This is a genomic window from Streptomyces sp. NPDC012508 (assembly GCF_042902595.1).
Classification (GTDB): domain Bacteria; phylum Actinomycetota; class Actinomycetes; order Streptomycetales; family Streptomycetaceae; genus Streptomyces.
The window spans coordinates 447,189-558,316 of sequence record NZ_JBIBEO010000002.1 but is presented as its reverse complement, the minus strand read 5'-3'; the positions used below and the strand labels follow the sequence as shown (position 1 = coordinate 558,316).

Below are 111,128 nucleotides of genomic sequence, written 5' to 3'. Positions count from 1 at the left end.
CCTGCGCAGTACCGACGCGGAGAGCCTGACGTCCGGGTGGCGCGCCCTGGTGGCCTGGTCCGCGAGGCCGACGGTGTAGCGGAGCTGGCGGGGCAGGGACGTGTTCTCGTCCCCGTCGTGGAAGTAGTACGACTCGGCGTACTGCATGAAGTCGACCGTGATGGTGGAGAGGGCGGAGGCGAGGCCGTCGAGGAGCGCCGCACCCCCGTCGGAGTCGAGCGCCTGGGTGGTGGCCCGGCTCCGGCGCACGTGCGACAGCCGCAGGGCCAGCGCCCTGCGGCGGGCGAGCGCCGGGTAGATTCCGAGGATCCAGGCGACGGTCGCCGACAGCAGGACGAAGCCCACGAGGGCCTCCATCGGGGCGAGTACACGCAGCCACCCGGAGGCCGGCGCGATGTCGCCCAGTCCGAGCGTGGCCAGGGTGACCAGCGAGATGTAGAGGGCGTCGAGAGGGCCCGCGTGTTCGGACGGGACGAGCCCCGTTGCGTACGACCATTCCTCCGGCATGTGGGGCCAGTAGATGAGCGCCCACCCCAGGGCCACGGTCAGCGCCCAGGCGGCGAAGACGGTCACCATGCCGAGCGGGCCCGCCAGACCGGCGGTGCGCCTCCCGGTGCCGAGGCGGGCGGACAGCCGCCACATGGACATCATCACCAGTCTGCTCAGGCCGCCGTGACGGGTCGGGTGCCAGAGCGTGTGGAACACGTCCCGGAGGATGAACAGCACCAGGACAGCGCCCGCCGGTGTCGCAAGCCACGTCATCCGGGCACCTTTCCCACGAGCGGTGATGGTGTCCCGCCCTCCGGCTTCGATCTCAGCCCACTGGCGGCGCCCGCTCGCCCCTTCGGGCGCGCAGCTTCCGCGGGGTGTCCTTGGTGCGGCGGCACGGCTCGCGCCCGCGCCTCGATCCGGCCTCGTACGACGATCGTCGGAGCCGACAGCCGGTTCTCGCCCGGCCGATGACGTCGCGGAGGCCGGGGCCGCGGAACACCTGCCTCGGGGCCGGAGCCGTCGCCTTCGCCGACGAGGACAGGCCGGTGCTGGTCACCGAGACATGCTTCGTCCCCGCGCCCTGGTCCCGTGACCCGCACCGTAAAGGCCGGACACGGCTATGTCCGGCTCTTGGCGGTGAGTTCGCACCGCACGTCCACGACGCCTTCGACAGCGCGGGCCAGGCGGGCCGCGAGCGGGATGAGTGCGCTGTCGCGAACCTCGCCGGAGAGGGTCACGACCCCGGCGTCGACACGGACATCGACCCGGTGCTGCGAGAGCGGGAACAGGTGCTCGACGACGTCACGGCGCACCTCGGCGGCGAGATCCTCGTCCGGTCGGAGGAAGACCTTGAGGAGATCGGACCGGCTCACGATTCCCTGGATGGTGCCGCTCGCGTCGACGACCGGCAGCCGCTTGACGCGCTGGGCGGCCATGAGGCGCGCGGCCTGGGGCAGGGACGCCTCGGGCGCGACGGTGACGGCGGGCGATGTCATGAGGTCCTCGGCCCGTCGGGAACCCGCCTTGGCCGTGGCGTCGAGCCGTCGCATCTGTTCGACGAGACCGAGGCGGTGGTCGTGGAACTCCTCCTTGAGGAGCAGATCGGCCTCGGAGACCACTCCGACGACGCGGCCCTCGCCCTCGACGACGGGTACGGCCGTCACCTTCCACCGCTCCATGGCGGCGACGATCTCCTTGAACTCCGCCCCGGGCTGGACGGCGACGACCTTCTTGGTCATCACGTCGGCGACGGTGAACGGCTGAGGTGTCATCGCTCATTCCTTACCTGAGGGATCGGCGCGCGAGCGCAGCCGCGACGGCCGCGGATACAGCCTCGCCCACGGAGAGGTCCTGTGCGCTGAGCTCCCTGACGGAGCGCCCGTCGAATTCGAGTGCGTGCACCTCGGTGGTCGCCGTGGCGCCGAAACGCCAGTGGTGCGGCGGGATCAGCCAGGAACAGCCGAGGAGGTCGCCGGGTACGAGTGTGTCGACGAGAGCGGTGCTGGGACCGGGAAGGCGCTTGTCCAGCTCGACCCGCCCGGATTCGATGATCCAGAACCGGTCGGCGAGCTGCCGCTCGCGGAAGATGCGCGTGTCTGCGGGGAACCGGACCGGGCGGGCCTGACGCAGGAGCCGGTCCCGCGCCTCCGGAGCGAGCTCGCTCAGCAGCATCCTCATGGTGCTCATGATGTGCCTCCAGCCCTTCCCTCACAGACTCCCGCGTGGCGGCCGGGTGCACGTAGGGCCGGGCGGGTCACACGCGGGGGACCGATGGGCCCGGGTTCAGCGGACCAGGACGGCCTCACCGGAGCGGGGCACGACGGCCGTCCAGCCGAGCTCGCGGTCGATGCGGTCACGCAGCGCCCCGGACGCGGCCGGTTCGCCATGCACGAGGTACGTGGTGTGCGGGGGAGGGGCGCCGCGCAGCCAGTCGATGATCTGTCCGGCGTCGGCATGGGCCGAGAAGTGGGGGACGTCGGCGACCTCGGCCCGCACCGGTACGTATTCGCCGAACATCTTGAGCGTCCGGGCACCGTCCACGAGGTCCCGCGCCCGGGTGCCGGCCGCGGCGAAGCCGACCACGACGACCGCGTTGCGCGGGTCGGGGAGCAGCCGGTGGAGGTGGTGCAGGACGCGGCCGCCGGTGGCCATGCCGGCCGAGGAGACGATGACGGAGGGTCCGCGGGCGCTGCTGATGTCGATGGACTCCTGGACCGTTCTGGCGGCGAGGAACGGCGCGGGGCTCAGCGCGGTCTCTCCCTCGGCGAGGATCTCCGGCCGCAGCTCGGTGGACCGCTCGCGCACCGCGTCCCGGTACACGTCGAGGGCCGCCAGGGCCATGGGGCTGTCCACGTACACGGGGACCGACCGGGGCAGCAGGCCGGTCTCGCGCAGCAGGGTCAGTTCGTGCAGGACGACCTCGGTGCGGTCGATCGCGAAGGCGGGGATGACGACGGTGCCGTTCCGGGCGAGGGTCCGGGCGATCACGGCGGCGAACCCCGATCGGGCGGACTCATGGTCGTGGCGACGGTCGCCGTACGTGGATTCCATGAGCAGCGCGTCTGCTCCCGAGAACGGCTCGGGCGGAAGCAGCAGCGGGTGCCCGGGCCGCCCCAGGTCTCCGGAGACGGCCAGGGTGTGGCCGTCCTCCAGCGTCAGGCGGGCCCACGCGGATCCCAGAATGTGCCCGCCGCGGTGGAGCGTCAGCCCGGTGCCGGCCATGATCTCCACGTCCTCGTCGACGGGGATCGGGTCGAAGAACGCCAGCGTCTTCTCCACGTCGGAGTCGTCGTAAAGCGGCTTGGCCGGGCGGTGCTTGGACCAACCGTGCTCGTCGGCGTGCCGGGCCGCCTCCATCTGGAGACGGGCGCTGTCGCGCAGCACGATCCCGGCGAGTCGAGCGGTGTGGGCGCTGGTGAGGATCGGCCCCCGGAAGCCCTGGCGGACCAGGCGGGGCAGATAGCCGCAGTGGTCCAGGTGGGCATGGGTGACGACCACGGCGTCGACGTCCGCGGCGTCGCGGGCGAAGCGTTCCCAGTTGCGGCGTCGCAGGTTCGCGAAACCCTGGAAGAGACCGCAGTCGAGGAGGATCCGGGCATGGTCGCTCTCGACCAGGAACTTGCTTCCGGTGACCGTCCCCACGCCGCCCAGGAAACTGAGCAGTGCCGGGCGCGGGGTGGCGGGAGAGAGGTTGGGGGCTGCCTCGGACATGGTCAGCCCTCCTTCGGAGTGTGGGCCGGTCTCCACCCTCGCATCCGGACCTGCCCGGTCCGGAGGGTCCGAGCGGGTCCGTTCAGGGGCCGATCGGCTCATGTGCTGCCGGAGGAGTCCGTGGAGCCTGGTGGACGAGGACCGCAGCGACGCGCGACAGGAAGTGGGTGGGCGCCATGAAGGCACTCGTCTTCCAAGAGCCGGGCCGGATCGCCTGGCAGGAGGTACCCGACCCCGTCGTCGAGGACCCCGCCGATGCGATCGTCCGGGTCGACGCCGTCACCATCTGCGGCACGGATCTGCACATCCTGAAGGGGGACGTGCCGGAGGTGACGCCCGGCCGGGTCCTCGGACACGAGGCGGTCGGCACCGTGGTCGAGACCGGCGGCGACGTCCGCACGGTGCGACCGGGCGACCGCGTCCTGGTCTCCTGCATCTCCGCCTGCGGCAGGTGCCGCTTCTGCCGGGAGAGCCGTTACGGACAGTGCCGTGGCGGAGGCGGCTGGATCCTGGGCCACACTGTCGACGGCACACAGGCCGAATACGTCCGGGTGCCCTTCGCCGACCTGTCCGTCCATCCGCTGCCGGACTCGATCGACAGCTTCGACGCCGTCCTGCTCGCCGACATCTTCCCCACCGCCTACGAGGTCGGGGTCCTCAACGGCGCCGTGCGCCCCGCCGACACCGTGGTCGTCGTCGGAGCGGGCCCCATAGGTCTCGCCGCCATCACCACCGCCCGGTTCTACAGTCCGGGCCGGATCGTCGCCGTCGACCTCGCCGAGTCGCGGCTGGCCGCCGCCCGTGCCCTCGGCGCGGACGCCATCGCGAACGCCGGGGAGGAGCCGGAGCAGCTGGTCGCGGATCTGACCGACGGCCTCGGCGCCGATGTCGTCATGGAGGCCGTCGGCGTTCCGGAGGCGTTCGAGATGTGCACCCGGATGGTCCGGCCCGGCGGCAGGGTCGCCAACATCGGAGTCCACGGCAAGCCGGCGGCCCTCCACCTCGAAGACCTGTGGATCAAGGACGTCACCATCACCACCGGACTCGTCGACACCTCGTCCACGCCCCTGCTGCTGCGCATGATGGCCGCCGGACGGCTGCCGTCGGCAGAACTGGTCACCCACCGGTTCGAGCTGGGGGAGATGGAGGAGGCGTACGAGGTCTTCGGCCGCGCGGCCGAGACCGGCGCCGTCAAGGTCGCGCTGGGCGGCCCGCAGCACACGGTCGTGAGCCTCCCGGCCCCGCCGGTCGCCTGATGAACGGCCGAGGCCCGGGTTCTCGGCCGCTGGACGGCGCCGTCTTCGACACCGACGGCGTACTGCTCGACTCCGCCGTCGTGCACGCGGCGGCGTGGAAGGTCGCGTTCGACGCATGCCTCGACCAACGGGCGCCCGACAGCGGGACACAGCCGTCCTTCGACCGGGACGCCGAGTACCGCCAGCTCGTCGACGGAAGGTCCCGGTACGACGGCGCGGCGGCCTTCCTCACCTCACGCGGTCTTCACCTCCCACCGGGAGAGCCCCACGACGCCCCCGGCTGTGACACGGTCTGGGCCGTCGCGGCACGCAAGGAGTCGGCGTTCGTCGATCTGCTTCGTACGGAAGGCGTCACGGCCTTCGCCGACGCCCGGCCGGCTCTCGCGGCCTTGCGCACGGCGGGCGTGCCATGCGCGGCGGTGTCCGCCTCCCGGCACGCCCGGGCGCTGATCCGCGCCGCCGGGCTCGCGGGCTTCCTCGCCGTGATCGTGGACGGCGAGGACGCCGCCCGGCTCGGCCTCGCAGGCAAGCCCGATCCCGCGCTCTTCCTGCGGGCGGCGGCGCTCCTCGGCACGCACCCGCAGCAGACCGCGGTCGCCGAGGACGCCCTCGCCGGAGTCGAGGCAGCCCGTCGCGGCGGTTTCGGTCTCGTCGTCGGGGTCGACCGCACGCCGCTGCGACGCACCGCCGCCCTCCTGCGGGAGCAGGGCGCCGACCTGGTGGTCCCCGATCTCACGACGCTGGTCCGGAGCGTGTGGGGTGAGCGCGGATGACCACCGACTGGACGTGGGGGTACGACGGTTACGACCTGGAGCGTGAACCGCTGGTCGAGGCGCTCTGTACGCTGGCCAACGGCCGGTTCGCCACCCGGGGATCCGCTCCCGAGTGCACCGCCGGGACCGCGCACTACCCGGGCACGTATCTGGCCGGTGGCTACGACCGGCTCACCTCGGTCGTCGCGGGCGAGCGGGTCGTGAACGAGGACCTCGTCAACCTTCCGAACTGGACGCTTCTGCGCTATCGCTGCCGGCCGGACGACGGCCCGGCCGGCGACTGGCTCACACCCGATGCCGCGGAGCTGCGCCACCACGACGTCCGTCTCGACCTGCGCGCGGGCGTGCTCACCCGGCGCCTGTTCTTCGAGGACGCCCGCGGGCGGGGCCTGCGCGTCAGCCACATCCGCGTCGTGCACATGGGCGATCCCGGACTCGCGGCCCAGTGCACCCTGTTCCGCGCCTACGGTTGGAGCGGTTCCGTCGAGGTACTGTCCGTCCTCGACGGCGCCGTCACCAACGCCGGAGTCGAGCGCTACCGACACCTGGACGGGCGTCACCTCACGGACCACCGGACCGGATTCGAGACAGACGGTGTCGCCTGGATCTCCTGCCGTACCGTCGACCCGGGCATCAGGATCGCCATGGCCGTGCGCACGGTCACCCGCCCCGCGCGGCCCGCGCGGGAGGAGACCACCAGCGCCGGCACCGTGCAGACGTACCACCTGCCGATCGTGCCCCACCGCTCGGCGATGGTCGTGAAGACTCTGGCGCTGCACACCTCGATGGACTGGCCCGCCGCCGACCCGCTCTCAGCGGCCACCGACGTCATCGCTCGTGCTCCTTCCTTCCCCCGGCTGCTCTCCGCCCACAAGGCGGCCTGGCAGCGCGTCTGGGAGCAGGGCGAGTTGCGCGTGCCCGGGGAGGTCGGCCGCATCCTGCGGCTGCACGTGTTCCACCTGCTGCAGACGCTCTCCCCGCACACGGCGGACCTCGACGTGGGTGTGCCCGCTCGCGGGCTGCACGGCGAGGCGTACCGGGGGCACGTCTTCTGGGACGAGCTCTTCGTCCTGCCCTACCTCGACCTCCACTTCCCCGAGGTGGCCCGCGCGTTGCTCATGTACCGGCACCGTCGACTGCCGGCCGCCCGCGAGGCCGCCCGCCTCGCCGGCCAGCAGGGGGCCATGTATCCCTGGCAGAGCGCGAGTTCCGGCAGGGAGGAGACACAGGCACTGCACCTCAACCCACGCTCAGGGCGCTGGCTGCCCGACCATTCCCACCTCCAGCGCCATGTGGGCTCGGCCGTCGCGTACAACGTCTGGCGGTACGCGCAGGCGACCGGCGACCGCGGATTCCTCCACTCCGCCGGGGCGGAGATCCTCCTTGAAGTCGCCCGCTACTGGTCCGGGGCCGCCACCTTCGACCCCGCGCTCGGCCGCTACCGCATCCGCGGCGTCATGGGACCGGACGAGTACCACGACGCCTATCCCGATGCCGCGAACCCGGGCATCGACGACAACGCCTACACCAACGCGACCGCCGCCTGGGTGCTTGCCCGTGGCCTCGACCTGCTCGGCGAGCTGCCCGCGGCCCGGCGGTCTGAACTCTCGGAGCAACTGTCGCTGGACGACGGCGAAATCGCCCGCTGGGACGCCGTCTCCAGGCGCCTGTACGTTCCGTTCCACCAGGGCGTGGTCAGCCAGTTCGAGGGGTACGGGGACCTGGGGGAACTGGACTGGGAGGCGTACCGGGCCCGTTACGGCGACATCCGCAGACTCGACCGGATCCTGGAGGCCGAGGGGGACACGGTCAACCGCTACCAGGCGTCGAAGCAGGCCGACACGCTCATGCTGGGCTACCTCTTCGGGCCCGAGGAGCTGTACGGCCTGTTCGCCAGGCTCGGCTACCGCCTCGACGAGCAGGTGTGGCGCGCGACCGTCTCGTACTACCTGCGGCGCACCAGCCACGGCTCGACGCTGAGTGGTCTCGTCCACGGCTGGGTGCTGGCCCGGCAGAAGGGTGCCGACGCCTGGCGGTACTGCGAGGAGACACTGCTCGCCGACGTGGCCGACGTCCAGGGCGGGACCACGGGGGAGGGCATCCATCTCGGGGCGATGGCTGGCACGATCGATCTCGTCGAACGTGGGCTCACCGGCCTGGAAACGGGACCGGAAGGGCTTCGAGTGGCTCCAGTGCCACTGGCGGAGATCCCGCGGTTCACCTTCACTCTGTGCGCCGGCCGTCATCGAGGGGTACGGCTGCGGAGGCTGCCTGGGCGCCTGGCCGTTCGGGTTCCTGCCTCGCCCGAGAGTCCGCTCGCTGTGGTGCTCCCTGGCGATCGGCGGGTCACCGTTCCCGCCGGACAGGAGGGCTGGTTCCGCCTGTGAGGGTTCAGTCGAAGGCGAGCACCTCGGAGACAGGGCGGCGTGGCGTGGCCTGCCCCTGGGGGCCGTAGCCCAGGCGGATCAGCATGTGCACGAAGCCGATCGTCGAGCTGGGATCGCGAGCGTCGGAACGGAGTTCGGGCCATTCCAGCGGCTGGGACATGAGCGAGGTGGCGAGTCCGTCGAGGGTGGCCTGCAGGAGGACCCGTTGCATGGCCTGGCCGGCCTTCAGCCAGTCCTCCTGGGTGTCCTCCACCGTGCCGAGGAGCGCGATCTGCGGTCTCTTCTCGAAGCGCGCCGAGGTACGGCCGGGCACCTGTCGGGGAGCGCCGAAGTCCCTGACAGGAGAGGTCACGTCGTACTGACGCGGGCCGAAGGCGTACGCCGGGATGCCCTCGGTGCCGGGGCTTTCCCCGGCGGCACCGGTGCGTGTCCAGGCGGCGATCTCCGCGCGCACGGCCTCGTCCGCCGCCTCGAACAGTTCGGAGGTGTGGAAGAGATCCATGACGGTGTCGGTGTGCCACGCTCCCGGTACGACGAGTCGGCAGCCCTCCAGGAGGGCCGCGGCACGGAGTCCGTCGATCACCTCGGAGGGGATCCGCTCCTCGGTGAAGGGGAAGCGGCTGGTGTGCCGCCGCGGCAGGGAGGCATGGAGCACACCCAGTTCGCTGTCGGCGTCGTCGGGACCGTCGAACCGTACGTCGGCTAGGTGCCAGGGATCGCCGGGAGAGGGCAGCAGTCGGACCACGGGATGCAGGGCCCGGTGCGCGGCGGCGACCCGCAGATTGAACAGGGCGGCGCCGCAGCCGAGGTGGAGGGCACGGTGATCCGGGTCCTCGTGCGGCATACCGCGCAGCGGATCGCCGTGCAGCTCGACGACGCCGGCGCCCGTCCCGCAGACGAACTTCCAAGGCTGTGCGTTGTGCATCGAGGGCGCCGTGACGGCGTCTTCGATCAGGGACACCACGAGCGGTCGGGTCAGAACGGTGGCAGACACGGTTCGTCCTGTCTGAGTGAGTTACCAAGAGATGTCGTGCGGAGTCCGGGTGGAGGAGGTGAGACGTGCGTCGTCTTCGTGGAAGGACAGCTGGTCCACGACTGCGACGACGCCGTCCACGCGCTCGGCGAGTCCGACGAGCATCAGGGCCTGACTCCGCCGCCGGACGCGGCCCCCCAGCGTCACCACGCCGTCGAGGACGTGCACGTCCACCACGTCCCCGGGCAGGTCCATGGCATCCGCGAGGACGTCCTCACGGATGCGGCGCCGTATCTCCGCGTCCGGGCGGAGGTAGACACAGAGCAGATCGCGGCGGGTCACGATGCCCACCAGCCGTTCCTCCTCGTCGACCACGGGAAGGCGCTCGACGCCGCGACGCACCATCAGCCGTGCCGCGTCCGCCACCGTCTCCTCGGCGTGCACCGTGACGGCCGGTGAGGTCATCAGGTCCCGCGCGGTCAGCTCGTGGCGGGCCAGGAGGTCGCTCTCGGAGACGACTCCGACGACATGGTCGTCCTGGTCCAGGACGGGGACCCCGCTGATTTCGTGCTCGGCGAGCATCTTCGCCACCTCCCTGAACGACGTCGCAGGGACGGCGGAGATCACGTCATCGGTCATCAGACCGCCGACCTTCATGTGCTTCATCGCCGCGCCTCCTGTTCGAGGGTTCGGACGTCGCTGTCCCGCACCACCACCCTCCGACGCGCGCTCGGGGTCGGCGAGGGCCGAATGGTCCACCCTCAGGACCGAACGGGCTCGTTACTGCGCGGGCCGTGGCCTGCCCGGCCGGGGGTGGGGACCTTTGGTCCCTTCATTGCCCCCAGCGGACCTGCGGCCACCCGGGGCCAGATGCCAGGGTGGAAGGAGGTCCCTCGGACCTTGCGAGGAGGAGCCATGAACGGAACCGCAGCCCGTCCCGGTCTGGGCAGGGTCGTCGTCGGCGTCGACGGATCACCGTCTGCACACACGGCGGTGACGTGGGCGGCAGCGGAGGCGGCCTTGCGGGGCACTACTCTCTGTCTCGTCCACGCGGCGGACACGGACCCACCTGTCCCGTTTCTATCCAAGGCGGAGATCGTCACAAGCCGACGAGCAGGGCAGGCACTACTCGACCGGACCGCTGAAGAGATCGCGGAACGCCACCCTGACCTGACGGTCGTCCCGGAGCTCACGGATGGCGGAGCCCCAGGCAGTCTGCGGCAAGCCGCCGCCCGGACCGGCACGATCGTCGTCGGGCACCGGGGTCTGGGCGGGTTCTCTTCACTGTTGCTCGGATCGGTCGGTCTTGAGGTCGCGGCCGGCGCCACCACACCCGTGGTCGTGGTGCGCGGGGCCGCAGAGCCCGTCGATGCCGGCGCGGTTCTTGCGGCGGTCCGGAACGAGGCCGACGTGGGCTGCGCCCGTGCGGCGGCCCGCGAAGCCCTGCTGCGAAAGGTGCCTCTGCGGCTCCTGCACATTTGGAGTGTGGGGCTGCCCGCCGCCTCACGGGCTGCGCTGCGTAACGGTGGCGACGGGAACGCCCGCGATCACGTACACGTGCTGTCCTCGGTCTCGGACCGGCTCCGGGAGGAGTTCCCGAATCTGACGGTGCAGGCCGATGGCCAGAAGAGCCACAGCGTGCCGGGAGCTCTCGTCGACGCGTCGCACCACGCCGACCTTCTGGTCGTCGGCGGTCGGCGATCGCCCGGCTACCTCGGACCGACGCTCGGCCGGATCACGCTGACCCTGCTGCAGCACGCGCACTGCCCTGTGGAGCTCATCCCCCGGCAAGGGCCTGGACATGGGAGCACGTCATGACGCGCACCACGGATCGCCGTGACATCGTCGTCGGTATCGACCCGGTCAAGAACTGGCACTTGGCCCTTGCCTGGGCTGCGGACGAGGCTCACCGGCGAGGACGGGGACTGCGCCTGGTGGTCGCGATACCCCCGCAGCACGACACCCAGCACGTCGACGACACCCCGCGTCACGAGGCACAGCGACAAGCCGGCACGGAAGCTCTGCGTGCCGCGCTTGCCTGGACTCAGGCCCGGCAGCCCGGCGTCAAGACCACCTCCTCCCTTTTCGACGGGTTCCCGGCAGGAGTCCTGGCCGGTCTGTCACACGAGGCCGACATGATCGTGCTGGGCTCCCGGCATCTCAGTCGTACCGAGGAGTTCCTGAGTGCCGGTTCCCTGGTCGTCCCGGTCACCGCGAAGGCGCAATGCCCGGTGGTGGTCGTGGGGGACGCGGAACACGTCACGCAGGAGACGCCGTACCTCGTGGTCGGCGTCGACGGCAGCGAATCCTCACGAGCCGCCTTGGCCTGGGCCGTCGAGGAAGCGGACCTCCGGCGCTGCGCCCTGCGTGCCATAGCCGTCTGGCAACCACCCGTCTTCTCCCTGCACAGCGGCGACACGCTGTTCCACGCCGAGCGCCGCCTGCTCTCGGAGACCACCGCGGGATGGTCGGAAAAGTACCCCGACGTCCGGCTGACCCACGAGGTGCCCATCGGCTCCCCCGTGGAGACGCTCGCGGACGCAGCCGAGCACGCCCTTGCCGTCGTCGTCGGCCGTCGGGGCCGGGGCGGATACACCGGGATGCGTGTCGGCTCCGTCGTCCACGGGCTGCTGCACCGAGCCCACTGCCCGGTGATCACCGTCCCTGCCGGGTGAGCGGGCCATGACGGCGTCGGCAGAGGACCGGGCACCCGCACGGGTGCGGGAGACCACGGGCCTCACCGAGGAGGAGGCCGCCCGGCGGTTCGCCGAGACGGGCCCCAACGAGGTGACCGCGAGAAGGCCCGTACGGCTCCACAAGCGGATCCTGGCCCAGCTGACCGACCCGCTGATCATGGTGCTCCTCGGGGCCGTCGTGCTGACCCTCGCGATCGGCGACCATCCTGACGCCATCGTCATCGGACTGGTCGTCCTCGTGAACACGACCGTCGGGGTGGCGCAGGAGATCCGGGCCGACAACGCCGTAGCCGCCCTCTCGGCCCTCACCGCGCCGCACGCGCGCGTGCGGCGCGACGGCGCCGTCTGCGATCTCCCGGCGGCCTCGATCGTCCCAGGTGACGTCCTCCTGGTTGGTGAGGGCGACATCGTCGCCGCCGACGCCGAGCTCGCCGAGGCGTCCGCCGTTCTGGTGGACGAGTCCATGCTCACAGGGGAGTCCGTGCCCGTCGACAAGGACCCCGATGCGAGGCTGAGCGCCGGCACGATCGTCGTCCGGGGCCGGGGCGTGGCCGTGGTCTCGGCGACCGGGGCGTCCAGCGCGCTCGGCCGCATCGCGGCTCTTCTCGACGAACGTCGCGAGCCGACCCCGCTGCAGCGCCGACTCGCGGCCCTCGGGCGCGTCCTCGCGGTCGTGACGCTCGCCCTGTGCGTCCTCGTTTTCGCCCTCGGCCTGGTGCGGGGGCTCCCGCTCGGCACGATGGCCGTCACTGCCATCAGCCTGGCCGTGGCAGCCGTCCCCGAATCCCTTCCCGCCGTCGTCACTCTCGCCCTGGCTCTCGGCGCCAGGCGCATGGCCGCCAGACACGCCCTGGTGCGGCGGCTTCCCGCGGTGGAGACGCTCGGCTCCGTGTCCGTCCTCGCCACCGACAAGACCGGCACGCTGACCGAGGGCCGCATGGTCGTCCAGTACGTCTGGACACCGCGAGTGAGCGCCGAGCTCTCGGGGGTGGGGTACGAACCCGTGGGGGAGGTCCTGGTTGCCGGGCGGCCGGCGGAGGCGGACGAGCTCGAGCCGCTGACGGAGCTGCTGACGGTGACTGCCCTGTGCAACGACGCCGCGCTGCGCCCGGCGGACGACGGGGCGTCCGACGGCCGCTGGACGGCGCTGGGCGACCCCATGGAGGCCGCCCTGCTCACTGCCGCGGCCAAGACGGGCTGCCCGGAGCCGACGGAACTGTCGGTGACCCGCGCCCGGATCGGAGAAGCGCCCTTCGACAGCCTCCGCAGACGCATGACCACGCTCCACAGAACTGGCGAAGACGGGGTGCTCGTCTGCATGAAGGGCGCACCCGAAGCCGTACTCGACTCCGCCGTCCTGATCGATCCCCCGGACGCGCTTGTGAAGGCGCACCAGGAGGCAGCGCGTCTGGCGGCCCGGGGGTACCGCGTGCTCGCGGTGGCATCGGGTATGCGGAACGACATCCCGAGCCCGGTCACCGTGGCGGAGTCGGGGCTCGCGCTTCTCGGCCTCGTCGCACTCAGCGACCCGCCCAAGCCACATGCCGCAGCGACCCTCGCCTCCTGCCGAGCGGCCGGCATCACTCCCGTCCTCATCACCGGGGATCATCCGGCGACAGCTCGGGCGGTGGCGTCCCACGTCGCTCTCCTCGGCGACGGCGGCGAGACGGAAGGCCGAGTCGTCACCGGCGCGGACGTGTCCGCGGGACGGGTCGCCGACCTCACCTCGGTGCGGGTCTTCGCCCGTACGGACCCCCAGCAGAAGCTGGACATCGTGGAGGCGTGGCGCGCCAGGGGAGCGGTGACCGCCATGACCGGCGACGGGGTCAACGACGGCCCCGCCCTCCACCGGGCGGACATCGGCGTCGCCATGGGGGCACGGGGCACGGAGGTCGCACGGCAGGCCGGCGATCTCGTCCTCACCGACGACGAGCTCTCGACGGTCGTGGCGGCCGTCGAGGAGGGGAGGCGTGTCTACGACAACATCCGCCGCTTCCTCGTCTACGGGATGGCCGGCGGTGCGGCGGAGATCCTCGTGATGCTCGTCGGCCCGCTCCTGGGGCTTCCCCTGCCTCTTCGTGCCGGGCAGATCCTGTGGATCAACCTCCTGACACACGGTCTCACCGGCGTCGCGATGGGTGCCGAACCCGCGTCCCCGGGAGCGATGCACCGCCCCCCGCGCCCACCTGACCAGCACATTCTCGGCGGTGGCGCCTGGCAGAGGCTGCTCCTTCTCGCGGCCGTCGTCACGGCAGCCTCCCTGGGCGCGGGACTCGCCGCCCAGGCACTGGACCTCGCCTGGCAGAGCGTCCTCTTCCTCGCCCTGCTCGCCGCGCAGCTCGGCGTCGTCCTGGGACTACGCACCCGACTCCTGACCAAGGAGAACCCGTTCCTCCCTCTGTCCGTCCTCGCCTCCGCCCTCCTGGCCGCGGCGGCGCTGTACGTGCCCTTCCTGGGCTCGGTCCTGGAGACCGAGCCGCTCGGTTGGGCGGGCGCCGGCATCGCGATCGCGTGTGCGCCGGCCGGATTCGTGGCGGCCCGCCTCGTACGGACCGCCTTCCACCCGGGGGACCCGACAGGAACGGGAAGCTCGTCCGGACTACGGTGAAGGTGCGCGCTTCGGGTGCGGCCCGTGCGCTCGACGCAGCCGGAGGTTTGGATGGGTCGTGAGGGCCCGGAATCCGCGGAGGGCAGGCTTCCGCGGCTGAGACTCGACGAGCTGCTCGACGAGGTCCAGGTGCGCATCGACGCGGTGCGTGGCACCAGGGACCGGCTCAACGGGCTGCTCGAAGCCGTCATGTCCGTGGGCCGCGAACTCGACCTGCCGCAGGTGCTGCGTGGCATCGTGGAGGCGGCGGTGGCCCTCGTGGACGCCGAGTACGGCGCCCTGGGTGTCATCGGTGACGACAACAGACTGTCCGAGTTCCTCCCCATCGGCATCGGCGACGACCTGCGCGAGCAGATCGGCGACCTGCCCTCCGGGCACGGCCTCCTCGGTGAACTGATCCGCAATCCCCAGCCGCTGCGCCTGCCGGAGCTGTCCGAGCACCCGGCCTCGTACGGATTCCCGCCCCACCACCCGCCGATGCACTCCTTCCTCGGCGTACCCATCCGGGTCCGCGACGAGGTGTTCGGCAACCTGTACCTCACCGAGAAGCGCGGAGCGGCGGACTTCGACGCCGAGGACGAGGCCGTGGTGACGACCCTGGCCGTCGCGGCCGGCATCGCGATCGAGAACGCCCGTCTGTATGAGGAGGGCAGGCTCAGGCAGCGCTGGCTGGCCGCGAACTCCGACCTGACCAGCGCCCTCCTGTCCGGCGCGGAGGAGTCCCAGGTCCTCGAGGGGATGCTGGAACAGGCCGTGGACATCGCGGGCGCCGACATGGGGGTCTTCTACCTGGTGGGAACGGGCGGTGAGCTGCGGGGCTCGCTGGCCTGCGGCGAGGGGGCCGAGGCGCACCGGGGCGTCGTCCTCCCGAGCAGCCAAGGAACGCTGGTCGAGGCCGCCCTGGCGCAGGAGGGCCTGGCCACGGTCGCCGATGTGGAGAATGAGCCGCGCATCACGGTTCAGCCGGAGCGGTGGAAGGGTTTCGGGCCGGCGGTGGCCGTCACGGTCGGAACCAAGGAGCGACTCAGCGGGGTGCTGATCCTCGCGCGGCGCCACGGGCGACCCCTCTTCACGCCCGCGGAGGTCATTGCTCTTCCCGGATTCGCGGGTCAGGCGGCCCTGGCGCTCGAACTGGCCGACCGCCGTCGTGACGCGGAGCAGGTGAGCCTTCTGGAGGACCGTGACCGGATCGCCCGGGACCTGCACGATCTGGCGATCCAGCGTCTCTTCGCCACCGGGATGACGCTGCAGAGCGCCCGTCGCTTCGTCGAGCACCCGGAGGCCGCGGACCGGCTGACCCGGGCGATCGACGACCTCGACGCCACCATCAAGATCATCCGATCGACCATCTTCGGCCTTCGCGAACATGACACCCCCGGAACCGCCCCGAAACTGAGAAACCGCGTGGTCAAGGCCGTGGACTCGGCCGCGTCGACGCTCGGATTCGCTCCGGCGCTGCGCATGGAGGGCCTGCTCGACACGGACGTGCCGCCGGGTGCGGCCGAGCAGGTGCTGGCCGTCCTCGGGGAAGCGCTCACCAACGTGGCGCGGCATGCCCGGGCGAGCAGGGCGGAAGTGTCCGTCGTCGTCGAAGACGGCGTGCTGGCGGTGACGGTGAGCGACGACGGCATCGGCATTTCGCAGGGGGGTAGCCGCAGTGGACTGCGGAACCTCTCCGAACGGGCCGAGCGGCTGGGCGGCGCCCTGTCGGTGTTCGCACGAGCGGCGCCGGGCAGCGGCACCGTGCTGGAGTGGCGGATCCCGCTTCCGGCCGAGCGGGAGTCGGCCGAGCGGCAGTGAGCGGGCTACGTCTGCTCGGCGTCATGTTCGTGCGCCTGCGCGGCGATGACGGCGGCCTGGACGCGGCGCTCCACGCCGAGCTTGCCGAGCAGCCGTGAGATGTGGTTCTTGACCGTCTTCTCCGACAGATAGAGCCGCTTGGCGATCTGCCGATTGGTGAGCCCCTCGCCGATGAGTTCGAGTACGGAACGCTCCCTCTCTGACAGCGCCGCGAGCCGCTCGTCCTCCGGCGGCTTCGCCGCCTCGGGGTCGCGCAGCGAGTGCATCAGCCGGGCGGTGGTGGCCGGGTCGAGCATCGACTGGCCCGTGGCCACGGTTCGTACGGCCGACACCAGGTCGGAGCCTTTGATCTGTTTGAGGACGTACCCCGCCGCTCCCGCCATGATCGCGTCGAGGAGTGCGTCCTCGTCGTCGAACGAGGTCAGCATCAGGCATGCCAGCTCCGGCATCCGCGAGCGCAGCTCCCGGCACACGGAGATCCCGTCACCGTCGGGCAGCCGGACATCGAGAACCGCCACGTCCGGCCGCAGAGCGGGGCCCCTGGCCAGGGCCTGGTCGGCGGTGGCCGCCTCGCCGACCACTTCCATGTCGGGCTCGTCGTCGATCAGGTCGCGAAGACCCCGGCGGACGACCTCGTGGTCATCCACGAGGAAGACGCGAGTGTGTGCGGTGGATGCCGGCAGATCGGACATGGCGACCCCTGCGGTCGGTCGGGCACGGACAGAACGTCCCTATGAGGATTGTCCGCCATGGAACGGCTCAAGGGGCGGGATCGAGATCCATCCGGACGTCGACGACCCCCTCCACCGCGCGCACCGCGCGGACGAGGAGCGGGACCAGCGCCCGGTCGGCGAGCGCGCCGCGGATCGTGGCCACCCCCTCCGTCACCGCGACCTCCAGCCCTGCCGGAACGGGCATCTCGCCGAGGACGGATCGGCGTATCTCCTGCTCGATGTCGGCGTCCGTACGGAGAAACACCTTCAGCAGGTCGCTCCGGCTGACGACGCCCTCCAGCATGCCGACGTCGTTCACGACGGGCAGCCGCTTCACCCTCCGCTTGGCCATGATCCGAGCCGCCTCGGCGAGCGTCGCGTCCGGGTGGACGGTCACGGCCGGGCTGGACATCAGCTCACCGGCCCGTAGGGCTCCGGCCTTGGACGCCGCGTCGAACTCGTCGGGGCGGGGTACATCGCTCCGGAACTCCTCCTTCGCCAGGAGATCGGCCTCCGACACGACCCCGATCACCCGTCCCTCCCCCTCCAGAACGGGAACGGCGCTCACCTTCCACTGGTCCATGAGCGCGACGATCTCCTTGTACGGCGCGTCACGCCCGATGGCGATGGCGGTGTGGGTCATGACGTCGCTGACGGTGTAGCGCGAGGCGGGCATCACGTTCTCCCTGAGGGGTGGGGATCTACAGGCCGCTCCCGTGCGGTGCGTAGAGATCCAGCAGCCGCACACGGGCGGAGAAGAGACGGTGGGCGAGCATCTGTCCGACGAAGTGGTCCAGGGCGAGGCCGAAGCTCGGATCGGAGTCCATGATCATGCGCACGGTCGCCGCGTCGAACTCGTCCGCTCGTACCCGCGTCATGGCCTCGGCCCCGAAGTGCCAGCGGTACGGCTCGAACAGCCACGACCAGCCGAGCAGTTCACCCGCACTGACACTGTCGACCACGGCCGGCCGCTTGCCGGGCACGCGGACGTCCAGGGTGACCGTCCCGGTACGGACGATCCAGAACCGATCGGCGTACCCGCCTTCCTCGAACAGCCGGGTCCCTTCAGGGAAGTCCACCGGGCCGGCGCACTGCAACAGCCGGTCACGCTGGTCGGCGGAGAGAGCTGCCGTGAGCCGCGGGTTGGGGGGAGTACTCATCGGGGGCCTCCTGATCGGTGTCCACTCCCAGTCTTGCCTCGGTGTGTGATGGGGGAGGAGGGCCGGATGGCCCCCTTGGGGCCCTGTTCGGCCCGTGCGAGGCGTGTCAACCCGCCTCGGGCGTCCCGCCGTGTGCGGCACGCATCGGATTCGTGTCGCGCCCTGGCTGACGGAGCGCGGCTTCGCCGACCGCACCCGAGTCCCGGTCGGAGCCGGCGAGTGCGTCGGCCAGGATGTGTACGGACCTGATCTCCGCTTCACCGGCCATCGCCGCCCGTGGGTCTTGGCACTCACGTCCAGCCGAGCCTTTGGCTCTGGCTGCGTGGCCGAGACCTGCACAGGAGTGAGGTCGCAGGCCCTCGCATGGCGGCCTCCGCTACGGGAGAGGGGCCTGTTCGACGTGCTCTCACGAAGATCGGTGGCGTTCCTATGGGGGCCAGTCAAGCCACCTGGAGAGCCGCGCCCCACGCCCTCGCGCGATCCCTTTCGCCCTCGCGTAGCGGTCCTTCGGTGTCCTCGATGATGAATCCTTCCGGTTCTGCGACGAGTTCATAGCCATGGCCGCGCAGCCGGCGCGCGATGCCGCCGGCGGCGGCGCCGGCCAGCCGCATATCCGCCCGGGTGTCGAAGGCCGCGGCAGCATGGGTACCGGTGTGGGCCTTCGGGAGACTGTGGTGGAACCAGTCGCGGACGCCAGGGCCTTCGGCGCCCTCCTCGGGGGTGAAGGGACGCTCCTTCTTCTCGGCCTCCTGCTCCTCGGCCTTCAGCCCCATCTTCCGGCTCATCCCGGTGGTCATGCCCCGCATATGGGTCGGCCCGCCGACGACCAGCAGATCGGTGGGACCGATGCGTTCGGGCAGCGCGTCGACGACTGCCACGCACTCGACCTCGGCGTCCGGGTGCGCCTCCTTCACGCCCTCTCCGATCGCGTCAGCGATCTCGCGTGTGTTGCCGAACAGGCTCTCGTACACGATCACCGCACGCATCACGCCTCGTCTCCTCTCGGACTCTGTTCTCCGGCCGCCTCCGCGGCCTTCCCGATCGTCCTGAGTGCCCCGCGTAGCACGACGCCGACGCCCGGGGACACGAACATCCAGTAGCGGCCGAACCGTGTGGTGGAATCGGGGTCGGTGCAGGCGGTGCGCGCCTCGTAGGTCAGGAGGGACCGCCGTGCACCGTAGGGGTGGATGACGAAGGCAGCCGCCATCTTCGCCCAGCCGGGCTCGTCGAAGCTCATGTACTTACCGGGTTCGACACGGCGCCACTCGAGGGTGGGCCTCCACACCTTGCCGACTGCCCCGAAGACGATCTCGCGGCCCGCGCGCTCACCCAGGGCAACCCAGGGCTGGGCCTCCGGGTCCCCTTGACCACCACGTGCGTCGGTGTCGAACAGATCGGACACCCGCATCGACGGCGGTGTGACCACGGGCCGACGGCGCAGCCGGTCCGGCACTCCACGCGCCCACATGAGCGCGTCGAACAGCGGCGAGTGGATGGACAGCATGTCCAGATCTCGGGCTGCGCCGAACACGAGGTCCGGCGCGGCGGCGATCACGGCGCACTCGAGGCGGGAGAACCGGAACTCGGGCAGAGCCGCGTCGAGCAGGAGGGGCTCGGCTGCCGCGGTGACGCTCGGCTGGGTATTCATGGAGACCTCCCGGATCCGACACCACCAGTCTGGTCCACAGGGCAGGCATCTCGCTGGGGTCGAACGGTCCCCAGTCGCATCGCCGACGTCTCCGCCCGCCCCACGGCGGCGGCCTCCCCTGCCATGCCCGGCCGTACGCGGTGCGGCGAGCGTCGCCGATTCGGACCAGGTGGGCGGCCTATGCTCGTCGTCGCTGGACAGCGGACCGAACACACCGCGGCTGGCCATCCCCGAGGGGATTCGAAGTCCGTCCACCAGGGCCCACTCGCTCGGGGCGGGAGCGGTAGCCAGCCGTCGGCGACCACAGCGGGGCGGGGTGGTGCGTCCCGCATGTCGCAGTGACAGTGATCACGCAGAGGCTCCGAGGGGCCTTGCGTAGGCTGGCATCGTGGTCGCGGTGGGGGAGTGGTTGGGCCGACACAACCCTCCCGATCCGACCTGACGATACGTCAGAAAAGTCGGCAAGTGGTCAGCATCTGTCCCGGTGGTGTCCTCCAGTTGCCGACCTCGGGTGCGAGGGCGAGGAGCCGGGACCCCTGCCACCGCGGGTCCCTCGTCTGCTGCGTGCGTCGCGCCTTGGCGGGAAGGGGATGGCCGAATGGGAAGAGGGGCGCCCCGATCGTGAACCAGGCGGCGAGGAACGTGGTGAGGCTGGCGAGATCAAGGCGCTTTCGACCCGCATAGGGCCACCCGTGACCTGGGCGCGGATGAGTCTTTCAGCGTCTTTTAGGATCGTGCTGCGTTACGTGGTCGATTCTCCTCGGGAATTGCCGTCGCGGCGGGCCGTGCCGAGGAAGGGCTTCAAGTCTTCGGAGCGTGGTTGGGGAGCGTCGGGCAGCCGGGGTGGTGAATTCAGCGGATCGGGGCGCTCCACAGTGGCTGCCGTCCAACTGATCCATGCTTCGGCTTCGGTTCTGGCCTGGCCCGGTGGCACTTGCGTGCGCGCGGCGCCCACGTCCCGGTCCAGTCGGGTGGTGTGGCGCTATGCCGCTTCCCGCGCTTCGGAGTGCCTGACGCGGAACGCCTCTGCTTGCTGGAAGCGGGCTCCTTCCATCGCGACGGATGCGTTTCTGCCGCGATGCTTCCGCTTCGGTCAGCCGTTCGCGTTCGCACGACCCTTCCGCTCCTGTGCGGCGGACGGTCACGGCGGCGCTGAGTCCACTCCTTTCTCCCGCGTCCGGCTGATACAGCTCAGGAGCTGCTGCCCGCAGGCTGTCTCCCCAGCAGTTCCGCGAGCCCGCGTCGGGTGGCGGCGATGACAACGCGGTCCTCTGGTCGTAGCACGTAGCCTGGGTGGAGGTCCCAGAGCAGTTGTGGCTGTTCGCCGTCGTGGTGGGTGGAGGCGAGGTCGGGGCGGCGCGCGGCGGGGGAGGCTGTGTCGATGGCGAGGACGCGCCAGGCGCCGGGACGGAAGGCTTCGGAGACGGTACGTCCTTCGAACTGGGGGTGTCCGGCGACGAGGAGGGCGGCGAAGACCAGGACCTTGCGCTCGACGGGGATGGCGCCGAGGATCTGGCGGCCCATCATGGCGCCGGCGAAGGCGGGGGCGGCGAGGTGGGTGACGCTGCGGCTGCGGGTGAGGGCGTCGGGGTGGGCGGTGCGCAGGGTGCGGTAGACGGCGGTGGCGAAGTCGTCGTCGTACAGGCGCATGGCCACGCGCAGATCGGCCTTGACGGTACGTGCGTAGAGCGCGGCCTCCAGGTTGGTGGTGTCGGAGCTGGTGAGGGCGAGCAGGGCGTGCGCCCGATGGATCTTCGCCGCCTCCAGGATGCCGTCATCGGTGACGTCGCCGAGGACGACGGGCACACCGAGGTTGCGGGCGAGAGGGATGCCGCGGGCATCGGGGTCCTCCTCGACGCAGACGACCGGGATGTCGAGTTCTCGCAGCCGGGCGAGGACGCGGGTGCCGACCTTTCCGAGGCCGAGCAGGACGACGTGGCCGGACAGGCCGCGGGGCGGGCGGCGTAGGGCGCCCGCACTGCGGAAGGTGCCGAGTGCCTCCAGTGCTCCGGCGACGAGGAGGGGGAGCAGGGCGAGGCCGACGAGCCCGGTCAGGAGCTGGAGGACCTTGTTCGTGGCCGGCGCGTCGATGGCGGGGTCGTTGATGGAGAACAGGTCGAGCAGCGTGATGTAGGCGGCGTGCACCGGGTCGGCGTCGGTGAGCGCTGTGGTGGTGAGGGTCAGGGCGAGGACGGAGGCGACGATGCCGGCGAGCGCCCAGCGCAGGCGGCTGGAGAAGAGGTCACGCAGCGGCGCCCCACGGCGGGCCAGGCGCCGTGCGGGCAGGGCGGGACCGGTGTATCGGACGGTCTCCAGGACGACGCTGCCGCGCCCGGTGGTGCCCGCCGCGGTCCGGTCGTCGGGCAGAAGGACGGGGCCTTGCGGGCCGCTGGCCTCCGAGCCTTCTGCGCCCGCCGGGTCGGCGGTCGTGGACGACAGCAGCGCCAGGGTGCACAGGCCGGGGTCCGGTACCTCGCCGCGTCCCGGCGGGGTGCGTTCGGCTGCGCGCAGGAGCACGCCGTCGGCCTGGACGACCTTGCTCGTGCCGGCTACGGCGGTGGCGGCGAGGGCGGGGGCCGCGGTGTCCGCGTCGGACAGGACGGTCGTGGAGGCGTCGAGGACGGCCCGGTCCATGCCGGGGGAGTGCACGAGCGCCGCCTGGTCGAGCATCTCCTCCAGGTGCTGGCCGAGCTTGCGGTTGTACATGCGGACCACCAGCCGCAGTCCGGGGCTGAGCCGACGGGCGACGAGCGCGGCCCGCAGGTTCGTCTCGTCGTCCTCGTACAGCAATGCGAGCGCGGTCGCCAGCTCGACGTCGGCCCGTAGCAGCGCCTCTTCCGTCGGCGCCTGCGCCGTCATCACGTGTACGGGCACGACCGTGCCCCCACTCGTCGTGTCCGCCGGCGCCGTGACCGGTTCGGCGGTCCGCGCCGCGGCCCGTTCGCCGGTGACGACCAGGACGACCCGCTGCCGGTAGACCTCCCGCAGCTCGTCCGCCAGTCGGTGGGCAAGGCCGTCGTCGCCACAGACCACCATGTGCCCGCCGACCCGTGCCTCGGCGTTCCCCTGCTGCGGCAGTGCCGCCATGTCTCCCCCTATGACGTGGTGAATGCACTGATTCGATCACTGCCCTCAGGTTCGGCGCCGGGAAATGCCCCGCGGCTGCCATCAGCGAGGCGCGCGGCCTCGCCGGCCAACGTGGATCAGGACCGCGCACGCTGTCAGGGCGGCGGGTGTCCAGAGCGCGAAGTAGACGCCTAGGTCTGTGCTCCGGCCGTGCAGGAGGACCGGCAGGAGGAAGGACCAGGCGCTTAGCAGGCCCACCGCCCAGGTGCTTCTGCCGAGTGCAGCCGGCTTCCGGCGCCACGCGGCAGCCTCCTGGTGTCGGAGCGACCACTGCGACAGGTGGACACCGAGTCCTCCGGCCAGCAGGAGGGCGGTGCCGGTTCCGGCGGCGAACTGCGAGTCGCCGGCCGGGTGGGAGTTGGTCCGCTGCGCGGCCCGCTCGTTGGAGAGGACGATGATCCTGCCTCGCCAGATCGTGCCCGCGACCCGATCGCCGGGGCGCACCTGATCCAAGAAGTCACCGACGCCGGAGAACTCCACCTCACCGGCTGCTTCGTCGGGCCCGGAGACCACGACCCATCCGCCTGGGCTCTTGCCGCGGTGCACCTGAACGGACTCGACGGTGTACCAACCCGCTCGCAGGCAGTCCGTCGTCGCCGCCCCGCGGCACTCGGTCGCCGCGCGGAACGCCCGCTCCTCTGCCACCGCATGGGGGAGCCACGCGAACAGGACGGTGCCTGCGACGAGGGCTGACACTCCGGCGAGCCCGATGAGTACGGCGCGTATGCGCAGCCGTCTTGTGTCGTACGGCTTGCCGTGTCGCGGAGCCCGCGTCACGGCCGTCCGGCCCAGTTCTCCAGCTTCGCGAAGACGAGGGTCAGGCCGCCACCGCCGGCCGCTATGAGGCCGTAGATCGCGAGCATCGTCTTCTGGCCCTGCTTGCTCAGCGCCTCGTACTGGCTTCCGGTGACCTCGATCCTCTGCCGCTGAGGGTCGGTGGTGTCGACGGCGTAGTAGCGGCCCCGGACGGCATCGGTCGCCTGGAGGCCCGAGTCGTCCGAGAACGCTCCGGAGAGCAGGACGGCCCCTGCCAGACCCAGGCCCACGAGCAGGACGTGCACCCGGCCCGGAAGGGACTTCAGAGCACGCCACTGGTTCGTCCTGTTGCTCGCGTATCCCCTGACGCGGATCTCGAGCGCGATGCTGCGGAAGATCGTCGCGGCGTGGAGCGGGAAAAGCAGCGCGAACCCGATACCGAGAAGAATCCCCTCGCCGGCGAACGGCGGAAGGTGGGGGACGGCGCTATAGGCGGCCGCGGACAACGCCATTATGGCCAGGGCCAGCTGCAGCCCCGCGTGCACTTTGAAGCTTCTTCTCACGCCGTGCCCCCCGTCGGACTGGTGTCTCAGTCGGTGATCTCGACCTGCGCGCTCGTCGCGGCCGGCACGGCCGCCGGCTCCGCCTTGCTGGTGATGCCCTGGAGGAGGGCGGCAAGGTCGACGCCGGTGGTGGAGGAGAGGAGTTCCATACCCTGGGCGACGTTGTCGGTGACGGTGCGGGAGAGCTTGCTCGCTCCGTCGGTGGAGATGATGGTCATCTTGTCGATGGCGGCAAGGGGTTCGGCGGCCTTGGCGACGACTTGGGGCAGGACCTCGACGAGCATCTGCAGGACGGCCGCATCGCCGTACCTGTCGAAGGCATCGGCCTTCTTCTGCATGGCCTCGGCCTCGGCGGAGCCCTTGGCGGAGATGGCGGCGGCCTGGGCCTCGCCCTCGATGCGTAGGGCGTCGGCCAGGGCGGCGCGGTGGGCCTTCTCGCCCTCACCGGTCAGGCGGGCGCGCTGGGCGTCGGCCTCGGCCTGCTTGACCAGGGCGATGCGGCGGGCCTCGGCCTCCTGTTCGGCCTGGTATCGGGCGGCGTCGGCGGGCTTGCGGACCTGGGTGTCGAGCTGACGGTCGGTCAGTGCCGCCTGCCGCTCGGCGACCTTCTCCTGCTCGGCGAGGATCTGCTGCTGGCGGTCGGCCTCGGCGAGGGGACCGGCGGCGTTGGCCTGGGCGGCGGCCTCGTCGGTCTGGGCCTTGATCTCGGCCTGCTTCAGGTAGAGGGTCCGCTGGGCGATCGCGATCTCCTCCTCCGCCTTGAGCCGGGCCTGCTCGGCTGCACGGCGGGCGACGGCCTCGGCGATGTCGGCCTCCTGCTTGGCGCGGGCGGCCTCCGGACGGCCGAGGTCCTCGAGGTAGGAGCCCTCGGTGGTGATGTCCTGGATCTGGAAGGCGTCCAGGACCAGGCCCTGGCCGGAGAGGCTGGCCTCGGCCTCCTCGGCGACCTGTCCGGCGAAGGCGGCGCGGTCGCGGATGATGTCCTCGACCGACATACGTCCCACGATGGAGCGGAGCGCGCCGGAGAGCACTTCCTGGGTGAAGCCGACGATACCGTCCTGCTGCATCAGGAACCGCTGTGCGGCGGCCCGGATCGAGTCCTCCGTCCCGCCGACCTTGACGATCGCGACGCCCTCCAGGTTGGCCTTCACGCCGCGCAGCGTGACCGCGCCGCGCACGGCGACCGGGATGTGCCGGCTGGACAGGTCGAGGGTGAACTTCTGCTGGACGAACGGCACGACGAAGACGCCGCCGCCGACCACGACCTTCTGGCCGCTGTTGTCGGTGAACACCCGCCCCGTGGCGGGATCGGTGGCCTGCTTCCCCCTGCGGCCCGTGATGATGAACGCCTCGCTCGGACCGGCGACCTTGTAGCGCGTGATGACCACAAGACCAAGCAGGACGACGAGTACGACGATGCCCACCACAGCGGTGAGAACAGGGCTCATGAGCACATCCCTTGAAAGTGGAGCCAAAGAAACAGAGCAAGTCGGGGGCAGCGGTCAGCGCTCGACGGGACGTACGACGACCGAGGTCGGCGAGAGCACCGCCTCGACCCAGACCTCGGCGCCACGCGGAACCGGACCGGACGCCTTCGCCGCGTACTTCACCGGCTGGCCGCTCAGGTAGAGCAGAACCTCGCCGTAGCCGTCCCCGGGAATGGCGGTGACGACCGTCCCCGAACCACCGGTCAGATCCTCGCCCCTCGGCGCGGGCGCGGCTCCGTCACGCATCAGCGCCCGACTGAACTTCCCCGTCAGCCAGGCCACGACGCCCCCCGCGACCACGCCCGCACCGGTGGCGACCCCCGCCCCCGTACCGGTGACCCCCATCGTGATCGCCCCCGCGAACCCGAGCGCCGACACGAAACCGGCGATCACCGGCAATGACAGAAACCCGTCCAGTCCCGAGCCGAGTCCGTCGAAGACCCCCTCCAACAGACCGTCGAGGACGAGGGCAAGGACGAGCAGCACGAGTCCCGCGGTGCCGAGGCCCAGAAACCACGTCATGTCACTGTCCCCTCGGCTCGCACGCAGATGCGGTGCCGCTTCTGCCGTCAAAGGATGTTCCCACCGAACCGCACGGGAGTTCACTGCCGGAGTCCGGCAATCTTTACGCGTTCTTGATGCCGTTAACGCGCGCCGAGCGCCTCAGAAACGACCATGGCGGCTCGCTCCACCGCCTCGTCCAGGACCAGGTGCCCAGAATCGCCGATCACAAGGAGATCGGCACCGAGCAGGCGTCGTGCGGCGCGACGCAGCGCAGAGGCCGGCAGAAAGGTGTCGTGTGCACCGACGATCACGAAGACCGGAGCAGTCCGGGCGGCCGTCAGCGCCGATCGCGGCAGAGGCCGGGGAGCGAGGCTGCTGCGGCACGTCGTGCCCACGAGCGCCATCCAGTCGGCCAATGCATGCGGTGGCCGAGTACCGGGGGCCGTCATGTGCTGTAGAAGTCGCTCGGCGCGGTGAACAGTGGGACGCAGCAACCACGGGAGCGTCGCCCCGAGTACGGCGGGGCTGACCCGCAGCCTGATCAGCCCCGCAGGGGAGACGACGACCCGGGCTGTGATCCGCTCCGAGGTGGAGGCGAGTGCGATCGCGCCGCCCAGCGAATGCCCCACGACCACCGCACCCTGGGGCGCCACCTGGTCCACGACCTGTGACAGCCAGCGCCCGTACCACGCTGCACGGTCGCGCCCGGGACGAACATCCGCACTCAGACCGGGCTGCCCCGGAACGTCCACCGCGATTGCCTGACCGACACCTGACAGTGACTCCAGCGTGTCCAGGGAGACAGCTGCGTTCATGTTCGTCCCCGGTACGAGGACGATGCTCGGAGTCCCTGGAGTCGGGGCAGCCCCCACCGTCGTCACATGAGTCGCTCCCGCAGAGGTGTCGACATGCGAGCGGGTGTGGGGCACCGGCCACGCGTCGAGGCGCTTCTCGCACCAGTCGCGCACCTGGTCGTGCGCGGCCGGGCCGCGGTAGATCGATCGCATCGCCACAGCGTAGAACCGAGCACCCGTGCCGCCATCGTGCCGGTCGCTCGTCCCCCACGGGCGCGGAGGTACTGTTGCGCCGGTCGATGACGCTCTCTTGACATCACATCAGCATCAACTCGCGGGAAGAGGACAGCGCCGGTGGTAGTGACCGCGCCCCAGCGCGCACGGGCGCTCTTCACGGCACATCCCGCCCGCACGGTGGTCCTCGGGTTCGCGGGTGTGGCGATGGTCGGCACGATGCTGCTGATGCTGCCGCTCGCGACCGAGGACGGTGGTGCCACCGACCTGCTGACCGCGCTGTTCACGTCGACTTCTGCCGTGTGCGTGACCGGCCTCGCGGTCGTCGATACCGGCACGTACTGGAGTGGTTTCGGCGAGGGCGTCATCCTCGCGCTGATCCAGGTCGGCGGCTTCGGCATCATGACGATGGCCTCGTTGCTCGCCCTCCTCGTCTCGGGCCGGCTGCGGCTGCGGATGCAGCTGACGGCGCAGGCGGAGACGAAGAGCCTCGGCATCGGAGACGTCCGCAAGGTCCTCCTCGGTGTGGCCGGCACGACCCTGGCCGTGGAGCTCGGTGTCGGCGCGTTCCTCGCGCTGCGGTTCCGCTTCGGGTACGGCTACGGCTTCGGCGAGTCCGCGTACCTGGGGTACTTCCACGCCGTGTCGGCCTTCAACAACGCCGGGTTCGGTCTGCATGCCGACAGCCTCACCCGCTACGCCCAGGACCCGTGGGTCACGTTGCCGATCGCGCTCGCCGTCATCCTGGGCGGCATCGGGTTCCCGGTCATGCTGGAGCTGCTGCGCCACCGCAACCGGGCGCGTACCACGGGCCGCAGGAACTGGACCCTGCACACCAAGCTCACGGTCATCACGTCAATGGTCCTGCTGGCAGTCGGGACGGTGCTCACGGGCCTCCTGGAGTGGACCAACCCCGCCACGCTCGGCGCGTACGACGTGTGGGGCAAGCTCCTGAACAGCTTCTTCTACTCGTCGATGAGCCGCACCGCCGGCTTCAACTCCCTCGACATCGGCGCACTGCATTCCTCCACGCTCTTGATGACGTGCGCCCTGATGTTCATCGGCGGCGGCAGCGCGGGAACGGCCGGCGGCATCAAGGTCACCACCTTCGCCGTCCTGGCGGCCGCGATCCTGGCCGAGGTACGCGGCGAGCCGAACTCGGTCGTCCTCGGCCGCCGCCTCGCCCCGCATGTGCTGCGCCAGGCGCTCACGGTGGCGCTCCTCGGCGTGGGCCTGGTCATGGCCGCCACCCTGGCCGTGCTGTCGGTGAGCGAGGAGCCGCTGGACGTCGTCGTCTTCGAGGTGGTCTCGGCCTTCGCGACCGTCGGCCTGTCCACCGGCATCACGGCCGACCTCCCGGCGATCGCGCAGCTCATCCTCGTCGGCCTGATGTTCATCGGCCGCATCGGCCCCATCACCCTCGTGTCGGCACTCGCCCTGCGTGAGCGCACACGACGCTACGAACTGCCCGAGGAGCGACCCGTCATTGGCTAACTACCTGCACAACCTGCGCAAGCGCCGGCGCTGGCGGCTGACCGAGCAGCACCAGGTGGCCACAGACCAACGTGTCGCCGTCATCGGTCTCGGCCGCTTCGGATTCTCCCTCGCCAACGAGCTGATGCATCGGGGCTGGGACGTCCTCGGCATCGACACCGACGCCCGGCTCGTCCAGAAGTACAGCGACCTGCTCACCCACGCCGTCGTCGCAGACTCCACCGACCCGGACGTCCTGGGCCAGCTCGGCGTCCACGAGTTCACCAGCGCCGTGGTCGGCATCGGCACCGACATCGAGGCCAGCATCCTGGTCAGCTCCAACCTCCTCGAAGTCGGCGTCCCCAACATCTGGGCCAAGGCGATCAGCCGCCAGCACGGCAAGATCCTCGAACGCCTCGGCGTCCACCACGTCGTCCTGCCCGAACACGAGATGGGCGAGCGGGTCGCGCACCTCGTCACCGGCCGGATGCTCGACTTCATCGAGTTCGACGACGACTACGCCCTCGTCAAGACCGTCGCACCGGGCGTGGCCACTGGACAGCCTCTGGGACGCTCCCGGGTCCGCAGCGAGTACGGCGTGACCGTCGTCGGCATCAAGCGGCCCGGGGAAGACTTCACCTATGCGACCGCCGAGACGGTTGTCGAGAAGGGCGACATCATCGTGGTCACGGGCAAGACCCAGGCCGTGGAGGCGTTCACAGATCTGCCCTGACCGCTAGGATCCACTGCTGGTGAGCCGGGAAGTCTGGTCGGCACAGTCGTCCGCCTGCCCGGAAGCAGCCACCATGCCTCTCACCCTCGTCGTGCTCGCCCTGTGGGCGCTCGCCTTCCTGACGTTCAACACCGTCATCGCCGTACGGGTCTGGCGCCTCACTGAGCTGCCACGGTGGCGCCGCGTACTGCCCGCGCTCCTGCTCTGCGCCGCGCTGGCCGCGAGCCTCAGCCGGGCGACCGGCACGACCGTCGTCGCCGAGACCTTTGCGTTCCCCCTGAACGCAGCCACCGCACTGGTAGGTACGTTCGAAATGCGTCGGCACCGTGTGCGCGCGAACGGCGCTGCACAGGGAGCGTCGGCGTGAGCCCGTGGGTGAGCTGGACACTCCTGGCCGCCGGGGCCGTACTGGTTCTCACGCCGAGCGTCGCCCTTCTCCGGGGCTGGAGACCCGGCAGGCTCAAGTGGTCCGAGGGACCCGTGCCCCTGCTCGGCGTGGCGGGCGTGGCCCTGTACGGAGCGGTGCGCACCGGCGAGGTAGCACGCCTGGCCGGTGCGTCGACCGGCGTGCGCTCGGTGTGTGCGTACACGGCTCTGGGGCTTGTCGCCATGAGCATCGGGTGGGTGATCCTCTACGACCACCTGGCACGTTCCTCGCGGTCGAAGCGTCGCTGAACGCGATCACCGGTGCGTGGTCACCACGGCAGAGTGCGCCGCCGGCCGGGTGACCTCCCCGTCGGGTGGCGCGGGCCTTGTGCTCAGGGCGGCTGTCAGGATCAGCGCCAGCACTGCGATGACGGCCAGGACGACCGCCGTCACGAGTCGGGGGTCGCGCCGTGAACGAGCCTTGACAGGGCGCTCCGGTTGCTCTGGAAACTGCTGGTTCAGCGTCTCCATCGTGGCGCTGAGGGCGGGGTCGTCGTGGGCGAGTCCGTGCTCCATCTCGGCAAGGATGCGCTCGTCGTCTGCGGGGTGACCCATGGTGACCGCCTCCACCGCTGCTGTGGAACTCCTACCGTCAGTGTGCCCGTCCGGCGCTGTCTCGGCGCCCCCAGCGGTCAGAGTTCCTGGTCGGGCCACCCGAGGAGGCGGGCTCCGACGACGGCGGTCTGGAGGGTGTAGCGCTGGGCGGGGTCGCCCGGGTCGGCGCCCGTCAGTCGGTGGATGCGGTCGAGCCGGTACGTGATCGCGCGGACACTCAGGGAGAGGCGTCGGGCGGCCTCGGCGGCCACGCAGCCGGTGTCGAAGTACGCAGTAAGGGTGTTGAGGAGCGGCTCGGCGCCGCCGCGGGCCTGCTGGAGTGGGCCGAGCACGCTGAGGACCAGGTCGGCCATCGCTTGCCGGTCGCGTGTGAGGACGGGGTAGACCAGGAGGTCCGCGGCGTGCAGGACGGGGTCGTTCAGGTCCATGCGGGCGGCGAGGTCGAGCGCGTTGAGGGCTTCCTCGTAGGAGTGGACGACTCCTCCCGCTCCGGAGTGGGGGCGGCCGATCGCGACCTGGCCGCCGTCGGTGGCGGCGTACGCCTGCTTGGCGAAGTGGGTGAGCACGTCGGGCTCGTCGGCGGGCGCGACGCAGATCAGCCGGCCGTCCTTGGTCGTGAGAAGGATGCGGCGGTTGCCGAAGCGGGCGACGAGCGAGGACTCGACGCTGCGGGAGACCGGAAATCCGTCGGAGTACGGCTCTGGTCCCTGGGCGACGGCCACGGCGTGGGCGTGGGAGAGGAGCAGCCCGAAGCGTTCGGCGCGCTCGGCCAGGCGGCCGAGATCGCTGCGTCCATACAGCAGGTCGTCGATGAACTCGCGGCGCGCCGCCTCTTCCTGACGTACCGCCAGGCGTTGTGCCCGCTCGTGCCCTTCAGCGAAAGCGTCGATTGCCTGCTCGACGGCTGCCAGAAGGTGGTCGTGAGCCCCCTGCGGCAGCTCGGAGTTGGTCGCCCTCGCGGCGGAGAGGTGGGCGCGGACGAGAGCGCGCAGACCCATGCCGGCCTCGGCGGCTCGCTCGCCGCGGGCGCGCAGCCCCTCCAGCTCCTCGCGCGTCAGCCTTCGTCCGGTGACGCAGACGCCCTTCAGGATCTCGGCGTACCCCTCCAGGTACTCCTCGGCCGACTCCCGTTCGGTCACGGTCCCTCCCCGACTACAGGTTGCGTCGTTGATGAGTTCCTGACGCGCGGAGACCAAGGGTGCCATGGCTCCGTCGAGGGGGCTGCTACCGGCATCAAGAAGGCGTTAAGACTGCCGGGCGACGGCAATGTGCGAGGCGCACCCGCGGTGCCACGATGGGCCTGCCGGGGGTGTGGGTGGAGAGCCGATGCCGGGGGCCGGAAGCTGTCACGCGTCAGGGGGTAGGCCATGGGGGAGTTGCTGAACGCCGCCGTCGGCTTCCCCACGCTGCTCTTGACCGCGGCGCTGGTCGTCGTCATCGGTTTCTGGCTGCTGGTGCTCTGCGGTGCGGCGGGCTACGACGCGTTCGACTCCGACGTGGACACCGACGCACTGAAGCTCGGCAGGCTGCCCGTCGCTGTGGCGGCCTCGGTCTTTGTCGCGGTCGGCTGGTTCCTGAGCCTGTTCGGCGCCGTATTGCTCGAAGCTGCCGCCCTGCAAGGCGCCCTGTCCCCACTGCTCTCCTTGCTCCTGCTCTTTCTCGCGCCCTTCGTCTCCTGGCGTGTGACGGGTCGCCTCGTACGACCGCTTGCCGCGCTCTTCCCTGACGAACCCGGGCCTTCCCGGGAAGACGTCGCCGGCCTGACCTGAGTTCGTCGGTCGTGCTCTTCCGGGCTGCCGCCCACCACACTTCACCTCACCCGAGGACTTCTCATGGATGCCATCACCGTGGGCATCGGCGTGCTCGTCGCCGTCGCCCTGCTCGCTGCCCTCGCCCTCCTGTTCGTGCTCAGCCGGCTGTTCCGCAAGGTGGAACAGGGCAAGGCACTGATCGTGTCCAAGATGCGGAAGGTCGACGTCACGTTCACCGGGCAGGTCGTTCTGCCCGTGCTGCACAAGGCCGAGGTCATGGACATCTCGGTGAAGACGATCGAGATCTCCCGGACCGGCCGGGACGGGCTGATCTGCCGGGACAACATCCGTGCCGACATCCGGATCTCGTTCTTCGTGCGGGTCAACAAGACCGTCGAGGACGTCATCAAGGTCGCGCAGGCCATCGGCACCCAGCGGGCCAGCGACAAGGAAACGCTGCAGGAGCTGTTCAACGCCAAGTTCTCCGAGGCGCTCAAGACCGTCGGCAAGCAGCTCGACTTCACCGATCTGTACACCAAGCGCGAGGAGCTGCGCTTTCGGATCATCGAGATCATCGGCATCGACCTCAACGGCTACAGCCTGGAGGACGCGGCCATCGACTACCTGGAGCAGACTCCGCTCTCCCATCTGGACCCCGGCAACATCCTGGACGCGCAGGGCATCCGGAAGATCACCGAGCTGACGGCTGTCGAGAACGTCCGTACCAACGAGTTCCGTCAGCACGAGCAGAAGGAGATCACCCGGCAGAACGTCGACGCCCGCGAGGCCATCCTGGAGTTGGAGCGGCGCCAGGCGGATGCCGAGATCAAGCAGAAGCGGGAGATCGACACCGTACGTGCCCGGGAGGAGGCCGAGACCGCGAGGGTCGTGGAGGAGGAGCGGCTGCGGGCGCAGAGCGCCTTCCTCAAGACCGAGGAGCAGCTCGGGATCCAGCGAGAGAACCAGGCCCGTGAGGTTGCGGTCGCGCAGAAGAACCGCGAGCGGGTCATCGCCGTCGAGAACGAGCGGATCGAGAAGGACCGGATGCTCGAGGTCATTGCCCGCGACCGGGAAACCGAACTCACCCGCATCTCTGCCGAGAAGGAGGTCGAGGTCGAGCGCCGTGACATCGCCGAGGTGATCCGTGAGCGGATCGCGGTCGACCGCACGGTCGCCGAGCAGGAGGAGTCCATCAAGCGGCTGCGGGCGGTCGAGGAGGCCGAGAGGGACCGGCAGGCGGTCGTCATCGCGGCCGAGGCCGAGGCGCAGGAGAGGCTCGTCAAGGACATCAAGGCCGCCGAGGCCGCCGAGCAGGCCGCCGTGCACCGGGCGGCCGAGGAACTCACCCTGGCGGAGGCCCGTAACAAGGCCGCCGACATGGATGCCCGCGCCAAGATCCGACTCGCCGAGGGCATCCAGGCCGAGGCGGCGGCGGAAGGCCTCGCGGCCGTGCAGGTACGGGAGAAGGAGGCAGGCGCCATCGAGAAGGCCGGCCGCGCCGAGGCGGAGGCCACCGAGGCCCGACTGCGTGCCGAAGCCGTCGGCACCCGTGAGAAGGCGCTCGCCGAGGCGACCGCGATCGGCGAGAAGCTCAAGGCAGAGGCAGCGGGTCTGACCGAGAAGGCGGCCGCCATGACCGCGCTCGACGAGGCGTCCCGTAACCACGAGGAGTACCGGCTGCGCCTGGAGGCCGAGAAGGACATCCGGCTCGCCGGGCTCGAAGTGCAGCGCCAGGTCGCAGAGGCGCAGGCCACCGTCCTCGCGACAGGTCTGGAGCACGCCGACATCAACATCGTCGGCGGGGAGTCCGTCTTCCTCGACCGGCTCGTGCAGTCGATCGCGCTCGGCAAGTCGGTCGACGGCTTCATGGATTCCTCGCAGACCGCGCAGGCCCTCGCGGGCTCGTGGCTCAACGGCACCTCGGACTTCACCGAGGACCTGACCAAGGTGCTCGGCTCCCTCTCCACGGCCGATGTGCAGAACCTCAGCGTGTCCGCGCTGCTGGCGAAGGTCATGAAGTCCGGTGTCCTGGACGGAGCGGCTCCGGCCGGACTCGAGGCGCTGAACGGCGCCGCCAAGAACTGACCGCCCCGGGGGAGCGGCCGGAGGTGGCTGAGCTGCCACGGGGGTGCGGCTCAGCCACCTGAATCACCTTGCACGCACAGGAGCTGGAGCAGATGGAGACCGGTATGGAGACCACGCTGGACGCCGGCACGTATGAGGTGCTGCGCGACCGGCTCGGCGCACAGGCCGCCGAACTGGCCCGCCGCGCGGAGATCTTGAACACGGCCCGCATCACGGCCTTCGGCTCCACCGATCTCAAGCTCACAGGTACCGAACGCATCCGGACCGACAACACCTGTGTGCCGCGCGACATCGTGGCCGTCGGCGGTCGGCTGCTCTCCGGCTACAACGCGTCCACGGTGCTCAGGTCGGAGACCGCCGTCGGTGACGTGTTCGCCCTCCACGACCGCGAGCTGAACCGGCTCCCCGACGACGCCGTGCCCGGCCTGCTCGACGACCCGGCCTTCATCCGCGAGTTCTCGGCCCTGCACCGGTACTACCAGGGCGCGCGGCTGCTCCAGCTTCGCCATGTGGACGGCAAGCTGCTCGCTGTGTTCCAGATCGGTGAACAGGCCGACGACATCCGCGTGCTGCGCTGGGCCCTCACCCCGTCCGGCGAAGCACAGTTCCTGGACGCCCGAGGCGAGCGCGACCATGTCTTCCCCGCCCCGCAGGACTTCGAGTGGACCGAGACGACCCGCGAAGACCACGTCCTCGGCCGGCACCCGCACGTCTCCATCGACGGGACGGTCTTCGTCTCCACCATCGGCGGGGCCCTCACCATCAAGACGGAGAACGACACCGAGACCGGGGACGGCATCTACGCCGAGCCCGTGGACGAGCCACTTCAGTCACTCGCGGACGCCGAGGTCTCCCACGCCACGATCGGCACGATGATCCTCCTGCGCATCCGCCCGTACAAGGAGGAGACCCGGCGCCACCTGGTCTTCAACACGGTCACGAAGACCGTGGTCCGGCTCGACGGCATCGGTCAGTCCTGCCGACGGCTGCCCGAGGACCAGGGGATCGTCTTCCCCGGCGGGTACTGCCTGGCCACCGGTGCGGTGAAGACCTTCGACGCGGACACCCGCGACCTGGAGTTCGAGCGCGCCGTGCGTTCGCCGAACGGCGAGGACGTGCTGTACGCGTTCCACGCCCGGGCCGAGGGCCGCAGCCTGCTCCTCCCGTACAACCTGATCCGCAAGGAGATCGACACGCCCCTGTCCTGCCACTGCTACGCCCTCTTCGACGACGGCGCGCTGGTGGTCCTGCGCGCCGAGGCGGATGCGCCCACGCGGGTGCACCCGCTGCAGACCTGGCAGAGCCCGTACGTCTCCGCCACCCACGTCGCGCCCTCCGCGCACGGCCCGCTGGCCCGGATCGGCAACGCCGACCTGGTGCGCGGCATCTCCGACTGTCTGTCCATAGCCCGCCAGGTCACCGAGACCACCCCGACCAGCGGCGGGTACGCGACCCTGCTGAGTGCCTGCACACGCGCCACCGACCAGCACCACTGGCTCGGCGACCCGGAGGCAGGGGAGCTGCTCACCCCACTGCGCGAAGTGCGGACCACCGCCGAGCAGGTGCTGGCCGAGTTCGAGACCGTACAGACCCTGACTCGGCAGGCCGCCGACGCGCTGGCAGCTACCGCCGAGGACATCGCCCGACTGGTGCGTCGGATCCGCGGCGAGGCACCGGCCGGCGCCCAGGAGTGGATCAGCCGCATCACCGAGCTCCGGCAGGCGCAGGGCCGCCTGCTGACCCTGAAGGAGATGCGGTACGCCGACACAGAGGGCATCGACGCGCTGGCCGGGGACGTCGAGGGCGTCATCGCCTCCACCGCCCAGCGCGCCGTCTCCTTCCTCGGCCGGGAGGACGCCTTCGCCGGTCACCACGCCGAGGTCGAGCGGCTCACCGCCGACGCCGAGGCGATCGCCACCGTTGCCGAGGCCGGCCCGGTCACCAACCGGCTGGAGTCACTGACGACTGGGCTCCAGACGCTCACAGAAGTCGTCGCCGGCCTTGACATCGGCGACGCGACGGTCCGCACCGCGATTCTGGAGCGGATCGCGGAGGTGCTGGGCGGGGCGAACCGGGCGGGGGCGGAGCTCTCCGCCCGTCGCCGGGGACTCCTCGATCAGGAGGGACAGGCCGAGTTCGCCGCCGAGTTCGCGCTCCTCGCCCAGTCGGTCACGGGCGCTCTGGCATCCGCCGGCACCCCCTCGGCCTGCGACGACCAGCTCGCACGCCTCCTGCTCCAGTTGGAGAACCTGGAGTCGCGCTTCGCCGAGCACGACGGCTTCCTCGGCAAGATCGCCGACAAGCGCACGGAGGTGTACGAGGCGTTCTCGGCGCGCAGGCAGACCCTTCAGGACGCCCGAGCCCGCCGGGCCCAGCAACTCGCGGACTCGGCGACACGGGTCCTGGAGGCCATCAACCGACGGGCCTCGTCCCTGGAAAGCCTCGACGCGGTCCACACGTACTTCGCCTCGGACTCCATGGTCGCCAAGGTCCGCCGCACATCGGAGGAGCTGCGCGCACTCGACGACCAGGCACGGGCCGAGGAGCTCGACGGCCGGCTCGCGGCCGCCCGGCAGGAGGCCGGGCGCGCCTTGCGGGACCGCGCCGAGCTGTACGCGGACGGCGGAGACACGATCCGCCTCGGCCGGCACGCGTTCGCCGTCAACCGGCAGACACCCGAACTGACCCTCGTACCGTACGAGGACACGCTCGCTTTCGCCCTCACCGGCACCGACTACCGCGCGCCGGTCACCGACCCGGAGTTCGCCGAGACCCGGCCGTACTGGGACCGATCACTGCCCTCCGAATCGTCCGAGGTCTACCGCGCCGAGCACCTGGCCGCGCGACTGCTCACCGAACACGGACCCGACGCCCTCTCCGGCGCTGATCTGCCCGCACTCGTCCGGCGGGCTGCCGAAGCCGCTTACGACGAAGGGTACGAGCGTGGCGTCCACGACCACGATGCGGCAGCGATCCTCACCGCACTACTTAGGCTGCACGAGAACGCCGGACTCCTCCGACACCCGGCCACAGCACGTGCCGCCGCGCAGATCTTCTGGTCACACGGCACCACGGATGAGTCCCGCGCCTCATGGACCCGCCGTGCCGCGTCGCTGGTCCGGGCCCGCGACACCTTCGGACTCGCCCCCGCGATCGACACCGCCCGGGCGGAACTCGCCGCCGAGGCGGGAGACGCCGCAGCCGCCGCGTACCTCTTCGAGGAACTGGCCGCCGCCCCGGCCGGTTTCGCGGTGTCCGAGTCAGCCCGCACATTCCTGGAGAAGTTCCGCCGGGCCGTCGGAAGCCCCACGTACGACGATGACCTGGCCGCTCTCCCGGATCCGTCCGCCCGACGCCAGCTGGTGGAAGGCTGGCTCACGTCCTACGCGGCGGCATGCGGCGAGGAGATCGACGACGGCGACCTCGCCGAGGCGGTCGCGATCGAGCTGTGCCCGGACCTGGAGCGCTACGACGCGAGTGGCACGACGGTCGCGAAGGTCACCGGCTTGCTCGGAACACACCCGCGAATCGCCGACCGGACACTGATCCTGCGGCTGGACGAGTTCCTGGCGCGTACGGCCCACTTCGCGGACCGCTTCGTGCCCGGCTTCCGGGCGTACCAGCAGCAGCGGACCGCCCTCGCCGCCGCCGAGCGCCGCCGGCTGCGGCTGGACGAGTACCGGCCCCAGGTCATGTCGTCGTTCGTACGCAACCGGCTCGTCGACGAGGTCTACCTGCCCCTGATCGGCGACAACCTGGCCAAGCAGCTCGGCGCAGCCGGTGACGCCAAGCGGACCGACAACAGCGGCCTGCTGCTGCTCCTCTCGCCGCCCGGGTACGGCAAGACGACGCTGATCGAGTACGTCGCCGACCGCCTCGGCCTGCTTCTCGTCAAGGTCGACGGGCCGACCCTCGGGCAGGACACGGCCTCGCTCGACCCCGCCGAGGCCCGGAGCACCGCCGCCCGCCGGGAGCTGGAGAAGATCGCCTTCGCCCTGGAGGCGGGCAACAACGTCCTGCTGTACCTGGACGACATCCAGCACACGTCACCCGAGTTCCTGCAGAAGTTCATTCCTCTCTGCGACGCGACCCGGACCCTGAACGGCCACGACCTGCGGGGCAAGCGCTTCGCCGTGTGCATGGCCGGCAACCCCTACACCGAGTCCGGCCGGCTCTTCCGCGTCCCTGACATGCTCGCCAACCGCGCCGATGTCTGGAACCTCGGCGACGTCCTCACAGGCAAGGAGGAACCCTTCGCCCTGAGCTTCGTCGAGAACGCCCTCACCTCGAATCCGATCCTCGTACCTCTCGCCGGCCGCGAGCGGACCGACCTGGAACTCCTCGTGCGCCTCGCCGACGGTGACCCGGCCGCCCGCCGAGACGGGCTCGTGCACCCCTACGCCCCCGCCGAACTCGACCGCGTCCTCGCCGTCCTGCGCCACCTGCTGACCGCCCGCGAGACCGTCCTCGCCGTCAACGCGGCCTACATCGCCTCCTCCGCCCAGTCCGACGACGCCCGCACCGAACCGCCCTTCCGACTCCAGGGCTCGTACCGGAACATGAACAAGATCGCGGCCCGTATCTCACCCGCCATGAACAACGCCGAACTCGCCGCCGTGATCGACGACCACTACACCGCCGAGGCCCAGACGCTCACCACCGAGGCCGAGGCCAGCCTCCTGAAGCTCGCCGCGCTGCGGGGCACCCTCACCACCTCGCAGGCCGCCCGCTGGTCGGAGGTCACCACCGCCTACCTGCGCACCCAGGTACTTGGCGGCGCCGGAGAGGACCCGCTGAGCCGGGCGGTCGCCGCCCTCGGCCTGCTCGCCGACCGCATCACGGCCGTCGAAACGGCGATCACCCGGGCGACGGACCCGCGCCATCTGCTCGCCCGTCCGGCAGGAAGGCACGTGGCAGGACCGGCAGAGGCTTCCCGCTAGGCAGCGTGAGGTGCCTGGTGCTCCATGCGTTCCTGCATATGTCCGAAGAACTCCTCCGGCCGCGTCACGCCGGCCGTCACTCGGGCGAACTCGTCCTGTGCCGAGCGGCTGCGGGACGCGGCGAGGAGCAGCTCCTGCATCTCGGGGGGCGGTGGTTCCAGCGTCGCGAACTCGGCCGTGAACTCGTACATGCTCATGACCTCGGAGTCCCTTGCCTCTTGGCAGGACCGCATGGCTTCGTCGAAAGGCCGGCGGCCGGCGAGTACGTCGTCGAGGGCCCGCGTGCACCGCTCCGCGTCCCGGAAGGCGTCCTGGATGCCCTGGGCGGTGATGGGGTCCTTCAGGTACCCGGCGTCTCCGACGAGGATCCAGCCGGGTCCGTAAGGTTTGCGGAAGTAGTTGGGGATGGCCATGCCGACGAACCGCTCGGCCTGAGTGGCCTTGGAGACCCGTTCGGCGAAGGCCGGAGCGCGGGCCAGTGTGGCGTGGTAGTTGCCTTCGATGTCGCCGCGGTTGGCCTCGAAGTCGCGCATGGGCCACGCGCAGATGACCATCGTCAGGTCGTCGTTGGTGGGCCATGCGGCGAAGGCGCGGTCTTCGCGGTCGAACGCCTCGAACTGCCCGAACATCGGCAGACCGGCCCAGTAGGTGTAGTAGTACGCGTTGATCTTCGCCTTCTCCGCATAGCCTGAGGCGGCCGTTGCCTTTGCGACGGTCGAGTGGAGTCCGTCCGCACCGACGACGATCCGTGCGTGGTCGGTGGCGGTCCTCCCGGCCTTGCCGTGCCCCTTGATTCCGGTGACCGTCCCGCCGTCGAACAGGATCTCCTCGACGGTGAACCCCTCTCGGACCTCGGCGCCCGACTCTGCGGCGGAGTCGACGAGGATCTTGTCCAGGACCGTGCGGCGTGGGGCGTAGGAGACGTCGAAGCCCTCCCCGGCAGGGGACCCGGCGATGACGAAGGGGCCAAGGTCGAACGCATAGATGTCGATTGCGGGGCAGCCCGTTCCGACCACTCGGTCCAGCAGTCCCCAGCGTTCGAGCGCGGCCAGGCCGGGCGGATGGATCAGATGGGTGGAGATGGTGTCGCTCGGGAACGTCGCCCGGTCGACCAGGAGGACCCGGTGACCGAGGCGGGCCAGAAGCATGGCCGTCGGGGCACCCGCACACCGAGCGCCGACGACGATCACGTCGTAATCCTCGGTTCCGGCACCGGACACGCCGGCTGTGCTGGTCATGGACCTCACCTGCCGATCGAGCACCGCCCGACGGAACAGTCTGCGGCCAGGCGGGGTGTCTGTCGCAGTTGCGGTGCGTCACTTCCACGCTAGACCAGGCTCACGCGCCGTTCCCGCCGAGCCGTGGACGACTGTCTGCGGGCCATCCCTCGTGAACAGGGGTGTTACGTACTCAAGCTCCTGACCTGCGGAGATAAGTGCACTGTGAACGGACGCCGTGTCCGAATAACGGTCACGTCACGCTTGCTGGGACTTTCGAAGATCACCATGCGTTATGTGACGTCCGTCACGCTGCGTGTGGCGGATGTCGTGGTAGGAATGCGCAACTTCGCAGGTGGAACCGCTCGTCGCCGCTCCTGCGCAGTGCCGGCACGCACCGGCAGCACGACCAAGGTGATCACGTTCCGAGTTCGTGGACGTCGGCCCTCGGGTCGCCGATCGGACAACGGCGTTCGCTCAAAGCCCGCACATCCACCGGCGCAGCCTCCCGCACGCCGGTCCTGCGTTACTGAGGTCCCCATCGTGTCACTCGATTCCTTCACCCAGTCCGTCGACGAGGCCGTCAGCGGCTTCTTCGAGCCCATAGCCAAATGGCTGGGCGAGGTCGTCTTCTACTCCGTTCCCGTCGGTGGTACGGAGCTTCCCCTCATCGTGGCCTGGCTCGTCGTCGCCGGTCTGGTCTTCACTGGCTGGTTCGGCCTCGTGCAGCTGCGCAAGTTCAAGCTCGCCGTGAACGTGGTGCGGGGCAAGTACGACGAGAAGGGGTCGGCCGGCGAGGTCAACCACTTCCAGGCGCTGACCGCCGCCGTCTCCGGCACGGTCGGACTCGGCAACATCGCCGGTGTGGCCGTCGCCGTCTCCATCGGTGGCCCCGGCGCCACGTTCTGGATGATCCTTTGCGGCCTGCTCGGCATGGCGACGAAGTTCGTCGAGGTCACCCTCGGTGTGAAGTACCGCGAGGTCCACGCCGACGGCACCGTCTCCGGCGGTCCGATGCACTACCTGCCCAAGGGCCTGGCCGAGCGCTTCGGTAAGAACGGCAAGACGCTCGGCAAGGTTCTCGCCGTGCTCGCCTCGTTCATGATCCTGTTCTTCGGCCTGTTCGGTGGCAACCTCTTCCAGGTCAACCAGTCCTATGCCCAGCTCGTCTCCGTCACCGGCGGCGAGAACGGCGCCCTGGGCTCCTCCGCCGGCGCGCTCTTCTTCGGCATCCTCATCGCCGCCCTCGTCGGCATCGTGCTCCTCGGCGGCATCCGCTCCATCGCCTCGGTGACCAGCAAGCTCGTTCCCGCCATGGCGGGCATCTACATCGCCGCCTGCCTCGTCGTCATCGCCGTCCACGTCACCGCCGTCCCCGCCGCGATCGCCACGATCATCGAGGGCGCCTTCAACCCTCAGGGCGTCGCCGGCGGTGTCCTCGGCGCGCTGATCATCGGCTTCAAGCGGGCCGCGTTCTCCAACGAGGCCGGTCTCGGCTCCGCCCCGATCGCCCACTCCGCGGTGAAGACCAAGCACCCCGCGAGCGAGGGTCTGGTCGCCCTGCTCGAGCCGTTCATCGACACGGTCGTCATCTGCACCATGACCGCGCTGACCATCGTCATCGCCAACCCCGCCAGCTATGTCGAGGTCCGTAAGGGTGGTGAGTCCATCGGCGGCGTGACCATCACCTCCGACGCCTTCGCCACCGTCCTTCCCTGGTTCCCGTACATCCTGACCATCGCGGTCATGCTGTTCGCGATCTCCACCGTGCTGACCTGGGGCTACTACTGCATGAAGGCGTGGACCCACCTCTTCGGCCGCTCCAAGGCCAGTGAGTTCACGTTCAAGGTCCTCTACACGCTCTTCGCGGTGGCCGGTTCGCTGCTGACCCTGCAGACCCTCATCGACATGGCCGACGCGGTGCTCTTCATGCTCGCCGTCATCAACATCATCGGCCTCTACCTCCTCGCCCCGGTCGTCAAGCGGGAGCTGAACTCCTTCCTCACCTTCGTGAAGAAGCGCGACGCCGGCCTCGACACGGACGAGGACGAAGACCAGGAGCCGGTGAAGACCACCGTCTGACCGCCCCCCCGGCGGGCCGGTTCCTGAGAGGGCCCGCTCCCACCTCGCGCCTTGGTGGGGACGGGCCCTCTCGCCCTGTTCAAGCGTTCCAACAGGTGAGAGACGCCTGGTGGGACCCCCGGCCACCCGATAGGGTGTTAAGAACGCATCAACATGATGCTGGTGTGCCGGGAAGTCTGGTCGGCGTCCGAGGGCCTGTGTGCCCGTTTGCCGACATGCCCCGGAGGTCCCTTCCCGTGACTCAGGCACGCCCCCGCAAAGTCATCTTCGGACTGCTGCCGTGGCCCGAACGCCAGGCCGTCACCGAAGCCCTGCGCACGGAGACCGTCGGCGGTCTGGTCCTCCTCGCGGCGGCCGTCGTCGCGCTGGTGTGGGCGAACAGTCCGTGGAGCGAGGCGTACGAGTCCGTACGGGACTTCCACTTCGGCATCCCCGCGCTGGGCCTGGACCTGTCTGTCGGGCACTGGACGGCTGACGGTCTCCTTGCGGTCTTCTTCCTGGTGGCGGGCATCGAGCTGAAGCGCGAGCTCGTCGTCGGCGAACTGCGTACCCCCGCCACGGCCGCCCTCCCCGTCGTCGCGGCCCTGTGTGGCATGGCGGTACCCGCGGCGCTCTATGCGCTCACTGCCGCCGCGGGCGGCGGAAGCCTCGACGGCTGGGCCGTGCCGATGGCCACCGACATCGCCTTCGCGCTCGCGGTCCTGGCGGTCATCAGCACCCATCTGCCGTCCGCGCTCAGGGCGTTCCTGCTCACGCTGGCCGTGGTCGATGACCTCGGTGCGATCCTGATCATCGCGATCTTCTTCACCTCGGACCTCAACTTCTTGGCCCTGGGTGGCGCGTTCGCCGGCCTCGCCCTCTTCTACGCCCTCCAACGCTTCCGGGTACGCGGCTGGTGGTGGTACGTGCCGCTCGGCGTCGCGACGTGGGCGCTGATGTACAACTCCGGTGTCCACGCCACCGTCGCCGGCGTGGCCATGGGCCTCATCCTGCGCACCACCCGCGACAAGGGAGAGACAGCCTCCCCGGGAGCGCGCGTCTCGCACCTCGTCCACCCCGTCTCGGCGGGCGTGGCCGTCCCCCTCTTCGCGCTGTTCGCCGCCGGCGTCACTGTGTCAGGGGGCGCGCTGACCCGCGTGTTCACGGATCCCGAGCCCCTCGGCGTCGTCATCGGCCTCGTCGCGGGCAAGATCCTCGGCATCTTCCTCGGCACGTACCTCGCCGCGCGCTTCACCAGAGCGCAGCTCAACCCCGACCTCGCCTGGGCCGATGTCTTCGGACTCGCGACCCTGGCCGGAATCGGCTTCACCGTCGCCCTCCTGATCGGCGAACTCGCCTTCCCCGACCCGGCTACAGGTGAGCACATCAAGGCCGCCGTCCTCGTCGGCTCGCTCATCGCCGCGGTCCTCGCCGCCGTTCTCCTGCGTCGTCGTAACCGCGTCTACAAGAGCCTTTACGAAGAGGAGGAGCGCGACGACGACGCCGATGGCATCCCCGACATCTACCAGACCGGCTCGCGCACCGGTGCGGCGGACGGGGGGTAGCGGCTGTGGGATCCGCAGTGCTCGGAGTGGCGATCATCATCGCCCTGCTGGTCATTCGTACGGCCGTCCACGAGCTGAGAGTTCCCGGGAGCGGGGCACGGCAGTGGGCGTTCCTCCGCGAGCCTTGGGCGCTCGCAGTGGGCGCGCTCACAGGGTCTGTTCTCGGCGTGATCGGCTGGGCGTCGATAGGCCCTGCGAGCATGCCGTGGGCGGTCCTCGCCGGACTGCTGGTCGCCGGCCTCGCTGCCCGGCCATGACACGAAGCGAGCGGCTCCGTGAAGGTATCCATCGGAGCGCTGCTGCTCGTGCTCGAAGGCGGGGCCCTGTTCCGGGGCTTCGGAGGGGCGCGGAGACATCGGGGGACGATCTCGACGGCGGCTGTCGAGGATCGCTGGGCCGCCCCCGGTGAGGACCGAACCAGTGGCACATTGCCGCCTTCCGGCAACCACACCCGCCTCCGGCTGCCCGTCAAGGACCTGTCAACATCGCGTAAGAAGCGTATAAGGTCGCTAGCGGTGTGCCGGGAAGCCTGGTCGGCGAGCAGGGGGAGAGCTCCCTCTGTTCTTACGTGTCGATCGGGGGACTTCTGCCATGGGGCTCGTCGTCGTCTTCGGGGCCGCGCTCCTCATCGCGGTCCTGCTCTCCGGGCTCGCCGCCCGTACCGTCCTGTCGACCTCGCTGCTCTTCCTCCTCGGCGGGGCGCTGGTCAGTGACGGATTCCTCGGGCTGATCCACATCACTCCCGACAGTGAGATCGTGTCGGTCACAGCCGACCTCGCGCTGTTCGCCGTCCTGTTCACCGACGGGATGCACGTCTCCTTCGCCAGGCTCCGGGCCAACTGGCGCAACCCCGCCCGCGCGCTCGGCCTCGGTATGCCGCTCGCGTTCGTGGGCATGGCGCTGATCACCCACTACCTGGTGGGCCTGGATTGGACGACGTCGTTCCTCGTCGGAGCGGTCCTCGCGCCGACCGACCCGGTCTTCGCCTCGGCGATCGTGGGGCGCAAGGAGGTTCCGGCCCGGCTGCGTGAACTGCTCAATGTGGAGAGCGGCATCAACGACGGACTCGCGCTGCCAGTCGTCCTGATCCTCATCGCCGCAGCCGGTCCGAGCTCGCCCCATGCCGAGGCGTCCCTCGGCATGATCGGCCTGGAGCTGGGCCTTGGTCTCGTCTTCGGTGTCCTGATGCCGCTGATCGTCAGCGGGCTCATAAGGTTCCGGCTGCTGGGGGCCGAGCCCAAGCTCCAGCCCCTGTTGCCGCTGGCCATCGGCGTCATCCTGTACGCCGCCGGCCACCTCACCCACGCCAACCCCTACCTCGCCGCCTTCTCCGCGGGCGCGGTCCTCGCAGCCGTCTCGCCAGAGTCCCAGAAGGCGTTCGAGCCGTTGGGCGAGTCCCTGGCGGAGCTCGCCAAGTTCGCCGCTCTCTTGGTGTTCGGCGCGCTGCTCACCCCGCAGCTCTTCGGGGACCTGTCTCTCGGCGGGTACATGGTGGTGATCCTCGCGATCGTGCTGATCCGCCCCGCGTCACTGCTCCTGTCGCTGCTGGGCACGAGGATCGACCGCCGGGAGAAGCTCGTCGCGGCCTGGTTCGGCCCGAAGGGATTCGCCTCGGTCGTCTACGGACTGCTGGTCCTCCAGGCCGGCATCCCGCAAGGACAGGAGGCGTACACCCTCATCGCCGTCTGCATCGCCTTCTCGATCATCGCCCACAGCAGTACGGACGTCCCGATCGCCCGCCTGTTCCACGTGGACGACCTCGTCGAGGCCGGCGGCGAGGGGGCAAAGACATGCGCAACGATCACCACCACGGAAGCGAGCGCTCATGCACGCACGTGACCTCGCTCGCCGTTGCGCTTCCGTGTCCGCCGACGAGTCCGTGCTCCGAGCTGCCGAGCTCCTGGCCGGCGACGAGACGCCCGCCCTCCTGGTGGTGACGCGGGAGGGCCATCCGATCGCTTTCCTGGAAGGGCATCACCTCCTGGCAGGGATGCTGCCCGATGCGGTGCGTGAAGACCCTCTGCGTGCCACTGTGCTCGCCGGCCGCCTCGACGGCGAAGTCCGCCAGAACATGACCGCGTTGACGGTCGCCGATGTCCTGCCCCGGCGGCGTCCCGCCCTCGTCAGCCCGCACGCCTCACCCCTGCAGATGGCCGCCCCGTCATGGCCCGGAGCGGCAGCCCAGTCGTCGCCGTCGTCGAGTACGACGGCGACGACCGCCCGAGTCTGCTGGGGACGGTCATAGCAGCCGCGCTGCTCGCCTGCTTCCCCTGACCATCTCGATGCCCGACTACGGAGGAACGTCCTGTGAATCACGATGACGAGCCCGTCTTCAAGAAGAGCTCATGGGGGACGAACCGCTACACCTACAACCCCCGCAACCCCATTGGCCTCGGCCTGATCATCGCCAGCTCGGTCTTCGCCATCCTCATGCTCGTGATGATGGAGAACCGTGCCGGGCCCTTCGCTCCGTCACCCACGCCGACCTGGAACCCGCCCACGTACACGTACGAACCGCCGACGTACGCCCCCTCCGCACAGCCGTGAGAAGCCTCAGCGGTCGGCAGCCTCCAGCCGGACGAACGGGACCTGCTCACACGATGCGCGAAGTCCGGGGTTAGGGACTCGATGTCGCCCTGGAGGACGGGCAGGCAGGGGTTCCGTCAGGGGCGGACGCTCCCCGTGGTGGGTCCGGGTGAGGCGTCGGTGCCGTGCGTCCCGGGGGTGCCTTGCTGAGCCTCAACCGGTCGGCTCTCGGTGACCTGGTAGGTGGCCTCCTGGGCGGAGCGCTCGCTCTTCATCGCCTTTGACTCGCTCTTGAGGATGCGGGCCGCCTTGCCCGCGTTACGGGCGAGCTCCGGCAGCTTCTTGGCGCCGAGAAGGACGATGACGACGATCAGGAGGATCGCTATCTCGCTGATTCCGAACACTGTGTTCCGCTCTCTGGTGGGGTGGCCATCTGGCTCGGTGTCTCAGACGCTGACGCCGAAGTCCGTCGCGATTCCGGTGAGTCCGGAGGCGTATCCCTGGCCCACGGCGCGGAACTTCCACTCGGTGCCGTGACGGTAGAGCTCGCCGAAGATCATCGCGGTTTCGGTGGCGGCGTCCTCGGAGAGGTCGTAGCGGGCGAGTTCCGCTCCGCCGGCCTGGTTCACGACGCGGATGAAGGCGTTGCGGACCTGGCCGAAGCTCTGACCGCGGTTCTCGGCGTCGTGGATGGAGACGGGGAAGACGATCTTCGTGATGTCGGCGGGCACGGCGGCCAGGTCGACCTTGATGGCCTCGTCGTCACCGTCGCCCTCGCCGGTGATGTTGTCGCCCGTGTGCTCGACCGAGCCGTCCGGGCTGGTGAGGTTGTTGTAGAAGACGAAGTGCCGGTCGGAGGCGACCTTGCCCGCGTCGTTGACGAGCAGGGCGCTCGCGTCGAGGTCGTAGTCCGTCCCGGTGGTCGTGCGGACGTCCCAGCCGAGGCCCACCAGGACCGCGGTCAACCCCGGCGCCTCCTTGCTCAGCGAGACGTTGCCGCCCTTGGCGAGGCTCACACCCATGTCGTCTTCCTTCCGGGCCGTAGCGTGCTGGAGCCATTAAATCTACAGTGATGTAGAAGGTTCGGGAAGTGCGGAGTGTCGCGGTGGTCCGCGCCCCCTGCTGTAGGACATCGTCACCAACGCCACAGAAACAGAAGCGGGCAGGACCGTGTCGTCTCAGTACGATGAACCGCCCCACAATGGCGGTACGAGTCGGCGGGAGAGTGGCGGCATGACGGAACACAAGCGGGAGGGGCGCGACACGCCTCCCCGGCGGCGGGGCCAGGGCGAACTCGAAGCGCAGGTTCTGACCGCCTTGCGTCAGGCCCACGGCGCCCGCACCGCGGGATGGGTGCAGGAGCGCCTCGGCGGTGACCTCGCCTATACGACCGTCATCACGATCCTGACGCGTCTGCACACCAAGGGTGCGGTGAGCAGGGAGAGGGTGGGGCGTTCGTTCGAGTGGACGGCTGTCGCGGACGAGTCCGGGCTCGCGGCGCTGCGGATGCGGAAGGTCTTGGACGCCGAGGCGGACCGGAAGGCGGTGTTGGCCAGCTTTGTGACCGCGCTCTCACCCCGCGACGAGCGCCTGCTGCGCGACCTGCTGGCTCAGGAGCCCGAGGAGGGGGAAGACTGACGCCATGGGGGTCTTCGTCTTCCTGCCGCTGGTCCTGCCCCTGACGGCATGGCCGGTCGCACGTCTTGCCGCACACCACCTGCACCCGCGGATGGCCACCTGGCTGCTGACCGGTGTCTCCGGCGTGCTCGCCGTATGCAGCACCCTGTGCCTGGCGCTGCTGATGGTCGTCGGCACCGCGCAACTGCCAGGCAACCCGCTGCCGGACGGCTGGTCCGACCCTGAGGTCCGTGCGGCCGTCCCCTATGACGAGGTCGCGGGCAAGGTCGCCATCCCGACCCTGATCGCCGTTCTCGCCTCCTGTGTCAGGGCGGCGTGGCGGCACCACCGCGTACGCCGCCGCGCCGGCCGGGCGCTGGCGGGCCTGCCCGCCACATCGGTCGTGGTACTGCCGGACCAGACGCCCTACGCATACGCCCTCCCCGGCCGGAGGAACCGCGTCGTGGTCACGACCTCGATGCTCGCTACGTTGACGGGGCCGGAGCGTCGCGCGCTGTTCGCCCACGAGCGTGCCCATCTGGATGCTCGCCACCACAGGTTCCTGCTGACCGTGCAACTCGCCGCGCGGGCCAACCCGTTCCTGCGGCCCCTGCGCACGGCGGTCACCTACACCAACGAGCGCTGGGCGGACGAGGAGGCCGCCACCCGGATCGGCAGCCGCCGCACCGTGGCCCGGGCGGTCGGCAAGGCCGCGCTGGTCTCCCGGGGCGCGCCGTCCGTGACGCTCGCGGGATTCGCCTCGGCCGGACCTGTGCCGCGCCGCGTCGCGGCTCTGATGGGCCCTGCTCCCACCGCACGCCTCTGGCCGTCCTTGTTCACCACTGCCGGCCTGGCCGCGTGGGGCGCGGCGGCCGGTACGACGGTCTCCGCCCTTTCCTCGGCGAACTCGGCCGTCACGCTTTTCCTGATCCTGAAGGCGGCTACCCCGCTCTAAGGCTGTCCCGTCAGTGATCTTGCTATCTGGTGTTCCTGGGCGCGGTTGTCGCACTTCACCGAGCTGAAGACCGACCCGTGCGCCCCGGGCTGGAGCTGCCCGCAGACCTTTGCACCGCCAGGCCGGCGCCCGGTCCACGCCATGATCCATCGTCGGCCGCGCCTCGATACGGGCGATGCCGCAGAATCGAAGAAAGGGGCCGGCGCGGCGCCGGCCATGGGGAATGGCCGACATGCTCGATGTCCCGCTCTGGCTGTGGGCAGCGTTCGCCATCACGGTGGTGGTGTCGCTGGTCGTGGACCTGCTGGCCCACCGCACGGCGCATGTCATCGGGTTCAAGGAGGCCGCCGCCTGGAGCGGGCTGTGGGTCGGCCTCGCTCTGATCTTCGGCGCCGTCGTCTTCGTCGTCCTCGGCACGACCGCGGGAACCGAGTACACCACCGCCTGGCTACTGGAGAAAAGCCTCTCGGTCGACAACCTATTCGTCTTCGCCGTGATCTTCGCCTACTTCAGAGTCCCCCGCGCCTACCAGCACCGGGTCCTGTTCTTCGGCGTCATCGGTGCCCTGGTCTTCCGTGGCGTCTTCCTCTCCCTCGGCGTCGCCGTGGTCAGCCGCTTCACCGCGGTCCTGTTCGCCTTCGCCGCCGTTCTCTTCTACAGCACCTACAAGCTCCTCAAGGAGGAAGAGGGCTCCTTCGACCCCGGCAGGAGCTTCGCCGTGCGGGCCCTCAGGAAAGTGATCCCCGTACGGGACGAGTACGCCGGGGCGAAGTTCTTCGTCAAGGAGGCCGGCAAGCGTGTCGCCACGCCGCTGCTCGCCGTGGTGGCCGCGATCGAGGCGGCCGACCTGATCTTCGCGGTCGACAGCGTCCCGGCCGTCCTGGCGGTCAGCGACGACGCCTTCATCGTCTACACGAGCAACGCCTTCGCGATTCTGGGCCTGCGTGCCCTGTACTTCATGCTCTCCGGCCTTCTGGACCGATTCCACTACCTCAACACCGGCCTCGCCATCATCCTGTCGTTCATCGGCGTCAAGCTCATCCTCCAGGCGTCCCACAAGTTGATCAGCCCCGCGATCCCTGAGATCCCCTCTCCGGTGAGTCTGGCCGTCATCGTCGCCGTCCTGGCTGCCTCCGTCTTCCTCAGCATCCGTCGGCCCGTCACGCCCGAGCCCGATCGACTTCACGACGCAAGCGGTGATCACCAGGCCGTCGGTCCCGGCCCGGACGACGACACCCCTCAGCCGGATGACCCCACCGGTGCTGGGCCCGACCAGCAGCCGGACCCACCGACGTTCTGAGAAAAAGACAGGCCCCACGATCAAGCCCGATCCACCGATAAGCGACTATTGTTAAAGAATGGGCAAAAAAGAGCACGAGACCGGGCCGCGAGGCTCGCTGCATTGCCCGGTCTGCAATCACCGTGTAGACGCGATCATCAAGGGACGGCACAAGTCGCTCGGGGTCTACGTGCCGGCGTGGGCCCCAGGCCCCTGCCGCAACCCCGACTGTCCCGAGCACGTGTCGGACCCCGAGCGCACCAAGGCCCAGGGTCAGCCGTAGAGGTCTACCCGCGGAGGCGGGGGGCCGGGTCGCGCTCGGCTACGTGGCCGCGGGTGGGGGTGCCGCCCTCCGGAATCCTGCACCGTCCACAGAAAACCGCGGTCAGTGGCGGGTGGAAGGGCGAGGGCCCGCGACGACGGGACGGGCCCCCACCCTGGACGGGCGACTACAGGTCGAACTCGTGCGGCGGGAGGTCGAGGGCGAAGCACGCCTCCCGTACGACCGCCTGCTCGTCCTTGTCGAAGTCGCCGTCGGCTCCACCGATGATGATGCCGATCTGGATGACGGCGCGGGCCTCGGCGGGCTTCTTCTTCGCCTTGGCCACCTCCTGCAGGACGCTGACCTTGCCGAAGTCGAAGTCGGCGGTGAGCTTGTTGCAGTTGTCGTCGAAGCGGCGTTGGAGGTCCTCCGCGGGGAAGTTCTGCAGCACCTCGTTGTTCATGATGAGCTGGGCGACCTTTTGCCGCTCAGAGGGGTCGATGCTGCCGTCGGCGGCGGCGACGAGCGCGCACATCGCCATGCTGGCGTCCCGGAAGGCGCCGCTCTTCAGGTCGTTCTTCTTCGCCATGAGCTGGGTCTGCATCGTCGATGCGGACTCCTTGATGCGGTCCCACAGGGCCATTTCAGAACTCCGTTACGTGTCGGAGGTGGTCCAGGCCGGATGAGGGACGGCCCGGACCACCCACATCTTCTACATTGATGTAGAAGCTATCAGGGTTGGGTATGGCCGGCATCGTTCCGGTCAATTCCCTCAGGCCCACGGCATGAGAGGGGTGACCTCCTTGGCGAGTCGTCCGTCGAGGTCCGCGCCGCGAACGACGACCTCCCCCGCCGAGTCGAGCAGTACGTACGCACCCGGCCCGGTGATTCCGAACCGTTCCCAGATGCGCCGATCCGGATCCGTCAGGTGGCGCACATGCCGCGTGCCCGTGGAGGCGATGAACTCGTCCATGAAGGCAGCCCCTCCCGCCCCGGCGATGCCGACGACGTTGATCTCTCCTTCGTACAGGTCTGCCGTCATCACGGTCTCGGGGCCCTGGGCGCGGCACTTGGCGCACGACGGCTCCCAGAACCACAGAACCGCGGGCTTGCCGGCGAGCTGTGAACCCTCGAACGGACGGCCGTCGAGGGCTGTGCCGGTGAATCGGAGGACGTCCGGGACGACGCCCGGGTTCGCACCGCCGGCGGCCCGTCGGGCGGACGGGCCGTCCGTCGGCGTCGCATGGTCCTGACCGCATGCTGATGCGGTCAGTACGGCGGCCGCGATGAGGGCGAGGAGGCGGGCTCGCATGGCGGGCTCCTGGGGGAGAGGTGGCGTCCCTGTGCCCCCCGAGCGCGAAATCTACAGTCCCGTAGAGGTGATGCCGGTGGACACGCTCGCAGACGCGTACCGGATGGCCCGGGTGGACGTACGGCGTGGAGCTTTCGGCGGTCGTGGGGAGGGCCCACGGCCGGAAGCGGCCGCGGGCCCAGGGTGCACCCGGGCGACCGCCCGGCAGGCTCAACTCAGCCTTCGGCGCCTTCCTCCTCGTCGCCCTCGAAGAAGTCGCCGATCTCGTCGACGGCTTCGGCCGCGACCATTCCGCCGACGACACCCACGGCGAGCCCGGCCGCACCTGCCGCGACCGCCGTGCCCATGCCTGGCCCGGAGCGGTGCCCGTGCCCGTCACCGTGGCTGTGGCCGTAGGCGTCGTGGGATCCATACGAGGAGTGCGATCCGTACGAGGCGCGGTGCTCGATGAGTTGCCTCATCCAGGATTCGACCTCGGCGTTCCAGTTCACCTGCTCGACGCCATGGTGGCTGACCGTGTGGCGGTTGACGGCGTCGTGGCCCTCGGAGAGGAAGCCGCCGCGCTTGTCGGCCTCCAGGACGACCTCCATTCCGGCCGGACCGGCGAGGAAGGTCACCTCGATCTCGTTCACCTGGTGCGCGTACTGCGGCGCTGGGGTGATCTCGATCTCCTGGTGGAACGGCAGCTGCTGGCCGGTTCCCCGGATGTGGCCGAGTTCGAGGTCGGCCGACTTGAAGCCGAAGCCGAGCTGGCCGAGGGCTTCGAGGATCGCCTCCTGGGTCGGCAGAGGCCGTACCGCGAGCAGGTCGAGATCGCCCTTGTCCTTCGCGCCCGCGACGCCGAGCTCGGTCCGCACGCCGAGGGCGATGCCGAGGCCCTGACCGTACAGTTCGGTGATCGGGGTCTCCCAGGGCAGGTTCACGCTGAACGGGACACTGCGCTGCTCGCCCTCGGCGAGGCGGAGGTTGCCGCCGACGGCGAAACGGTCGAACACGACCACCCCCTCGGACTCCCCGTCCTCGTGCTCGGCCTCGACGCGGGCCACCAGTTCGAGGGTGATGTGCTCGATCGTGAAGTCGGCGTTGCCGCCCTTCAGATGGACCTGACCGGTCAGGCTGCCGCCCGGCGTCACAGCGCCCGGGTCGAGGACAGTGTCCACGGCGGGGCCGCCGACACCGAGGGATCCGAGCAGCCGCTTGAACACCATCGTGGCGTTCACTCCTTCTTGCGTACGTGTGTTTCCGAGGTCGCCGCCGGCGTACCGGCGCGGTGGTGTCGCTACTTGCCGGACGTGTCCAGGCCGGCGAGGGCCTGGGCGTAACGGACGTACTTCAGATCGGCGAGGTCCGCGATCGTCTTGACCCCGAACGCCTCCCGAAGGAGTTCGCCGTCCCGGTCCGACACGCCCTTGAGGGCGGCGACGGGTGCCGCGAGGATCTCGGGCAGGCTCTTGTCCGCCCACGCCTTGTCCAGCACGTTGTCCAGGTCGATCGAAGCCATGACAGCCCTCCCAGGGGTAACGGATGAGCGCTTGGCCTGGATCCGTCCGCCGACGCGCGCGTGAGCCGGGCCCCGTGCTCTCTACATCACTGTAGAAGAATAGGGGTGGGGCGCCTCAACGGAGGGGCGCACAGAGGTGCTTCGGAGAGAAAGTCCGAAAGATGTGTGTGGAGAAGGGCTGCGACCGGCTCCACTGCGAGGAAGGTGGCGACGTGATGGACGGGCCCCAGAATGCTCACCCGACCGACAAGGACGACCCTGCCCGCCGACCCCGCGGCACGATGGCGGCGTTGGCGATGCCGCTCGGCCTCCTGGCCGGCATCCTCCTCGGCATGGCCCTGCTCGACGACGTCGGACTCGGTATCGCCCTGGGGCTGGGGGCGGGCGCGGTCGCCGCCGGTGCCGGATCCATGGGCTGGGGTCGCCCCGTACGGGACGCAGAGGGATAGCGGGGCACCTCCACGCAGTGGCACAGCGACACTGGGGGGAGCGGATCGGCGGGCGCCCGTCAGGCGCTCGACGTCCTGGAGGCGGAGCTGGCCGGCGTTCCGGCGCCCGGGCGCCCGCCGGCCCACGGCCTACCAGCGCCAGGGTGCCCGGCTCTCGATGCGTGTTTGCCTTTCCTTTACAGTGGTGTAGAAGCCTGAGTGCTTGCCTGTCCACCCGATTCCGCCCGAGGACGAGAAGGAATGAGCGACCCGCAATGGGTGAGCCTCCCAGTACCAGCCGTGCCACCGCCTGCCCGGACGAGTCGAGCCAAGGAGCGGGGGTGGCACGGTGACCGAAGTGCTTCTGCTGCTTCTGGCCCTGGCCCTCACGCTGGCGTGCGCGGTGTTCGTGGCGGCCGAGTTCTCCCTCACCACCGTCGAGCGCGGTGAGCTGCAGCGGGCCGTCGAGGCGAAGGAGCGAGGCGCCGAAGGTGCGCTGCGCGCCGTTCGACGGCTGACCGTTCAGCTCTCCGGCGCCCAGCTCGGTATTACTGTCACCTCGCTGGTGATCGGCATGCTCGCCGAGCCCTCCCTTGCGGCGCTGTTGCGTGGCCCCCTGGAAGCGCTCGGTCTGCGCGGTGCGGCTTCCTCGATCGCCACCGTCCTCGGGGTCGCGATCTCCACGGTCGTGTTGATGGTCGTCGGCGAGCTCGTCCCGAAGAACTGGGCGATCTCGCGCCCGCTGGCCGTGGCGAAGGTCGTGGCCGGACCCCAGCGGGGGTTCACCGCGGCATTCGGGCCGTTCATCCGGCACCTCAACAACACCGCGAACCGGTTCGTACGCCGCTTCGGCCTGGAGCCGGCCGAGGAACTGGCCACTGTCCGCACCCCCGCCGAGCTGGCGTCCCTGGCCCGGCACTCGGCCGCCGAGGGCGTCATCGAGGCGGACTCCGTCGAGCTGTTCGTCCGGACGCTCCACCTGAGCGAGCTGACGGCGGAAAACGTGATGACCCCGCGCGTCGACGTTCGCGCGCTGGAGGCCCAGGCCACGGCCGCGGACGCCGCGAACCTCACGTACGCCACCGGCCTGTCCCGCTTCCCGGTCTACCGGGTCTCGCTGGACGACGTGATCGGCACCGTCCACATTCGTGACGTCCTCGCCCTGGAACCGGCCGCCCGCGTGGCCACTCCGATCACCGAGCTGGTGACCGAGCCGTTGCTCGTGCCAGAGACGCTGGCCGCCGACCGGCTTCTGGAGCGGATGCGGGAGCACCGGACGATGGCGGTCGTGATCGATGAGTACGGCGGGATGGCCGGCGTGGCGACGGTGGAGGACATCGTCGAGGAGGTCGTCGGCGAGGTACGCGACGAGCACGACCCCGTCGAAATCCCCGACCTGCTGCCCGCGCCGCCGACCGAGGACGGCCGGGCCACCTGGGAGGCCGACGGAGGTGTACGGATCGACGAGCTCGCCCGGATAGGACTGCGGGCGCCGGACGGCCCGTACGAGACGGTTGCCGGCCTGATCGCAACCCGGCTTGGCCGCATCCCCGCCCAGGGCGACGCGATTTTGCTGGACGGCTGGCGGCTCGACGTTCTCGACATCGAGCACCACCGGGCGGACCGGATCCACATCACCGAGCCCGACCGCCTTGCGGATCACAAGCACGCCGGGGTGGCCCGATGACCGCTGTCCAGATCGCCATCGGCTTCCTGACGCTCCTGACAAACGCGTTCTTCGTCGGCGGCGAGTTCTCCTTGATCTCCGTACGGCGCAGCCAGATCGAGCCGCTGGCCCGTGAGGGCGACCGGCGTGCCCGCATGACCCTGTGGGGCCTGGAGCACATCTCGGCGGTGATGGCCACGGCCCAGCTGGGCATCACCGCCTCCTCGCTGGTGCTCGGCGCGGTCGCCGAACCGGCCATCGCTCACCTCCTGGAGCCCGTCTTCGAGGCGACGCACGTGCCTCACGGCCTGGTCCACCCGATCGCGTTCGTCATCGCGCTCACCCTGGCGACGTACGCGCACATGCTGATCGGCGAGATGGTCCCGAAGAACATCGCGCTTGCCGCCCCCGTACGGACCGCGCTGCTGCTCGGCCCGCCGTTGGTCGCCCTGACCCGGGCCCTGAAGCCGGTCGTCTTCGGGATCAACGCCTTCGCCAACGCCCTGCTGCGCCTCCTTCGAGTCGACCCGAAGGACGAGGTCGGCTCCGTCTACACCGACGGCGAACTCGCCCGGATGGTCCAGGACACCAGCGAGGCCGGGCTGCTCTCGCCCGCCGACGGCGAGCGGCTGCGCGACGCCCTGGAGCTGGGGACCCGGCCGGTCGGCGAGATCCTCGTCCCGGCGGCCCGGATGGTCACGGTGGATCACCGGATCACGCCTGCCGAGGTGGAGCGGGCGGCGGCACGCGCCGGCTACTCCCGCTTCCCGGTCACCGGGCCGACCGGTGCCGTCCTGGGCTACCTGCACATCAAGGACACCCTCGGCGTCGTCGACCGCGACCGGCCGTTCCCGCGCACCGCGTTCCATGCCGTGACCCGTGTTCGTATCGATACTCCGCTGGACGACACGCTCACCGCGCTGCGGGCGGCCGACAGCCATCTTGCCGCCGTCACGGGTGAGGCCGGCACCGTCCTCGGCTACGTGACGATGGAGGACGTCTTGGAGGAGCTGGTCGGCCCTGCCGCCGCGTGATCCCGCGCGGCCCGTCGCGTACGCCCCGATACTTCAGTCCGACCCCTTGTGTGAGGAGCACCTTCTTGTCCGCCAGATCGACGCACCCCTACGTGATGGGGTGCGGTAGCCGATGAACGCCGCTCTCGGCCTGCTGGCCGTCCTCGTGCTGACCGCCGGCACCGGCTATTTCGTCGCCCAGGAGTTCGCCTACGTCGCCGCCGACCGCATCGCGCTCGCCGGCGAGGCAGCGGCCGGCGACAAGCGGGCCGCTCGCGCGCTGAAGGTCCTCGAACGGCTCTCCTTCATGCTCTCCGGCGCCCAGCTCGGCATCACCGTCACCGGTCTGGTCGTCGGATTCCTGGCCGAGCCGTCGGTCTCGGCGCTCCTCAAGCCCGCGCTGGAGGGGACGGGGCTTTCCGAGGGCGCCGTCTCCGTGATCTCCGTCGTTCTCGCCTTCGTCGTGGCGACCGTGCTGCAGATGGTCCTCGGCGAACTGGCCCCGAAGAACCTGGCCCTTGCCGTGCCCGAGCGGCTGGCCAAGTCGCTGGCCTCCTCCACTCTCGTCTACTTGAAGGCGGTCGGACCGGTCGTCCGCGTCTTCGACGGCGCCGCCAACAAGCTGCTGCGCAAGGTCGGCATCGAGCCGGTCGAGGAACTGCACCACGGGGCCACGCTGGAGGAGCTCAGCCATCTGATCGGCGAGTCCCACGAGCAGGGCGAGCTGCCGCCCGCCACCGCCGAGCTCCTCGACCACGCCCTGGAGTTCTCCGAGCGGACCATGGACGAGGTCATGGTGCCCCGCGTGGACGCCGTGTTCGTACGCAAGGGCGCCACGCTCACCGAGGCCGTCGAGCTGATCGCGAAGTACGGCCATTCGAACTACCCCGTCGTGGGGGATCACCCGGACGACGTCGCCGGCGTTCTTGGCGTGAACGAGCTGATGCGCCTGCCGGCCGCGGGCTTCGAGACGACGACTGCGGGGGAGGCGGCGCGACGGCCGCTTCTGCTCCCTGACACGCTCCCGCTGCCGCAGGCGGTGGCGCAGATGCGGGAACGGGACGACGAGTTCGCGGTCGTCCTGGACGAGCACGGCGGCGTCGCCGGCGTCGTCACGTACGAGGACATCGCCGAGGAGCTGGTCGGCGACATCGCGGACGAGACCGACACCGTCGTCGCCCTCGCGGTGCCCGACGGCGACGGCTGGCGCGTCGACGCGGGCCGTCGTCTCGACGAGGTCGAGGACGCCACCGGCATCGCCCTGCCCGAGGAGGAGGACTACGACACCGTGGCCGGCCTGATCATCGACCGCCTCGGCCGCTTCCCGACGATCGGCGACCGGCTCACCGTCGACGACGTCCGCATCGAGGTCCTGAGCCTCGACCGTCACGTCCCCGAACGCGTACGCATCGAGCGTGTCCAGCAGGCCGCAGAGGAGACCCAGGCATGAGCTTCCCCATGGCTCTCTTCGTCACCGTCCTGCTGCTGATCGGCAGCGGCTTCTTCGTCGCCGCCGAGTTCGCGCTCGTTGCCGCCAAGCGGCACCGCATCGAGAAGGCCGTCGCGGACGGGCAGCGCGGAGCGAAGGCCGCGCTCGCCGGCATGCGTGAGCTCTCGCTGATGCTCGCGGGCGCCCAGCTCGGCATCACCATCTGCACACTGGGGCTCGGCTCGATCTCCAAGCCGGCCATCTCCCACGAGCTCGACCCCCTGCTGGTCGACCTGGGCCTGCCCACGGCCCTCAGTTACGGCATCGCCTTCGCCATCGCCATGATCATTGTTGTGTTCCTTCACATGGTCCTCGGCGAGATGGCCCCCAAGTCCTGGGCCATCGCCCACCCCGAGCGCTCGGCGATGCTGCTCACCCCGGCTTTCCGTGCCGTGGTCAAGGCCGTGCGCCCTCTGCTCTGGGTGCTCAACAAGGTCAGCAACGCTCTCGTACGGATGTGCCGCGTCCAGCCTCGCGACGAACTGGCCGCCGTCCACAACCGTGAGCAGCTCACCCACCTAGTGGAGGAGTCGGAGCGGCTGGGCCTGATCAACAAGACGGACTCGCAGCTGATCACCCGCTCCCTGACCGAGCCCCAGACCCCGGTCGCCGAACTCCAGACCCCGGCTGCCGACATCATCACCGTCCCGGCCGGAGCCGGCCTCGACGCGGTCCTCGCCCGCGCCTCCGAAACCGACCGCGCCCGCCTCCTCGTCCGCGACGGAGACCGGATCCTCGGCTCGGTCCACGCGCGCGACGCCCTGGTCGCCCGCACCCGCGGCCGGACCCTGACCGCAGGCGCCCTGGCCCGTCCGGTGCCGGAACTGGCCGCCACCGACACGGTCTCCCACGCCGTCGAACAGCTCCGCCAGCGCCGCGCCTCCCTCGCCCTCGTACGGGACGAACAGGGCACGCTCACCGGCCTGATCAGCCTCGACGACCTGCTCGTCCGGATCATGGGGCCGCAGACCGTGTGATTCGCCGATCTCCCTACGATTCCCGCCGCCGTCGCGCATCCCGTGGCGGTGACGGTCGTCCGGGGCGAGGCTGGACATGAGGAATCGGAGGCGACTACCGGCGAACCGGTGATGGTCGGAGTGGACGGCTCGGAGTCGAACGTCGCCCCCGTTTCCATGGCGCTCCTCGCGGTGTGGTCCTCGTCGGCCTGCTTCTGGCGTCGCTGTTCGCCGGTCTGTCGCCGTCGAGGCGTCCTGACGCAGACCGGGCCGGACGAGTCCCTTCTGTCCAGGTTCCGGGTGATTGGTTGGTGGGTAGATCTCTGACGGAGGCTGACTCGATGCCGTGGTTCGTTTGGCTGCTCACCGCCGGGGTGCTTGGTGTCGCGGAGTTCTTCACCCTGACGCTGGTTTTCGGGTTGCTGGCGGGCGCCGCATTGGTTGCCGCTGTCGTCGCTGGTGTGGGCATCGGCCTTCTTGGCCAGCTTGTGGCGCTCGGGGTGGCTGCGGCAGCGGGTCTCCTCATCGTCCGTCCTGTCGCGCTGCGTCATATGGCACAGGCTCCGCTCACACGCGAGGGCAGCGACGCGCTGATCGGCAAGCGGGCCGAGGTCGTGCAGGAGGTCACCGCGAGCCGCGGCCTGATCAAGATCTCCGGGGAGGATTGGTCGGCTCGTGCCCTCGACGAAAGCCATGTGATCCCGGTGGGGGCGCTGGTGGACGTCATGGAGATCGAAGGTGCTACAGCGGTCGTCTACCCCCGCGAACTCCTTCCGTGAACGGTTGAACAGGTAGCAAGGGAGGAAGTGTGGATCCGGTTGTCATCCCGATTCTTGTGGCGGCGATTGTTGTTGTCTTCCTCGTGGCCGCCACGGTGCGGATCGTGCCGCAGGCGCGTCGCTACAACATCGAGCGGTTCGGCCGGTATCGGCGGACGCTGCAACCCGGCCTGAACTTCGTCGTGCCGGTGGCGGACCGTGTCAACACCAAACTCGACGTGCGCGAGCAGGTGTATTCGTCCGAGCCCAAGCCGGTGATCACCGAGGACAACCTCGTGGTGAACATCGACACCGTGCTCTACTACCAGATCACCGACCCGAGGGCGGCGGCCTACGAGGTGGCTGACTACCTGCATGCGATCGATCAGCTCACCGTGACCACCCTGCGGAACGTCATCGGCTCCATGGACCTGGAGCAGACGCTCACCTCACGCGAGGAGATCAACACCCGGCTCCGCACCGTCCTCGACGACGCCACCGGCAAGTGGGGCATCCGGGTCAACCGTGTCGAGATCAAGGCCATCGATCCGCCGCACACCATCAAAGAGGCCATGGAGAAGCAGATGAGGGCCGAGCGCGACAAGCGCGCGGCCATCCTGCACGCCGAAGGGGAGCGGCAGGCCAAGATCCTTACCGCGGAGGGCACGAAGCAGAAGGACATCCTGGAAGCACAGGGCACCCAGCAAGCCATGATCTTGCGGGCGGACGGCGAGGCCAAGGCGGTGGAGCGCGTCTTCCAGGCCGTCCATCGCAACAATGCCGACCCGAAGATCCTGGCCTACAAGTACCTCGAGACGCTCCCGCACCTGGCGAAGAGCGACAACAACACGTTCTGGGTGATCCCAGGCGAGCTGACCGAGGCAGTTCGCGCCGTCACCCACGCATTCGGCGATCACTCAACGATGGGTCTTCCCAGATCTGCGCAACCGCAGGAAGCAACCACTACCGATGCTGACGGAGCGCCGGACGAAGGCGGGGCCCCGGAGCTCGAGGCAGGCTCGTCGCTTTCGCTCGATGCCGCCGCGGCTGCTGAAGAGGTCGCGAAGCAGGCCGACGCCGTCGTGAGCGACGCGAAGGCCGAAGCCGAGGCCGCGAGGGCGCCCCAGGTGCCGGGCCGGGGGCAGACGTCCGGCGATTGAGCGCCGACGGCGAGGGCCCCGGGACTCCCGACACGACCACGCCGCAGCGGGCCGCCGCCGGGGTCGCCGAGTGGGCGGGCTCCCTCGCCATACCGGCCTACCAGAAGATCGAGACCGCGACGCCCTTGCCCACGAGAGGATCCGTATGCCGCTCCTGCTCGGGCGGGCCTTTTCGAGAACGTCTTCCAAGAGGTCGTCCGGCGCGCAGGTGGTGCACTGCGACAGCGGGGTCGCCACGTCACGTACGCGCAGTTCCGTGCGCTGCGTCACGGGGATCTTCGCGAAGTACGACAGGTCGACCAGGCCGCTGGGGCGGCCTTCGAAGTCGATCAGGGGCAGGGTGGAATCGCGGGCCCGCATTGCCACGTCGTCGACGCAGCATTCCACTGTGAGCCAGTCGGGGCAGGTCTCCACGGGGCTCGACATGGCGTCGGCCGCTCGTACCCCGTGCAGGGCTGAGGCCATTCCGGCCTGCCGTCGCTCCGCCTTGGCGACGATGAGGACGAAGAAGCCGATGATCATCAGCCACAGACCGCCGAAGGTGCCGCGAAGGACGGAGATCCAGCCGCCGGCGATCAGCAGGAAGCCGAGTACCTGGCCACTGCGTGCGGCTGCTCGTTCGGCCCGGTCCCGATCCCCGGTACGCCACCAGATGACGGACTGCACCACACGTCCTCCGTCCAGCGGCGCCGCGGGCAGCAGACTGAACACTCCCAGCAAGAAGTGCACCCACGCCAGCCACACCAACACCGCGGCCAGCACCGCCCAGCCGAACAGCGCGTTCAGCCCGACTCCCGCACCGAGCGCCACCGCGCCGACGACAAGGCTGGTGAGCGGCCCGCCGACGGCTACCAGGAAGGCCGCGCCGGCTGTGCGCGGCTTGCCCATCTGGGTCATCCCGCCCAGCGCCCAGAGCGTGACGTCCTGGACAGGGATGTCCTTCCTCCGGGCGATGAACGCGTGAGCGGCCTCATGAGCCAGCAGGCTCCCGATGAGCAGCACGGCCCCCACCAGCCCGGCGACCGTGTACGTGGCGTTCGACCGGCCCGGAAGCCAGACGGGGAGCGTCTGGCTTCCCAGGCTGTATCCGAAAAGGACCACAAGCAGGGGCACAGTCCACTGAATGCGCAGCGGCACGCCGAGAACTCGTCCGATCCGTACCGAGCCGTTCATCGCCATCTTCCATGGCTCCAGCAGGCGGTTCCCCGCCCGAGCCGCAGGCCCACGGGGCGCTCCCGGTGATCGGATCCTTACGGTGTCCGCCTACTCACAGTGTTGCTCGCCGACCCGGTGCCTGGGGCCCACCCGCAGGAGCGCTGCTACTTCACACGAGGCACGGCTTGCCGGCCCCTTCTCAAGCCTCACCGGTCATCCCTCCCGCCGAGTGCGGCCCGTCCCGCACGGCGAGCTGCTCACGCGTTCCCCGTACAGTCATCGTCGGCGGCAGCGTTCAGGGGGTGACGGGAGTCGAGCCCGCGCCATAACGGAACCACTCGGCATCGAGGGCCGCGCTGGGAAGAGTCGAGGACCCCCGCCCCTGAAGGCCGGGGGTCCTTTGTGCGAGCGTGCTCGCCTCCGGTCAGTGGCTGGTGAGCTCGCCGGTCAGCTTGCTGTGGAGGTCTGCGCTGGGGTCGTTGAGCCCGATGATCTCGACGGTCTTGCCGCGCTGGGCGTACTTCGTCTCGATGGTGTCGAGGGCGGGCACGGAAGAGGCGTCCCAGATGTGCGCGGCGGACAGGTCGATGACGACCTTGTCCGGGTCGGCGGCGTAGTCGAAGTGGCCGATGAGTTCGTTGGACGACGCGAAGAACAGCTCTCCGGTCACCCGGTAGACCACCGTCGTGCCGTCCGGGTCGGTGACGGCCGTGACGTCGGCGAGGTGGGCGACGCGCCTGGCGAACACGACCATCGCGGCCACGGAGCCGACGACGACGCCGAGGGCCAGGTTCACTTCGAGGAGACCGGCCTCGTCGTGCCCTCCGCCCGCTCCCAGGGCGGCTTCCGCCTCTACACGGAGACAGACGTCGCCCGCCTCATGGTCATCCGCCGGATGAAGCCGCTCGGCTTCACTCTGGACCAGATGCGCGAGCTGTTGGATGCCACCGACCGCCTCGACTCCGAATTCGACCTCGACGTCCACGAGCGCGAGGCCATTCTGGAGCGCGTGCGCGAGTACCAGCAGGCCGCCGCCGAGCAGGTCGAGAAGCTCCGCGTCCAGCTCGCCCGCGCCGAAGACTTCGAAGGCACCCTCCGCGCCCGCTTGGAGCAGAACACCCCGCCACCCGCGCCTGAGGAGATGGCCTTGCGGGTCCGGTCGGAGGTCATGCCCTCCATGAGGACCAGGGCCTGGGTCCAGGCGGCGACGGCCTCGTCGGCGCGGGCCTGGGCGGCGAGGCTGTCGCCGAGGTCGGCGTGGGTGAGAGCGTGGACGCGATTGTACTTGTCGGGGTCTGGTTCCAGCCGTGGAAGCTGTGGCAGGACGAGACCGTCGAAGAAGCGCTCCCGAGCGTGGCTCCGACCTCGACTGGGCCGGAGCCGACGACGTCCGTGCTCCCGTCCACGTCCCCGTCTCCGACGGAGGAGGGGCGGCAGACGGTCGCTCAGGGTTCCCTGATCGACCAACCACGAGCACGCGACCACCGGCACGGTGAAGCTCATCCGGCTGCCCGGCTCGCACACGGTGCGCCTGGAGAACCTGGACACCAGCAACGGCCTTGACCTGCGCGTCTGGCTGACCGATGCGCCGGTCAAGGAGGGCAAGGCGGGCTGGCACGTCTTCGACGACGGGAAGTACGCCAGCCTGGGCGAGCTGAAGGGCAACAAGGGAGACCAGGACTATGCCGTCTCCGCGGACACTGATCTGACCGGTCTCACCAGCGTCGCTGTCTGGTGCGACCGCTTCGACGCCTCCTTCGGCGCCGCCGAGCTGGCAGTACTCCACGCGAGTCCGCTCCGGGTGCGCCCGCCCGCTGCCCCTTCTCCACGCCTGCGGGAAGACTCACTCGAACCAGGCTTGGGTGGAGAGTTCGGGTTTGAGTCCGCGGTCGGTGCGGCCGATGAGTACGGCGGATGAGATCAGCCCGACGTGGCTGAGGGCTTGGGGAACGTTGCCGAGGAACGCACCCGTGCCCGGATCGATCTGTTCCGGCAGCAGGCCCAGCGGGTTGGTGTACGCGCACAGCCGCTCGAAGAGTTCTGTGGCTTCGGCGAGGCGCCCTTGGCCGACCAGGTTGTCCACGTGCCAGAAACCGCACAGGACGAACGCCCCCTCGCGCCCGCCGACGCCGTCCGGCGACTCCGCGGGTAGATACCGGTACAGGAGCCCGCCGCCCGCGTCGAGCCGCTCGGCCACCGCCCGGCAGGTGGCGATCATCTTGGGATGGTCGGCTGGCAGGACCCGGCGCAGCGGCAGCCCGAGAAGAGAGGCGTCCAGCCCTCCGTCGGGGCTCAGGTGCTCGGTCAGCGCGCGGAGGGCGGGGTCCCACGCGTCGGAGAGGATGCGGCTCTTGATCGCTTCGGCGTCCTGCTCCCAGGCACGCGGGTCGCCGGGCAGGTGCAGGCGGCGGGAAAGTCTCGCCGCGCGGTCCAGTGCCACCTGGCACATCGCCGCCGAGTAGGTGAAGGGACGCGCAGGCGACCGTACCTCCCAGATGCCGTGGTCGGGCCTTGCCCAGGCCGTACGGGCGGCCTCGGCCAGGGACCGGAGCCGCTCCCACAGCCGGGCGTCGAAGGACCCACCGGTCGCCGCCCACTGGAACGCGCAGTCCAGGATCTCCCCGTACGCGTCGTGCTGGACCTGATGGGCCGCGTCGTTCCCCCAGCGCACGGGGGAGGAGCGACGATAGCCCTCAAGTTCGGGATCGATGGTCTCTGCAGGTGCCGGGCGGCCGTCAATGTCGTAGACGACTCGTGGCCCGCCTGAATTCTCGACCGCGTCCAGTACCCAGGTCAGGAACCCGCCGGCCTCCACCGGGAGGCCGATCCGGCGAAGCGCGAAGACCGTGTACGCGGCGTCCCTGACCCAGGCGTAGCGGTAGTCCCAGTTGCGGTCGCCGCCGATCCGCTCCGGCAGCGAGGAGGTCGCGGCGGCGACGATCGCCCCGTTGGCGAAGTAGTCCAACAGCTTGAGGGTGATGGCCGACCGGTGCACCAGATCGCGGTGCGGGACGTCCTGTACGAGGAAGTCGGACCAACGGCGCCAGACACGGATCGTCTCCGCGACGGCGCCGTCGGCGTAACGGGGCGGTCTGGCGCCTGGCTCCCACTGCAGGCAGACCCAGCAGCGATCCCCCTCGCGCATGCTCGTGACACCCGGCCAGGCAGGCAGCGGACGGGATCCCCGGAGGAGCAGTTCGACCCGATGAGTGGAGGCAGCGAGTCGCACGTCTTCACCGGCGCGCCGTATCGAGGCTCCGCCTCGGGGCTCCAGCCGGAGCCCGATCTCGGCCCGCCCGTGCACCACCTCCACCAGGCGCAGAAAGGTTCCGGTGCCTGCGTGGGCGTCCTCTTCGAGCGCCGCGCCAGGGCGCAGCAGCATGGTGTCGGTGATCCGGACCGTGCCCTCTGTCGACCGGATCTCGGTGACGAGCACACCGGTGCCCGGGACGTAGTACTGACGGCTCTCCGCCGCAGCGGCCACGGTGAGGTGGAAGGCACCTCCGCGCTCCCGGTCGAGTAGGGGACAGACCAGAGCGGGTGAGTCGAACCTCGGCACGCACAGGAACCCCGTTGATCCGTCCCGCCCCACTAGCGCACACGTACTCCCATCGCCGATCAACCCGTGGTCCTCCAGCGGCAGGTATCCGGCCTGTCGGACGAGCGGGAGCCCCTCGCTCATCGCGTGCGGCCTGACCGGGTCATGGCGCCCCTCCTGGTGCTGCGCGAGCGGGCGGCCGGCGCGGCTCCGCTCGGTCTGGACTCAGCCGCGTTCACGTCGGTGCTGCCGGCCTACGCCGCCACAGTGTCGTCGTGGCTGTCCTCGGGCGCACGGAGGATGACGACGGGGCACGAGGCGTGCAGAGCACACTGCTGGCTCACGGAACCGAGCAGCAACCGGGCGAAGCCGCCCCTGCCTCGATTTCCGACGACCAGCAGCTCGGCGCCTTCGGCTGCGGTGATCAGTGCCTGGACGGCGTTCCCGCGCACCATGTGCTCCTCTACCGGTACGTCGTGGAGCGTGCCGAGAACGTCTCCGATCTCGGCGCTCAGTGTGCGTTTTGCCTCTTCGGCATTGAGGGCCGCATCCATCGCAGGGGCCGACCAGCCGATCGCTCCTGTCACGTCGTACGCCGCCACCGCCTCGACGCCCGCTCCGGCCATCCGCGCGTAGTCCACGGCCCAGTGCAGGGCCGCGTAGGAGGCCGGGGAGCCATCGATGCCCACGACGACCCGTTTACTACCCGCTTCGGCCCGCACGTCAGGTCACTCCCTTCGATGGCCGACGATGCCACTCGAAAGCCGCGAATCGTCCCTCAAAGGGCGCATACCCCAGACCGCTGCTCTGTATCCGGGCGGGAGACTGATGGTCGAAGTCGCTTCCTGTTGACAGGGTGGAAGGGTGCTGTCCGCATGCCCGCCGATCAGCCCGGGGATTGCGTGTCCGTGCCGGCACTCGCGTGAGGTCTCCCCAGCAGTTCGGCGAGACCGCGTCGGGTGGCGGCGATGACGACGCGGTCTTCCGGTCGCATGGCATAGCCGGGGTGGAGGTCCCACAGCAGCTGGGGCTGCTCACCGTCGTGACGGGCGGATGCGAGATCGGACGGCGTGTGCTGGGTGCGGCCGTGTCGATGGCGAGGACGCGCCAGGCGCCGGGGCGGAAGGCTTCGGAGACGGTACGTCCTTCGAACTGGGGGTGTCCGGCGACGAGGAGGGCGGCGAAGAGGAGGACCTTGCGCTCGACGAGGAGGGCGGCGAAGAGGAGGACCTTGCGCTCGACGGGGATGGTGCCGAGGATCTGGCGGCCCATCATGGCGCCGGCGAACGCGGGTGCCGCGAGGTGGGTGACGCTGCGGCTGCGGGTGAGGGCCTCGGGGTGGGCGGTGCGCAGGACGCGGTAGACGGCAGTGGCGAACTCGTCGTCGTACAGCCGCAGGGTCACGCACAGATCGGCCTTCACGGTACGGGCATAGAGCGCGGCCTCCAGGTTGGTGGTGTCGGAGCTGGCGAGGGCGAGCAGGGCGTGCGCCCGATGGATCTTCGCCGCCTCCAGGATGCCGTCATCGGTGACGTCTCCGAGGACGACCGGCACGTGGAGGCTGCGGGCGAGAGGGATGCCGCGGGCATCGGGGTCCTCCTCGACGCAGACCACGGGGATGTCGAGTTCTCGCAGCCGGGCCAGCACCCGGCTGCCGACCTTTCCGAAGCCGAGCAGGACGACGTGGCCGGACAGGCCGCGGGGGCGGACGGCGCAGGGCGCCCGTGCTGGGGAAGGTGCCGAGCGCTTCCAGTGCTCCGGCGACGAGGAGGGGGAGCAGGGCGAGGCCGACGAGACCGGACAGGAGCTGGAGGATCTGGTGGGTGGCCGGTGCGTCGATCGCGGGGTCGTTGATGGAGCACAGGTCGAGCAGCGTGATGTACGCGGTGTGCACCGGGTCGGCATCGGTGAGCGCGGTGGTGGTGAGCGTAAGGGCGAGTACGGAGGCCACGATCCCGGCGAGCGCTCACCGCAGACGGCTGGAGAAGAGCTCGCGCAGCGGCGCCCCACGGTGGGCCAGGCGTCGAGCGGGCAGGGCGGGACCGGCGTACTGGACGGTTTCCAGACGACGCTGCCGCGCCCTGTGCTGCCCGCCACGGTGCGGTCGTCGGGCAGGAGGACGGGGCCTTGCGGGCCGCTGGCCTCCGAGCCTTCGGCGCCCGCCGGGTCGGCGGTCGTGGACGACAGCAGCGCCAGGGTGCACAGCCCGGTGTCCGGTTCCTCGCCGCGCCCGGGCGGTTGTGTTCGGCGGCCCGCAGCAGGACGCCGTCGGCCTGGATGACCTTGCTCGTGCCGGCTACGGCGGTGGCGGCGAGGGCGGGGGCCGCGGTGTCCGCGTCGGACAGGACGGTCGTGGAGGCGTCGAGGATGGCCCGGTCCATGCCGGGGGAGTGCACGAGCGCGGCTTGGTCGAGCAGCTCCTCCAGCTGTTGGCCGAGCTTGCGGTTGTACATGCGGAGTGCGGGGCGATCGTCGTCAGCGTGTCGAGCGTGAACGGCACGTCGGGCAGGACCGGCACCGGCAGGGAGGACGGCAGGGCGCCCTTGTCGCCGACGGTCGGCACCGCGATGGCCGCGCCGACGGTGATGACGGTGAGGATGACGATGGACACCAGCGGGGCGGGGATCACGGTGGTGATCTTCGGGAAGAAGACCATGAGTGCCAGGCCGGCGGCGATCAGCGGGGCCGCCCAGGTACCAGTCACCCGAGCCGCGCGATCACTGATGGTCTCGCTGCCACGAGCAGCGAGACCATCAGGCGGCCCGGGGGAGGTGCCGCGCTTACGTCGACGGCACCCTGGTACCCGCTCGGGCCCTCTGCACATGCCGCCCTTTCCGCGCGGCTTGACGATGGGTGGATGGACGTCACGGAGGTGCTGCTGCCCGGCGTGGGATTGCGCTACGAGTTCACGAATCACCGGGGTGAGCGGGTGGCGGTGGTGGCCAGGCGTACGGGTGACTTCGAGCTGGTCGTCTACGGGGCGGAGGATCCGGACGAGGGGCGGCCGGTGGTCGAGCTCAACAACGAGGAGGCGGATGCGGTCGCGGAGATCCTGGGCGCCCCGAGGATCGCGGAACGGTTCGCGGACCTGACCAAGGAGGTGCCCGGTCTGGCGTCGGGACAAGTCGAGGTGGGGGCGGGCAGCGCGTTCGACGGCAGGCCGTTGGGTGACACGCGGGCGCGGACACGGACCGGGGCGTCGATCGTCGCGGTGGTCCGGGGCGAAGAGGTGATCGCCTCGCCCACGCCGCAGGAGCTTCTCCTGGGCGGGGACGTCCTGGTGGTGATCGGTACCCACGAGGGCATCACGGGCGTGGAACAGATCATCCGGGGCTGAGGGCGTGCGTACGCCGGTCGCGCTGCTGCTGGAGCTGGGCGTGATTCTCGCTGCCCTGAGCGTGCTCGGGACACTGGCGCGGCGCTACACGCTCTCGCCGATCCCGCTCTACCTGCTCACGGGACTTGCCGTGGGCGAAGGGGGGATCGCCCCTGTCCCGGCGGCGGGTGCGTTCGTCGAGACCGGCGCCGCCATCGGAGTGATCCTGCTTCTGCTTGTGCTCGGTCTGGAGTTCTCGCTGGCCGAGTTCGCGGTCGGGATGCGGCGGCACGTGCCGTCGGCGCTGGTCGACGCGGCGCTGAACGCCGCTCCGGGCGCGGTGGCCGGATGGCTGCTCGGGATGGACGGGATCGGGATCCTCGCCCTGGCCGGCGCCACGTACATCTCGTCCTCCGGCATCGTCGCCCGCCTGCTGTCCGACCTGCACCGCCTCGGCAACCGGGAGACCCCCGCGATCCTGTCGGTCCTCGTCCTCGAAGACCTCGCCATGGCCCTCTACTTGCCTGTCCTCGCCGTCCTGGCCTCCGGCGGGCTGTGGTGGCAGGCGATCCTGGGCGTACTCGCCGCCGTCGGCGCGGTCCTGGCCGCGTTCACCGTCTCCTACCGCTGGGGACACCATCTCGGCAGGCTCGTCTCCCACCCCGATGCGGAACAACTGCTGCTACGGGTCCTGGGCCTCACCCTGATCGTCGCGGCGCTGGCCGAGCTCGTCCACGCCTCGGCCGCCGTCGGCGCGTTCCTCGTGGGGCTGACACTGACCGGGGAGACCGCGACCCGCACGCGGGCCGTGCTCAGCCCCCTACGTGATCTCTTCGCCGCGGTGTTCTTTCTGGCGATCGGCCTGTCCGTCGACCCCAGCGACATGGTAGCCGTGCTGCCCGCCGCGCTCGCGCTGGCCGCCGTCACGCTCGTCACGAAAGTCGTCACCGGGCGGTACGCGGCCGCCCGCGACGGGGTCGGTCGCCGCGGGCGATGGCGCGCGGGGACCGCACTCATCGCCCGCGGGGAGTTCTCCCTCGTCATCGTCGGACTTGTCGGAACCATGCACGGCACGCTGGGCCCCCTGGTGACTGCGTACGTCTTCATCCTCGCCATCGCCGGCCCCGTCCTCACCCGCTTTGTCGGCGGTCCTCCCCGCCCCTCCAAGCCGGCACCCGAGCTGCAGGAGGGTAGGCCACCGGCGTCGTGAGGCGTGTGGATGGGGAGGTTCAGCGGCTGCGCCCACGTCCCGGAACGGCGTCCGTCCCGTACCCGACCCCGTCACCACGCCGTCGGTCTGGGCCGTGACCTCCCTTGCGGCCTTGGCCCTGGTTACCGCCTTCAACTTCCTCGACCAACAAGGCGATGCCACTCTCGATCTCATCGCTCTGTCCCTGCTGGTGGCTCTGGTGAGCGCAGGGGCCCGCTTGGTCGCTGCACCCGGCAGCGCCCTGGCCTGCTGGCTCATCCTCAATGCCTTCGCCACGCCGCCCATGGGCCGGCTCACCTGGGCAGCCCCTACGAACTCGGACGCTTGGCCTGCCTCCTCGCGGCATCAGGCATCGGAACGGCGATCGCCCGACTCATCCACGCTCGCGTGCCTATCGGCGCCTCAAGCTGTGAACCACAGCTGTCGCGTGGAGCCTTGACTTCGTGAAGGCCGGCGCGGAGGTAGTTGCGGACGCCGGTCAGGGGTGCCCGGTCGCTGGGACGCCACGCAGGCGAGGTGCATCGACGTTGTACGGCGCCCATGGGAGGCACTGGGCGGCCTCGGGTGGGCGTGTCACGGGCTCGGCCCGGTTTCCGGTGCGGGATGTTCGTCTCCGACGATCGGCGAGCGTGCGGAGGTGTCCCGGTGGAGGCGAGCAACGGCGAGCGGAATCGGCCCGAGCCCCCATCCCGGGTGCCGTCGGAGCCTGCGAAGCGGTCGGCTCCGCTGACGCGTCTGTGGGCTGCCGTGTCGGGGCCCCCGCCGGGGCCGGCGCGGCCGGAGTTCTGGCGCAGCCCGCTGCGGGGGCTGTGGCTGACCGCTGTGCTCGGACTCGTCCTGTTGGTCGGCATCACGCTGCTGTTCGTAACGGGCCTGCTGTCGTACGCCGCGTACAACCCGGATCTGTCGCCGGTCAACGACCAGACGCCGGACAAGGGGTGGCTCGGCTTCTACCTGTTCTCCTGGCCGACCTCGCCGTACTGGCTCTACCGGGTGAACCAGGGCGTACACGTGGTCCTGGGCGTCGCCCTCGTGCCGGTCCTGCTGGCGAAGTTGTGGTCGGTCATCCCCAAGCTGTTCCAGTGGCCGCCCGTACGGTCGGTCAGCCACGGCATCGAGCGCCTGTCCTTGCTCCTGCTGGTGGGCGGCGCCGGCTTCGAGTTCGCCACAGGCATCCTCAACGTCCAGTTGCACTACATCTTTCCGGGCTCCTTCTACGTCCTCCACTTCTACGGGGCGTGGGTGTTCATCGGCGCCTTCGTGGTGCACGTGGCCTTCCGGCTGCCGCGTGCCCTGCGCGCGGTGAGGTACGGACGCGAGCTGCCGGAAGCCGGTACGGAGGAGACGGCCGGCCTTGTGTCGCCCCGGCCGGCGCCGCCGACCATCTCACGGAGGGGCGCCCTGGGCATGGTCGGACTGGGGTCCCTGGCACTGTTCGTGGTGACGGCCGGGCAGAGCGTGGGCGGCTGGTGGCGCCACACGGCGCTGCTTGCCCCGCACGGCAGGGATCCCGGCTCAGGACCGAACGGTTTCCAGATCAACAAGACCGCGGCATCCGTCGGGATCCGGCCCAGCGACATCGGCCCCGCCTGGCGGCTGACCGTGCGCAGCGCGGGCCGCCAGGTCGTGCTGACCCGAGATGCGCTCCTGGCCATGGAGCAGCACGAAGCGGCGTTGCCCATCGCCTGCGTCGAGGGCTGGTCGACCCCCGACCAGCTGTGGAGCGGCGTTCGGCTCACGGACTTGGCCGCACTGGTCGGGCGCGGCACGGACACCCCGCGGGCCCTGGTGGAATCGGTACAGCGGGGAGGGGCGTTCAGCTCCGTCGCCCTGAGGGACAACCAGGTACGAGACCACCGTTCACTTCTGGCCGTACGCGTCAACGGAGCCGCGCTCTCGCGGGACCACGGCTACCCGGCCCGCGTGATCGTCCCCGGCGCGCCCGGCGTCCACAACACCAAATGGGTCACCCGGATCACCTTCGGAGAATCGGCATGAGCCACAACGCCGCTTTCCGCCGCCGCTACGGAGCTTCCCCGTTCCACCTGCTCCTTGTGCTGGCCTCCTTCGCACTCGCCGCGTACGCCGGCGTCCGTCTGCTCAAAGGGGACACCCTGGGCGTGGCCCTGTGGTTCGTCGGGGCCGCGCTCCTCCACGACCTCGTCCTGCTCCCCTTCTACGCGGTGACCGACCGGGCCGTGCAGCGCCTGTTCAGGGAGAAGGCAGGTGCGGGGGAGGAGCCGCCGAGGCCGAGCGTCAACTACGTGCGTGTTCCGGTCTTCGTATCGGGGCTTCTGCTGCTGGTCTGGTGGCCACTGATCCTGGGCCGGGTCGACCACTACACCGTGTACACAGGGCTCCCGGCCGACGGGTTCCTGGGACGCTGGCTGCTGATCACAGCCGCGCTCTTCGTCGCCTCGGCAGCGATCCTCCTCGTCCGAAGGTGGCATGAATCGGCGCCTCGACGACGAGCGGCACGTCGTGAGCGACGAGCACGCGAAGCCGCGCGGTGACGGCGAGGGACGGCGGCTCGAGACCCGAGCGGTGCCGGTCGGCTGGCGGCCTCTCCCGCAGGGCGCGTCGCCGGGTCGTGCGGAAGAGTGGGTTCCGTGACGTACGACGAAGGGCTGGCCCAGCGGATCCGGGACGGGCTCGGTGAGCGGCCGGACCTCACCGAGAAGAGCATGTTCGGCGGCCTGGCCTTCCGGCTCGGGGAACGTGACCGTGGGCGTGATCGGCGACGAGCTGATCGCCCGGGTGGGCCCTGAGCACGCCGAGGTGGCCCTGGCCCGCCCGGAGGCCCGCCCGATGGACTTCACGGGCAAGCCCATGCGCGGTTGGGTGACCATCGGCGGCCCCGCGCTCGCGGAGGATCAGGTCCTCGACCCCTGGATTACGACAGCCGTGGGTTTCGCGAGCACACTGCCGCCCAAGTGACGGGGGATCGAGGCAGGATGGCCAGCCTCGGACCTGCCGGTCCAGCAGCGACTTGAGGTGTGCCAGGTCCTTGCTCTGGGCGCGGCGCATCGCGGACGCAACCGCGGGGGCGGCGAGTGCGGCGAAGCCGCTGGGCTCGCCCCGGTTCCGCAGTGTCATGCGAGTGCGGTCGCCGGCTTCCCCGTGAGGTTCCCATGTGTAGGTGGTCTCCATGGGGAAGGTGCCCTCGCTGGTCCGCATCACCAGCCTCCGGCCCGGCTCGTAGGCGGTGATCTCGTAGGTGTAGGCGAGGCGCCGGCCGAGGAAGCGGGCGGTGAACGCGATCCGGGAGCCGATTGCGACGGGCGGCGGGGTCTGCCACGTGACGGAGTCGATGTTGGAGTACCACTCCGGGGCGTGCGAGGGGTCGGCCGCTCCGGAGGCGACCCGGTCGCACGGTACGGCGATCACCGTCTCGGTCAGGACGCTGGCCTTCATCGCGCCTGGTCCACAGCGAGCTCCCCTCCCCAGAGGCACGCGCCGCGCACGCCGGGGGCCGGCGCCACTACATCGGCCGGCTCGCGGTCCGGGCCCGGGGCGGCGACCCCGGCCCCGATGTCTGGACGGAGACGTCTTCGGGCTGACGCGTTCCGGTTCCGCGGCGTCGCCGCACGGCAGCGGCCGCGAGGACGAGGAGGGCCGCAAGGCCGTACGCGATCGCGGCAGTCGGCTCCCGGTGGTCGAAGACCCGGCCGAAGACGTAGACGGCTGGGCCGGCCAGGGCGACGCCGAGCCATTCCCAGCGTCCGTCCAGCGCGACGAGGGCGACCAGGAGCAGGGCGTACCAGGAATAGCCGGGCGTGAGGAGGGCGAAGGCCCAGCCGGTGACCAGGAGTGCGCCGCTCCATGGCCGGTGCGGGTCACCGCGCCACATCACATACAGGCACACGCCCGCCATGACGACGAGGACCACGGGGAGCGCCCAGCTGTCGGGCAGGACCAGGCGGAGCAGCGCGTACCGGGGTCCGTCCGCCGGGTCGTCGTAGCCTTCCTCCTCCACATAGCCGTCGAGGTAGCCGAAGACGGAACCGTCTGAGAGGAGGACGTACGGGAGGTAGGCGAGCGCGGTGAACGCGGCGGCGGGCAGCAGCACGACGGCCGCATCGCGGACGCGGCGGACTCCCGACAGCGCGCCCGGCAGGACGACGGCGGGCATGAGCTTGGTGGCGACAGCGGCGCCGAGGACCAGTCCGCCGGCCGAGCGACGGTCCGGAAGGACGGCGACGAGCCCTAGGCCGATCACGGCCAGCAGCGCCCCGAGGACGTCCACATGCGCGTTGTTGACCGCTTCGATGGGTACGACGGGGCACCACGCCCAGTACGCGGCCCGCCGCAGATCCGTGCCCCTGCGGCGCAGGATCAGCAGCACCGCACCGGTCACGCCCAGGGAGATCAGGCCGGAGCCGATCTGGAGCGGCTTGTGCCGGGCCCCTTCCGGGGAGAGGCTGTCTACGGCCAGGAAGTACGCCTCGGCCACGGGCGGGTAGATGGTGTGCACGGCGGGCCGGTTGAGACGCGTGCAGTGCTGTACCGGTCCGGGGTGCGGGATGCGGGCACGATCGGGGCCGGTGCAGGCCGCCCCCGTGGGAAATAGCCACGAGTCGCGCAGCCGGACCAGCTCCGGGTCCTGCGGAGCGTGGTCGTACGGGGAGACGCCGGCCGACTGGACACGGCCGTCCCAGGCGTATCGGTAGGAGTCGGTGCTGGTCCGGGGCGGCGCCACCAGTCCGGTCACCGTGACGGCGATCGCCCCGGCCACGAGCAGGGGCGCGACATGGGAGGACGGAGCCCGGCGCAGCGCGAGCAGAGCCCCGGCGAACAGCACCCAGCACGCCGCGTACCACCAGAACAGCCCGCCGGGGTCGGCGAAGTAGCCGTCGTACCGGATGGTGAGGACGAGGGCGGTGGTGAGTGCGGCGAGGGCCGTGGCGGTGAGGGCGGTGCGCGAGTTCACGTCCGCAGCGTTCCAGGAACAGTTCTGGAAGTGGGGTCGGGCGCCCCGCGCGTCCGTGTTTCGTAAGGTGTTCCGACCACCCACGGGGGCCTTGCCAGGGGTGTCATGGGCTCATGCGCTCAACTCCGCCTCCTGGACCGCCGATCACCTTCACGGCGCGTCTGCATGATGCCCGTACCGCGACCGCGATCGGCCGCTGGCTCGGGCTCGCCATCGTCGTCTGTTTCGCGACCGGCGTGCTCAGCCACTACCTCCAGCACCCGCCCGCCTGGCTCGCCGACCGGCTGCCGAGCCGCCCGTACTGGGGCTACCGGCTCACCCAGGGGCTGCACGTGGCCTCCGGCATAGCCGCGATCCCCTTGCTGATGGTCAAATTGTGGGCGGTCTACCCCCGACTCTTCACGTGGCCGCCGGTCCGGTCGGCCCGTCACGCGTTGGAGCGCCTCTCGGTGGCGGTGCTCGTCGCCGCGGGGATCTTCGAGCTGTTCACCGGACTGCTGAACACCTTCCAGTGGTACCCATGGCCGTTCTCTTTTGTGCCCGTGCACTACGCCGTCGCCTGGCTGCTGCTGGGAGCGCTGCTGCTCCACGTCGCCGTTCAATGGCCACAGATCCGGGACCACTTCACCCGCCGCTCACCCGGCACCATCGCTCTTCCCTCCGCCGACGGACCAGACCGCCGCCAGCTGCTGGCGGCCGTCGCGGCCGGGGTCGGCGCCGTCACGCTGACGACCGTCGGCCAGTCCGTCACCGCACTCGGCCCGCTGGAGCTGTTCGGCCCGCGCAGCCCGGACCACGGGCCGCAGGGACTGCCGGTCAACCGCACGGCCGCCGCGGCACGCGTCACCGAGGCGTCGCTGACCGACTGGCGGTTGACCGTCGCCGGGCCGCGCCCGTACAGCCTCACTCTGGAGGAACTGCGCGCGATGCCGCAGTACCAGGTGAGCCTGCCGATCGCATGTGTCGAGGGCTGGAGCAAGTCCGCCCGCTGGACGGGGGTACGGATGCGCGACCTGCTGCACCGGGCGGGCGGCGGCTCGGGGGCACGGTGCCGGGTGGTGTCACTGGAGGCGGCGGGCGCGTACCGGGTGATGGAGATGGGCCGCACGTACGCTCAGGACCCGCTCACCCTCTTGGCGTTGGGCCTGAACGGCGAAGTCCTGTCCCTGGACCACGGCTACCCGGCGCGGATCATCGCCCCGAACCGGCCCGGAGTGCTTCAGACCAAGTGGGTCGGCCGACTGGAGGTGCTGTGATGGTGTTCCGGTACGTGCTGGGCGGCTGTGGGATCGTCCTGATGGCCTTCGGCGGTGCCCTGGTGCTGGAGCAACCCGAGCCGTGGCGGGTCGGCGTGTGGCTCGCGGGCGGGGTCCTCGTGCACGACGGGCTGATCGCACCGCTCGTCTTCGCGATCGCCGCGCTCGCCGCGGCAGCGGGTCTGCGTCTGCGTGGAGTTCCGCGCGCCGCGTTGATCGTCGCGGGCTCGCTGACGGCCATCGCCCTGCCGCCGCTCCTACGCCCCGAAGGCGTGGCCAACGCGACGGTTCTGCCGCTGGACTACGCGCGGAACTGGCTTCTCGCGATGGCGGCCGTCGCGGTGATCACGGTCGCATACGTCGCGGTGCGCGCATGCCTGCTACGGGCGGCTCGGCGGCGGTGAGCCGGGGGCGATGCAGAAGGGGGCCGACGCGTGTTTCCGGCGTCGGCCCCCTTCACGTCGCGTCGTCAGCGGCGTAGGGCCACGAAGCTGCGGCCCGCGGCCTGCCAGGTGAGGGCGCGGGTCCAGCCGGCTTCCGGGGCCTCGGCGCACAGGGCCCGCGTGCCGAGCCGGGCCCACCGGAAGGGCGCTCCGCGGCCGCCGCGGCCGTCGTCGACGTGGACCTCGACGCGCTCGTCGACCTCGGTGGTGGCCACCTCGACCAGCAAGGAGCCGCTCGGTGAGGCCAGTCGGGCGGCGCGGCGCAGCAGGGCGGCCGGATCACCTCCGATGCCGATGTTGCCGTCGATGAGCAGCACGGTGTCCCAGCGGCCCTCACGAGGCAGGGGATCGAAGACCGATCTGCACAGGGCGCTGCCTCCCGCGCGGACTGTGCGGGCCACCGCCTCCGGGGTGACATCCACACCCAGAGCCCGGTGTCCGCGTGCGGCGAGGGCGGTGACGAGGCGGCCGGGTCCGCAGCCGATGTCCAGGACCGGGCCGTCGCAGCGGTCGAGGACGGTGGCGTCGGCCGCGTCGGGTTCGGCGCACCATCGCTCGACCTCCAGGGGCAGCAGCCAGCCGTCGCCTCGGCGCAGGTAGAGCGGGCCCCGGCCGGAGCGGAGGGCCTTGGCGTACGGGTCGGCACGCCAGGCGAGGGCGGGCTCGGTCAGCTGGGTGGTCATCGCGTCACCGCGCAGAGGCCACCGTGGAGGGTGGCGAAGCGTGTGCCGGGTATGGCGGCCGCGACCTGTGCCGCGTCGGCCGGGGTGTCCACGTCGCACAGCTCGGGCAGGTCCCGTACCGCGCGCCCGGACGCGGTCAGCCGTCGGCGCTGCTTCCGCCCGGTGTGCGCCACCGACATGGGGACGCCGAGGAGCAGCGCCGGGTCGGGCTCGGCCAGGCCGAGCGCCCAGAACCCGCCGTCGTCGGCGGGACCGAACCAGGCGTCGGTCTCGCTGAAGTCGAGGCCCTGGGCGAGGAGATCCGGGGTGACCTGGGGTGTGTCCATGCCGATGAGCAGGGTGGGTCCGTCGGCGTGGGAGAAGGCCGCGGCCAGTCGGACGTCGAGGCCGCCCGCGGTCTGCGGAACGACTTCGATGCCCTCGGGCACCCAGGACCCCGGTCGCCCGTCGAGCACCAGGACGCGGTGCCCGGCCGGAGTGGCGAGCACGGCTGCGAGGGTGTCCTCGAGTGCGGCACGTGCCAGATCGGCTGCCTGCTGCGGGGTGAAGTGCGGGGTGAGGCGGGTCTTGACCCGACCCGCCACGGGAGCCTTGGCGATGACGAGGAGGGTGCTCATACGGAGACCTCCCCGGCCGAGACGGACGGTGCGCCGGGCGGCTCCGCCAGGACCCGGCGCATGTCGCGTACGGCGTTCCAGGTGCCCCGCCAGGTCCCGGTGACCTTGGACTTGCCCGAGCGGGGCAGGTACGGGACGTCCGTCTCGGCGACCCGCCAGCCCGCGTCCGCGGCGCGCACCACCATTTGGAGCGGGTAGCCGCTGCGCCGGTCGGTCAGCCTCAGGCCGAGCAGGGCCTCCCGGCGTGCCACCCGCATCGGGCCGAGGTCGTGGAGCCGCAGGCCGGTGCGGTGGCGCAGCATCCGTGCGAGGGCGAGGTTCCCGGCGCGGGCGTGCGTGGGCCATGCGCCGAAGCCCTGCGGGCGGCGGCGGCCGAGCAGCAGGTCGGCCTCACCCGATGCCACCCGTGCGGCCATCGGGGCGAGCAGCCCCGGGTCCATGGAGGCGTCGCAGTCGCAGAAGCAGACCAAGTCGGCCCGCGCCGCGAGCAGCCCGGCGTGGCAGGCCGCACCGAAACCACGTCGGTTCTCGTGCACGACGGTCGCCCCGAGGCTTCGGGCGATCTCCGCGGAGCCGTCGGTCGACCCGTTGTCGACGACGATGGCCCGCCATCCGGCGGGCACGCGCCCCAACACCCAGGGGAGTGCTTCGGCCTCGTCGAGGCACGGCAGTACGAGGTCCGCGCGGGGCGGTGCGCAAGCAGATGAAGTCACCCTCCACACCGTAGGAACCGAGTAGCGGGAAATGGCTCTTCCACTCCTTACGAAACGCGGACGCAATCCCGGAGGAGGGGAACCCGCGCCGCACCCGGGCCCAGCCGGGTGACAACCTGGAGCCATGGCAGTGAGCGATGGGGAGAGTGCGTACGAAGGGCACCGGCCCGACGGCACCGACGAGATCGGTGCGCTGGGCGGTGTTCTCGTCGTGGACGATGATCCGACCGTCTCGGAGGTCGTGGCCGGGTATCTGAAGCGGGCCGGTTTCGCGGTTCGCCTGGCCGCGGACGGGCCGGCCGCGCTGCGCGCCGCCGAAGAGCTCCGGCCCGACCTCATGGTGCTCGACCTGATGCTGCCCGGTATGGACGGACTGGAGGTCTGCCGCCGACTGCGCGCACGGGAGAGCGGCACACGGCCCGTCCCGGTCATCATGCTGACCGCGCGCGGCGACGAGGACGACCGGATTCTGGGCCTGGAGGTGGGCGCGGACGACTACGTGACCAAGCCCTTCAGCCCGCGTGAGCTCGTCCTGCGCGTGCAGTCGGTCCTGCGCCGGGCGACGGCCGCCGCTCCGGCCGGTGAGCCACGCCTCGCCGCGGCGGGTCTGTCCTTGGATCCGGCGGCGCGTCGGGTCACCAAGAACGGCAGGGAACTCGCCCTCACCCTGAGGGAGTTCGATCTCCTCGCCTACTTCCTTCGGCACCCGGGGCAGGTCTGCCACCGGGAACGGCTGATGCGCGAGGTCTGGGGCTGGGACTTCGGAGACCTGTCCACCGTGACCGTCCACGTGCGCCGGCTCCGCGGAAAGGTTGAGGACGACCCGGCGAGCCCGCGACTGATCCAGACCGTCTGGGGCGTCGGCTACCGCTTCGAGGCGAGCCCGGCCACGGAGGCCGCGTCGGCTGCCGAGACGGCGGCCGGCCGTGCGTGACCTGCTGCTGATCGCCCTGTACGCCCTCCTCGGCGCAGGCGCCGCGGGGCTTCTGGGAGCCGTGGCGCTGCGCGTCCTCAGGCACCGGAGTCTCGCGGTGTCCCTCGCCGTCGTCGCCGCCGTCGCCGTGTCCGCGATGCTCGCCGGGACGCTCGCGGTGGCGTGGGCGATGTTCCTGTCCTCCCACGACCTGGCCGTGGTGACCATGGTCGTCGCGATGGCGGCCGCAGTGTCGCTGGCCACCGCGCTGCTCCTCGGCCGCCAGGTCGTACGACGATGCCGGGAACTCGTCCGTGCGGCCCGCGGTTTCGGGGAGCAGGGCTCGTTCACGCCACCGCTCGTACCCGCCCCCGCCGAGTTCGAGGCCCTGAGCCGCGAGCTCGCCCTCACCAGCGAACGGCTGGCCGCCTCCCGTGAACGCGAGCGGGCCCTGGAGACGTCCAGGCGCGAGCTCGTGGCCTGGATCTCGCACGACCTGCGCACCCCACTGGCCGGGCTGCGCGCCATGTCGGAGGCGCTGGAGGACGGCATGGCGGCCGATCCCGCCCGCTACCACCGCCAGATGCGCACCGAGGTCGACCGCCTCAACTCCATGGTCGGCGACCTCTTCGAGCTCTCCCGCATCCACGCCGGCGCGTTGTCCCTCAGTCCCACCCGGATGTCCCTCTACGACCTGGTCGGAGACGCCCTGGCCGGTGCCGACGCCCTTGCCCGGGAACACGGCGTGCGCCTGGCGGGCGAGAACGTCGCACCGCTCCCGGTGGAGGTGGACGGCAAGGAGATGACCCGAGTTCTCTCCAACCTCCTCGTGAACGCCATCCGCCACACCCCCGCCGACGGCACCGTCGCGATCGCCGCCGAAAGCCGCGCGGACTCCGTGGTGCTCTCGGTCACCGACGCCTGCGGAGGCATCCCCGAGGACGACCTCCCGCGCGTCTTCGACACCGGCTGGCGCGGTGCCCCGGCACGTACTCCCCCCTCGGGGGCGGGCCTCGGCCTGGCGATCGTCCGGGGCATCGTCGAGGCCCACGCGGGCCGGGCCGACGTCCGCAACGTCTCCGGCGGCTGCCGCTTCGAACTGACCCTGCCGGCACCGGCGGGGTAGCCGTTCCCTCCAGGTCAGCCCACTGCTGCCCTACGGCTGCCGGGCGAGCCCAGCCTCCCGCAGGGCCGGGCCCTCGCCCGTGAGCTCGGCCATCCCGTCGGCGAACGGCACCGTCGGGCGCCAGCCCAGCTCGCGGCACAGCCGCGCAGAGTCGGCGGTGATGTGCCGCACGTCGCCCAGCCGGTACTCGCCGGTGACGACCGGGTCCGGGCCTCCGCACGCGCCGGCCAGTGCCTGTGCCATGTCGCCGACGGTCCTTGGATCGCCGCTGCCGACGTTGTACGCGGCGAAGCCCGGCCCGTCCGCCAGAGCCTCCAGCGCCACCGCGTTGGCCGAGGCCACATCCCGTACGTGGACGAAGTCCCGCCGCTGTCCGCCGTCTTCGAAGACGCGCGGCGATTCGCCGCGCGCGAGCGCGGACCGGAACAGGGCGGCCACGCCCGCATACGGGGTGTCGCGGGGCATCCCCGGCCCGTAGACGTTGTGGTAGCGCAGCGAGATAGCGCGCCCGTCGATCGCCCGGGCCCACGAGGACGCGAGGTGCTCCTGCGCGAGCTTGGTGGTGGCATATACGTTCCGCGGGTCCATCGGCGCGTCCTCGGCGACCAGACCGGGTGCCAGGTCGGCACCACAGTCAGGACAGCGCGGCTCGAAACGACCGGCCTTCAGGTCGGCCTCGGCACGCGGACCGGGCCGGATCACGCCGTGCGTGGCACACTCGTACCGCCCCTCGCCGTAGACGACCATCGACCCGGCGAGCAGCAGCCCTCGTACGCCCGCCTCCGTCATCTGGGCCAGCAGCACCGCCGTACCGAGGTCGTTGACCGACACGTACCCGGGTGCGTCCCCGAAGTCCTTGCCCAGGCCCACCTTGGCCGCCTGGTGACAGACCGCGTCGACCCCGGCCAGGGCTTTCCGCACGGCAGCAGGATCCCGTACGTCCCGCCCGTCCTCCGTCATGTCGAAGACCACCGGGTCGTGCCCGCGTCCGATCAGCTCGGCGACGATGTGCGAGCCGATGAAGCCCGCTCCTCCAGTTACAAGTACGCGCATGCCTCGAAGCTATGCCGCCTCGGTTCCGGCGAGGTGCTCGACGGGCCGCGCGTCACGGATCCGTAAGAGGGTCCTCAGCCTTCCCTTCCAGTCTCATCAGTTCAGTAGCACAGGACAGGGACGCGTTGGATGAGGTTGTTGCCGAAACCTCCGCGGTTCCAGGGCTGTTCGAGGGGCTGGGTGCGGCCGGAGGAATCCGAGGCCCGGACCGCCAGGGTGTGGCTGCCTGGGGTGGCCGTCCATTCCGTGTGCCAGGCTTGCCAGGCGCCGGGGTGCTCCCCGGGAGGTGTGACCTCGGCGTCGGTCCACGTGTGCCCACCGTCTGGGCTGAACCGCACCCGTTCGATCGGCCCGTACCCTGACCAGGCACGCCCCTCCAGCCGCACGGACCCGGGGTGCACGACGCGGGTGCGGGACATGAAGTCCGGGAACCCGGGCGGGACGAGCAGGGCGCGTGGCGCCATCCGGGTGACCGGTTCGCCGGGCTCTTCCGGTTCCTGCCGGTAGCGGTAGGCGACCGTCTGTTGGAATCCGGTGAACGGGCTGTCGACGAGGGTGATGTCGCGCAGCCACTTCACATGGGCCATGCCGTACCAGCCTGGTACGACGAGCCGCAGTGGGTACCCGTGCTGTGGGGACAGGGGCGTGCCGTTCATGGCGTAGGCGATCAGCACGTCCTTGTCCGCCGGCAGCGGCAGACTGCGCTGATAGTCCTGCTCGACGCCTCGCTCCACGCCGTGGTCGGCGCCGGTGAACACGGCCTCGACCGCACCGGTCGCTGCTCCGGCCGCGTCGAGCACCGAGCGCAGCGGTACGCCTGTCCAGTCGGCGGTGCCCACGGCCTCGACCAGCCAGGGTTGGCTGACGGGTCGGGGTGAGAGCCGTGCCCGGCCGTTGCCCGCGCACTCCATCGTGACCCGGCGGGTGATGGTGGGGAGCGTACGGAGGGCGGCCAGGTCGAGGCTGAGGGGCGTGCGTACCTTTCCTCCGACGGACAGGCGCCATGCTTCGCCGTCCGCTTCGGGGATGTCGTAGTGGACCAGCACGTAGTGCATTCCGGCCGGTGTGATCTCGTAGCGCAAAGCCTCCAGCGGCAGCCCGTGGTTGCGCGCAGCAAGCTGCAGTTCGTCCGCGCCGATGCCTTCACCGGCATCCGCCAGACGCCCCGGGGCGTCTGGCGGATGCCGGTGAAGGCATCGGCCAGACGCCCCGGGGCGCTGATGTCTCGCAGAGACGGCCGCTGCATCTCTCCATGGTCGCGCGCGGCGCTCCGCTCGGCACCTCCTGCGACGGGGGCGGCGGTGCGGGTGCCGAGGTAGATCGCCTGCATGGTCTCCAGCCGGCCTACGATCGCCGACTTCAGCCAGCCGACCGAGGCCCGCGCCTCTTCCTTGTATCCGCAGGAGAGGAGGGCCTCGACGGTCAGGGCGGAGTCCTTCCGTACGCCAGCGCTAGGTATGTGGGATGGCGGGCGCGAGGTAAGCGCCGTGCACCCTCTCATGCACTACGCGCATCCGGGCCGTAGCCGAAGAATTCTGTGCCGTTGCCTTCCGATACCACGTCCGCTGATTGGCTTGCCGACCGTTGGATGAGGTCTGCGGCCCTCCAGGGATCCAGAGAGCAGCCGAGCCGCTAGGGAACTGCGCGAGATCATGAAGCTTCCGCCAGGGCACATGCGACAGCCCGGGACTTCGTCAGGGAGCCTGGAGGGCATGACACAAGCGGCGGCCCCGGGCGGGTTCGACGAGTCCGAGATGTACCAGGTTCTAGAGCGCGGATGCGCGGAGGCTCGCCTCGACGGCCGTGGTGCGCGGCTCCTTCGCGGACACACCAACGCAGTCGTGCTCCTCGACAAGGAGCAGGTGGTAGTCAGGATCGCCCGCAAGGGCACCGCAATCGACGACGTCACGCGTACGGTTTCGTTCGCTGGCTGGTGGAGGCGGGCTTCCCCACAGTCCCCTCCACCCGGTCGAGCAACCAGTCGTCGTGAACGGGCATGCCGTCACCTTCTGGACCTACCTACCGCAGCCCGAGCACCCCGTCGAGGCCCAGCAACTCGCCAAACCCCTGCACGCCCTACACACACTGGGCTCGCCTCCACTCGACTTCCCGGAGCACGACTACATCCGTGCCATCCGTCGCTCCCTCGCCGACATCACCTGCCTGCCGGCGGCCTCACTCCGCCACATCGAAGACGAGACCGACCGCCTCGAAGAGCAACTTCACGAAGTGCAGTTCGCCCTCGCTCCCGGGCTGACTCAAGGCGATCCACAGCACCGGAACGCTCTGCACACCACCGACGGAGGCGCCGTGTTGTGCGACTGGGACACGATCGCCTGCGGCCAGCCGGAATGGGACCTCGTCACCGTCGAAGTCCACTGCAGGCGATTCGGCTTTGGACGCGCCCACTACGGAGCCTTCGCGGAAAAATACGGGTGGGACGTCACTGCGTGGCCCGGATACCAGACCCTTCGAGACATCCGAGAACTACGCATGATCACCACGAACGCCCGAAAGGTTCACCATGCCCCGGGTCCCTGGCTGAGGTGCACCGGCGGGTCGCGGGTCTGGGGAAGCGGGACGAGCGGCTCCGGTGGAACATCCTGTGATGCCGTTCGCAGGCAGGTGCTGAGGGCTGCGGTGAGCGGCGTTGCGCTTTCCGGTATTCGCCCACAGCAGATGAGAAGGAATCCCAAAGGGCTGGAACCCTCTCCGGGGCTATGTCAACGTACAACACCCCTGAGGAACAGGGCCGGAAGCGGCCGACCGGGTTACTCGATCAGGATTCCATTCTGCTGCTGCACACGCTTCGATCGGTTCGATTGACTAGCTCTGTCGCGGGTGGTGTGAATGCCCCCTTTCGATTCGTATCAGCTGGCCTCCTGCGCGCAGACCGTGTAGGGGGAAGAGCGGCAAAGGCGTCAGTCGTGCGCGGAACATAGCCGATGATCCCCGGTTGGCCAAACCGGGGATCATCGCGACCATTGATGTTCGTCCGTCTCGGCCGTGCTTGGCAGTGGAGCCGGCGGACGCGCTTTCCCGGGACTGCACAGTGCTGCCTTGCGACCTCCACCTGTGTAGCCCTTCCTGTTCCCCGACTGAAAGGAAGAAATGGCTCGTCCCCCTGCGCTGAAACTCGCTGAGGTCCTGGCGGAGATTCGCATGAGTCCGTCGGCGTTCTACCGTCTGCGTGCCCGCAACCAGGCTCCTCGCATGATCAAGCTGCCGAACGACGAACTCCGTTGCCGTCGTGCCGACCTTGACGCCTGGTGGCAGGCGTGCGAAAGGGATACGCCTGAATGGCGATGAGTTACAAGGTCCGCTTCTGGGACATCCGGGAGCGGCCCAAGCGTCGCAAGCCGTTCGAGGTCCGATGGACGGTCAACGGCCGCGAGCGGTCGGAGTCCTTCATTACCAAGGGGCTGGCCGAGAGCCGTCGCGCGAAGCTCATGACGGCCGCGCGGGACGGTGAGGCGTTCGACGAGCAGACTGGTCTGCCGGCTTCCGAGATCCGTGCCATTAGGCAGCGGACCACCTGGTACGACCTGGCTCATGCCTACATCGATGAGCGATGGGACCGAACGCCTGGCAACACCCGTCGTACTCTCGCTGATGCACTCGCCACCATCACGCCCGCGCTGGTGCGGCGCGAAGCGCGCTACTCGGAGCCGAGGGTTCTGCGGCGCGCGCTGTATTCATGGGCGTTCAACAAGCGCGCCTGGGAGAGTGAGCCGTCCGCCGAATGGCAGCATGCCCTCGACTGGATGCAGCGGCACTCCCTGCCCATCAGTGAGCTGATGGAACCAGATGTCGTGCGCAGGGCGTTGGACGCGCTTGGCCGGAAGATCGACGGAGAGTCCGCCGCGGCGAAGACTGCCCTGCGGAAACGATCGGCCTTCAGTGAGGTCCTCGGAACTGCCGTCGACAAGGGATACTTCGCGGAGAATCCGCTCGCAAGGGTCAAGTGGCAGGTTCCTGGGGTGAGTGAGGAAGTGGACCCGGCATGCGTGCCGAACCCGACCCAGGATGCTCGCCTGCTGACCGCTGTTGGCAAACAACGGGGACGCGGCCCGCACCTTGAGGCGTTCTTCGGCTGCATGTACTACGCGGCCATGCGTCCGGCGGAGGTCATCCACCTGCAGATCTCACGGTGCCATCTGCCGAAGAGTGGCTGGGGCATGCTCAACCTGAGCGGAGGTGTCGTCACGGCAGGCAAGGAGTGGACGGGCGATGGCTCGGTCCACGAAGTGCACTCCTTGAAGCGGCGAGCCGTCAAGGCCACGCGCCCCGTGCCGATACCGCCGTCGTTCGTGCACACACTGCGAAATCACGTCGATCGCTTCGGCGTTGCGCCCGATGGTCGAGTTTTTCGAAATGCGGCCGACGGCTACGTGGACGCAGCAGCCTACGGCAAGACATGGGAGCGGGCCCGTAAGAAGGCCCTGGCTCCCAATGAGCAGCCGTCGCTCCTCGCCAAGAGGCCCTATGACCTCCGGCATGCCGGTATCTCGTTCTGGCTGCACTCCGGCGTGGATCCTGCCGAATGCGCGCGCCGGCTGGCCAGAGCATCCAAGTGCTCTTCCAGCACTACGCCAAGTTCCTGGACGGTGTTCAGGAGCATTCCAATCGGCTCATCGAGGAGTCGATGCAGGAGTGGAGCCGGCGCAGCGAGGACAGCAGCCCCAAGGGCTGAGCCGCAATCTGGCCCGTGTATGGCCCGGAACTGCTGGTCAGGACTGGGATACGGGTGGGATGAACTGGAAGAAGAGGAGTATTTCGACGCCTCCCCCATGGGAAGGGCCGGGCGCTCCAAGAAGGCGCCTGACCCGGGAAAACCCCAGGTCAGGCGCCTTCTTCCGTTCCGCTAGAAGAAGCCCAGCTTCTTCGGGGAGTAGCTCACCAGCAGGTTCTTCGTCTGCTGGTAGTGGTCCAGCATCATCTTGTGGGTCTCGCGGCCGATGCCCGACTGCTTGTAGCCGCCGAACGCCGCGTGTGCCGGGTACGCGTGGTAGCAGTTCGTCCAGACGCGGCCCGCCTGGATCGCGCGGCCCGCGCGGTAGGCCGTGTTGCCGTCGCGGGTCCAGACTCCCGCGCCGAGGCCGTAGAGCGTGTCGTTCGCCGTGCGGATCGCGTCGTCGAAGTCCGTGAAGGAGGTCACCGCGACGACCGGGCCGAAGATCTCCTCCTGGAAGATCCGCATACGGTTGTCGCCTTCGAGGATCGTCGGCTGTACGTAGTAGCCGCCCGCCAACTCGCCGCCGTGTTCGATGCGCTGACCGCCCGTCAGGATCTTCGCTCCCTCCTGCTGGCCGATGTCCAGGTACGAGAGGATCTTCTGGAGCTGGTCGTTCGAGGCCTGGGCGCCGATCATCGTGTCCGTGTCCAGCGGGTGGCCCGGGACGATCCGTTCCGTGCGGGCGACCGCCGCCTCCAGGAACTCGCTGTAGTGGCCGCGCTGGATCAGGGCGCGTGACGGGCACGTGCACACCTCGCCCTGGTTCAGGGCGAACATGGTGAAGCCCTCCAGTGCCTTGTCGCGGAAGTCGTCGTCCGCCGCCCACACGTCGTCGAAGAAGATGTTCGGCGACTTGCCGCCCAGCTCCAGCGTGACCGGCTTGATGTTCTCCGAGGCGTACTGCATGATCAGCCGGCCCGTCGTCGTCTCACCCGTGAAGGCGATCTTCGCGACGCGCGGCGACGACGCGAGCGGCTTGCCCGCCTCCACGCCGAAGCCGTTGACGATGTTCACCAGGCCCGGCGGCAGCAGGTCGGCGACCAGGCTCATCCAGAAGTGCACGGACGCCGGGGTCTGTTCGGCCGGCTTGAGGACCACCGCGTTGCCCGCCGCCAGCGCCGGGGCCAGCTTCCAGACCGCCATCAGGATGGGGAAGTTCCACGGGATGATCTGCGCGACGACCCCGAGCGGCTCATGGAAGTGGTACGCGACGGTGTCGTCGTCGATCTCGCTCAGCGCGCCCTCCTGGCCGCGCAACGCCCCCGCGAAGTAGCGGAAGTGGTCGATCGCGAGCGGGATGTCGGCGGCCAGCGTCTCGCGGACCGGCTTGCCGTTCTCCCAGCTCTCCGCGACCGCCAGCTCCTCCAGATGTGCCTCCATCCGGTCGGCGATCCGCAGGAGGACCCCGGCGCGCTCCCCGGGCGCCGTACGGCCCCACGCCGGGGCCGCCGCGTGCGCCGCGTCCAGGGCGCTCTCCACGTCCTCGGCCGTGCCGCGGGCGACCTCGGTGAAGGGACGGCCGTCGACCGGGCTCGGGTTCTCGAAGTACTGCCCCCGGACCGGGGCCACGTACTCACCGCCGATCCAGTGGTCGTAGCGGGCCTGGTACGACATGATCGCGCCCTCGGTACCGGGTGCGGCGTAACGGGTCATGGACATGGCCTCCCTCGGACCGCGCCGGCCGTCCCTGGCCGGCGCTCACCGCCGAGTCTGCGGAGCCGGACGTTGCAACCCCGTTGCGCCCGCCGACAGTTCGGCGTCCAGCGCCCGCAGCCGAGCCACCACCGGCGGACGCCCCGACGCCGGTACCACCTCCGACAGCGCACGCCACATCTCCACGTCGTCCCCGCCCCACGCGCTGTACGTCCAGTCCGCGAGGAGCGCCGGATCGCCCCGGTCCACCAACGCGGCCCGCAGCCCGTCCGCGAGCCGCTCACGCAGCCGTACGACCCCGGGGGCGCGTGAGACCGGCAGCAGCGGACCCGCGTAGTCGGCGAGCGCGGCCGACACCGCACCCGAGGCGAGGCGCCGGTCCACCGTGGCGAAGTCCGCGTCCACCGTCGCCGCCAGCCGGTACGGGCGGGACCGGAGCAGCTCCGGCCCGAGCAGCCCGCGCAGCCGGGACAGCTCGGCCCGCAGCGTGACCGGGGTGACCGACTCGTCCTCGTACAGCAGCGTCAGGAGCTCGTCGCCGCTCACCCCCTCCGGGCGATGGGCCAGGACGACCAGGATCTCGCTGTGCCGCCTGCTCAGCCGCAGCCGCCGGCCGGCCACGGTCAGCAGTGCCTCGTCCCGGCCGAGCGCCGCCAGCCGGACCCGGTCCGCGGCGCGCGCCGGCGCGAGCAGGGCCAACTGGGACTCCGCCGCCCGCGCCACCGCCTGGACGAACGCCAGACTGTGCGGATGCGCCAGCCCGTCCCCGCCGGTGATGTCCACCGCGCCGAGCAGCCGCCCGGTGTGGGGATCGTGTACGGGAGCGGCGGCGCAGGTCCACGCCTGCACCGGCCGCCGGAAGTGCTCCGCGCTGAACACCTGCACCGGGCGGTCCACGGCGATCGCGGTTCCGGGCGCGTTCGTCCCGGCCACCGACTCCGACCAGCGGGCCCCGGCGACGAAGTTCATCGCCCGCGCCCGCCGCAGCGTCCCCGGATGGCCCTCCACCCAGAGCATCCGGCCCGCCGCGTCGCAGACCGCCAGCAGATGTTCGCCGTCCGTCGCGTACGTGCCCATCAGCTCACGGATCACCGGCATCGCGGCCGACAGCGGATGCTCCTCGCGGTGCCCTGCCAGCTCGTCCTCGGCAAGCTCCACACAGGCCGCGCCGTCCGGGCTGACCCGGGCCCGCGCCGAGCGCCGCCACGACTCCGCCACCAGCGGCCGTACCGGGGGAAGGTGGACCTGGCCGCCGCTGGTGAACACCTCGTGCGCCCGCCGCAGCGCTCCGGCGTCCGGCTCCGCCGCCACCCACGCATCGCTCAACTCGGCCTCCCTGTCGAGGTCCCACGGTTGGTCGCCGACCCGATCCGACCCGATCCGCCCCGCCGGCAACTGCCGCCCGCGCGGCGAGGCCGTCCGGCCGCCGCCGTCCGGCCGCCGCCGTCCGGTCGCTCGGTCGTCGGTCCGGCTCGCCCCGTCGTCCGTTCCGTCCGTCCCGTCCGTCCGTCATCGTCGTGCGCGCGGAGGGCGGCGACAAGCTCCCCGGCACCTCCGCGTACGCGCCCTGTCCGGACACCGCCCCTGTGGGCTCGCGCGGCCTCACGTAGAGTAGGGCTCGGGCCGTGACTGGCGCTTGAGGTGGATCACCACCGGGGAGCGGTCCCGCCGGACCCCGCGCAGCCGCGCGAATCCGACGCTGCCGTGCGCCTGGGCGATCTCCCTGTCATCGACGACGCCCAGGAGTGGCCCATGTCCACCAGCACCGCTTCCCTCATGGACGGCACCGCGCTCGCCCGCCGTACGGTCGAGGAGACCGCCGCCCGTGCCGCCGAGATCACCCGCCGTACCGGCGTCACGCCCTGTCTCGCCACGGTGCTCGTCGGCGCGGACCCCGCCTCCGTCACGTACGTGAAGATGAAGCAGAACCGCTGCGCGAAGGCCGGAATCCGCTCCCAGCACGTGGAGCTGCCCGCCGAGACGACGACCGAGGAACTGGTCGCCGCGATCACCGCCCTCTCGCAGGACCCCGACGTCCACGGCATCCTGCTGCAGCACCCCGTCGGCCCGCACATCGACGAGCGTGCCGCCTTCGAGGCGATCGCGCCGGAGAAGGACGTCGACGGCGTCACCATGGCCTCCTTCGCCGCCATGGGCTTCGGCCTTCCCGGGTTCGTCTCCTGCACGCCCGGGGGCATCATGCGCCTGCTCGACGCGTACGACGTCGAGCTGAGCGGCAAGCGGGCCGTCGTCGTCGGCCGCTCCGCGATCCTGGGCAAGCCCGCCGGCCTGCTGCTGCTCGGCCGCGATGCCACCGTCACGTACTGCCACTCGCGCACCACGGAGCTCTCCTCGATCGTCCGCGAGGCCGACATCCTCGTGGCCGCCGTGGGCAAGCCGCGCTTCATCAAGGGTGAGGACATCAAGCCCGGTGCGGTCGTGATCGACGCGGGCTACAACCCGGGCAACGTCGGTGACGTCGACTTCGAGAGCGCGGCCGAGCGCGCCTCCCTCATCACGCCCGTACCGGGCGGAGTCGGCCCGATGACGATCGCCGTGCTCCTCGCGCAGACCGTCGAGGGTGCGGAGCGCCAGCTCGGCCTCTAGCGCATCGAGCGGTCCACGAACGGCCCGTACAGGTAAGGGAAGTGTCACAGTTCTGTGCGGGCCGTGCTTCAACTCGGCCGTAGGTCAAGTGCGTTGGGCGGGCGGCGGGTGACTCTGGTCGCCATGTCCCCGCTCATCGGCGAGTTGTCCTCGCCCCTTCGGTACTTCCTCGTGCCGCTCATCATCCTGATCGTGGCCGTCATGGTGACGGGCCGTCAGGGAGTCGAGAGCCGGCTGTCCGACACCCCTGCGGCCCGACCGACCGCGCCGGGTGACGTGACCGTCGAGGCCGCGCCTGCCGCGGGCGAGCGACTCGCGCCGCAGGGAGCGACGGCGGGTGACGACCTTGCGGCGGTCGGCTACCAGCACATCAAGCCGGGGGAGTGCTTCGACATCGACCGGGCGGAGCCCGGAACGGTCGTACGGCGCGACTGCGACCGGCCGCACCACGCCCAACTCGTCACCGTGGTACGGCTCGTCGGTGACCACCGCACCGACCGGGAGATACGGGACGCCGCAGCGGCCCTGTGCCGCGAGCCGCTGCGCCGCAAGGCCGCCGGGCAGCCGCACGGCACACGCTGGACCACCTTCGTCCAGTACCCGTACCGCTCCGGCTACCTCCTCGGCTCCGACACCGTGGCCTGCAGCCTCAGCGCGTACACCCGCCCCGGCACCACGGCCCGCCCGCTCACCGCACCCCTGCTGTGACCGTGCCCTCCGGTCACAGCAAGGGTGCCTTCCGGTCCGGCCGTCATTCCGCCCGTCACTCCTTCCGTCACTCCTCCCGTGCCGACAGCGCCGCGAGCGCGGCGGCGGGATCCAGGTCCGCTCGACCTGCCGGGACCCACTGGCCGCGCTCCTTGCGGAAGGGCCACCATCGGCCGTCCTCACCCAGACGCAGTTGCGCCTCGGCACCGACCACCGTCCAGCGTGCCGCCGCGGCCTGCCGCAGTACGGGCCGGTCGTCGTCCTCCCAGGCCTCCGTGAGCACCGCTTTCGCCCGGGCCAGCGCCTCCGGACCGGGCGTCCACTCCTCCTCCAGTACGGCGAGGGCGGCAGCGCCTCCGAACCGCCACGCGCGCGTGGCCACGTCCAGCTCCGCCCGACGCCGCCCGGACCCGTCGGCGAGACGAGCCGCGATCCACGGCGGGGGAGCCCCGGCGGCCAGCCGCACCGCATCCTGAGCGACCGTCAGAGCCGGATCCGCCGTGCTCGTGCCCGTGCTCGTGCCCGTGCCCGCGCCCGCCCGTTCGCGCCCCGGAGCGGCGAGCGCCTCGGCCAGCAACCGATGGGCCCGGGCCGCAGCGTCCGCCGCGAGGAACTCCAGGGCCGCCGGGTCGATCCCCGGCTCCGGCGCGGTCTCGGTGTCCAGGGACGGCGGCTCACCGGGCGTCGAGGGCAGCACGGGCGGAGCCGGCAGCGGGGGCAGGATGTCGCGTGCGGCGAAGGCCTCCTGGGCCGGTACGCCCGTCGGCGCCGACCCCTCGACGGCGGACTCCTCCGTCCCCGCCTGCGCCGCGCTGCGCTCCTGGAGCGCGTCCAGGACCGCCCGCTCACCGCGCCCCCGCATCAGCAGCAGCACGAAAGGATCCTCGTCGAGCAGCCGCGCCACCTGGTAGCAGAGCGCCGCCGTGTGCGGGCAGTGGTCCCACGCCTCGCAGCCGCACTCGGGATCCAGATCGCCGATGCCCGGCAGCAGTTCGAGCCCTGCCGCCGCCGCGTCCTCCACCAGATGCGGCGGCATCTCATGGTCGAGCAGGGCGGCGATATGGCCCGCGCTCTCGACCGCCAGGTCGAGCAGCCGGTCCCAGTCGTCCTCCGACAGCTCCTGCAGGAGCACATCGCTGCGGTACGAGGAGCCGTCACGGTCCTTGACGACCGCCGTGATCCGGCCGGGCCGTACCGACACCGCGCCCACCGCGCCCGCCCTCGCCTGCCGGCGCCCCCTCTTCAGCTGCTCGCCGTCGAGCGCCGTGTCCTCAAGTGCCTTCAGCCACGCCTGACCCCACCAGGTGCGGGCGAAGGCCGAGCCCCGGGCCGGCGGCAGCGCCGCGAAGGTCCGCTCGTCGTCGTGTGCGTACCCGCTCATCGTCCGTCCCCGTTCCCGTTACCGTCCGCGTCCTTGTCCCGGTCGCCGCCAGCGCCAGCGCCAGCGCCAGCGCCACCGCCGTCGCCGCGGAGACGGACCAGGTCCGCCAGCTCGGCGTCCGTGAGCTCGGTCAGTGCCGCCTCGCCCGCGCCGAGCACCGCGTCGGCCAGCGCCCGTTTGCGCAGCAGCATGTCGGCGATCCGGTCCTCGATCGTGCCCTCGGCGATCAGCCGGTGGACCTGCACCGGCTGCGTCTGCCCGATCCGGTACGCGCGGTCGGTGGCCTGGGCCTCGACGGCCGGGTTCCACCAGCGGTCGTAGTGCACGACATGCCCGGCCCGGGTCAGATTGAGCCCGGTGCCCGCCGCCTTCAAGGACAGCAGGAAGACCGGCACCTCACCGGCCTGGAAACGCGCGACCATCGCCTCCCGCTCGGCGACCGGGGTGCCCCCGTGCAGGAACTGCGTGCGTACGCCGCGCCCCGCCAGGTGCTGTTCGAGCAGCCGCGCCATCTGGACGTACTGGGTGAAGACCAGCACGCTCGCGTCCTCGGCGAGGATCGTGTCGAGGAGTTCGTCGAGGAGCTCCAGCTTGCCGGAACGGCCGTCGACGCGCGGCCGCTCCTCCTTCAGGTACTGGGCGGGGTGGTTGCAGATCTGCTTGAGCCCCGTCAGCAGCTTCACCACCAACCCGCGCCGCTCCATGCCGTCCGCCTCGGCGATCGCCGCGAGGTTCTCGCGCACCACCGCCTCGTACAGGCCCGCCTGCTCCTTGGTCAGGGAGACGGCCCGGTCGGTCTCGGTCTTCGGCGGCAGCTCGGGCGCGATGCCCGGGTCGGACTTGCGGCGACGGAGCAGGAAGGGGCGGATCAGCGCGGCCAGCCGTTCGGCCGCCGCAGGATCCTCGCCCGCCTCGACGGCGGCGGCGTAGCGGGAGCGGAACGTGCCGAGCCTGCCGAGGAGACCGGGTGTCGTCCAGTCGAGGATGGCCCACAGCTCGGAGAGGTTGTTCTCGACCGGGGTGCCGGAGAGGGCGACGCGCGCCTTGGCGCCGATGGTGCGGAGCTGCCTGGCGGTGGCCGAGTACGGGTTCTTGACGTGCTGGGCCTCGTCCGCGACGACCATTCCCCAGGTACGGGCGGCCAGTTGGCCGGTGTCCAGTCGCATCGTGCCGTACGTCGTGAGGACGAACTCGCCGTCGGCCAGGCCCTCCAGGCTGCGCGTCGGGCCGTGGAAGCGGCGCACCGGGGTGCCGGGCGCGAACTTCTCGATCTCCCGCTGCCAGTTGCCCATCAGCGAGGTGGGACAGACGACGAGGGTGGGCCCGGCGGCCGAAGGCTCGCTCTGCCGGTGAAGGTGGAGCGCGATGAGGGTGATGGTCTTGCCCAGACCCATGTCGTCGGCGAGACAGCCGCCGAGGCCGAGCGAGGTCATCCGGTGCAGCCAGTTGAGGCCGCGCAGCTGGTAGTCGCGGAGGGTCGCGGCGAGCGCGGCGGGCTGGGCGACCTCCTGCGGGCCGCCCTCCGGGTCGTCGATGCGCGCGCGCAACTGCTCCATCCAGCCGGTCGCCTGGACCTCGACCCGTCGGCCGTCGACCTCGGTCGTCCCCGTGAGTACGGCGCCGAGCGCGTCGACCGGGGTGACCTTGCGGTCCTTGGCGGCGCGGGCACGGTGTACCTCCGCCGGGTCGACGAGCACCCACTGGTCGCGCAGTCGGACGACCGGGCGGCCGGCCTCGGCGAGCTGGTCGAGCTCGGAGCGGGTGAGCTCCTGGTCGCCGATGGCGAACCGCCAGTTGAAGGCGAGCAGGGCGTCGGCGGAGAGGAAGGAGGGGAGCGCGGAGGAGCGCCGGCCGCAGGAGCCGGTGCCGTCCTCGTGGGTGTCGTCGGAGGTTGCCGTGGCCTCCGAGGTGTCCGCGGAGTTCTTGCTGCCCAGCGGTCCAGCCGTGTCCAGCTCTGTGTCGTCCGGCGGGCCGATGACGGCACGGGCGCTGAGCCGGTGGGCCAGGTCGCGCGGCCAGTGGATCTGGAGTCCCGTCGCGGCGAGCGCCCGGGCAGCCGGGCCGAGCAGCTCCGTGACCTCCTCGTCGGCCAGTTCGACGGCGTCCGGTACGGCCGCCGAGAGCAGAGGTGTCAGCGGCGCCCAGGCGCGGGCGGCGCGGCGCAGCGCGAGGAGGGCGTCCATCCGGGCCCGCGGTCCGAACGCCGTGCCCGCCGTGCCCGCCGGGCCCGACCCGGCCCAGACCTCCGCCGCGTCCGCGACGAGCGTCGGGTCGGCGACGCCGTGCATCTGGAGCACGGCCCGGAAGGCCGGGGCCTCCCGCTCGTTCAGCCCGGGCAGCTCCAGGCGCAGTGAGAGCCGTACGCCCGCGTCATGGCCGGCCGCCACGTCCGCGGCCCAGGCCCGCTGCCGGGCCAGCTCCTGCGGCTCGTCGGCCGCGAAGGCGGGCCCGCCGGCGGCGAGCGGGGCGGCCGGCGTGCGCGGCAGCCCGTCCACGACCGCGTCCACGAAGGCGCGCAGCAGCTCCTCGGGCTCGGGGAGGAACAGCGGCTCGGGCAGGGACAGTGGCTCTGCCTCGGGCGCCGGTCCGTCCCCGGCCAGCGGTACGGCATGGGCGGAGGGCGGCATCGACGCGGCGAGCGCCCGGAGTTCGGCGAGCTCCTCATGGCCCAGCGGTCCGGCCCGCCACGCGTCGCGATCGGTGGCCGTGAGGCCGGGCAGGAGCAGCCCCCGCGCCGCCAGGTGCAGCGCGAACAGGGTGGCGGCGCCCCAGAACGCGGTCGCGGGCGAGGCGCTGTCCGAGAACCGGGCACGCGTGAGGAGCGGCAGGGCGTCCCGTACGGGAAGCAGCGCGGCGGCGACGGACTGCGGTCGTACGTCGTCGCCCACCACGGTCAGCCGGCCCTCCGTCGCCGGCAGACCGTCGGTGGGCGGAGTCCCGTCGGGGGACCAGAAGGCGATACGGCTCGCTCGGGGCGGATCGGCGGGCAGGAAAACGGCGGAGCAGGGGGCGAGTTCATCGAGTCTCTGGAACGGCGACAACGCATTCCTCAAATTTGACTACTGGGGCCGAGCGGCCGAGGGTACAGGAAGCGACCGGGCGTCCGGGAGCGGAATCACCGTGACCTGGCTCACCTTCCGCGCCCTCCCGGACACTGCCGAGTGCGCGCTCCATCGCCGCGTGGATAGCAGGCGAGGCCCCCCGGACCCCTAAGGGTGGAGCCAGCCCCACCCCCGCCCCCGGGGAGGCCCCCTCGGGCCTCGGGGGGTGACGCCATGGCTGCGGAGGATCACCGATCCGTACGTTCGAGGGAGTCCGGGCGGTCCCCGCCCGGGCCATCGCCCACGGACACCGGAGACCGCCATGCCCCAGGCAACAGCAACGCTCACGGCGCCAGATCGGAGCGCCGCGGCCCGGCGTGACGCCGGACGCGGCGGCGCCAGCGAGTTCGCACCGCTGCTGCGGACCATCAAGGAGCAAGGACTCCTCGAGCGCAGGGCCGGCTGGTACGCGCGCGGCATGACGGTCAACTTCCTGGGCCTTGCCGCTGTCGTCGCGGGCCTGGTCCTGCTCGGCCCCTCCTGGTGGGCCCTCCTCCTCGCCGTCCCGCTCGCCCTGCTCTCCGCCCGCGTCGCCTTCGTCGGCCACGACGCCGGACACGCCCAGATCAGCGCGGACCGACGGCGGAACCGGCTGATCCAGCTCGTCCACGCCAACCTGCTCCTCGGCATGAGCCAGGAGTGGTGGAACGACAAGCACAACCGTCACCACGCGAACCCCAACCACCTCGACAAGGACCCGGACGTCGCGGCCGACATCCTCGTCTTCGCCCAGCACCAGACCACCGGCCGCGCGGGGTTCCGTGGCTGGCTCACCCGCCACCAGGCCTGGCTCTTCTTCCCGCTGACCACCCTGGAGGGCATCGCGCTGAAGGTGTACGGCTTCCAGGCCCTGTTCTCCAAGGACGGGCCCTACCGGACCCGGCGCGAGCGACTCGTCGAGGGCGCCCTGCTCCTCGCCCATGTCGTTCTCTACGCGACGCTCCTCCTGAGCACCCTCACCGTGGGCCAGGCGCTCGTCTTCGCCCTGATCCACCAGATGCTCCTCGGACTGCACCTGGGCATGGCCTTCGCCCCCAACCACAAGGGCATGGAGATGCCGGACGCCCACCCGGACGGCGACAGCTGGGGGCATCTGCGACGCCAGGTGCTCACCTCGCGCAACATCCGGGGCGGCTTCCTGACCGACTGGTTCCTCGGCGGACTGAACTACCAGATCGAGCACCACCTCTTCCCGAGCATGCCGCGGCCGCATCTTCGGCTCGCTCAGCCCGCCGTGCGTGCGCACTGTCGTACGGTGGGTATCCCCTACACAGAGACCGGTTTCGTCGAGTCCTACCGACAGGCGCTCGGACATCTGCACGAGGTCGGGGAGCCGCTGCGCTCGGCAGCGTGACAAGGAGGCGTCGGACATGTCGACACGGACGAAGATCGTGATCGGGGGAGTGGCCGTCGGCCTCCTCCTGTGGCCCCTCATCGGATTCTGGTTCTCCCTGCTGATCGTGCTCGGTGTCCCGGCCGTGGCGTACCTGGCCCTGGACCCGAGTCAGCGGCGCCGACTGCGCCGGATCTCCCGCAAGGAGCTCAACCGCTGAGGAGGTCCTCGGCGAGCCGCCACCACCCGCTGACCTGGACGTACGGCTGACGTACGCTCGATGGTGATCACGTACATGTGATCATCGGATCGGAGAAGGGGAGCTCCCGTCATGAGCAGCGCTACCGTCACGACGGTCAGCAGCAACGGCGTCTACTCGTTCACCAAGCCGAACCGCGACAGCATCACGCTGGTCGCCGGTCTCGGCGTGGAGGGAGATGTCCACGCGGGTGTCACGGTCAAGCACCGTTCCCGCGTGGCCAAGGACCCGACCGTGCCGAACCTGCGGCAGGTGCACCTGATCCACGCGGAACTCTTCGACGAGGTCGCGGGCGCCGGGTTCGAGGTCACCCCGGGCGCCCTCGGCGAGAACGTCACCACCCGGGGCCTCGACCTCCTCGGCCTGCCGACCGGTACCCGGCTGCACCTCGGAGCCGAAGCCGTCGTCGAGGTCACCGGGCTGCGCAACCCGTGTGCCCAGATCGACCACTACCGGCACGGGCTCCTCAAGCAGGTCCTCGGCCGGGACGAGAACGGAGAGCTCGTCCGCAAGGCCGGGATCATGAGCATCGTCCTGACCGGCGGCGAGGTGCGGCCCGGCGACCCGATCCGGGTCGAGCTGCCGGCCGAGCCGCACCGGCCCCTGGAGATGGTCTGAGCCAGGGGGCAGTCCGGCCTCGGCTCCGGGGATCCGTGATCCTCCCGACGACCTGTGAGCCTCCCTACGGGGTCTCCAGCGCGCAGGAGTTGACCACGTCACCGTCCGCCGGCCGCGCGATCGTGCGGTCCGCGGGCGGAGCCGTACCCTCCTCGACCCACTCCCGCAGCGCGGCGAACGCCGAGCGGTAGCAGGGCAGGATCGGCCGCAGCCGGTCCGGGTACGTGTCGTACAGCCCGTCCGTGTGCGTACCGTCCTGGACCGTGTAGTACCGGTGCTTCCCGGACCGCCCCCGTGCGTCGACCATCCCCGCGTACACGTCGGAGTCGGTCGCGATCGGCAGCAGCGTGTCCAGATCGCCGTGCAGGGTGATGAGCGGCTTCCCGATGCGCCCCGTCAGCGCGACCTCGGCGACCGCCCGGCGTACGGACGTGGGACGCGAGCCGTAGTCGTACGAGGCGTCGGATGCACACGGGGCGAGGATCTCCTCGACCGTCGAACCGGCCGTCGTTCCCGGGCACTCGGGGTCGTACGACGGATCGAACTCGGCCCGGAAGCTCTTCTGTGTCACGCCCCAGTAGGCCTTCTCGTGGTACGGCCACAGAAAGCGCGAGCCCGGCGCGAAACCGGCGTCGATCAGGTCCTCGTCGGAGGCCTTGCCGAGGGAGCGGGCGACGGTGACCGGGAGGCTCGTCAGCAGGTTGGGCCCGCGGGCCGTCCACAGGACGCCCTCCCAGTCGACGCCGCCGTCGTACAGCTCGGGACGGTTCTCCAGTTGCCAGCGGGTCAGATAGCCGCCGTTGGAGATGCCTGTCATGTACGTGTGCCGGGGCGCCCGCCCGTAGTGCTGCCGTACGGTCTTCTTCGCGGCCTTCGTCAGCTCGGTCACCCGCCTGTTCCACTCGGCGACCGCGTCACCCGGCTTGCGCCCGTCGGTGAAGAAGTCCGGCCCGGTGTTGCCCTTGTCGGTGGCGGCGTAGGCGAAGCCCTGGGCCAGGACGTGGTCGGAGATCAGGGCGTCGGTGGCGTACTGGCGCCGGGTGCCGGGCGCGCCGGTGACGACGAGCCCACCGTTCCAGTTCTCGGGGAGCCGGATGACGAACTGGGCGTCGTGGGACCAGCCGTGCGTGGCGTTGAGGCGGGAGCCGTCGGGGAAGTACCCGTCGATCTGGACACCGGGGACACCGGACGGATTCCGGGTCCCCTTCGCGGAGAGCCCGGCCTGGTCGGCCATGTCGGTGTACCGGGTGCCCGCCAGGCCCGCGGTCGTCAGATCGGCGAGACACGCCGTCTCCTGGTATGCGGCCCCGGGGACGTGGGGCCGGTGCGCGCCCACGCAGCCGGGCCGGCCGGGACCGGACTCGGCCCCTGCCGGCCCGGCGGGGCCGACGACGGTCAGCGCGGTCAGGAGTGCGGCGAGGAGCGGAACGCCTCGGAACAGGCGCGTGGACGGCATGGACGGCCTCCGATGGGACGACGGTAAGGGGGTGTGCCGCCACATCGTGCGGTCGTCCCTTTCCGTGCGGCCATGGTTCCGCGCCACACCTCGGGCCCGTCAGTCATGTGTGGGGTCGGCCCGGAGGGCCGGACCCGGGGAGGATCGGCCCTTGGGGTGTCGGCCCCGGGCGGATCAGGAGGGGCGCACCGCGATCGCGTCCAGGGCCTCCAGGAGCGCCGGCAGCTTGGGGCCGCGGGCCACGGGGAGGACCTCGCGCGGTTCGTCGTCCAGGAGGACGAAGGCCATGTCGTCGGTCCGCGCGACCATGGACCAGCCGGGTCCGTCGGCCCGGAGCATGCGCGCCTCACCCGTCGCGAAGCTCGACCGCACCCGGCCCACCGGCGGGGCGTCCTCCAGATAGCCGCGCAGGTCGGAGAGGGCACGACGTACGCCGTCGTACGGGTCGTGCGCCGGGTCGCCGGACGTTTCGGCTTCCGCACCCGTGCCGCCCGCACCCCCCACACCGTCCGCGCTTGCCGGCGCGCCGGCGTCGGCGGCTTCGTCGGTGCCTTCGGCCCCTGACGCGTCCTCGTCCATCTGGGCCCGCCAGGCCGCCCACTGCAGCGCCACCTCGTCGGCACCGAGCCTGCGCTGCGCCGGACCCCAGCCGTCCTCCTCGGGCGGGGACAGCGGGGCGCGGTCACCCTCCTCCGGGTCCGGGTCGTGCGGGGCCGGCAGGCCGGGCGCGGCCGTGGCCACGGCGAGCGGCCAGCCGGGGAGCGCCGCCACCACCGAACGCTCGTCGGGGGAGAGGTCGTACTCCATTCCGCAGTCCCAGGAGGCGATGGCCACGGCGACCAGCGACACGTCGTCGACGATCACGGTCCACCGGGCGCCCGTGCCGTCCTGGCCGAGCACCAGCCCGTACCCTCCGGCGTACGGCTCGATCTCCAGCGCCGCGCACGCCGCCGGGTAGTCGTCGCCCAGCACGCTCGGAAACTGCGCAGGCGTGAGCAGCACGGCGGTCAGCACATACAGCGCGTCGTCGTCGGCGGTAGCCACGGCAGCCTCCCCATCTGGTCGTCGGCGCACCTTAACCAGTGGGTAACCCGCGCGTCGAGAGTCTCCGGAAGGGAATGTGGCGGGGACGGGAGCCGGGAAGGTGCCGCGGCGCCCGTCCGTGCGGCTCAGGCCGGAGGCAGTCCGAGCAGCGACCGTGCCACGGTCTCGGGTGTCTCGTCCCGCTCCCGGGCCAGAGCGATCACCGCCCGGCAGGCGAGCTCGTTGATACCGAACGAGAGGGCCTCGGGGGAGACCCAGGTGACGGCCTCGTCGATCCGCTCCTGGTCGTCCTCCACGCATCCCGTGACGTACGTCGCCGCGGCTTCGAAGATGTTGTGCTGCCGTCGCACCGGGGCGGGTTCGCGTGGTGTGTCCGGTGCCCGTCGCGCGGTCGGCAGGAGGGCGTTGAACAGCGCTCGCACACGGGCCATGGCCTGCCGCCTTTCCCGGACACGGCTGCCCGGCATCTCCACGGTAGACAGGGAACTGCCGGGAAAGAAGGGTGCGTCGGGCGTCTCTACGCCGGAGCGATGTCGTCCGGTCGAACGGCGAGCACGAGATAACGATCGTCCTCGTCCACGTAACTGACCATCCGCCATCCGGAACCGGAAAGAAGCGGACGCAGGTTGGGTTCGGCGCGCAGGTCGTCGTCGGTGATCTGCCGGCCGTGGCGGGCGGCGAGCGCGGCCCGGCCGACGGGGTGGAAGAGGGCGAGCCGGCCGCCGGGGCGCACGACCCGGGCCAGTTCGCGCAGGTCGGCGGCGGGGTCGGCCAGGTGGGAGATGAGCCCGGCCCCGAACACGGCGTCGAGCGCCCCGTCCCGCAGTGGCAGCCGGGCGACATCGGTCAGGATCAGCTCCCCGGCCTTGTCGCGCCCGGCCCGTACCGCCTCTTCGAGCATCTCGGGGGTCAGATCCGCGCCGATGACGGTTCCCGCCGGGCCCACGGCCGCGCGGAGCGCGGTCAGCGCCCTGCCGGTTCCGCACCCCGCGTCGAGCACGGCGGCGCCGGGGCGCAGGCCGAGATCGGCGACCGCCGCGGCGTACGCGGGGCCGTCGTCCGGGAAGCGGGAGTCCCAGTCGGCGGCGCGTGAGCCGAAGAACTCTTGGACACGGGTGGGGTCATCGCTCATGCGTGCATGATGCCTCAGCCTCAGGGGTGAACGCCCTGTGTCCATGTTCGAGCGCGGCACGATCGTTCTGGAACATCTCTGCGTCATATTCCATCAGCTTTCGAAATGCGCCCCTGATGCGCCCCCTTGTCCGGTCTAGCGTCCCTGAGTCATGGGACACCTGGACCACGCCGCCTTCGGCTGGCTGACACCTGTGCTGTCGTACGCGATGGCCTGCATAGGCGCCGCCCTCGGGCTGCGCTGCACCGTACGGGCGCTCGACGCGACCGGCCGATCGCGACGCAACTGGCTGCTCACCGCCGCGTCCGCCATCGGCACCGGAATCTGGACGATGCACTTCGTCGCGATGCTCGGCTTCGGCGTCACCGGAACCGACATCCGCTACAACGTGCCGCTGACCATCCTGAGCCTGCTCATCGCCGTGGTGGTCGTCGGTGTCGGCGTCTTCGCCGTCGGCTACGGACGCCAACGGGCCGGCTCGCTCCTGATCGGCGGGCTGACGACCGGGATCGGCGTCGCGAGCATGCACTACATGGGCATGGCCGCCCTGCGCCTGCACGGACAGGTGACGTACGACCCGCTGCTGGTCGCGCTCTCCGTCGCCATCGCCGTCGTCGCCGCGACGGCCGCGCTGTGGGCCGCTCTCAACATCCACGCACCGGCCGCCGTGGCGCTCGCATCGCTGGTCATGGGAGCGGCCGTCAGCAGCATGCACTACACGGGCATGTTCGCCGTCGAGGTCGAGGTCGTCCCGTCGACGGCCGGGCTCCCCGGGGCCACCGCCATGCAGTTCATCTTCCCGCTCGCGGTGGGTCTCGGCTCCTATCTCTTCATCACCTCGGCCTTCGTGGCCCTCTCCCCTACCGCCAAGGAGCGCGCCGCGTACGCCTCGGCCGAGCGGCTCACCGAACCGGACGAGCGCGCGGTCGACGTGGCGCCTCCCGGCTTCCGCGGCGGCGGAAGGGGGGACGCCACGGAAGCAAGGACCGCGGGCCAGGGATCGCCCGGCGCCCCGCCGTCCTACGCGTACCGGGCAGGCCCGGTGGACACCGGCCCAGCACGGTCGTAGAGGACGCCCATCCCGCTCGGGGGCCGGGCCGTCGCCCCCCGCACGCGGCGCGCAGTCGGCGCACGGGGCCCACCGCGCCCAGGTGCCCCACGGGGTCGGCACAGGGCACGCACATCGCACCAGGACAGACGCAGCCGGAACGAGGAGGCCATGCGAACTCCCCGCAAGACCCAGGACGCCGGGACGACGGCGCCGCCGCACGCGGCGCGCGGACGGCGCGCGCACGCGGGGCCGCCCGCCGACGAACCACCCGTGCACGCCCCCGAAGCACCACCCGGAGGGGCCGCATCGTTTGGCCCCTCGGACCCCCGGCCGGTCCCGCTGGGTCGTCGCGGGCTGCGCCCCCGTACCGTCCGCGCGAAGATCGTCTCGCTGCTGATGGTCCCGGTCGTCTCCCTGCTGGCCCTGTGGGGATTCGCCACGGTCACCACCGCCCAGGACATCTCCCGGCTGCGCCAGCTCCAGCGGGTCGACGCGGAGATCCGCGAACCCGTCGCCGCCGCCGTCACCGCGCTCCAGGCCGAACGCCGCGCCGCCGTACGCCAGGTTGCCGCGCCCGGCACGGGACGGGCCGCCGAGCTCAAGGACCAGGCGCGGCGCACCGACGCCGCCGTCGCCCGGCTCCGCCTCGACGACGCACACACCGTCGGAGACAGGGGAGACCTGCCCCGTGACGTCGCCGACCGGATCGGCCGGTTCGTCACCAAAGCCGAGGGCCTGGGCCGGCTCCGTACCGCCGCCACGGCCGGTGATGGTGACTGGGACCAGGTGTACACGGAGTACACCGCCGCGATCACCGCCGCCTTCGCCGTGGGCGGCGCCCTGACGGGCATCCAGGACGCCGAGATCGGCGCCGACGCGCGCGTGCTCCTCGAATTCGGCCGCGCGGGCGAGATGCTCGCCCGCGAGGACGCCCTGCTCGGCTCCGCCCACCTCGGCGGCGAACTGAGTGCGGAAAGGCTTCGCCAGTTCACCGGAGCCGTCGAGACGCGCCGCGCGCTCATCGAGTCCGCCACCGCCGACCTGCGCGGCCCCGAGCGCGCGGCCTGGCAGAAGCTCGCCGACCAGCGCGGCTACCAGCAGCTCACCACCGCCGAGGACCGCATCGGAGCCGCCGCTCCCGGCCGTAAGGCGATCCAGGCCGTGTCCGCCGCCACCTGGGACGACGCCATGGCGGTCGTACGGGGCGGGCTGACGACCATCGAGACCGACGCCCGCCGCGCCGCGGCCGACCGTGCGGACCCCTTCGGCGGAGGCGCCTTCACCGCCGGCGGCGCCGCCGTACTGCTCGGCCTCGCCGCCGTCGCCGCCTCCCTCGTGATCTCCGTACGCATCGGCCGCGCCCTGGTCATCGAGCTGATCAGCCTGCGCAACACCGCCCTCGGGATCGCCCGGCGGAAGCTTCCCGGCGCCATGCTGCGGCTGCGGGCCGGCGAGGAGATCGACGTACAGGCCGAGGCCCCGCCGGGCCCCGCCCCGCAGGACGAGATCGGACAGGTCGGAGAGGCCCTCACCATCGTCCACCGGGCCGCGCTCTCCGCCGCTGTGGAACGCGCCGAACTCGCCAGCGGCATCTCCGGCGTCTTCGTCAACCTCGCCCGCCGCAGCCAGGTCCTGGTCCACCGTCAGCTCAACCTGCTCGACAGCATGGAACGCCGCGCGGACGATCCCAGCGAGCTCGGCGACCTCTTCCGGCTCGACCACCTCACCACCCGCATGCGGCGCCACGCCGAGAGCCTGATCATCCTCTCCGGCGCAGCCCCGGGCCGCGCCTGGCGGATGCCGGTGCCTCTGACCAACGTCGTACGCGCCGCCGTCTCCGAGATCGAGGACTACGCGCGCGTGGAGGTGCGCCAGCTCCCCGAGACGTCCGTCATCGGCGGCGCCGTCGCCGACCTCACGCACCTCCTGGCCGAACTCATCGAGAACGCCGCCCAGTTCTCCCCGCCCCACACCAAGGTGCGGATCAGCGGTGAGCCCGTCGGCAACGGCTACGCCCTGGAGATCGAGGACCGGGGCCTCGGCATGGGCAAGGAGACCCTCGCCGAGGCCAACACGAGGATCGCGCAGTCCGAGGCCCTCGACCTGTTCGACAGCGACCGGCTCGGCCTGTTCGTGGTCAGCCGGCTCTCTTCCCGGCACGAGATCAAGGTCCATCTGCGGACCTCGCCGTACGGCGGTACGACCGCGGTCGTCCTGCTCCCCACCGACGTACTGCAGGGCGCGCTGCCACCCGGGAGGAGCACCGCGCACGGGCGGACGGCGGAGCCGGCGCGCGGGGACGACTCGGGGGAGTACGCGGTGCACCGCGAGCGTCCGGGCGGCGATGAGGCGCCCTTCCCCCGCCACCGTGCCCGGCCGTCCGTCTCCGTGGGCTCCGCGCCGCCCCCGCCCCAGGCCCAGGCTCTGCCTCCGTCCGGCACCACGCCCTCGTCCCGGTCGTCCCAGCCCTCACCCGCGTCGGCTTCCACCTCCACCTCCGCGTCTGACGCGTCGCCGTCGCCCTCCGCTGCGCAGTCGCAGTCGCAGTCGCAGTCGCACTCGCAGTCGCGGCCGCGGCCGCCCCGCATCCCCGCTCTCGCGGGACAGCAGGAGGCGCCGGAGCACGGTTCCCCCGAGCAGCCGCCTGCCGGCGTCACCACCCTGCGCCAGCGCGGTCGCTCCGCCGCTCCACCCCCGCAGGCACCACCCGCAACGCCCGCGCCGGGTCCGGCAGGGGCGACCGCCGACGACTCCGGCGATCTGCCCCGACGTGTGCGCCAGGCCAGCCTCGTACCGCAACTGCGCGAGGCGCCGCCGGCCGACCTGCCGCCGACCCCGACCGTCCAGGGCGCGGACGCGCGGACCCCCGAACAGGTCAGGGACCGGATGACCGCCTACCGCGACGGCTGGGTCCGGGGCGGCGGCCCGGCCCCCGGTACCCGACGGCCCCTCGGAACCGGAGCCCGCGACCTCGGCCGTGACGCCGGAGCCGACTTCGGCCGCGACTCGCGGTCCGGTTCCGGCCCCGACTTCGGCAACGACCCAGACCACGGCCGCCACTTCGGCCGCGACTTCGGCAGTGAAGGAGACCACGCATGATCGACCACGAGAGGATGTCCCACCACCGCTCCGGTGAACTCGACTGGCTCCTCGACGACCTCGTCCTGAGGGTCCGCGAAGTCCGGCACACGGTCGTCCTGTCCAACGACGGCCTCGCCGTCGGCTCCTCCAACGGACTCAGCCGCGAGGACGCCGAGCATCTGGCCGCCATCGCCTCCGGCTTCAACAGCCTCGCCAAGGGGGCGGGCCGCCAGTTCCACACCGGGGGCGTACGCCAGACGATGGTGGAGATGGACGACGGATTCCTGTTCGTCGCCGCCGCCGGAGACGGATCCTGCCTCGCCGTCCTCAGCTCCGTGAGCGCCGACATCGGCCTGATCGCCTACGAGATGGCCCGCCTCGTGAAGCGCGTCGGCGAGCATCTGCACACCCCGCCGCGGCTCACCGCGACCCCGCCGGCCGCCGGCTGACCGGAGACACCCCATGATCGAGGACAGCCCCGGCGACGGCCAGGCCCCGCCGGGCAGTCAGTGGTACGACGCGGACGCCGGGCCGCTCGTCCGGCCGTACGCCATGACCGGCGGCCGCACGAAGCCGGGACCGAGCAACGTACGGTTCGACCTCATCGCACTCGTCGTCGTCGACGACGATCCGCCCGGCCGGACCGAGGAGTCGCTCCTCGGTCCCGAACACCGGGCCCTGCTCACCCTGTGCCGGGCGGAGACGCAATCGGTGGCCGAACTCGCCGCCGACGCCGATCTGCCCGTTGGGGTCGTCCGGGTCCTCCTCGGCGACCTCCTCGAAGCGGGCTTCGTCAGGGTCAGCCGACCCGTACCGCCCGCGCAGCTGCCCGACGAACGGATCCTGAGGGAAGTCATCGATGGCCTACGAGCGCTCTGAGAGCACGGGTGCGGGCGGTGGCGTGGACACCACGGCCCTCGCGTTGAAGATTCTGGTCGCCGGCGGTTTCGGCGTCGGCAAGACCACCCTGGTGGGCGCGGTCAGCGAGATCCGTCCCCTGCGCACCGAGGAACAGCTGAGCCGGGCCGGGGAGTCGGTGGACGACACCGGGGGCGTCGACCAGAAGACCACCACGACGGTCGCCATGGACTTCGGCCGCATCACCATCAGGTCCGGCCTCTCGCTGTACCTCTTCGGTACGCCGGGGCAGGACCGGTTCTGGTTCCTCTGGGACGAGCTTTCCCAGGGCGCGCTCGGAGCCGTCGTCCTCGCCGACACGCGGCGGCTCGAGGACTGCTTTCCCGCCGTCGACTACTTCGAGCACCGCAAGATCCCCTTCGTCGTGGCGGTCAACTGCTTCGCCGGCGCCCGGAACTACGGAGCGCACGAGGTCTCGCGGGCGTTGGACCTGGACCGTGGCACTCCGGTGGTGCTGTGCGACGCGCGCGACCGGGACTCGGGCAAGGAGGTGCTGATCCGGCTGGTCGAGTACGCGGGACGCATGCACACGGCGCGGTTGCTCGACTCGGTCGGGTGAGTCCTTCCCTGCACGGGCCGAGGGCCCGGGGCGCGTGCGGGCGGGTGGGCGTTTCGGGCGGGGAGGCTCCCGGCACGGCGGGGCCGGGCCCGGAGCCTCGGCGGGATGTCGTGCAGGCTCAGTCGGCGACGCCGCTCTCGGCGGTCACCTTCTCGATCCGTACGCGTACGAGGAGTTCGCCGGGGACTCCGTTGCGGGCGCCGAACTCCTCGGCGCGGTCCTCGCCCATGTACCGGGCGCCGATGCGGGCGGCCCAGCGGCGCAGTTCGACCAGGTCCTCGCTGATCTCGGCGCGGCCCCGGAGCGTGACGAAGGCGAACGGCGGACGGTCGTCGTCGACACAGATCGCCGCCTGCCCGTCGCGGGCCAGGTTGCGGCCCTTGACGGTGTCCTTGCCCGTGTTGAAGACGATGTCGTCGCCGTCCAGCACGAACCAGATCGGGACCACGTGCGGACTTCCGTCGTCGCGCACGGTCGCCAGCTTCCCGGTGCGGGTTCCCTCGGACACGAACGCCCGCCACTGTTCCTGAGTCATCTTTGGCATGTCCCCATGGTGCGCCACCCCGAACACCGCAGCACGCTCGCCACCCCCGGCATCCCCAGGAGTGCTTGCTCTGTCCACGACAGTGCGTAAGGCTTGCCGGGACACGCGGACCGCGGGGACTTCGGGTCGACGGGGACGCCACACACAGGGGGAAGGACCACGCATGGCGCTGGACAAGGAACTGGACTGGCTCCTGGACGACTTGACCCGGCGGGTCGAGTACATACGGCACGCGCTCGTACTGTCCAACGACGGCTTGGTCACGGGAGCGAGCAGCGGACTTGAGCGGGAGGACGCCGAGCATCTGGCCGCCGTCTCCTCGGGCCTGCACAGCCTTGCGCGCGGCTCGGGCCGGCACTTCCAGGCCGGGCGCGCGCGGCAGACGATGGTCGAGTTCGACGAGGCCCTGCTCTTCGTGACGGCGGCGGGCGAGGGCAGCTGCCTGTGCGTGCTGAGCGGCGCGGACGCCGACGTCGGCCAGGTGGCGTACGAGATGACGCTGCTGGTCAACCGGGTCGGCGAGCACCTCGGGGTGGCGGCGCGGCAGCCGGGCATCGGCGGACTCTGAGTTATCCACAGGCCGCGCGGGACGGGGCTGCGCGGAGCTACGGTCATCACTGAGAGTAATCGTCACTCACGGGGGAGACCGTCATGACAGGAGAAGAAGGCGCTCGCGTCGCGTCGGCGCCGGAGCCGGAGCCGGTGCAGACGTCGGCACTGGCGCTGGCACAGGCACCGGCATCGGCACCGGCACCGACGCTGGCACCGGCGCGCGCGGCGCAGGAACTGGAGCTGAGGCGGGACGAGTTCCAGCTCGCCGTCCAGTTGGGCCTGGTGAGGACCGTGTCGGGCGCCGCGCCAGGTACGCCTCCACCCTCGCGAGCCGCCGCGGGAGGCGGGCCGGGAGCCGCACCAGGCGTCGCCGGCGCGCGAGGTGGACGGCGCCGAGTGGAGCAGTCGGAGATCGACCGTCTCAGAAGCGCGCCGGACTTCCCGGCCGGGCTGCGCGACCGGGTCCGTACGGTCGGTACGAGCGAGGCCGCAGAGTTGCTCGCCGTTCCGCCGGACCGCTTCACCAAGCTCGCCAGGACGGGCCACTTCAGCCCGGTGCGGTTCTATCTCAACCGCTATCGCGCGGTGGTCTGGCTCTATCTCGCCGGTGAGCTCGGCGAGTTCGCCCTGACCCATCCCGGGCTGCTCACCGGGAGGCTCCCGAGGGATATCAGGGAACGGGCCGACGGCGGCGAGGACCGGCGGCCGCGCAACTGGCGGGCGCGCCGCCTGGGGCTCCTGCTCCGGTCGACCGAGGACCCCTGGGCGCGGGCCGCGGCCATCGCCTCGCTCCTCGACCCCGGCCAGTTGTCCGAGGTCGTCGGCGACCCGTACGAACGCACCCACCTCGATGGCCTCCGCCCCGAAGCGCCCTCCGGGCGCTCGGAGTCGGCGGCCGCGCGCGACATCGTGGACCGACTCATGGTGGCGGACGACCCGGACGAGATCCTCTGGCACCGCATGAGCCTCGCCCTCGCCCTCGGCGAGGCCCGAGCGGACCGCCCCGCACCGCGCCCCGACACCGCACCCGCGTCGGAAGCGCCGCCGCCCCGCCCGCCCCGCACACCCACCCTGGTCCGCCCACCCGGCCGCCGTACGCGCCGCAGTCTCCTCGACCGTCTGAGGCGCCGCAGGGATGCGGTCGGTGAAGAGACGGAGGAGGTTGCGCGCGCCTAGGGGCAGGAGGCGGAAGAACGGCTCACCGCCCCGCGTCGACGGCTGCGACCAGCACGTTCGCTGCGTCGCGTACGGTAAGAGCCGCAGGTGCTCGCGGCCCGGTTCGATCCTTGCGGCAGCAATGGCGCCGGCCGGGTCCGAACCGCCGCGACGTGGCCTGACCCGCCTCCACCGCCGCGCTGCCGCACTACGGTGGACGGCTATGACCGACGACAGCATCTGGGACTCCGCGCCCGACGACTCCATGCTCCATGACGGCACCTACAGCCTCACCGTCATCGAGAACCCCTCGCCCCATGCGCTCGATGCACTTCCCCCGCACGATCCCGCTCGCGCGAGGGAGGTCGTCGCCTCCCTGGCCGCGGTCGCCGGCGTCACCGAGGAACTGGACCCGCAGCACGCCGCCACGGAGCTGGTCCCGCAGGACACGCGCGCCGACCTCGAGCTGGTGCGGGTCGGCTGCTGGGGTCCGGTCACCGAGATCACCGACGCGGCGCTGGCCTTCCGGGACGGGTTCTTCCCTCTGGACGATCAGGCCGCTGCTCTGGCCGAGCGGTTTCCAGGGGCGGCGGTGATCGGATCGGCCCGCATCAACTTCCCCGTTCGCTACGGGGCGTGGGTGCTCCTCCACCCCGGGGGAGCACGTCTGTGGGCCGAGGGATGGTCGGGCGAGGACCCGTGGAACGTGCAGGGGAGCGTCGAGGACATCCTCGACGCCTTCCAGGCCCGTACGGCTCTCGACCCCGACTTCGACTTCGACGCCGAGCCCCGCACGATGGACTTCACCGAGGTGGAAGACGCCGTTCTGCGCACGTTGATGCCGGTGGACCGACGCGGTCGAGTCCTGTCGGTGTTCCGCGTCGAGCGCACACCCGAGGCCGCCGCTCGTCTGGAAGAGACCTGGATGGAAGAGTAACGATCGGGAAACGTAAGACAGTTGGCTGGAAGTGATAGCCGCGTTCTCGCCTTCGCACTTGCGATGTCCCCTAAGGTTGACGGGTCTCCAGCGCCGCACTCTCGCCGATCTCAGGAGCCCACGCGGCGCTGCGCACGGGCTCTCCAGGGGGAGAAAGAACGTGACTGCACAGATACGGCCGCCGGGCCACACCCGTCGCCTGTGGCCGCGCACCATGCTGGCTCTCGGCGCGGCAACCGCCATCGCCCTGACCGGTCTTCCGGGTGTCCCCGGCTTCCAGGTCGAGGAGGCCGAGGCCAAGCCGAAGCCGCAGCGCTGCGACGAGATGTACCTGGGGCACAAGTACGGCAAGACCCCGGACAACTCGGGTCCGCCGATGAGCGGTGACTACGACCCGTTCCCGGCGGACGAGAACTACACGTACGTCAACCCGGCCAAGGACT

At 70.7% G+C, this 111,128-nt stretch carries 98 protein-coding genes and 7 pseudogenes (2 of these 105 cut by a window edge); 56 read left to right on the top strand and 49 right to left on the bottom strand.

The window, feature by feature from the left end; translation table 11 throughout:
• The 4 genes from ACFY8U_RS08600 to ACFY8U_RS08585 all read right to left on the bottom strand — a co-directional run.
• Nucleotides 1-762 carry the 5' portion of a potassium channel family protein gene (locus tag ACFY8U_RS08600; RefSeq protein WP_389567431.1) on the bottom strand. The gene continues 150 nt to the left of window position 1, outside the view, so 762 of the gene's 912 nt are visible here — the first part of the coding sequence; its start codon is at nucleotides 760-762; its stop codon lies beyond the left edge, outside the window.
• 347 nt (nucleotides 763-1,109) lie between these two features.
• The gene (locus ACFY8U_RS08595) at nucleotides 1,110-1,763 is read right to left on the bottom strand and encodes a CBS domain-containing protein (protein ID WP_389567429.1); all 654 of its coding nucleotides are present in this window, start codon (nucleotides 1,761-1,763) and stop codon (nucleotides 1,110-1,112) included.
• A gap of 10 nt (nucleotides 1,764-1,773) precedes the next feature.
• Nucleotides 1,774-2,178, bottom strand: a complete 405-nt coding sequence (locus ACFY8U_RS08590; protein WP_389567427.1) for a cyclic nucleotide-binding domain-containing protein — start codon at nucleotides 2,176-2,178, stop codon at nucleotides 1,774-1,776.
• A gap of 96 nt (nucleotides 2,179-2,274) precedes the next feature.
• Nucleotides 2,275-3,702 carry an MBL fold metallo-hydrolase RNA specificity domain-containing protein gene (locus tag ACFY8U_RS08585; protein WP_389567424.1) on the bottom strand — a complete coding sequence of 476 codons (1,428 nt, stop codon included), beginning with the start codon at nucleotides 3,700-3,702 and terminating at the stop codon, nucleotides 2,275-2,277.
• Between the two features lie 176 nt (nucleotides 3,703-3,878).
• Between ACFY8U_RS08585 and ACFY8U_RS08580 the strand changes: the two genes are divergently transcribed.
• Genes ACFY8U_RS08580 through ACFY8U_RS08570 form a run of 3 tightly spaced genes read left to right on the top strand, consistent with a single transcriptional unit; the run spans nucleotide 3,879 to nucleotide 8,118 of the window.
• Complete coding sequence (locus ACFY8U_RS08580; RefSeq protein ID WP_389567421.1) at nucleotides 3,879-4,958, top strand: alcohol dehydrogenase catalytic domain-containing protein; 1,080 nt, start codon at nucleotides 3,879-3,881, stop codon at nucleotides 4,956-4,958.
• Nucleotides 4,958-5,731, top strand: coding sequence for an HAD family hydrolase (locus ACFY8U_RS08575; protein ID WP_389567418.1), 774 nt, complete (start codon nucleotides 4,958-4,960; stop codon nucleotides 5,729-5,731). The genes ACFY8U_RS08580 and ACFY8U_RS08575 overlap by 1 nt, the downstream gene beginning before the upstream one ends.
• Nucleotides 5,728-8,118: a glycoside hydrolase family 65 protein gene (locus ACFY8U_RS08570; RefSeq protein ID WP_389567416.1), complete on the top strand. Its 2,391-nt coding sequence runs from the start codon at nucleotides 5,728-5,730 to the stop codon at nucleotides 8,116-8,118. The genes ACFY8U_RS08575 and ACFY8U_RS08570 overlap by 4 nt, the downstream gene beginning before the upstream one ends.
• A gap of 4 nt (nucleotides 8,119-8,122) precedes the next feature.
• Here ACFY8U_RS08570 and ACFY8U_RS08565 read toward each other — a convergent pair whose 3' ends face one another.
• Together ACFY8U_RS08565 and ACFY8U_RS08560 are read right to left on the bottom strand one after the other, a co-directional pair.
• Entirely contained in the window at nucleotides 8,123-9,112 is a 990-nt protein-coding gene (locus ACFY8U_RS08565; protein ID WP_389567414.1) for an Acg family FMN-binding oxidoreductase, read from the bottom strand.
• 21 nt (nucleotides 9,113-9,133) lie between these two features.
• On the bottom strand, nucleotides 9,134-9,757 hold the full coding sequence (locus ACFY8U_RS08560) for a CBS domain-containing protein (RefSeq protein ID WP_389567412.1): 624 nt from the start codon (nucleotides 9,755-9,757) through the stop codon (nucleotides 9,134-9,136).
• Nucleotides 9,758-10,006: 249 nt separating this feature from the next.
• On the opposite strand from ACFY8U_RS08560, the gene ACFY8U_RS08555 reads away from it, so the two are divergent.
• The 4 genes from ACFY8U_RS08555 to ACFY8U_RS08540 are packed head-to-tail and all read left to right on the top strand — an operon-like array spanning nucleotide 10,007 to nucleotide 16,195.
• Nucleotides 10,007-10,909, top strand: coding sequence for a universal stress protein (locus tag ACFY8U_RS08555; RefSeq protein ID WP_389567409.1), 903 nt, complete (start codon nucleotides 10,007-10,009; stop codon nucleotides 10,907-10,909).
• On the top strand, nucleotides 10,906-11,766 hold the full coding sequence (locus ACFY8U_RS08550; protein WP_389567408.1) for a universal stress protein: 861 nt from the start codon (nucleotides 10,906-10,908) through the stop codon (nucleotides 11,764-11,766). The genes ACFY8U_RS08555 and ACFY8U_RS08550 overlap by 4 nt, the downstream gene beginning before the upstream one ends.
• A gap of 7 nt (nucleotides 11,767-11,773) precedes the next feature.
• The gene (locus tag ACFY8U_RS08545) at nucleotides 11,774-14,395 is read left to right on the top strand and encodes a cation-translocating P-type ATPase (protein WP_389567405.1); all 2,622 of its coding nucleotides are present in this window, start codon (nucleotides 11,774-11,776) and stop codon (nucleotides 14,393-14,395) included.
• A 51-nt stretch (nucleotides 14,396-14,446) separates the two neighbouring features.
• The gene (locus tag ACFY8U_RS08540; protein ID WP_389567403.1) at nucleotides 14,447-16,195 is read left to right on the top strand and encodes a GAF domain-containing protein; all 1,749 of its coding nucleotides are present in this window, start codon (nucleotides 14,447-14,449) and stop codon (nucleotides 16,193-16,195) included.
• Between the two features lie 5 nt (nucleotides 16,196-16,200).
• Here ACFY8U_RS08540 and ACFY8U_RS08535 read toward each other — a convergent pair whose 3' ends face one another.
• The 11 genes from ACFY8U_RS08535 to ACFY8U_RS08485 all read right to left on the bottom strand — a co-directional run bounded on the left by ACFY8U_RS08535 (nucleotide 16,201) and on the right by ACFY8U_RS08485 (nucleotide 27,159).
• Nucleotides 16,201-16,887 carry a response regulator gene (locus ACFY8U_RS08535; RefSeq protein ID WP_389567400.1) on the bottom strand — a complete coding sequence of 229 codons (687 nt, stop codon included), beginning with the start codon at nucleotides 16,885-16,887 and terminating at the stop codon, nucleotides 16,201-16,203.
• A gap of 67 nt (nucleotides 16,888-16,954) precedes the next feature.
• Nucleotides 16,955-17,584, bottom strand: a complete 630-nt coding sequence (locus ACFY8U_RS08530; RefSeq protein WP_389567399.1) for a CBS domain-containing protein — start codon at nucleotides 17,582-17,584, stop codon at nucleotides 16,955-16,957.
• A gap of 25 nt (nucleotides 17,585-17,609) precedes the next feature.
• Entirely contained in the window at nucleotides 17,610-18,068 is a 459-nt protein-coding gene (locus tag ACFY8U_RS08525) for a cyclic nucleotide-binding domain-containing protein (protein ID WP_389567395.1), read from the bottom strand.
• A gap of 440 nt (nucleotides 18,069-18,508) precedes the next feature.
• Nucleotides 18,509-19,054: a flavodoxin domain-containing protein gene (locus tag ACFY8U_RS08520; RefSeq protein WP_389567392.1), complete on the bottom strand. Its 546-nt coding sequence runs from the start codon at nucleotides 19,052-19,054 to the stop codon at nucleotides 18,509-18,511.
• Nucleotides 19,054-19,716, bottom strand: coding sequence for a hypothetical protein (locus ACFY8U_RS08515; RefSeq protein WP_389567390.1), 663 nt, complete (start codon nucleotides 19,714-19,716; stop codon nucleotides 19,054-19,056). The genes ACFY8U_RS08520 and ACFY8U_RS08515 overlap by 1 nt, the downstream gene beginning before the upstream one ends.
• 1,191 nt (nucleotides 19,717-20,907) lie before the next feature.
• Complete coding sequence (locus ACFY8U_RS08510) at nucleotides 20,908-22,803, bottom strand: NAD-binding protein (protein ID WP_389567388.1); 1,896 nt, start codon at nucleotides 22,801-22,803, stop codon at nucleotides 20,908-20,910.
• 81 nt (nucleotides 22,804-22,884) lie between these two features.
• Nucleotides 22,885-23,619, bottom strand: coding sequence for a hypothetical protein (locus ACFY8U_RS08505; protein WP_389567385.1), 735 nt, complete (start codon nucleotides 23,617-23,619; stop codon nucleotides 22,885-22,887).
• Complete coding sequence (locus tag ACFY8U_RS08500) at nucleotides 23,616-24,143, bottom strand: hypothetical protein (RefSeq protein ID WP_389567383.1); 528 nt, start codon at nucleotides 24,141-24,143, stop codon at nucleotides 23,616-23,618. The genes ACFY8U_RS08505 and ACFY8U_RS08500 overlap by 4 nt, the downstream gene beginning before the upstream one ends.
• A gap of 44 nt (nucleotides 24,144-24,187) precedes the next feature.
• Nucleotides 24,188-25,609 carry a flotillin family protein gene (locus ACFY8U_RS08495; protein ID WP_389567380.1) on the bottom strand — a complete coding sequence of 474 codons (1,422 nt, stop codon included), beginning with the start codon at nucleotides 25,607-25,609 and terminating at the stop codon, nucleotides 24,188-24,190.
• A 54-nt stretch (nucleotides 25,610-25,663) separates the two neighbouring features.
• A complete protein-coding gene (locus ACFY8U_RS08490; RefSeq protein ID WP_389567377.1) occupies nucleotides 25,664-26,170 on the bottom strand; it encodes a hypothetical protein in 507 nt (168 codons plus the stop codon).
• 122 nt (nucleotides 26,171-26,292) lie between these two features.
• The gene (locus ACFY8U_RS08485) at nucleotides 26,293-27,159 is read right to left on the bottom strand and encodes an alpha/beta fold hydrolase (protein WP_389567375.1); all 867 of its coding nucleotides are present in this window, start codon (nucleotides 27,157-27,159) and stop codon (nucleotides 26,293-26,295) included.
• A 147-nt stretch (nucleotides 27,160-27,306) separates the two neighbouring features.
• Here ACFY8U_RS08485 and ACFY8U_RS08480 point away from each other — a divergent pair, with 147 nt between their 5' ends.
• The 4 genes from ACFY8U_RS08480 to ACFY8U_RS08465 all read left to right on the top strand — a co-directional run bounded on the left by ACFY8U_RS08480 (nucleotide 27,307) and on the right by ACFY8U_RS08465 (nucleotide 30,061).
• A complete protein-coding gene (locus tag ACFY8U_RS08480) occupies nucleotides 27,307-28,674 on the top strand; it encodes a TrkH family potassium uptake protein (protein ID WP_389567372.1) in 1,368 nt (455 codons plus the stop codon).
• Nucleotides 28,667-29,386 (top strand): potassium channel family protein, encoded by a 720-nt coding sequence (locus tag ACFY8U_RS08475; RefSeq protein WP_389567370.1) that lies wholly within the window; start codon nucleotides 28,667-28,669, stop codon nucleotides 29,384-29,386. Before ACFY8U_RS08480 ends, ACFY8U_RS08475 begins: the two co-directional genes overlap by 8 nt.
• A 73-nt stretch (nucleotides 29,387-29,459) precedes the next feature.
• The gene (locus ACFY8U_RS08470; RefSeq protein ID WP_361666616.1) at nucleotides 29,460-29,753 is read left to right on the top strand and encodes a hypothetical protein; all 294 of its coding nucleotides are present in this window, start codon (nucleotides 29,460-29,462) and stop codon (nucleotides 29,751-29,753) included.
• Nucleotides 29,750-30,061 (top strand): hypothetical protein, encoded by a 312-nt coding sequence (locus ACFY8U_RS08465; protein ID WP_389567367.1) that lies wholly within the window; start codon nucleotides 29,750-29,752, stop codon nucleotides 30,059-30,061. Before ACFY8U_RS08470 ends, ACFY8U_RS08465 begins: the two co-directional genes overlap by 4 nt.
• A 6-nt stretch (nucleotides 30,062-30,067) precedes the next feature.
• On the opposite strand, the gene ACFY8U_RS08460 is transcribed toward ACFY8U_RS08465, so the two are convergent.
• Together ACFY8U_RS08460 and ACFY8U_RS08455 are read right to left on the bottom strand one after the other, a co-directional pair.
• Nucleotides 30,068-30,367 (bottom strand): DUF3040 domain-containing protein, encoded by a 300-nt coding sequence (locus tag ACFY8U_RS08460; protein WP_389567364.1) that lies wholly within the window; start codon nucleotides 30,365-30,367, stop codon nucleotides 30,068-30,070.
• Between the two features lie 77 nt (nucleotides 30,368-30,444).
• Nucleotides 30,445-31,506, bottom strand: coding sequence for a helix-turn-helix domain-containing protein (locus ACFY8U_RS08455; protein ID WP_361666612.1), 1,062 nt, complete (start codon nucleotides 31,504-31,506; stop codon nucleotides 30,445-30,447).
• A gap of 228 nt (nucleotides 31,507-31,734) precedes the next feature.
• Here ACFY8U_RS08455 and ACFY8U_RS08450 point away from each other — a divergent pair, with 228 nt between their 5' ends.
• The 3 genes from ACFY8U_RS08450 to ACFY8U_RS08440 all read left to right on the top strand — a co-directional run bounded on the left by ACFY8U_RS08450 (nucleotide 31,735) and on the right by ACFY8U_RS08440 (nucleotide 39,143).
• Entirely contained in the window at nucleotides 31,735-32,136 is a 402-nt protein-coding gene (locus ACFY8U_RS08450) for a hypothetical protein (protein ID WP_389567361.1), read from the top strand.
• Nucleotides 32,137-32,199: 63 nt separating this feature from the next.
• Entirely contained in the window at nucleotides 32,200-34,203 is a 2,004-nt protein-coding gene (locus ACFY8U_RS08445; RefSeq protein WP_389567359.1) for a flotillin family protein, read from the top strand.
• 92 nt (nucleotides 34,204-34,295) lie between these two features.
• Nucleotides 34,296-39,143, top strand: a complete 4,848-nt coding sequence (locus ACFY8U_RS08440; protein WP_389568271.1) for a DNA repair ATPase — start codon at nucleotides 34,296-34,298, stop codon at nucleotides 39,141-39,143.
• Here the strand turns inward: ACFY8U_RS08440 and ACFY8U_RS08435 are convergent.
• Nucleotides 39,140-40,381: an NAD(P)/FAD-dependent oxidoreductase gene (locus ACFY8U_RS08435; protein WP_389567356.1), complete on the bottom strand. Its 1,242-nt coding sequence runs from the start codon at nucleotides 40,379-40,381 to the stop codon at nucleotides 39,140-39,142. The genes ACFY8U_RS08440 and ACFY8U_RS08435 overlap by 4 nt on opposite strands.
• 522 nt (nucleotides 40,382-40,903) lie before the next feature.
• Here ACFY8U_RS08435 and ACFY8U_RS08430 point away from each other — a divergent pair.
• The 4 genes from ACFY8U_RS08430 (at nucleotide 40,904) to ACFY8U_RS08415 (ending at nucleotide 45,825) form a co-directional block, all read left to right on the top strand.
• Nucleotides 40,904-42,442, top strand: a complete 1,539-nt coding sequence (locus ACFY8U_RS08430; RefSeq protein WP_389567353.1) for an alanine/glycine:cation symporter family protein — start codon at nucleotides 40,904-40,906, stop codon at nucleotides 42,440-42,442.
• 215 nt (nucleotides 42,443-42,657) lie between these two features.
• Entirely contained in the window at nucleotides 42,658-43,986 is a 1,329-nt protein-coding gene (gene nhaA, locus ACFY8U_RS08425; RefSeq protein WP_389567351.1) for a Na+/H+ antiporter NhaA, read from the top strand.
• Between the two features lie 5 nt (nucleotides 43,987-43,991).
• Nucleotides 43,992-44,243 (top strand): hypothetical protein, encoded by a 252-nt coding sequence (locus ACFY8U_RS08420; protein WP_389567349.1) that lies wholly within the window; start codon nucleotides 43,992-43,994, stop codon nucleotides 44,241-44,243.
• Nucleotides 44,244-44,577: 334 nt separating this feature from the next.
• Complete coding sequence (locus ACFY8U_RS08415; RefSeq protein WP_389567346.1) at nucleotides 44,578-45,825, top strand: cation:proton antiporter; 1,248 nt, start codon at nucleotides 44,578-44,580, stop codon at nucleotides 45,823-45,825.
• Here the strand turns inward: ACFY8U_RS08415 and ACFY8U_RS08410 are convergent.
• Nucleotides 45,788-46,120, bottom strand: coding sequence for a hypothetical protein (locus ACFY8U_RS08410; protein WP_389567344.1), 333 nt, complete (start codon nucleotides 46,118-46,120; stop codon nucleotides 45,788-45,790). The genes ACFY8U_RS08415 and ACFY8U_RS08410 overlap by 38 nt on opposite strands.
• A gap of 173 nt (nucleotides 46,121-46,293) precedes the next feature.
• Here ACFY8U_RS08410 and ACFY8U_RS08405 point away from each other — a divergent pair, with 173 nt between their 5' ends.
• Nucleotides 46,294-46,533, top strand: coding sequence for a hypothetical protein (locus tag ACFY8U_RS08405; RefSeq protein ID WP_329113317.1), 240 nt, complete (start codon nucleotides 46,294-46,296; stop codon nucleotides 46,531-46,533).
• 116 nt (nucleotides 46,534-46,649) lie between these two features.
• On the opposite strand, the gene ACFY8U_RS08400 is transcribed toward ACFY8U_RS08405, so the two are convergent.
• Together ACFY8U_RS08400 and ACFY8U_RS08395 are read right to left on the bottom strand one after the other, a co-directional pair.
• Nucleotides 46,650-46,916, bottom strand: coding sequence for a twin-arginine translocase TatA/TatE family subunit (locus ACFY8U_RS08400; RefSeq protein ID WP_389567341.1), 267 nt, complete (start codon nucleotides 46,914-46,916; stop codon nucleotides 46,650-46,652).
• A 42-nt stretch (nucleotides 46,917-46,958) separates the two neighbouring features.
• On the bottom strand, nucleotides 46,959-47,534 hold the full coding sequence (locus ACFY8U_RS08395; RefSeq protein WP_389567339.1) for a TerD family protein: 576 nt from the start codon (nucleotides 47,532-47,534) through the stop codon (nucleotides 46,959-46,961).
• Nucleotides 47,535-47,745: 211 nt separating this feature from the next.
• Here ACFY8U_RS08395 and ACFY8U_RS08390 point away from each other — a divergent pair, with 211 nt between their 5' ends.
• The 3 genes from ACFY8U_RS08390 to ACFY8U_RS08380 all read left to right on the top strand — a co-directional run bounded on the left by ACFY8U_RS08390 (nucleotide 47,746) and on the right by ACFY8U_RS08380 (nucleotide 50,384).
• Entirely contained in the window at nucleotides 47,746-48,150 is a 405-nt protein-coding gene (locus tag ACFY8U_RS08390; RefSeq protein ID WP_389567336.1) for a BlaI/MecI/CopY family transcriptional regulator, read from the top strand.
• 4 nt (nucleotides 48,151-48,154) lie between these two features.
• A complete protein-coding gene (locus ACFY8U_RS08385; RefSeq protein WP_389567333.1) occupies nucleotides 48,155-49,084 on the top strand; it encodes a M56 family metallopeptidase in 930 nt (309 codons plus the stop codon).
• Nucleotides 49,085-49,316: 232 nt separating this feature from the next.
• Nucleotides 49,317-50,384 carry a TerC family protein gene (locus ACFY8U_RS08380; protein WP_389567330.1) on the top strand — a complete coding sequence of 356 codons (1,068 nt, stop codon included), beginning with the start codon at nucleotides 49,317-49,319 and terminating at the stop codon, nucleotides 50,382-50,384.
• A 428-nt stretch (nucleotides 50,385-50,812) separates the two neighbouring features.
• Here the strand turns inward: ACFY8U_RS08380 and ACFY8U_RS08375 are convergent, their stop codons facing one another.
• From ACFY8U_RS08375 to ACFY8U_RS08360, 4 genes are all read right to left on the bottom strand, one after another.
• A complete protein-coding gene (locus ACFY8U_RS08375; RefSeq protein WP_137992421.1) occupies nucleotides 50,813-51,268 on the bottom strand; it encodes a tellurite resistance TerB family protein in 456 nt (151 codons plus the stop codon).
• Between the two features lie 129 nt (nucleotides 51,269-51,397).
• Complete coding sequence (locus ACFY8U_RS08370; RefSeq protein ID WP_389567327.1) at nucleotides 51,398-51,937, bottom strand: TlpA family protein disulfide reductase; 540 nt, start codon at nucleotides 51,935-51,937, stop codon at nucleotides 51,398-51,400.
• Between the two features lie 215 nt (nucleotides 51,938-52,152).
• A complete protein-coding gene (locus ACFY8U_RS08365) occupies nucleotides 52,153-53,145 on the bottom strand; it encodes a sporulation protein (protein WP_389568268.1) in 993 nt (330 codons plus the stop codon).
• Between the two features lie 71 nt (nucleotides 53,146-53,216).
• Nucleotides 53,217-53,438, bottom strand: coding sequence for a hypothetical protein (locus ACFY8U_RS08360; protein WP_389567324.1), 222 nt, complete (start codon nucleotides 53,436-53,438; stop codon nucleotides 53,217-53,219).
• A gap of 161 nt (nucleotides 53,439-53,599) precedes the next feature.
• Here ACFY8U_RS08360 and ACFY8U_RS08355 point away from each other — a divergent pair, with 161 nt between their 5' ends.
• The 7 genes from ACFY8U_RS08355 (at nucleotide 53,600) to ACFY8U_RS08325 (ending at nucleotide 60,908) form a co-directional block, all read left to right on the top strand.
• The gene (locus ACFY8U_RS08355; protein WP_389567321.1) at nucleotides 53,600-53,887 is read left to right on the top strand and encodes a hypothetical protein; all 288 of its coding nucleotides are present in this window, start codon (nucleotides 53,600-53,602) and stop codon (nucleotides 53,885-53,887) included.
• A gap of 328 nt (nucleotides 53,888-54,215) precedes the next feature.
• The gene (locus tag ACFY8U_RS08350; protein WP_389567318.1) at nucleotides 54,216-55,553 is read left to right on the top strand and encodes a hemolysin family protein; all 1,338 of its coding nucleotides are present in this window, start codon (nucleotides 54,216-54,218) and stop codon (nucleotides 55,551-55,553) included.
• Nucleotides 55,550-56,566, top strand: coding sequence for a hemolysin family protein (locus tag ACFY8U_RS08345; protein WP_389567316.1), 1,017 nt, complete (start codon nucleotides 55,550-55,552; stop codon nucleotides 56,564-56,566). The genes ACFY8U_RS08350 and ACFY8U_RS08345 overlap by 4 nt, the downstream gene beginning before the upstream one ends.
• A gap of 112 nt (nucleotides 56,567-56,678) precedes the next feature.
• Entirely contained in the window at nucleotides 56,679-57,995 is a 1,317-nt protein-coding gene (locus ACFY8U_RS08340) for a hemolysin family protein (protein WP_389567313.1), read from the top strand.
• Complete coding sequence (locus ACFY8U_RS08335; RefSeq protein WP_389567310.1) at nucleotides 57,992-59,011, top strand: hemolysin family protein; 1,020 nt, start codon at nucleotides 57,992-57,994, stop codon at nucleotides 59,009-59,011. The genes ACFY8U_RS08340 and ACFY8U_RS08335 overlap by 4 nt, the downstream gene beginning before the upstream one ends.
• 320 nt (nucleotides 59,012-59,331) lie before the next feature.
• Nucleotides 59,332-59,769 (top strand): NfeD family protein, encoded by a 438-nt coding sequence (locus ACFY8U_RS08330; RefSeq protein WP_389567307.1) that lies wholly within the window; start codon nucleotides 59,332-59,334, stop codon nucleotides 59,767-59,769.
• 29 nt (nucleotides 59,770-59,798) lie between these two features.
• Nucleotides 59,799-60,908 (top strand): SPFH domain-containing protein, encoded by a 1,110-nt coding sequence (locus ACFY8U_RS08325; protein WP_389567304.1) that lies wholly within the window; start codon nucleotides 59,799-59,801, stop codon nucleotides 60,906-60,908.
• 591 nt (nucleotides 60,909-61,499) lie between these two features.
• On the opposite strand, the pseudogene ACFY8U_RS08320 reads toward ACFY8U_RS08325, so the two are convergent.
• Nucleotides 61,500-62,081, bottom strand: a pseudogene (locus ACFY8U_RS08320) (site-2 protease family protein); the annotation flags it as partial.
• Nucleotides 62,082-62,487: 406 nt separating this feature from the next.
• Nucleotides 62,488-62,856, bottom strand: a pseudogene (locus ACFY8U_RS08315) (STAS domain-containing protein); the annotation flags it as partial.
• On the opposite strand from ACFY8U_RS08315, the pseudogene ACFY8U_RS08310 reads away from it, so the two are divergent.
• Nucleotides 62,857-63,189: pseudogene (locus ACFY8U_RS08310) on the top strand (MerR family transcriptional regulator); the annotation flags it as partial.
• A gap of 131 nt (nucleotides 63,190-63,320) precedes the next feature.
• A pseudogene (locus ACFY8U_RS08305) lies at nucleotides 63,321-63,840 on the top strand (DM13 domain-containing protein); the annotation flags it as partial.
• Between the two features lie 66 nt (nucleotides 63,841-63,906).
• On the opposite strand, the gene ACFY8U_RS08300 reads toward ACFY8U_RS08305, so the two are convergent.
• The 4 genes and pseudogenes from ACFY8U_RS08300 to ACFY8U_RS08285 all read right to left on the bottom strand — a co-directional run.
• Complete coding sequence (locus ACFY8U_RS08300) at nucleotides 63,907-65,745, bottom strand: glycoside hydrolase family 15 protein (protein ID WP_389567301.1); 1,839 nt, start codon at nucleotides 65,743-65,745, stop codon at nucleotides 63,907-63,909.
• A gap of 110 nt (nucleotides 65,746-65,855) precedes the next feature.
• Nucleotides 65,856-66,323: a universal stress protein gene (locus ACFY8U_RS08295; RefSeq protein ID WP_389567299.1), complete on the bottom strand. Its 468-nt coding sequence runs from the start codon at nucleotides 66,321-66,323 to the stop codon at nucleotides 65,856-65,858.
• 164 nt (nucleotides 66,324-66,487) lie between these two features.
• A pseudogene (locus ACFY8U_RS08290) lies at nucleotides 66,488-68,069 on the bottom strand (potassium channel family protein); the annotation flags it as partial.
• A pseudogene (locus tag ACFY8U_RS08285) lies at nucleotides 68,057-68,284 on the bottom strand (sodium-independent anion transporter); the annotation flags it as partial. The pseudogenes ACFY8U_RS08285 and ACFY8U_RS08290, both read right to left, overlap by 13 nt.
• 174 nt (nucleotides 68,285-68,458) lie before the next feature.
• On the opposite strand from ACFY8U_RS08285, the gene ACFY8U_RS08280 reads away from it, so the two are divergent.
• The 5 genes from ACFY8U_RS08280 to ACFY8U_RS08260 all read left to right on the top strand — a co-directional run bounded on the left by ACFY8U_RS08280 (nucleotide 68,459) and on the right by ACFY8U_RS08260 (nucleotide 73,064).
• A complete protein-coding gene (locus ACFY8U_RS08280; protein WP_389567296.1) occupies nucleotides 68,459-68,938 on the top strand; it encodes a cation:proton antiporter regulatory subunit in 480 nt (159 codons plus the stop codon).
• A gap of 4 nt (nucleotides 68,939-68,942) precedes the next feature.
• Nucleotides 68,943-70,127 carry a cation:proton antiporter gene (locus tag ACFY8U_RS08275; RefSeq protein ID WP_389567293.1) on the top strand — a complete coding sequence of 395 codons (1,185 nt, stop codon included), beginning with the start codon at nucleotides 68,943-68,945 and terminating at the stop codon, nucleotides 70,125-70,127.
• Nucleotides 70,128-70,874: 747 nt separating this feature from the next.
• Nucleotides 70,875-72,125 carry a molybdopterin-dependent oxidoreductase gene (locus ACFY8U_RS08270; protein WP_389567291.1) on the top strand — a complete coding sequence of 417 codons (1,251 nt, stop codon included), beginning with the start codon at nucleotides 70,875-70,877 and terminating at the stop codon, nucleotides 72,123-72,125.
• Entirely contained in the window at nucleotides 72,122-72,640 is a 519-nt protein-coding gene (locus tag ACFY8U_RS08265) for a hypothetical protein (RefSeq protein WP_389567289.1), read from the top strand. The genes ACFY8U_RS08270 and ACFY8U_RS08265 overlap by 4 nt, the downstream gene beginning before the upstream one ends.
• A 211-nt stretch (nucleotides 72,641-72,851) precedes the next feature.
• Nucleotides 72,852-73,064 (top strand): hypothetical protein, encoded by a 213-nt coding sequence (locus ACFY8U_RS08260; protein ID WP_389567286.1) that lies wholly within the window; start codon nucleotides 72,852-72,854, stop codon nucleotides 73,062-73,064.
• Between the two features lie 54 nt (nucleotides 73,065-73,118).
• Here the strand turns inward: ACFY8U_RS08260 and ACFY8U_RS08255 are convergent.
• Together ACFY8U_RS08255 and ACFY8U_RS08250 are read right to left on the bottom strand one after the other, a co-directional pair.
• Nucleotides 73,119-73,541, bottom strand: a pseudogene (locus tag ACFY8U_RS08255) (SRPBCC family protein); the annotation flags it as partial.
• A 67-nt stretch (nucleotides 73,542-73,608) separates the two neighbouring features.
• The gene (locus ACFY8U_RS08250) at nucleotides 73,609-75,057 is read right to left on the bottom strand and encodes a glycosyltransferase 87 family protein (protein ID WP_389567283.1); all 1,449 of its coding nucleotides are present in this window, start codon (nucleotides 75,055-75,057) and stop codon (nucleotides 73,609-73,611) included.
• Between the two features lie 113 nt (nucleotides 75,058-75,170).
• Between ACFY8U_RS08250 and ACFY8U_RS08245 the strand changes: the two genes are divergently transcribed.
• Entirely contained in the window at nucleotides 75,171-76,313 is a 1,143-nt protein-coding gene (locus ACFY8U_RS08245; RefSeq protein WP_389567280.1) for a molybdopterin-dependent oxidoreductase, read from the top strand.
• Nucleotides 76,313-76,717: a hypothetical protein gene (locus tag ACFY8U_RS08240; RefSeq protein WP_389567279.1), complete on the top strand. Its 405-nt coding sequence runs from the start codon at nucleotides 76,313-76,315 to the stop codon at nucleotides 76,715-76,717. Before ACFY8U_RS08245 ends, ACFY8U_RS08240 begins: the two co-directional genes overlap by 1 nt.
• Nucleotides 76,718-76,782: 65 nt before the next feature.
• Here the strand turns inward: ACFY8U_RS08240 and ACFY8U_RS08235 are convergent, their stop codons facing one another.
• The 3 genes from ACFY8U_RS08235 to ACFY8U_RS08225 are packed head-to-tail and all read right to left on the bottom strand — an operon-like array spanning nucleotide 76,783 to nucleotide 78,769.
• Entirely contained in the window at nucleotides 76,783-77,439 is a 657-nt protein-coding gene (locus tag ACFY8U_RS08235) for a class I SAM-dependent methyltransferase (RefSeq protein WP_389567275.1), read from the bottom strand.
• A complete protein-coding gene (locus ACFY8U_RS08230) occupies nucleotides 77,436-78,056 on the bottom strand; it encodes a DUF2064 domain-containing protein (protein WP_389567272.1) in 621 nt (206 codons plus the stop codon). The genes ACFY8U_RS08235 and ACFY8U_RS08230 overlap by 4 nt, the downstream gene beginning before the upstream one ends.
• Nucleotides 78,053-78,769: a glycosyltransferase family 2 protein gene (locus tag ACFY8U_RS08225; protein WP_389567269.1), complete on the bottom strand. Its 717-nt coding sequence runs from the start codon at nucleotides 78,767-78,769 to the stop codon at nucleotides 78,053-78,055. The genes ACFY8U_RS08230 and ACFY8U_RS08225 overlap by 4 nt, the downstream gene beginning before the upstream one ends.
• A 124-nt stretch (nucleotides 78,770-78,893) precedes the next feature.
• On the opposite strand from ACFY8U_RS08225, the gene ACFY8U_RS08220 reads away from it, so the two are divergent.
• Nucleotides 78,894-79,703: a response regulator transcription factor gene (locus tag ACFY8U_RS08220; protein ID WP_389567266.1), complete on the top strand. Its 810-nt coding sequence runs from the start codon at nucleotides 78,894-78,896 to the stop codon at nucleotides 79,701-79,703.
• Nucleotides 79,696-80,808 (top strand): sensor histidine kinase, encoded by a 1,113-nt coding sequence (locus tag ACFY8U_RS08215; RefSeq protein WP_389567264.1) that lies wholly within the window; start codon nucleotides 79,696-79,698, stop codon nucleotides 80,806-80,808. The genes ACFY8U_RS08220 and ACFY8U_RS08215 overlap by 8 nt, the downstream gene beginning before the upstream one ends.
• A gap of 30 nt (nucleotides 80,809-80,838) precedes the next feature.
• On the opposite strand, the gene ACFY8U_RS08210 is transcribed toward ACFY8U_RS08215, so the two are convergent.
• Both ACFY8U_RS08210 and ACFY8U_RS08205 read right to left on the bottom strand, forming a co-directional pair.
• Nucleotides 80,839-81,861 carry an NAD-dependent epimerase/dehydratase family protein gene (locus ACFY8U_RS08210; protein ID WP_389567261.1) on the bottom strand — a complete coding sequence of 341 codons (1,023 nt, stop codon included), beginning with the start codon at nucleotides 81,859-81,861 and terminating at the stop codon, nucleotides 80,839-80,841.
• 101 nt (nucleotides 81,862-81,962) lie between these two features.
• Entirely contained in the window at nucleotides 81,963-82,916 is a 954-nt protein-coding gene (locus ACFY8U_RS08205) for a sulfite oxidase (RefSeq protein WP_389567258.1), read from the bottom strand.
• Between the two features lie 2,056 nt (nucleotides 82,917-84,972).
• On the opposite strand from ACFY8U_RS08205, the gene ACFY8U_RS08200 reads away from it, so the two are divergent.
• Both ACFY8U_RS08200 and xerC read left to right on the top strand, forming a co-directional pair.
• The gene (locus ACFY8U_RS08200; RefSeq protein WP_389567255.1) at nucleotides 84,973-85,170 is read left to right on the top strand and encodes a helix-turn-helix transcriptional regulator; all 198 of its coding nucleotides are present in this window, start codon (nucleotides 84,973-84,975) and stop codon (nucleotides 85,168-85,170) included.
• A complete protein-coding gene (gene xerC, locus ACFY8U_RS08195) occupies nucleotides 85,167-86,729 on the top strand; it encodes a tyrosine recombinase XerC (RefSeq protein ID WP_389567252.1) in 1,563 nt (520 codons plus the stop codon). Before ACFY8U_RS08200 ends, xerC begins: the two co-directional genes overlap by 4 nt.
• On the opposite strand, the gene ACFY8U_RS08190 is transcribed toward xerC, so the two are convergent.
• Nucleotides 86,726-88,249, bottom strand: coding sequence for an aldehyde dehydrogenase family protein (locus ACFY8U_RS08190; RefSeq protein ID WP_389567249.1), 1,524 nt, complete (start codon nucleotides 88,247-88,249; stop codon nucleotides 86,726-86,728). The genes xerC and ACFY8U_RS08190 overlap by 4 nt on opposite strands.
• Before the next feature lie 45 nt (nucleotides 88,250-88,294).
• Nucleotides 88,295-89,575 carry a GAF domain-containing protein gene (locus ACFY8U_RS08185; RefSeq protein ID WP_389567246.1) on the bottom strand — a complete coding sequence of 427 codons (1,281 nt, stop codon included), beginning with the start codon at nucleotides 89,573-89,575 and terminating at the stop codon, nucleotides 88,295-88,297.
• A 426-nt stretch (nucleotides 89,576-90,001) separates the two neighbouring features.
• Between ACFY8U_RS08185 and ACFY8U_RS08180 the strand changes: the two genes are divergently transcribed.
• Entirely contained in the window at nucleotides 90,002-90,856 is an 855-nt protein-coding gene (locus ACFY8U_RS08180) for a bifunctional 5,10-methylenetetrahydrofolate dehydrogenase/5,10-methenyltetrahydrofolate cyclohydrolase (RefSeq protein WP_389567244.1), read from the top strand.
• Nucleotides 90,857-90,979: 123 nt separating this feature from the next.
• On the top strand, nucleotides 90,980-91,564 hold the full coding sequence (locus tag ACFY8U_RS08175; protein ID WP_389567242.1) for a hypothetical protein: 585 nt from the start codon (nucleotides 90,980-90,982) through the stop codon (nucleotides 91,562-91,564).
• Between the two features lie 67 nt (nucleotides 91,565-91,631).
• On the opposite strand, the gene ACFY8U_RS08170 is transcribed toward ACFY8U_RS08175, so the two are convergent.
• Nucleotides 91,632-92,945: an SWF or SNF family helicase gene (locus ACFY8U_RS08170; RefSeq protein WP_389567239.1), complete on the bottom strand. Its 1,314-nt coding sequence runs from the start codon at nucleotides 92,943-92,945 to the stop codon at nucleotides 91,632-91,634.
• A complete protein-coding gene (locus ACFY8U_RS08165; protein WP_389567236.1) occupies nucleotides 92,942-95,986 on the bottom strand; it encodes a DEAD/DEAH box helicase in 3,045 nt (1,014 codons plus the stop codon). Before ACFY8U_RS08165 ends, ACFY8U_RS08170 begins: the two co-directional genes overlap by 4 nt.
• Nucleotides 95,987-96,308: 322 nt before the next feature.
• Here ACFY8U_RS08165 and ACFY8U_RS08160 point away from each other — a divergent pair, with 322 nt between their 5' ends.
• The 3 genes from ACFY8U_RS08160 to ACFY8U_RS08150 all read left to right on the top strand — a co-directional run bounded on the left by ACFY8U_RS08160 (nucleotide 96,309) and on the right by ACFY8U_RS08150 (nucleotide 98,256).
• The gene (locus ACFY8U_RS08160; protein ID WP_389567233.1) at nucleotides 96,309-97,400 is read left to right on the top strand and encodes a fatty acid desaturase family protein; all 1,092 of its coding nucleotides are present in this window, start codon (nucleotides 96,309-96,311) and stop codon (nucleotides 97,398-97,400) included.
• 16 nt (nucleotides 97,401-97,416) lie between these two features.
• Nucleotides 97,417-97,599, top strand: coding sequence for a hypothetical protein (locus tag ACFY8U_RS08155; RefSeq protein WP_361444727.1), 183 nt, complete (start codon nucleotides 97,417-97,419; stop codon nucleotides 97,597-97,599).
• A 111-nt stretch (nucleotides 97,600-97,710) separates the two neighbouring features.
• Nucleotides 97,711-98,256 carry an MOSC domain-containing protein gene (locus ACFY8U_RS08150; RefSeq protein WP_389567230.1) on the top strand — a complete coding sequence of 182 codons (546 nt, stop codon included), beginning with the start codon at nucleotides 97,711-97,713 and terminating at the stop codon, nucleotides 98,254-98,256.
• Nucleotides 98,257-98,320: 64 nt separating this feature from the next.
• Here ACFY8U_RS08150 and ACFY8U_RS08145 read toward each other — a convergent pair whose 3' ends face one another.
• The 4 genes from ACFY8U_RS08145 to ACFY8U_RS08130 form a co-directional block, all read right to left on the bottom strand.
• On the bottom strand, nucleotides 98,321-99,712 hold the full coding sequence (locus ACFY8U_RS08145) for a tannase/feruloyl esterase family alpha/beta hydrolase (RefSeq protein WP_389567227.1): 1,392 nt from the start codon (nucleotides 99,710-99,712) through the stop codon (nucleotides 98,321-98,323).
• Between the two features lie 174 nt (nucleotides 99,713-99,886).
• On the bottom strand, nucleotides 99,887-100,756 hold the full coding sequence (locus tag ACFY8U_RS08140; RefSeq protein ID WP_389567225.1) for a hypothetical protein: 870 nt from the start codon (nucleotides 100,754-100,756) through the stop codon (nucleotides 99,887-99,889).
• 125 nt (nucleotides 100,757-100,881) lie between these two features.
• Nucleotides 100,882-101,187, bottom strand: coding sequence for a hypothetical protein (locus ACFY8U_RS08135; RefSeq protein ID WP_389567222.1), 306 nt, complete (start codon nucleotides 101,185-101,187; stop codon nucleotides 100,882-100,884).
• Nucleotides 101,188-101,273: 86 nt separating this feature from the next.
• Entirely contained in the window at nucleotides 101,274-101,888 is a 615-nt protein-coding gene (locus tag ACFY8U_RS08130) for a class I SAM-dependent methyltransferase (protein WP_389567219.1), read from the bottom strand.
• A 151-nt stretch (nucleotides 101,889-102,039) separates the two neighbouring features.
• On the opposite strand from ACFY8U_RS08130, the gene ACFY8U_RS08125 reads away from it, so the two are divergent.
• From ACFY8U_RS08125 to ACFY8U_RS08105, 5 genes are all read left to right on the top strand, one after another.
• Nucleotides 102,040-102,957 carry an MHYT domain-containing protein gene (locus tag ACFY8U_RS08125; RefSeq protein ID WP_389567216.1) on the top strand — a complete coding sequence of 306 codons (918 nt, stop codon included), beginning with the start codon at nucleotides 102,040-102,042 and terminating at the stop codon, nucleotides 102,955-102,957.
• Between the two features lie 150 nt (nucleotides 102,958-103,107).
• Nucleotides 103,108-106,038 (top strand): nitrate- and nitrite sensing domain-containing protein, encoded by a 2,931-nt coding sequence (locus ACFY8U_RS08120; RefSeq protein WP_389567213.1) that lies wholly within the window; start codon nucleotides 103,108-103,110, stop codon nucleotides 106,036-106,038.
• Nucleotides 106,035-106,469 carry a roadblock/LC7 domain-containing protein gene (locus ACFY8U_RS08115; protein WP_361444703.1) on the top strand — a complete coding sequence of 145 codons (435 nt, stop codon included), beginning with the start codon at nucleotides 106,035-106,037 and terminating at the stop codon, nucleotides 106,467-106,469. The genes ACFY8U_RS08120 and ACFY8U_RS08115 overlap by 4 nt, the downstream gene beginning before the upstream one ends.
• 13 nt (nucleotides 106,470-106,482) lie before the next feature.
• The gene (locus ACFY8U_RS08110) at nucleotides 106,483-106,899 is read left to right on the top strand and encodes a DUF742 domain-containing protein (protein ID WP_361444700.1); all 417 of its coding nucleotides are present in this window, start codon (nucleotides 106,483-106,485) and stop codon (nucleotides 106,897-106,899) included.
• Nucleotides 106,880-107,497 carry an ATP/GTP-binding protein gene (locus ACFY8U_RS08105; RefSeq protein WP_361444698.1) on the top strand — a complete coding sequence of 206 codons (618 nt, stop codon included), beginning with the start codon at nucleotides 106,880-106,882 and terminating at the stop codon, nucleotides 107,495-107,497. Before ACFY8U_RS08110 ends, ACFY8U_RS08105 begins: the two co-directional genes overlap by 20 nt.
• 118 nt (nucleotides 107,498-107,615) lie before the next feature.
• On the opposite strand, the gene ACFY8U_RS08100 is transcribed toward ACFY8U_RS08105, so the two are convergent.
• Nucleotides 107,616-108,041, bottom strand: coding sequence for a PPOX class F420-dependent oxidoreductase (locus ACFY8U_RS08100; RefSeq protein ID WP_361608884.1), 426 nt, complete (start codon nucleotides 108,039-108,041; stop codon nucleotides 107,616-107,618).
• 163 nt (nucleotides 108,042-108,204) lie between these two features.
• Here ACFY8U_RS08100 and ACFY8U_RS08095 point away from each other — a divergent pair, with 163 nt between their 5' ends.
• The 4 genes from ACFY8U_RS08095 to ACFY8U_RS08080 all read left to right on the top strand — a co-directional run.
• Nucleotides 108,205-108,609 carry a roadblock/LC7 domain-containing protein gene (locus ACFY8U_RS08095; protein WP_361608886.1) on the top strand — a complete coding sequence of 135 codons (405 nt, stop codon included), beginning with the start codon at nucleotides 108,205-108,207 and terminating at the stop codon, nucleotides 108,607-108,609.
• An 83-nt stretch (nucleotides 108,610-108,692) separates the two neighbouring features.
• Nucleotides 108,693-109,769 carry a DUF6397 family protein gene (locus ACFY8U_RS08090; protein ID WP_389567207.1) on the top strand — a complete coding sequence of 359 codons (1,077 nt, stop codon included), beginning with the start codon at nucleotides 108,693-108,695 and terminating at the stop codon, nucleotides 109,767-109,769.
• A 202-nt stretch (nucleotides 109,770-109,971) separates the two neighbouring features.
• A complete protein-coding gene (locus ACFY8U_RS08085) occupies nucleotides 109,972-110,685 on the top strand; it encodes a DUF6333 family protein (RefSeq protein WP_389567204.1) in 714 nt (237 codons plus the stop codon).
• Between the two features lie 160 nt (nucleotides 110,686-110,845).
• Nucleotides 110,846-111,128, top strand: the start of a protein-coding gene (locus ACFY8U_RS08080) for an LPXTG cell wall anchor domain-containing protein (protein WP_389567201.1). It continues 2,063 nt past the right edge of the window; 283 of the gene's 2,346 nt are visible here — the first part of the coding sequence; it begins with the start codon at nucleotides 110,846-110,848; the stop codon falls past the right edge of the window.

What these genes read in the sequence shown, in the direction of transcription:
- ACFY8U_RS08590 (WP_389567427.1), bottom strand. Translation starts at nt 2,178, where the DNA reads ATGAGCACCATGAGGATGCTGCTGAGCGAGCTCGCTCCGGAGGCGCGG.
- ACFY8U_RS08300 (WP_389567301.1), bottom strand. Translation starts at nt 65,745, where the DNA reads ATGAGCGAGGGGCTCCCGCTCGTCCGACAGGCCGGATACCTGCCGCTG.
- ACFY8U_RS08210 (WP_389567261.1), bottom strand. Translation starts at nt 81,861, where the DNA reads ATGCGCGTACTTGTAACTGGAGGAGCGGGCTTCATCGGCTCGCACATC.
- ACFY8U_RS08230 (WP_389567272.1), bottom strand. Translation starts at nt 78,056, where the DNA reads ATGAGCACCCTCCTCGTCATCGCCAAGGCTCCCGTGGCGGGTCGGGTC.
- ACFY8U_RS08120 (WP_389567213.1), top strand. Translation starts at nt 103,108, where the DNA reads ATGCGAACTCCCCGCAAGACCCAGGACGCCGGGACGACGGCGCCGCCG.
- ACFY8U_RS08180 (WP_389567244.1), top strand. Translation starts at nt 90,002, where the DNA reads ATGTCCACCAGCACCGCTTCCCTCATGGACGGCACCGCGCTCGCCCGC.
- ACFY8U_RS08545 (WP_389567405.1), top strand. Translation starts at nt 11,774, where the DNA reads ATGACGGCGTCGGCAGAGGACCGGGCACCCGCACGGGTGCGGGAGACC.
- ACFY8U_RS08390 (WP_389567336.1), top strand. Translation starts at nt 47,746, where the DNA reads ATGACGGAACACAAGCGGGAGGGGCGCGACACGCCTCCCCGGCGGCGG.
- ACFY8U_RS08520 (WP_389567392.1), bottom strand. Translation starts at nt 19,054, where the DNA reads ATGCGTGCGGTGATCGTGTACGAGAGCCTGTTCGGCAACACACGCGAG.
- ACFY8U_RS08595 (WP_389567429.1), bottom strand. Translation starts at nt 1,763, where the DNA reads ATGACACCTCAGCCGTTCACCGTCGCCGACGTGATGACCAAGAAGGTC.
- ACFY8U_RS08125 (WP_389567216.1), top strand. Translation starts at nt 102,040, where the DNA reads ATGGGACACCTGGACCACGCCGCCTTCGGCTGGCTGACACCTGTGCTG.
- xerC (WP_389567252.1), top strand. Translation starts at nt 85,167, where the DNA reads ATGAGTTACAAGGTCCGCTTCTGGGACATCCGGGAGCGGCCCAAGCGT.
- ACFY8U_RS08460 (WP_389567364.1), bottom strand. Translation starts at nt 30,367, where the DNA reads ATGGGTCACCCCGCAGACGACGAGCGCATCCTTGCCGAGATGGAGCAC.
- nhaA (WP_389567351.1), top strand. Translation starts at nt 42,658, where the DNA reads ATGCCCCGGAGGTCCCTTCCCGTGACTCAGGCACGCCCCCGCAAAGTC.
- ACFY8U_RS08525 (WP_389567395.1), bottom strand. Translation starts at nt 18,068, where the DNA reads ATGAGTACTCCCCCCAACCCGCGGCTCACGGCAGCTCTCTCCGCCGAC.
- ACFY8U_RS08220 (WP_389567266.1), top strand. Translation starts at nt 78,894, where the DNA reads ATGGCAGTGAGCGATGGGGAGAGTGCGTACGAAGGGCACCGGCCCGAC.
- ACFY8U_RS08090 (WP_389567207.1), top strand. Translation starts at nt 108,693, where the DNA reads ATGACAGGAGAAGAAGGCGCTCGCGTCGCGTCGGCGCCGGAGCCGGAG.
- ACFY8U_RS08560 (WP_389567412.1), bottom strand. Translation starts at nt 9,757, where the DNA reads ATGAAGCACATGAAGGTCGGCGGTCTGATGACCGATGACGTGATCTCC.
- ACFY8U_RS08445 (WP_389567359.1), top strand. Translation starts at nt 32,200, where the DNA reads ATGGATGCCATCACCGTGGGCATCGGCGTGCTCGTCGCCGTCGCCCTG.
- ACFY8U_RS08470 (WP_361666616.1), top strand. Translation starts at nt 29,460, where the DNA reads ATGCCTCTCACCCTCGTCGTGCTCGCCCTGTGGGCGCTCGCCTTCCTG.
- ACFY8U_RS08110 (WP_361444700.1), top strand. Translation starts at nt 106,483, where the DNA reads ATGATCGAGGACAGCCCCGGCGACGGCCAGGCCCCGCCGGGCAGTCAG.
- ACFY8U_RS08235 (WP_389567275.1), bottom strand. Translation starts at nt 77,439, where the DNA reads ATGACCACCCAGCTGACCGAGCCCGCCCTCGCCTGGCGTGCCGACCCG.
- ACFY8U_RS08385 (WP_389567333.1), top strand. Translation starts at nt 48,155, where the DNA reads ATGGGGGTCTTCGTCTTCCTGCCGCTGGTCCTGCCCCTGACGGCATGG.
- ACFY8U_RS08355 (WP_389567321.1), top strand. Translation starts at nt 53,600, where the DNA reads ATGTGTGTGGAGAAGGGCTGCGACCGGCTCCACTGCGAGGAAGGTGGC.
- ACFY8U_RS08330 (WP_389567307.1), top strand. Translation starts at nt 59,332, where the DNA reads ATGCCGTGGTTCGTTTGGCTGCTCACCGCCGGGGTGCTTGGTGTCGCG.
- ACFY8U_RS08130 (WP_389567219.1), bottom strand. Translation starts at nt 101,888, where the DNA reads ATGAGCGATGACCCCACCCGTGTCCAAGAGTTCTTCGGCTCACGCGCC.
- ACFY8U_RS08490 (WP_389567377.1), bottom strand. Translation starts at nt 26,170, where the DNA reads ATGACGTGGTTTCTGGGCCTCGGCACCGCGGGACTCGTGCTGCTCGTC.
- ACFY8U_RS08175 (WP_389567242.1), top strand. Translation starts at nt 90,980, where the DNA reads ATGTCCCCGCTCATCGGCGAGTTGTCCTCGCCCCTTCGGTACTTCCTC.
- ACFY8U_RS08340 (WP_389567313.1), top strand. Translation starts at nt 56,679, where the DNA reads ATGAACGCCGCTCTCGGCCTGCTGGCCGTCCTCGTGCTGACCGCCGGC.
- ACFY8U_RS08450 (WP_389567361.1), top strand. Translation starts at nt 31,735, where the DNA reads ATGGGGGAGTTGCTGAACGCCGCCGTCGGCTTCCCCACGCTGCTCTTG.
- ACFY8U_RS08135 (WP_389567222.1), bottom strand. Translation starts at nt 101,187, where the DNA reads ATGGCCCGTGTGCGAGCGCTGTTCAACGCCCTCCTGCCGACCGCGCGA.
- ACFY8U_RS08245 (WP_389567280.1), top strand. Translation starts at nt 75,171, where the DNA reads ATGCGCTCAACTCCGCCTCCTGGACCGCCGATCACCTTCACGGCGCGT.
- ACFY8U_RS08105 (WP_361444698.1), top strand. Translation starts at nt 106,880, where the DNA reads ATGGCCTACGAGCGCTCTGAGAGCACGGGTGCGGGCGGTGGCGTGGAC.
- ACFY8U_RS08155 (WP_361444727.1), top strand. Translation starts at nt 97,417, where the DNA reads ATGTCGACACGGACGAAGATCGTGATCGGGGGAGTGGCCGTCGGCCTC.
- ACFY8U_RS08150 (WP_389567230.1), top strand. Translation starts at nt 97,711, where the DNA reads ATGAGCAGCGCTACCGTCACGACGGTCAGCAGCAACGGCGTCTACTCG.
- ACFY8U_RS08555 (WP_389567409.1), top strand. Translation starts at nt 10,007, where the DNA reads ATGAACGGAACCGCAGCCCGTCCCGGTCTGGGCAGGGTCGTCGTCGGC.
- ACFY8U_RS08190 (WP_389567249.1), bottom strand. Translation starts at nt 88,249, where the DNA reads ATGACCCGTTACGCCGCACCCGGTACCGAGGGCGCGATCATGTCGTAC.
- ACFY8U_RS08435 (WP_389567356.1), bottom strand. Translation starts at nt 40,381, where the DNA reads ATGACCAGCACAGCCGGCGTGTCCGGTGCCGGAACCGAGGATTACGAC.
- ACFY8U_RS08440 (WP_389568271.1), top strand. Translation starts at nt 34,296, where the DNA reads ATGGAGACCGGTATGGAGACCACGCTGGACGCCGGCACGTATGAGGTG.
- ACFY8U_RS08585 (WP_389567424.1), bottom strand. Translation starts at nt 3,702, where the DNA reads ATGTCCGAGGCAGCCCCCAACCTCTCTCCCGCCACCCCGCGCCCGGCA.
- ACFY8U_RS08170 (WP_389567239.1), bottom strand. Translation starts at nt 92,945, where the DNA reads ATGAGCGGGTACGCACACGACGACGAGCGGACCTTCGCGGCGCTGCCG.
- ACFY8U_RS08375 (WP_137992421.1), bottom strand. Translation starts at nt 51,268, where the DNA reads ATGGCCCTGTGGGACCGCATCAAGGAGTCCGCATCGACGATGCAGACC.
- ACFY8U_RS08085 (WP_389567204.1), top strand. Translation starts at nt 109,972, where the DNA reads ATGACCGACGACAGCATCTGGGACTCCGCGCCCGACGACTCCATGCTC.
- ACFY8U_RS08395 (WP_389567339.1), bottom strand. Translation starts at nt 47,534, where the DNA reads ATGGGTGTGAGCCTCGCCAAGGGCGGCAACGTCTCGCTGAGCAAGGAG.
- ACFY8U_RS08280 (WP_389567296.1), top strand. Translation starts at nt 68,459, where the DNA reads ATGGACGTCACGGAGGTGCTGCTGCCCGGCGTGGGATTGCGCTACGAG.
- ACFY8U_RS08535 (WP_389567400.1), bottom strand. Translation starts at nt 16,887, where the DNA reads ATGTCCGATCTGCCGGCATCCACCGCACACACTCGCGTCTTCCTCGTG.
- ACFY8U_RS08360 (WP_389567324.1), bottom strand. Translation starts at nt 53,438, where the DNA reads ATGGCTTCGATCGACCTGGACAACGTGCTGGACAAGGCGTGGGCGGAC.
- ACFY8U_RS08575 (WP_389567418.1), top strand. Translation starts at nt 4,958, where the DNA reads ATGAACGGCCGAGGCCCGGGTTCTCGGCCGCTGGACGGCGCCGTCTTC.
- ACFY8U_RS08580 (WP_389567421.1), top strand. Translation starts at nt 3,879, where the DNA reads ATGAAGGCACTCGTCTTCCAAGAGCCGGGCCGGATCGCCTGGCAGGAG.
- ACFY8U_RS08550 (WP_389567408.1), top strand. Translation starts at nt 10,906, where the DNA reads ATGACGCGCACCACGGATCGCCGTGACATCGTCGTCGGTATCGACCCG.
- ACFY8U_RS08485 (WP_389567375.1), bottom strand. Translation starts at nt 27,159, where the DNA reads ATGCGATCGATCTACCGCGGCCCGGCCGCGCACGACCAGGTGCGCGAC.
- ACFY8U_RS08415 (WP_389567346.1), top strand. Translation starts at nt 44,578, where the DNA reads ATGGGGCTCGTCGTCGTCTTCGGGGCCGCGCTCCTCATCGCGGTCCTG.
- ACFY8U_RS08380 (WP_389567330.1), top strand. Translation starts at nt 49,317, where the DNA reads ATGCTCGATGTCCCGCTCTGGCTGTGGGCAGCGTTCGCCATCACGGTG.
- ACFY8U_RS08095 (WP_361608886.1), top strand. Translation starts at nt 108,205, where the DNA reads ATGGCGCTGGACAAGGAACTGGACTGGCTCCTGGACGACTTGACCCGG.
- ACFY8U_RS08200 (WP_389567255.1), top strand. Translation starts at nt 84,973, where the DNA reads ATGGCTCGTCCCCCTGCGCTGAAACTCGCTGAGGTCCTGGCGGAGATT.
- ACFY8U_RS08515 (WP_389567390.1), bottom strand. Translation starts at nt 19,716, where the DNA reads ATGAATACCCAGCCGAGCGTCACCGCGGCAGCCGAGCCCCTCCTGCTC.
- ACFY8U_RS08365 (WP_389568268.1), bottom strand. Translation starts at nt 53,145, where the DNA reads ATGGTGTTCAAGCGGCTGCTCGGATCCCTCGGTGTCGGCGGCCCCGCC.
- ACFY8U_RS08345 (WP_389567316.1), top strand. Translation starts at nt 55,550, where the DNA reads ATGACCGCTGTCCAGATCGCCATCGGCTTCCTGACGCTCCTGACAAAC.
- ACFY8U_RS08530 (WP_389567399.1), bottom strand. Translation starts at nt 17,584, where the DNA reads ATGCCCGCCTCGCGCTACACCGTCAGCGACGTCATGACCCACACCGCC.
- ACFY8U_RS08160 (WP_389567233.1), top strand. Translation starts at nt 96,309, where the DNA reads ATGCCCCAGGCAACAGCAACGCTCACGGCGCCAGATCGGAGCGCCGCG.
- ACFY8U_RS08265 (WP_389567289.1), top strand. Translation starts at nt 72,122, where the DNA reads ATGAGCCACAACGCCGCTTTCCGCCGCCGCTACGGAGCTTCCCCGTTC.
- ACFY8U_RS08335 (WP_389567310.1), top strand. Translation starts at nt 57,992, where the DNA reads ATGAGCTTCCCCATGGCTCTCTTCGTCACCGTCCTGCTGCTGATCGGC.
- ACFY8U_RS08370 (WP_389567327.1), bottom strand. Translation starts at nt 51,937, where the DNA reads ATGCGAGCCCGCCTCCTCGCCCTCATCGCGGCCGCCGTACTGACCGCA.
- ACFY8U_RS08540 (WP_389567403.1), top strand. Translation starts at nt 14,447, where the DNA reads ATGGGTCGTGAGGGCCCGGAATCCGCGGAGGGCAGGCTTCCGCGGCTG.
- ACFY8U_RS08495 (WP_389567380.1), bottom strand. Translation starts at nt 25,609, where the DNA reads ATGAGCCCTGTTCTCACCGCTGTGGTGGGCATCGTCGTACTCGTCGTC.
- ACFY8U_RS08510 (WP_389567388.1), bottom strand. Translation starts at nt 22,803, where the DNA reads ATGGCGGCACTGCCGCAGCAGGGGAACGCCGAGGCACGGGTCGGCGGG.
- ACFY8U_RS08205 (WP_389567258.1), bottom strand. Translation starts at nt 82,916, where the DNA reads ATGCACTACGTGCTGGTCCACTACGACATCCCCGAAGCGGACGGCGAA.
- ACFY8U_RS08100 (WP_361608884.1), bottom strand. Translation starts at nt 108,041, where the DNA reads ATGCCAAAGATGACTCAGGAACAGTGGCGGGCGTTCGTGTCCGAGGGA.
- ACFY8U_RS08570 (WP_389567416.1), top strand. Translation starts at nt 5,728, where the DNA reads ATGACCACCGACTGGACGTGGGGGTACGACGGTTACGACCTGGAGCGT.
- ACFY8U_RS08240 (WP_389567279.1), top strand. Translation starts at nt 76,313, where the DNA reads ATGGTGTTCCGGTACGTGCTGGGCGGCTGTGGGATCGTCCTGATGGCC.
- ACFY8U_RS08145 (WP_389567227.1), bottom strand. Translation starts at nt 99,712, where the DNA reads ATGCCGTCCACGCGCCTGTTCCGAGGCGTTCCGCTCCTCGCCGCACTC.
- ACFY8U_RS08115 (WP_361444703.1), top strand. Translation starts at nt 106,035, where the DNA reads ATGATCGACCACGAGAGGATGTCCCACCACCGCTCCGGTGAACTCGAC.